Source organism: Sphingorhabdus sp. (genome assembly GCF_023910635.1).
Taxonomy (GTDB): Bacteria; Pseudomonadota; Alphaproteobacteria; order Sphingomonadales; family Sphingomonadaceae; genus Sphingorhabdus_B.
This window is the reverse complement of record NZ_JAAVVZ010000001.1, coordinates 1-87351: the sequence shown is the minus strand read 5'-3', so window position 1 is coordinate 87351 and position 87351 is coordinate 1. Positions and strand designations below refer to the sequence as shown.

Annotated in this window: 74 protein-coding genes, 3 tRNA genes, 3 rRNA genes and 1 pseudogene; 38 read left to right on the top strand and 43 right to left on the bottom strand. The window is 57.2% G+C overall.

Annotation, left to right across the window (positions count from 1 at the left end; genetic code table 11):
• From HEQ34_RS00405 to HEQ34_RS00375, 7 genes are all read right to left on the bottom strand, one after another.
• The coding region (locus tag HEQ34_RS00405) for an ATP-binding cassette domain-containing protein (RefSeq protein ID WP_296195911.1) at positions 1–743 on the bottom strand (743 nt) is incomplete at its 3' end.
• Positions 737–1156, bottom strand: a complete 420-nt coding sequence (locus HEQ34_RS00400) for a hypothetical protein (protein ID WP_296195909.1) — start codon at positions 1154–1156, stop codon at positions 737–739. The genes HEQ34_RS00405 and HEQ34_RS00400, both read right to left, overlap by 7 nt.
• Positions 1153–1560 carry an endonuclease domain-containing protein gene (locus tag HEQ34_RS00395; protein WP_296195907.1) on the bottom strand — a complete coding sequence of 136 codons (408 nt, stop codon included), beginning with the start codon at positions 1558–1560 and terminating at the stop codon, positions 1153–1155. Before HEQ34_RS00395 ends, HEQ34_RS00400 begins: the two co-directional genes overlap by 4 nt.
• Before the next feature lie 282 nt (positions 1561–1842).
• Positions 1843–3324 carry a Fe-S cluster assembly protein SufB gene (gene sufB / locus HEQ34_RS00390; protein ID WP_296195905.1) on the bottom strand — a complete coding sequence of 494 codons (1482 nt, stop codon included), beginning with the start codon at positions 3322–3324 and terminating at the stop codon, positions 1843–1845.
• A complete protein-coding gene (locus HEQ34_RS00385; protein WP_296195902.1) occupies positions 3321–3734 on the bottom strand; it encodes an SUF system Fe-S cluster assembly regulator in 414 nt (137 codons plus the stop codon). The genes sufB and HEQ34_RS00385 overlap by 4 nt, the downstream gene beginning before the upstream one ends.
• A gap of 166 nt (positions 3735–3900) precedes the next feature.
• Positions 3901–5403, bottom strand: coding sequence for a glycerol-3-phosphate dehydrogenase (gene glpD / locus HEQ34_RS00380; protein ID WP_296195901.1), 1503 nt, complete (start codon positions 5401–5403; stop codon positions 3901–3903).
• On the bottom strand, positions 5400–6473 hold the full coding sequence (locus HEQ34_RS00375; protein WP_296195899.1) for a putative sulfate exporter family transporter: 1074 nt from the start codon (positions 6471–6473) through the stop codon (positions 5400–5402). The genes glpD and HEQ34_RS00375 overlap by 4 nt, the downstream gene beginning before the upstream one ends.
• Before the next feature lie 95 nt (positions 6474–6568).
• Here HEQ34_RS00375 and HEQ34_RS00370 point away from each other — a divergent pair, with 95 nt between their 5' ends.
• Positions 6569–7816, top strand: a complete 1248-nt coding sequence (locus tag HEQ34_RS00370; RefSeq protein ID WP_296195896.1) for an MFS transporter — start codon at positions 6569–6571, stop codon at positions 7814–7816.
• A gap of 44 nt (positions 7817–7860) precedes the next feature.
• On the opposite strand, the gene HEQ34_RS00365 is transcribed toward HEQ34_RS00370, so the two are convergent.
• From HEQ34_RS00365 to leuC, 9 genes are all read right to left on the bottom strand, one after another.
• Positions 7861–8630 (bottom strand): IS5 family transposase gene (locus tag HEQ34_RS00365; protein WP_296195893.1). Its coding sequence is split into 2 segments (ribosomal slippage): positions 7861–8313 and positions 8316–8630, totalling 768 coding nucleotides; the frame shifts between segments, so codons are not numbered across the junction.
• Between the two features lie 156 nt (positions 8631–8786).
• Positions 8787–10043 (bottom strand): IS701 family transposase, encoded by a 1257-nt coding sequence (locus HEQ34_RS00360; protein WP_296195891.1) that lies wholly within the window; start codon positions 10041–10043, stop codon positions 8787–8789.
• A 250-nt stretch (positions 10044–10293) separates the two neighbouring features.
• Positions 10294–10620 carry a Grx4 family monothiol glutaredoxin gene (gene grxD / locus HEQ34_RS00355; protein ID WP_296195889.1) on the bottom strand — a complete coding sequence of 109 codons (327 nt, stop codon included), beginning with the start codon at positions 10618–10620 and terminating at the stop codon, positions 10294–10296.
• A 20-nt stretch (positions 10621–10640) separates the two neighbouring features.
• Complete coding sequence (locus tag HEQ34_RS00350; protein ID WP_296195887.1) at positions 10641–10877, bottom strand: BolA family transcriptional regulator; 237 nt, start codon at positions 10875–10877, stop codon at positions 10641–10643.
• Positions 10877–11200 (bottom strand): DUF1476 domain-containing protein, encoded by a 324-nt coding sequence (locus HEQ34_RS00345; RefSeq protein WP_296195885.1) that lies wholly within the window; start codon positions 11198–11200, stop codon positions 10877–10879. Before HEQ34_RS00345 ends, HEQ34_RS00350 begins: the two co-directional genes overlap by 1 nt.
• 68 nt (positions 11201–11268) lie before the next feature.
• Positions 11269–12264: an NADPH:quinone oxidoreductase family protein gene (locus HEQ34_RS00340; RefSeq protein ID WP_296195884.1), complete on the bottom strand. Its 996-nt coding sequence runs from the start codon at positions 12262–12264 to the stop codon at positions 11269–11271.
• A 9-nt stretch (positions 12265–12273) separates the two neighbouring features.
• Entirely contained in the window at positions 12274–12867 is a 594-nt protein-coding gene (gene leuD / locus HEQ34_RS00335; protein WP_295444333.1) for a 3-isopropylmalate dehydratase small subunit, read from the bottom strand.
• A 4-nt stretch (positions 12868–12871) separates the two neighbouring features.
• Complete coding sequence (locus HEQ34_RS00330) at positions 12872–13078, bottom strand: isopropylmalate isomerase (protein WP_296195880.1); 207 nt, start codon at positions 13076–13078, stop codon at positions 12872–12874.
• Positions 13079–13190: 112 nt separating this feature from the next.
• The gene (gene leuC / locus HEQ34_RS00325; protein WP_296195921.1) at positions 13191–14621 is read right to left on the bottom strand and encodes a 3-isopropylmalate dehydratase large subunit; all 1431 of its coding nucleotides are present in this window, start codon (positions 14619–14621) and stop codon (positions 13191–13193) included.
• Between the two features lie 94 nt (positions 14622–14715).
• On the opposite strand from leuC, the gene HEQ34_RS00320 reads away from it, so the two are divergent.
• On the top strand, positions 14716–15231 hold the full coding sequence (locus tag HEQ34_RS00320; protein ID WP_296195875.1) for a sterol desaturase family protein: 516 nt from the start codon (positions 14716–14718) through the stop codon (positions 15229–15231).
• A gap of 78 nt (positions 15232–15309) precedes the next feature.
• On the opposite strand, the gene HEQ34_RS00315 is transcribed toward HEQ34_RS00320, so the two are convergent.
• From HEQ34_RS00315 to HEQ34_RS00300, 4 genes are all read right to left on the bottom strand, one after another.
• The gene (locus HEQ34_RS00315) at positions 15310–15663 is read right to left on the bottom strand and encodes a YbaN family protein (protein ID WP_296195918.1); all 354 of its coding nucleotides are present in this window, start codon (positions 15661–15663) and stop codon (positions 15310–15312) included.
• Positions 15663–17090, bottom strand: a complete 1428-nt coding sequence (locus tag HEQ34_RS00310; protein WP_296195874.1) for an NAD-dependent succinate-semialdehyde dehydrogenase — start codon at positions 17088–17090, stop codon at positions 15663–15665. The genes HEQ34_RS00315 and HEQ34_RS00310 overlap by 1 nt, the downstream gene beginning before the upstream one ends.
• Before the next feature lie 39 nt (positions 17091–17129).
• A complete protein-coding gene (locus HEQ34_RS00305) occupies positions 17130–18452 on the bottom strand; it encodes an amino acid permease (protein WP_296195872.1) in 1323 nt (440 codons plus the stop codon).
• Positions 18453–18523: 71 nt separating this feature from the next.
• Positions 18524–19327, bottom strand: a complete 804-nt coding sequence (locus HEQ34_RS00300) for a universal stress protein (protein WP_296195869.1) — start codon at positions 19325–19327, stop codon at positions 18524–18526.
• Between the two features lie 142 nt (positions 19328–19469).
• Here HEQ34_RS00300 and HEQ34_RS00295 point away from each other — a divergent pair, with 142 nt between their 5' ends.
• From HEQ34_RS00295 to HEQ34_RS00250, 10 genes are all read left to right on the top strand, one after another.
• Entirely contained in the window at positions 19470–20027 is a 558-nt protein-coding gene (locus HEQ34_RS00295) for a GNAT family N-acetyltransferase (RefSeq protein WP_296195866.1), read from the top strand.
• A 50-nt stretch (positions 20028–20077) separates the two neighbouring features.
• Positions 20078–20998 (top strand): SMP-30/gluconolactonase/LRE family protein, encoded by a 921-nt coding sequence (locus HEQ34_RS00290; protein ID WP_296195864.1) that lies wholly within the window; start codon positions 20078–20080, stop codon positions 20996–20998.
• A 29-nt stretch (positions 20999–21027) separates the two neighbouring features.
• A complete protein-coding gene (locus tag HEQ34_RS00285) occupies positions 21028–21723 on the top strand; it encodes a VIT family protein (RefSeq protein ID WP_296195863.1) in 696 nt (231 codons plus the stop codon).
• An 8-nt stretch (positions 21724–21731) separates the two neighbouring features.
• On the top strand, positions 21732–22391 hold the full coding sequence (locus tag HEQ34_RS00280; RefSeq protein ID WP_296195861.1) for an HAD-IA family hydrolase: 660 nt from the start codon (positions 21732–21734) through the stop codon (positions 22389–22391).
• A gap of 54 nt (positions 22392–22445) precedes the next feature.
• A complete protein-coding gene (locus HEQ34_RS00275) occupies positions 22446–23156 on the top strand; it encodes a CoA transferase subunit A (protein WP_296195859.1) in 711 nt (236 codons plus the stop codon).
• Positions 23156–24058 carry an HAD family acid phosphatase gene (locus HEQ34_RS00270; protein ID WP_296195856.1) on the top strand — a complete coding sequence of 301 codons (903 nt, stop codon included), beginning with the start codon at positions 23156–23158 and terminating at the stop codon, positions 24056–24058. The genes HEQ34_RS00275 and HEQ34_RS00270 overlap by 1 nt, the downstream gene beginning before the upstream one ends.
• Positions 24055–24381 carry a DUF5076 domain-containing protein gene (locus tag HEQ34_RS00265; RefSeq protein ID WP_296195854.1) on the top strand — a complete coding sequence of 109 codons (327 nt, stop codon included), beginning with the start codon at positions 24055–24057 and terminating at the stop codon, positions 24379–24381. Before HEQ34_RS00270 ends, HEQ34_RS00265 begins: the two co-directional genes overlap by 4 nt.
• A complete protein-coding gene (locus HEQ34_RS00260; RefSeq protein ID WP_296195852.1) occupies positions 24378–25019 on the top strand; it encodes a CoA transferase subunit B in 642 nt (213 codons plus the stop codon). The genes HEQ34_RS00265 and HEQ34_RS00260 overlap by 4 nt, the downstream gene beginning before the upstream one ends.
• 71 nt (positions 25020–25090) lie before the next feature.
• Positions 25091–26260, top strand: coding sequence for a serine hydrolase (locus HEQ34_RS00255; RefSeq protein WP_296195849.1), 1170 nt, complete (start codon positions 25091–25093; stop codon positions 26258–26260).
• A gap of 39 nt (positions 26261–26299) precedes the next feature.
• Positions 26300–26986: a glutathione S-transferase family protein gene (locus tag HEQ34_RS00250; RefSeq protein ID WP_296195845.1), complete on the top strand. Its 687-nt coding sequence runs from the start codon at positions 26300–26302 to the stop codon at positions 26984–26986.
• Positions 26987–27052: 66 nt separating this feature from the next.
• On the opposite strand, the gene HEQ34_RS00245 is transcribed toward HEQ34_RS00250, so the two are convergent.
• The 3 genes from HEQ34_RS00245 to HEQ34_RS00235 all read right to left on the bottom strand — a co-directional run bounded on the left by HEQ34_RS00245 (position 27053) and on the right by HEQ34_RS00235 (position 28605).
• Positions 27053–27235 carry a CsbD family protein gene (locus tag HEQ34_RS00245; RefSeq protein WP_296195843.1) on the bottom strand — a complete coding sequence of 61 codons (183 nt, stop codon included), beginning with the start codon at positions 27233–27235 and terminating at the stop codon, positions 27053–27055.
• Between the two features lie 99 nt (positions 27236–27334).
• Positions 27335–28195, bottom strand: coding sequence for a hypothetical protein (locus HEQ34_RS00240; RefSeq protein ID WP_296195840.1), 861 nt, complete (start codon positions 28193–28195; stop codon positions 27335–27337).
• Complete coding sequence (locus HEQ34_RS00235) at positions 28192–28605, bottom strand: EVE domain-containing protein (RefSeq protein WP_296195838.1); 414 nt, start codon at positions 28603–28605, stop codon at positions 28192–28194. The genes HEQ34_RS00240 and HEQ34_RS00235 overlap by 4 nt, the downstream gene beginning before the upstream one ends.
• A gap of 47 nt (positions 28606–28652) precedes the next feature.
• On the opposite strand from HEQ34_RS00235, the gene HEQ34_RS00230 reads away from it, so the two are divergent.
• The 23 genes from HEQ34_RS00230 to HEQ34_RS00120 all read left to right on the top strand — a co-directional run bounded on the left by HEQ34_RS00230 (position 28653) and on the right by HEQ34_RS00120 (position 55587).
• Positions 28653–29588 (top strand): 2-oxoglutarate and iron-dependent oxygenase domain-containing protein, encoded by a 936-nt coding sequence (locus tag HEQ34_RS00230; RefSeq protein WP_296195916.1) that lies wholly within the window; start codon positions 28653–28655, stop codon positions 29586–29588.
• Positions 29589–30191: 603 nt separating this feature from the next.
• Positions 30192–31678, top strand: a 16S ribosomal RNA gene (locus tag HEQ34_RS00225).
• Between the two features lie 189 nt (positions 31679–31867).
• Positions 31868–31944: transfer RNA gene (locus tag HEQ34_RS00220), tRNA-Ile, on the top strand.
• A 28-nt stretch (positions 31945–31972) separates the two neighbouring features.
• Positions 31973–32048: transfer RNA gene (locus tag HEQ34_RS00215), tRNA-Ala, on the top strand.
• 270 nt (positions 32049–32318) lie between these two features.
• Positions 32319–35110 (top strand): 23S ribosomal RNA (locus HEQ34_RS00210).
• Between the two features lie 170 nt (positions 35111–35280).
• Positions 35281–35395 (top strand): 5S ribosomal RNA (rrf, locus tag HEQ34_RS00205).
• The 16S, 23S and 5S rRNA genes sit together here with 3 tRNA genes alongside, the layout of an rRNA operon.
• Positions 35396–35531: 136 nt before the next feature.
• Positions 35532–35608 (top strand) — tRNA-Met (locus HEQ34_RS00200).
• Between the two features lie 157 nt (positions 35609–35765).
• Complete coding sequence (locus tag HEQ34_RS00195) at positions 35766–37085, top strand: site-specific integrase (RefSeq protein ID WP_296195836.1); 1320 nt, start codon at positions 35766–35768, stop codon at positions 37083–37085.
• A 534-nt stretch (positions 37086–37619) separates the two neighbouring features.
• The gene (locus HEQ34_RS00190; protein WP_296195834.1) at positions 37620–38150 is read left to right on the top strand and encodes a restriction endonuclease subunit S; all 531 of its coding nucleotides are present in this window, start codon (positions 37620–37622) and stop codon (positions 38148–38150) included.
• Positions 38147–39661, top strand: a complete 1515-nt coding sequence (locus HEQ34_RS00185) for a type I restriction-modification system subunit M (protein WP_296195831.1) — start codon at positions 38147–38149, stop codon at positions 39659–39661. Before HEQ34_RS00190 ends, HEQ34_RS00185 begins: the two co-directional genes overlap by 4 nt.
• Positions 39651–40853 carry a restriction endonuclease subunit S gene (locus tag HEQ34_RS00180; protein ID WP_296195829.1) on the top strand — a complete coding sequence of 401 codons (1203 nt, stop codon included), beginning with the start codon at positions 39651–39653 and terminating at the stop codon, positions 40851–40853. The genes HEQ34_RS00185 and HEQ34_RS00180 overlap by 11 nt, the downstream gene beginning before the upstream one ends.
• Positions 40850–41545, top strand: coding sequence for a DUF3800 domain-containing protein (locus tag HEQ34_RS00175; RefSeq protein WP_296195827.1), 696 nt, complete (start codon positions 40850–40852; stop codon positions 41543–41545). The genes HEQ34_RS00180 and HEQ34_RS00175 overlap by 4 nt, the downstream gene beginning before the upstream one ends.
• Positions 41545–41997: a hypothetical protein gene (locus tag HEQ34_RS00170; RefSeq protein ID WP_296195824.1), complete on the top strand. Its 453-nt coding sequence runs from the start codon at positions 41545–41547 to the stop codon at positions 41995–41997. The genes HEQ34_RS00175 and HEQ34_RS00170 overlap by 1 nt, the downstream gene beginning before the upstream one ends.
• Positions 41998–42235: 238 nt before the next feature.
• Positions 42236–45514, top strand: a complete 3279-nt coding sequence (locus tag HEQ34_RS00165) for an HsdR family type I site-specific deoxyribonuclease (RefSeq protein WP_296195822.1) — start codon at positions 42236–42238, stop codon at positions 45512–45514.
• Entirely contained in the window at positions 45511–46239 is a 729-nt protein-coding gene (locus tag HEQ34_RS00160) for a SprT family zinc-dependent metalloprotease (protein WP_296195819.1), read from the top strand. Before HEQ34_RS00165 ends, HEQ34_RS00160 begins: the two co-directional genes overlap by 4 nt.
• A 617-nt stretch (positions 46240–46856) precedes the next feature.
• The gene (locus HEQ34_RS00155; RefSeq protein WP_296195816.1) at positions 46857–47807 is read left to right on the top strand and encodes a zincin-like metallopeptidase domain-containing protein; all 951 of its coding nucleotides are present in this window, start codon (positions 46857–46859) and stop codon (positions 47805–47807) included.
• Between the two features lie 5 nt (positions 47808–47812).
• Positions 47813–48001 (top strand): hypothetical protein, encoded by a 189-nt coding sequence (locus HEQ34_RS00150; RefSeq protein ID WP_296195813.1) that lies wholly within the window; start codon positions 47813–47815, stop codon positions 47999–48001.
• Positions 48002–48013: 12 nt separating this feature from the next.
• Complete coding sequence (locus HEQ34_RS00145; RefSeq protein WP_296195811.1) at positions 48014–48406, top strand: DUF2958 domain-containing protein; 393 nt, start codon at positions 48014–48016, stop codon at positions 48404–48406.
• Between the two features lie 140 nt (positions 48407–48546).
• Positions 48547–50376: a ParB/RepB/Spo0J family partition protein gene (locus HEQ34_RS00140; protein ID WP_296195809.1), complete on the top strand. Its 1830-nt coding sequence runs from the start codon at positions 48547–48549 to the stop codon at positions 50374–50376.
• Positions 50377–51073: 697 nt separating this feature from the next.
• Positions 51074–51400 (top strand): DUF736 domain-containing protein, encoded by a 327-nt coding sequence (locus HEQ34_RS00135; protein ID WP_296195806.1) that lies wholly within the window; start codon positions 51074–51076, stop codon positions 51398–51400.
• A gap of 360 nt (positions 51401–51760) precedes the next feature.
• Positions 51761–53407: a YbaL family putative K(+) efflux transporter gene (ybaL, locus tag HEQ34_RS00130; protein ID WP_296195913.1), complete on the top strand. Its 1647-nt coding sequence runs from the start codon at positions 51761–51763 to the stop codon at positions 53405–53407.
• Positions 53408–53966: 559 nt separating this feature from the next.
• The gene (locus HEQ34_RS00125) at positions 53967–54521 is read left to right on the top strand and encodes a hypothetical protein (RefSeq protein ID WP_296195804.1); all 555 of its coding nucleotides are present in this window, start codon (positions 53967–53969) and stop codon (positions 54519–54521) included.
• Complete coding sequence (locus HEQ34_RS00120; protein ID WP_296195802.1) at positions 54493–55587, top strand: relaxase/mobilization nuclease domain-containing protein; 1095 nt, start codon at positions 54493–54495, stop codon at positions 55585–55587. Before HEQ34_RS00125 ends, HEQ34_RS00120 begins: the two co-directional genes overlap by 29 nt.
• A 48-nt stretch (positions 55588–55635) precedes the next feature.
• Here the strand turns inward: HEQ34_RS00120 and HEQ34_RS00115 are convergent, their stop codons facing one another.
• The 16 genes from HEQ34_RS00115 to HEQ34_RS00040 form a co-directional block, all read right to left on the bottom strand.
• Positions 55636–56262 carry a hypothetical protein gene (locus HEQ34_RS00115; protein WP_296195799.1) on the bottom strand — a complete coding sequence of 209 codons (627 nt, stop codon included), beginning with the start codon at positions 56260–56262 and terminating at the stop codon, positions 55636–55638.
• A 194-nt stretch (positions 56263–56456) separates the two neighbouring features.
• Positions 56457–57632, bottom strand: coding sequence for an ATP-binding protein (locus HEQ34_RS00110; protein ID WP_296195797.1), 1176 nt, complete (start codon positions 57630–57632; stop codon positions 56457–56459).
• A gap of 72 nt (positions 57633–57704) precedes the next feature.
• Positions 57705–58505, bottom strand: a complete 801-nt coding sequence (locus HEQ34_RS00105) for an LPD7 domain-containing protein (protein ID WP_296195794.1) — start codon at positions 58503–58505, stop codon at positions 57705–57707.
• Positions 58498–60333: a type IV secretory system conjugative DNA transfer family protein gene (locus HEQ34_RS00100; protein WP_296195793.1), complete on the bottom strand. Its 1836-nt coding sequence runs from the start codon at positions 60331–60333 to the stop codon at positions 58498–58500. The genes HEQ34_RS00105 and HEQ34_RS00100 overlap by 8 nt, the downstream gene beginning before the upstream one ends.
• Entirely contained in the window at positions 60305–61315 is a 1011-nt protein-coding gene (gene virB11, locus HEQ34_RS00095) for a P-type DNA transfer ATPase VirB11 (protein WP_296195790.1), read from the bottom strand. Before virB11 ends, HEQ34_RS00100 begins: the two co-directional genes overlap by 29 nt.
• A gap of 19 nt (positions 61316–61334) precedes the next feature.
• Positions 61335–62513, bottom strand: a complete 1179-nt coding sequence (gene virB10 / locus HEQ34_RS00090) for a type IV secretion system protein VirB10 (RefSeq protein WP_296195788.1) — start codon at positions 62511–62513, stop codon at positions 61335–61337.
• Positions 62513–63382 carry a P-type conjugative transfer protein VirB9 gene (virB9, locus tag HEQ34_RS00085; protein ID WP_296195784.1) on the bottom strand — a complete coding sequence of 290 codons (870 nt, stop codon included), beginning with the start codon at positions 63380–63382 and terminating at the stop codon, positions 62513–62515. Before virB9 ends, virB10 begins: the two co-directional genes overlap by 1 nt.
• Positions 63379–64065 (bottom strand): virB8 family protein, encoded by a 687-nt coding sequence (locus HEQ34_RS00080; RefSeq protein WP_296195781.1) that lies wholly within the window; start codon positions 64063–64065, stop codon positions 63379–63381. Before HEQ34_RS00080 ends, virB9 begins: the two co-directional genes overlap by 4 nt.
• A gap of 5 nt (positions 64066–64070) precedes the next feature.
• Positions 64071–64400, bottom strand: a complete 330-nt coding sequence (locus HEQ34_RS00075) for a hypothetical protein (RefSeq protein ID WP_296195778.1) — start codon at positions 64398–64400, stop codon at positions 64071–64073.
• Positions 64401–64412: 12 nt separating this feature from the next.
• Positions 64413–65408 (bottom strand): type IV secretion system protein, encoded by a 996-nt coding sequence (locus tag HEQ34_RS00070; protein WP_296195775.1) that lies wholly within the window; start codon positions 65406–65408, stop codon positions 64413–64415.
• A 9-nt stretch (positions 65409–65417) separates the two neighbouring features.
• A complete protein-coding gene (locus HEQ34_RS00065; RefSeq protein WP_296195774.1) occupies positions 65418–65669 on the bottom strand; it encodes a hypothetical protein in 252 nt (83 codons plus the stop codon).
• 2 nt (positions 65670–65671) lie between these two features.
• Positions 65672–66376: a type IV secretion system protein gene (locus tag HEQ34_RS00060; RefSeq protein WP_296195769.1), complete on the bottom strand. Its 705-nt coding sequence runs from the start codon at positions 66374–66376 to the stop codon at positions 65672–65674.
• Positions 66377–66396: 20 nt separating this feature from the next.
• Positions 66397–68790: a VirB4 family type IV secretion/conjugal transfer ATPase gene (locus tag HEQ34_RS00055; protein ID WP_296195768.1), complete on the bottom strand. Its 2394-nt coding sequence runs from the start codon at positions 68788–68790 to the stop codon at positions 66397–66399.
• Positions 68783–69127, bottom strand: a complete 345-nt coding sequence (locus tag HEQ34_RS00050) for a type IV secretion system protein VirB3 (protein ID WP_296195765.1) — start codon at positions 69125–69127, stop codon at positions 68783–68785. The genes HEQ34_RS00055 and HEQ34_RS00050 overlap by 8 nt, the downstream gene beginning before the upstream one ends.
• 4 nt (positions 69128–69131) lie before the next feature.
• Positions 69132–69497 carry a TrbC/VirB2 family protein gene (locus HEQ34_RS00045; RefSeq protein ID WP_296195763.1) on the bottom strand — a complete coding sequence of 122 codons (366 nt, stop codon included), beginning with the start codon at positions 69495–69497 and terminating at the stop codon, positions 69132–69134.
• Positions 69494–70165, bottom strand: a complete 672-nt coding sequence (locus HEQ34_RS00040; protein ID WP_296195762.1) for a lytic transglycosylase domain-containing protein — start codon at positions 70163–70165, stop codon at positions 69494–69496. Before HEQ34_RS00040 ends, HEQ34_RS00045 begins: the two co-directional genes overlap by 4 nt.
• A 361-nt stretch (positions 70166–70526) precedes the next feature.
• Between HEQ34_RS00040 and HEQ34_RS00035 the strand changes: the two genes are divergently transcribed.
• Both HEQ34_RS00035 and HEQ34_RS00030 read left to right on the top strand, forming a co-directional pair.
• Positions 70527–70988 (top strand): Lrp/AsnC family transcriptional regulator, encoded by a 462-nt coding sequence (locus HEQ34_RS00035; protein ID WP_296195759.1) that lies wholly within the window; start codon positions 70527–70529, stop codon positions 70986–70988.
• Positions 70989–71204: 216 nt separating this feature from the next.
• A pseudogene (locus HEQ34_RS00030) lies at positions 71205–71425 on the top strand (transposase); the annotation flags it as partial.
• Positions 71426–71794: 369 nt separating this feature from the next.
• On the opposite strand, the gene HEQ34_RS00025 reads toward HEQ34_RS00030, so the two are convergent.
• From HEQ34_RS00025 to HEQ34_RS00010, 4 genes are all read right to left on the bottom strand, one after another.
• A complete protein-coding gene (locus HEQ34_RS00025) occupies positions 71795–80170 on the bottom strand; it encodes a glucoamylase family protein (protein ID WP_296195756.1) in 8376 nt (2791 codons plus the stop codon).
• Positions 80170–81162, bottom strand: coding sequence for a universal stress protein (locus HEQ34_RS00020; RefSeq protein ID WP_296195753.1), 993 nt, complete (start codon positions 81160–81162; stop codon positions 80170–80172). The genes HEQ34_RS00025 and HEQ34_RS00020 overlap by 1 nt, the downstream gene beginning before the upstream one ends.
• A 418-nt stretch (positions 81163–81580) precedes the next feature.
• Positions 81581–84295, bottom strand: coding sequence for a cation-transporting P-type ATPase (locus HEQ34_RS00015; RefSeq protein ID WP_296195751.1), 2715 nt, complete (start codon positions 84293–84295; stop codon positions 81581–81583).
• On the bottom strand, positions 84292–86061 hold the full coding sequence (locus HEQ34_RS00010) for a cation:proton antiporter family protein (protein ID WP_296195749.1): 1770 nt from the start codon (positions 86059–86061) through the stop codon (positions 84292–84294). Before HEQ34_RS00010 ends, HEQ34_RS00015 begins: the two co-directional genes overlap by 4 nt.
• A gap of 184 nt (positions 86062–86245) precedes the next feature.
• Between HEQ34_RS00010 and HEQ34_RS00005 the strand changes: the two genes are divergently transcribed.
• Positions 86246–87351, top strand: a 1106-nt coding sequence (locus HEQ34_RS00005; RefSeq protein WP_296195747.1) for a PEP/pyruvate-binding domain-containing protein, incomplete at its 3' end; no start/stop codon positions are given.

Here is an 87351-nt window from a genome sequence, read left to right as displayed (position 1 = left end):
GGCTTCACATAATCAAGCAGCCGCTGATAATGCGTAATCAGCAACACGGCTTTGTCGGGCTTGCGCATGATGCGGTTGATGCCGTCGCCGACGATGCGCAATGCGTCGATGTCGAGGCCGCTGTCGGTTTCATCGAGGATTGCCAGCGCCGGGTCGATGATGCCCATTTGGACCATCTCGTTGCGCTTCTTCTCGCCGCCGGAAAAGCCAACATTTACCGAGCGTTTGAGCATGTCCATATCCATGCCAAGCGCGCCCGCTTGCTCGCGCGCTACTTTCAGGAATTCTGCGCCGGATAAAGGTGCCTCACCACGGTTCTTGCGCTGCGCATTCAATGCCTCACGCAAGAATTGGACGTTCGACACGCCGGGGATTTCGACGGGATATTGGAAACCCAAAAACAAGCCAGCGGCGGCGCGCTCATGCGGTTCGAGGTCAAGGAGGTCGAAGCCCCTCCCCTTCAGGGGAGGGGTTGGGGTGGGGTCTTTCGGGGTGGCGCTTATCGGGGAGGCCCCACCCCCGTCCCCTCCCCTGAAGGGGAGGGGGGAAGAAGGTGTAAAGGTTACTGAACCCTCAGTCACCTCATAACCGGGCCTTCCAGCCAGCACATAACCCAGCGTCGATTTGCCAGCGCCGTTCGGCCCCATGATCGCATGGATTTCGCCCGCGTTAATCGACAGTGTGAGGCCCTTAAGAATAGGCTTGTCGCCAACATTGGCGTGGAGGTTTTCAACAATTAGCATTGAGTCGCGCCTTTGGCTTTCATGCACCTTATAAAATCACGTGTTTCCCGTTCTAGTTGAACGGGATAAAGAACAGCTTTCTGAAAAGCTCGATCAACCGCAGCTAGCTGTCGTTTGATCTGGGCGTCTTGTTCATCCGAAGATATTTGATCAATCTCACGTGAGAACTCGATCAATGCTAATTCTGAGACAATCCTAGCTTTGCCGCACTCCTCAGTTCTTGACTTGAGAAATGCTGGCCGGTCTCTCTCTTTTTTCGGCAGGCCAGCGATTGTTTCATCTGGATAACGGGTACCATACAAGCAATGCACATACATCATGCTCTTCTCAGCACGCTCGGTCCTAACTCGTCTCATATCGGCATCATTCGGTGATGAAGCCGCCAATAGCGTAAGTGAAAAAAACACGATCACCCCACACTCCCCTCAAGGCTAATCCCCAACGACTGCTGCGCCTCCTCAAGCCCCTCCCCTTCAGGGGAGGGGTTGGGGTGGGGTCTCTCGTAACGATCCGGCATTTCGGCCAGCAGCGCCAATAGCCCCTCGCACACTCCTTCGAGATTGTGCATGATTTCGGAATTGGAAACGCGAAACACGCGGAAACCCATTTCATTTAGCTTGGTATCCCGCCAAGCATCTTTCGCGGGTTCGGCATGCGTGTGGCCATCGACTTCAACGACCAATCCCTTTTGCGGACACATGAAGTCGGCGATGAAAGGTCCGATGACCGACTGCCGACGGAATTTGTGGCCGCCGAGTTGTGAACGCGACAGCGCGCGCCATAGCCGCTTTTCCGGCGCGGTTGGCTCGCGGCGCATATCCGTGGCGTAACCGCCCAACTGCTGTATGCGCTCGGCGGAGAGACCCCACCCCCGGCCCCTCCCCTGAAGGGGAGGGGAGTTTGTTTGTTTTGCCTGATCGTGAAGTCTCCAGTTCATCCTATGCCCCCTTCCCACTATTCCCACACATGTCTTCAAGCCCCTCCCCTTCAGGGGAGGGGTTGGGGTGGGGTCTCTCGACATAACGCGTATCTAAGCGGCCCCACCCGCGCGGGGATGGCGCTTGGTTCTGTTTTGCATAATCGTTGAGTGTCAATTGCGTCACCCCACGCTCCCCTCAAGCGAAATCCCCAACAACTTCTGCGCCTCCACCGCGAATTCCATGGGCAGTTGCTGCAACACTTCCTTGGCGAAACCGTTGACGATCAGCGCCACTGCTTCCTCGGCGTTCAGGCCGCGGGCCATCGCGTAGAACATTTGGTCGTCGGAAATCTTGCTTGTCGTCGCCTCATGTTCAATCTGTGCGCTTGGGTTGCGCACTTCGATATAGGGCACGGTGTGTGCGCCGCTTAAGGACCCCAACAGCAGTGAATCGCATTGCGTGAAGTTGCGCACGCCTTCGGCATTGGGTGCGACGCGGACCAAGCCGCGATAGGTGTTGTTGCTGTGGCCGGCGCTGATGCCCTTGCTGACAATGGTTGAGCGGCTGCCCTTGCCATTGTGGATCATCTTGGTGCCGGTGTCGGCTTGCTGATAATTGTTCGTCACCGCGACCGAGTAAAATTCGCCCACGGAATTCTCGCCATTCAAAACGCAGCTTGGATATTTCCACGTCACCGCGCTGCCGGTTTCGACCTGAGTCCAACTCACCTTGCTATTGCGGCCTTGGCACAACGCCCGCTTGGTGACGAAATTATAGATGCCGCCCTTGCCCTCGGCATCGCCGGGGTACCAATTTTGCACCGTCGAATATTTAATCTCGGCATCGTCGAGCGCGACGAGTTCGACAACAGCGGCGTGCAATTGGTTTTCGTCGCGCATCGGCGCGGTGCAGCCTTCGAGATAGCTGACATAGCTACCCTTGTCGGCGATAATCAACGTGCGTTCAAACTGGCCGGTATTCTCCGCATTAATCCGGAAATAGGTGCTCAGCTCCATCGGGCAACGCACGCCTTCGGGGATGTAGACAAATGTCCCATCGGAAAAGACCGCGCAGTTCAATGTTGCGAAATAATTGTCGTGCATCGGCACAATCTTGCCGAGCCATTTCTTCACCAGCTCCGGATATTCCTTAATCGCCTCCGATATGCTGCGGAAGATGACGCCAGCGCGTTCCAGTTCGGCGCGGAAAGTGGTGGCGACCGAGACGCTGTCGAAAACGGCGTCTACCGCGACGCGGCGTGCACCTTCGACGCCGGCCAGCACTTCTTGCTCTGCAATCGGGATACCAAGCTTTTCATATATGCGCAGGATTTCGGGATCTACCTCATCCAGCGAACCAAGCTTTGGCTTGGCCTTTGGCTCGGCGTAATAATATGCATCCTGATAATCGATGGGCGGCACGTTGAGCTTGGCCCAATCGGGCGGCGTCATGGTTTTCCAGTTGGCAAACGCCTTCAACCGCCATTCGAGCATCCATTCGGGCTCGTTCTTTTTTGCGGAGATGAAGCGGACGGTATCCTCGGTCAGGCCCTTGGGCGCGAAGTCGGTTTCGATGTCCGACGACCAGCCATGCTCATAATCCGCGACGCGATCTGCGGCATCCCAAGCGGCCTTATCCTTGAAGTCCATGTCATCGCTCATCGCGTTAATCCCGCCAAATTGATTTGTGCCAACGCACCGCGCACCGCATTATTGACCACTGGCCATTGCCCCTGGACGTTGCAACTGCCTTCCTTGGCACAATGCTGACCCATCGCATGTTTGTGGGAATCGCAACATATGGTCAGCGCGATCGGGCCTTCGACAGCTTCAATGATGTCGGCAAGGGTGATCGCGGCCGCAGGACGGGCAAGCGTGATGCCGCCGCCCGTGCCACGGGCCGACCGCAACAGGCCCGCCTTTGTCAATATGCTCACCAGCTTTTGTGCTGTCGGCAAGGCCAAGCCGGTTTCCGCAGCAAGGTCGGTCGCCGACACGCGCGCAGAGCCGCAATGGCGCGAAGCTGCGCTCATGATCACCACTGCATAATCGGCCATATTCGACAAACGCATGTTGCGTCCCCTAATCAGATAAATTTACTCCGATTAGGGGCAGATGGTCCCTTTGACTGTGGAAATCAAGCCAGAAAGGATTCAATATTGCAGAATTGGCCAATGCCGCCTTGAGCAGGGATATCAGGTGCCCCAGCGCAGCAGGTCGAATATCGCTAAGTTGTTCTTAATTGCATCGGCGGCTGACGACATAATCCTCTAACGTCTGGGCCTCTTCGGTATTGAAACGCAAACCCAGCTTACTGCGCCGCCACAATATATCCTCGGCGGATTGTGCCCATTCGTGATCAACGAGATAGTCCGCCTCAACCGCATAAAGGCCATGTCCAAAATCCGTGCCCAAATCGGCAAGAGCGCTGACGTTTGATAAGAAAGAACGGGTCTTTGTTCCATAGCTCCGCACCCAACGGTGAACGAGTGCGGCGGGCAAATAGGCATGCTCCCGCTGAATATCCAAAGCGAGGTGATGGGCACCATCAATTGGAAAGTCCCCGCCTGGCAAGGACTGACGCAATGTCCAGCTTTCGCCTTTAAGTACAGCCAAGTGCCTTGAAAGCCGCTCGACTGCACTCTCGGCCAGATGCCGATAGGTGGTTATCTTGCCACCGAAGACCGAGAGGATAGGCGCCGTTTCGTCCGCATCGACATCCAGTTCGAAATGATATCCGCGCGATGCTGTTTCAGGTTTGCCTGAGCCATCATCGACCAACGGCCGGACACCTGCAAAGCTGTACAGCACGTCCGCAGCCGTGATGACTTGCTTAAAATAAGCGCCAGCAGACGCGCAGATATACGCAATCTCTTCTGCCGTCGCGTGAATGTCATCCAGCGAACCCTGATGATCGGCATCCGTCGTCCCTATGAGGGTGAAGTCATCCTCATAGGGGATAGCGAAAAATATGCGGCCGTCGGGGTTTTGACAGAAATAGGCTTGCGGTGTGTCAAACATCTTGCGGACCACGATATGCGATCCTCTGACCAAGCGGATCGTGCCACCTGATGACCGGTCATGCCCTGTCGTGCGTGCCAGTAAGTCCAGCACCGCTGGCCCCGCGGCGTTGGCAACCGCGCGGGCAAGGACGCGTTCTTGCCCTGCAATTTGTATATGCCACAATCCGTCGTGACGCTCGAGATGCGTGACTTCGGCACGGGTGCGAATATCTGCCTTATGTTCAGCGGCGTCCATCGCGTTTAACACGACCAAGCGTGCGTCATCGACCCAGCAGTCCGAATATTCAAACGCCTTCACAAATTCGGGCCTAAGCGGTTTGCCCGCAGGCTCGGTTTTCAAATTGACCGTCCGCGTTGCGGGCAGCAATTTCCGGCCACCAATATGATCGTACAAAAACAAGCCAAGCCGCACGAGCCATGCAGGACGAATCCCTTTTTGATGCGGCAAAATGAAGCGCAGCGGCCATATGATATGCGGCGCAATCGCCCACAACCGCTCACGCTCAATTAAGGATTCGCGCACCAATGCAAATTCATAATGTTCAAGATAGCGCAGCCCGCCATGGATGAGCTTTGTCGAGGCTGACGATGTGCCCCGCGCCAAATCCCCGCGTTCAAGCAGGATGACTTTCGCGCCTCTACCAGCAGCGTCCCGTGCGATGCCTGCACCATTGATGCCGCCGCCTATGACGGCCAAGTCATAGATTGTCTGGTTCATAAAAACGCCCATGCAAATGCAGCCGCGGCCACAAAGGCGGTAAGGGTCGCCAACATCACGGGAAGCAGCGCCCTCCATCCTTGGGTAAGCAACAGATCAAGCCGAGACCGCATAGCGGTGGCCGTTACCGCAAACAACAGCATCGCCTTTGACGCAATCAAGCCATATTCCGCCACCCAGTCGGGCGCGTCAACGACGGAATTTACGGCAACGGCGACAAAGAAGGCGATGATGAACCACGGCAATTTGAGTTTGGAAGCCAGGCTTTTGGAGCGTCCATCGCTTGATCCGATGGCAAGCCCGACAAGCGCTACGGCGGGCGCGAGAAGCGCGACGCGGGACAATTTCACGATAGTTGCTGTCTCACCTGCCGATTGGGAGAAGCTATAGCCGCCACCCAAGGATTGCGCGACGTCATGCACCGCAGCACCCATCAAGAAGCCAGCTTGCTTATCCGTGAAATCGAGCTGCGCGGCAATGAGTGGGTAGAATGACATGGCGACCGCGCTTGCCAAGGCTACGCCAACGAGAATAAGCGTAAACTGCGACTGGTTCAGGCGCTCGCGTCCAATGACCGCGTAAATCGCCAAGGCTGCGGACGCGCCGCAAATGGCGGTCGCGCCGCCAGCTAACCAGCCTGCGTAGCGGCTTTGCCCGCCAAGCCGCGCGCCTAAAAGTCCAGCTCCTATGACCAAAGACATGATGCCAATCAGCCCCAAAAATGCGAGCACACCAAGTCCGCCAATTTGCATTGCGGTGACTTGTGTGCCCAACAATACGATGCCCCAGCGCAGGCAGGACGTGCCGCAGAAATCAAGCCCGGGATGCACCTTTTGTTCTGCCGACACAAAATTGAGCGCAAGGCCAAGCAACAAACCCGCCAGGATGACGGGCATGCCGTAATGTTCGGAAAACCAAGTTGCGGCGACTGAGGCAATACCGACGACCGCAAGTCCCGGAAACAGGGCGCTGATCAACAAACGTTTGGCGCGCGCAGGATTATCCTCTGCGAGGTAGGTTTCGCCATAGAGGTCAGCGATGTAATTCGCGTTTATGTCTTGCGGTGTCATATCGCCTTCTATAGGCAAGTCGGCGAGGAGTTCCAGCATAAAGCGGGATGCGCTATCGACCGAGCGGAGACAATGATGCAGTTTGGTGAAGCGACATGAAGCCAATCACGCCGGCGCTGCGCTGGACGCTGTTTGGGCTGCTGTGTGTCGCCGGCATTTTCAATGCCATGGACCGGCCAGTCATCGCGATCCTGAAGCCCGACATTTCGGTTGACCTTGGTTGGACTGATACCGATTTTGCCAATCTCGCCTTTGTAACGCAGGTCGCAGCAGCGCTGTCTTTCCTGTTCACTGGATGGCTGGTTGATAGAATTGGCGTGCTGCGTTCAATGATAGCTGGCGTAACGACGTGGAGCCTTGCGGCGATGGCGCATGGCTGGGCAATTGCTGGCTGGCAAGTAGTGGCTGCGCGCATTGGCCTTGGTGCGACAGAAGCGGTGCAGACGCCGCTGACGATAAAAACTGTCGCCACGCTTTTCTCACCCGACAAGCGCTCGTTCGCGTTTGGTGTAGGTACCGCGATTGCGGGGCTTGGCACTATCACCATGCCGTTTTTCATCCCCGTGATCGCCGCTATCTGGGGATGGCGCGGCGCGCTCATCTTTGGCGGGGTCGGCGGTTTTATAACACTGGCACTTTGGTTGTGGTTTGCGCGCGGGGTGAAGTTTGACGATAAGGCCGAAGACGCCAATCGTGACTTTGCCGATGATGGTGCGCCTTATGGCCCGATATTGATGGAACGGCGTACCTGGGCAATCGTGATTGCCAAAATGTTGTCCGACGCGACTTGGTGGCTTATCAATTTCTGGCTGCCGGATTTCTATCGCAAGGAATTTGGCCTGACGACAAGCGAGCTGGCAATTCCGCTGGCGATTGCCTTTTTCGGGTCGGGGGCAGGCGCATTGTTCGCAGGCTGGTTATCAACACGGCTTTTGGAGGCGGGATGGAGCGTCAACCGCGTGCGCAAGACGATCATGTTCGGGTCGGCTGCGATTGTGGTACCCTTGCCCTTCGTTCTCACGTTGGACTCATTCTGGCCCGTGGCGATCATGATGGGCGTGGTGATGGCGGGGCATCAGGGTTTTTCGTTGTCGATATTCTCGATCATCACCGACGTCGTGCCGCGCGGCAAGGTTGGGCGCGTTACCGCTTTTGGCGCATTTATGGGCAATATGGGCGGTGCCTTGATCCAGCTCGTGACAGGTGCCGTCTTGGCTGCGGGGTTGGGTTTTACGCCCGTGTTTATCTTTGCAGCGGCGTCCTACATGCTCGCTCTGGCTTGGTTGCATTGGTTGCTGCCGAACATTCAGCGTGCCGAGGCAGGCGCCGTATCGGCCGCATAGAGCAACACCCTTCTTGTGACGCCCTGGCGCGCCACAAGAAGTCTCTAGGCCACAGACTCATTATGTCTCAACCAGATCCGGATTGATGCGAGTTGGACAGAGGCGAGATAATTATCGTCTCTTTGATCGTATCGCGTGGCAACTGCTCTGAAATGCTTGAGTTTATTAAAGAAGCGCTCGACGAGGTTGCGTTGCTTATAGAGGAAGTGACTAAATGCCGGTTTGATCACGCGTTGCGGCATGGCGCGGATATTGGCCCTGGCACCGCGCGCCTCCATTTCGGCGCGCAACGCATCGGAGTCATAAGCCCGGTCGGCGAGCAGGATATCCCCTTTGCCGACGGTATCGAACATGTCTGCTGCACTGCGACCATCGGCGGCTTGCCCTTCGGTCAGCTTGAGCATGATCGGCATGCCCATCGCATCGACCAGTGCATGTATCTTGGTGGTCAGGCCGCCACGCGAGTGACCCATGCAACGGGATCGCTGGTCTTTTTTTTACCATTGGCTCCATGTTGATGAACCCGGATCGAAGACGAGTCGATCATCTGGATATTGCCTTCGTAAGCCACGGAAACTGCATCCAATATATGCTTCCACACACCGGCTCTGCGCCAGCGGTTGAACCGGTTCACACAGGTCGTATACGGACCGTATCGCGCCGGAATATCCGCCCAAGGCGCGCCAGTGCGTAACCGCCAGAATATCCCGTTCAAAACCCGCCGATCATCAACCCGCTTCACGCCACGCACCTTGGTCGGCAACAAAGGCTGGATCACCAACCACTCGAAATCTGTCAAATCAAACCGTGCCATCAGCTTCTCCCTTCCAGAAAAAGCATTGAATCAGATATCAATCACTTTGGGAATCCAATTTATGAGTATGTGACCTAGCACTACTTTGGCACTTTCTCATTATTGATGAATTTTCGGCAATGCGGGCATAGTGTTGGCGGCGGTTGGGCGAGAGCGTTAAGGATGGCTTGGCGCACTGCTGGCAGGCTGGGTTGTGGCGGAGGTCCGGAGATTCTTTTTTTCCCCTTTGGCCTGTTTGAGCCGCCGGGATTGGAGGAAGGCGAGCGCGATCATGCACATGAGGCAGTGCCGGTGCAGTCCTTGCCATGACCGCCCTTCGAAGTGATCAAGGCCAAGCTCTTCCTTAAGCTGCTGATGGGCCTGTTCACAAACCCATCGTGCCTTGATGGCCCCGGCAAGTTGCTTGATCGGGGTATCGGCAGGCAGGTTCGAGAGATAATATTTGCGTTCGCCGGTCGAACGATGTTCACCGATCACCCAGACCTCCTCACCGGGCAGATGCTGTGCCCCCATATCGTGGATGCGCTGAGTTGGCCCGTCGGCGACGCGCACCCGCACGGCGGCAAATCGAGCGGAAAGCCGTCCTTTGGTTCCCTTGCGCCAGCTGACCGTCCGCCAATTTGCAGCTTCCAGCATGGCTTTTGCCGTCACAGACTTCACGTCCGGGATATGGCGCTCGCGTGGCCTTCCCCTTCCTGATACAGGAAAGATCATGGTGACGTCGGCTGGATAGACCTTCTGTTTGTAAGGGATGCCCACGGCCCATGTTAGCCCACGCTCAGAAAGGCCCTGCCGGAACGGCGCGGACAGACCATATCCGGCATCAGCCAGCACACAGCCGAAGCGGACATCTGCTTGCCGAGCCCGGTCGATCTCTTCAAGGGCAATCTCGGGCTTGGTCCGGTAATCGCGGCGCGCTTCTGGCACTTTGGCGCGGTCAAGCCGTGCCAGATCACTGGTCCATATCTCGGGCAGGAACAGCCGCAAGCCTATCATCACCGGCACCTCCCGCCGCGCCAGTGTCAGCGATACCAGTGTCTGGCAGTTGGACGTCTTGCCCAGCGTCGAAGCATATTGCGGCGCAACCCCCACCGAATGCGTTCCCTTCTTGGGCAAAGACGTGTCATCGATGATCAACCAAGCATCGTCCCCGCCGATTTGCGCGTCCGCTTCTGTCAGTAAAGCTGTCTCCAATGGGGCCGCATCCCAGACGCCGCTCGAAACGAAATGGTGCAACTGGTCGTAGCTCGCACCCCCGCTACGGGCCGCCATGGGCTGAACACTCTTGCGATCCCCGGGCCCGATCAAACCAGCCACATACGATGGACACATCCGCCCCCGCGTCTTGTGCCGAAGCGCCGCAACAAACGGCTCTAGCCAAGCCTCAAGATCATCCCGCCAATCACCAACCATCGCCAGCCTCCATAAGCTAGCTCCCTATGAATCACCGATCCTACAAAAAGGGAATCCCCTAAATTACAAATCTGCCAAAGTAGTGCTAGGGTCAGGACCTATTAAATCCACCTTCGCGGCGCCAAAATGGCTTCGATCTCGATACAAAATGCCCTTGCAGGCAGAATTACTGCCTGCGGCGGCCATTTTGCTTCGATATCTTGGCCATTTTGACGCCGCGAAGGTGGATTTAATAGGTCCTGACCCTAGCTTATGCCGGCTTTGCCAGACCTTCGGTCTCAACCAATTCCTGCAGTTCGCCAGCGTCGTACATTTCCATCATGATGTCGGAACCGCCCAGAAACTCGCCCTTAACGTAAAGCTGCGGGATTGTTGGCCAATCGCTATAATCCTTAATACCAGCACGGATTTCCATGTCTTGCAGCACATCTACGCTTTCATAAGCGACGTTGAGATGGTCTAGAATGGCTATCGCCTTGCTCGAAAAGCCGCATTGCGGAAACAGCGGACTGCCCTTCATAAACAGAACAACATTATTGCCTTTGACGATCTCTTCGATCCGTTCGTGAACGCTCATCCAAAATACTCCAAAAATTTTTAATTCTGAGGAATGGCTGTCGTGAGCTGCAAGGCATGCAAAATGCCGCCCATCCGTCCGTCCAGCGCATCATAAACCGCCTTATGCTGTTTTACGCGGGGTAGCCCGCGAAAGCTCTCGCTCACTACGCGCGCAGCATAATGGTTGCCGTCACCTGCAAGGTCAGTAATTTCCACCAATGCATCAGGCAAAGCGGCCTTAATCATGCCTTCAATTTCGTCTGCCTGCATTGCCATTATGCGGACTCGATAAACTGGCGGCGCGCTTCGACCATCTTGTCTTCAAGCGCGGTGCGAATCATGGCATCGTCAATTTCAACGCCTGCCGACGTCAAATCACCCAGCAGCTTGCGCACCACATCTTCGTCGCCAGCTTCTTCAAAGTCCGCTTGCACCACGGAAGTGGCGTAAGCCGTGGTTTCTTCTGGCGTAAGACCCATTTTTTCGGCGGCCCACTGCCCAAGCAGCTTGTTCCGGCGGGCGGCTATTTTGAATTGCGTCTCTGCGTCATGCGCAAACTTGTTTTCAAAAGCGGTCTCGCGGTTGTCGAAACTTGTCATGTTACAGTTCCTATCTGTTGCCTGCCTAAGATAATGGCTTTGCGTTCAATCAACAAGGCTGATGCACGTCAAATGTGCACTACCAGCTTCCCCACTGCCGCACGGTCACCAAGTCGGGCAATCGCGGTCCCGGCATCGGCCAGTGCGAACGTCTCCGAAATACGTGGCTTGATTTTGCCTGCGGCATAGAGATCGAACAATTCCGCAATGTTGGCGTGGTTCTTTTGCGGCGTGCGTGCGGCAAAGGCACCCCAAAAGACGCCGCAAACGTCGCAGCTTTTCAGCAATGTTAGGTTCAACGGTAGCTTGGCGATGCCGGCGGGGAAGCCAACGACCAGAAACTTGCCTTCCCATGCAATGGCGCGCACCGCAGGCTCGCTATAATCTCCGCCGACAGTGTCATAGATGATGTTGAAGCCATCGCGGCCGGCTGCGGCCTTGAACATTTCGGCCACGGCCTTGGATTGGTCCTTATCGAACGGCTGATGCGGGTAAACCACAACTTCATCGGCACCAGCCTCACGCGCGATGTCCGCCTTTGCCTGGCTGGAAACACCTGCAACCACCCGGCCGCCATAAGCCTTGGCCAACTCAATTGCCGAAATGCCGATACCGCCAGCCCCGCCAAGGACTAAGACATTATCGCCAGCCTTCATATGACCGCGATCCTTGAGCGCATGAATCGATGTGCCATATGTCATCAGCAACGACGCACCATCGTCAAAAGACATGGCGTCCGGCATTTTGAAGCAGTTGAACGCTGCGACCGCGACCTTTTCGGTCAGCCCGCCATTGCCGCAAAGGCCTATCACGCGGTCGCCAATGGCAAATCCGCTGACGCCATCGCCAATCGCTTCGACGACACCGGCGATTTCGCCGCCGGGCGCAAAGGGGCGTTCTGGTTTGAACTGATACAGGTCGACAATCATCAACGTGTCGGGGAAGTTGATCGAACACGCCTTTACCGCAACGACGACTTGGCCGGGGCCAACAACCGGCTCAGGCAATTCGCCCATAACGAGCGTGTCGGGGCCGCCGCTGGCGGTTGATAATAAAGCGCGCATTTGTCTCTCCTAGGCTTGGTTGGGCGAAAGCCAGGGCTGGCTTGCCGATATCTTGTTTTCATAAGCCGAGATGGCGTCGCTGCTTTTGAGCGTAAGGCCGATTTCATCGACGCCGTTTATCAGGCAATGTTTGCGGAAGGGGTCAATTTCAAATGCAAATCGATCTTGAAACGGCGTCGTTACGGTCTGCGTTTCGAGATCAATGTGGATATCATCGGTTTTTGCCACTTCCATGAGGCGATCAATGGCGTCCTGCGGCAGGACGATGGCCAGCAGGCCGTTTTTAAACGCATTGCCGGAAAATATGTCGGAGAAGCTGGGCGCGATGACCGCCGAGATGCCGAGATCAGCCATAGCCCAAGCGGCATGTTCGCGGCTTGACCCGCAACCGAAATTGTCACCGGCAATCAATATTGGCGCGCCTGCATACGCCGGATCATCAAACACATTGCCCGCCACGCCGCGCAAAGTTTGAAACGCGCCTTTGCCAAGCCCAGACCGGCTTATGGTTTTGAGCCATACGGCCGGAATGATAATGTCGGTGTCGACATTTTTCAGCCCAAGCGGATAGGCCTTGCCCTTAACGCTGCTGATAGGCTGCATGCGTTTAATCCGTTTCCGTTTTTGGTTGATTTTGGCTGATTGGCTCGACTTCGGGTTCCGGGGACATAGGTTCAAGCTTCCCCTTTTTCTGGGTCAGACTGCGTCGTCCGGCATATAATAATGCGGCCATCAACGCAGCTGATCCTACGGCTGCGCCAACTTTTGCTGTGGTCGACCATTTGTCGTCGCCATCGGATTTTTTATCGGTCATATGTCTCTTCCTGGATGGGCTGAACCTTAGCTTTGGCTTCTGTGGCAAGTAAAGAGAATAGCTTATCTTTGCGCAAGGTTGAACCCGCAACTGCACATGGCGGCGTTATATGTCAGTCCATCAACGTGCGCACATCGGTAAGCTTTCCTGTGACCGCAGCCGCAGCAGCCATAGCCGGGCTGACCAAATGCGTGCGGGCACCCGGGCCCTGCCGTCCGACAAAATTGCGGTTGCTGGTGGATGCACAACGCTCTCCGGCAGGCACCTTGTCCGGGTTCATGCCCAAGCAGGCCGAACAACCCGGCTCACGCCATTCGAGGCCCGCATCTGTAAAAATTCGGTCAAGCCCTTCGGCTTCTGCCATTTGCTTCACAAGGCCGCTGCCGGGCACGACGATTGCCCATTTGATGTTATCCGCCTTTTTGCGGCCTTTAAGCACGGCGGCAGCAGCGCGCAGATCTTCAATGCGGCTGTTGGTGCAACTGCCGATGAAGATATTTTCCACCGATATGTCGGTCATTGGCGTGCCGGGTGTCAGGCCCATATATTCCAGCGACTTTTTGGCAGCCTCTTGCTTGGATGGATCGGCAAAGGTCGACGGATCGGGCACGACGCCCGTGATTGGCAACACGTCCTCCGGGCTCGTGCCCCAAGTGACGCTGGGCGCGATGTCGGCGGCGTTGATGGTTGCGACCTTGTCATAGGTTGCGCCTGCATCGGTGGCGAGTGAGCGCCAATAGGCCACAGCTGCGTCCCAATCGTCGCCCTTGGGGGCCATCGGGCGACCCTTGAGATAGGCAAAAGTTACATCGTCAGGCGCGACTAAGCCAGCGCGCGCGCCATGTTCGATTGCCATATTCGAAATGGTCAAGCGGCCCTCAATGCTCAGCGCGCGAATGACGGATCCTGTATATTCAATGACATGGCCCGTCCCGCCCGACGCGCCCAGCACGCCTGTGATATGCAAGACAACGTCCTTTGCCGAGACGCCAGGGCCAAGTTCGCCCTCAACGCGGACTTCCATCGACTTGGACTGGCTGAGCTGAAGTGTTTGGGTGGCCAATACATGCTCAACCTCTGACGTGCCAATGCCAAAGGCCAGCGCGCCCAGCCCGCCATGACACGCGGTATGGCTATCGCCGCAGACAATTGTCGTTCCGGGCAAGGAAAAACCTTGTTCCGGACCGACGACGTGGACGATACCCTGCTTAACATCGGTGGCGTCAATATAAGCGATGCCGAACTCCGGCGCGTTACGTTCTAGTGCTTCCAATTGCTGCGCGCTTTCGGGGTCAGCAATCGGGATATCGTTGCCGTTGGCATCCAAGCGCGCCGTAGTCGGCAGATTGTGATCCGGCACCGCCAAAGTCAGGTCTGGCCGCCGCACACGGCGTCCGGCAACGCGAAGGCCTTCAAAGGCCTGCGGGCTAGTGACTTCGTGGACAAGGTGACGGTCGATAAAGATAAGGCAGGTCCCGTCGTCGCGTTGCTCCACGACATGGGCGTTCCAGATTTTTTGGTACAGAGTTTGCGGTGTGGACATCATAAAAAAGCCATAGAAGCGATTGCAGCGAAATCAAGTGAGGCAGCGTTGCTTGCACTTCAAAATTGAAAACTTTGCGTCTACTAAGGATGCTATGAGCATTTTTAGCATCATCCTTATCGTGCTTACGACCGTCTTCGTCATGGAATGGGTGGCTTGGTCCAGCCATAAATATATCATGCATGGCTGGGGTTGGGGCTGGCACCGTGACCATCATGAGCCGCACGAAAATGCGCTGGAGAAGAATGATTTGTATGGCATCGTTGGCGCGGTCACCAGCGTTTCGTTGTTTGCAATCGGCAGCCCTTTGGTGCTTGGCAACGACGCATGGGAACCGGCGACATGGATCGGCCTTGGCGTCATGTTTTATGGCATCATTTATACGGTCGTCCACGATGGCCTCGTGCATCAACGCTATTTCAGATATGTCCCGCGCAGCGGCTATGCGAAACGCTTGGTGCAGGCGCATAAGCTGCACCATGCCACCATTGGTAAGGAAGGCGGGGTGAGCTTTGGCTTCGTCTTCGCGCGCGACCCCGCCAAGCTCAAGGCTGATCTGAAAAAACAGCGCGCGGCCGGGACTGCGATTGTCCGCGACGCCGCTATTTAGGGTCAGGACCACTTAAATCCACCTTCGCGGCGTCAAAATGGTCTCAAACCGCGAAGGTGGATTTAAGTGGTCCTGACCCTAAGCCTCTGGCTTAAGCCAAATCCAACCAAGGCAAAGCACGGCTGCGCCCACGGGCACAAGCGACCATGGCAACGCCAAAGCCGCAAAGCCGATGGCGATACTGACACCAAATGCGATGGTCGCCGACCATTTTCCGCGCCGGCTAATGGCACCCTTTTCCCGCCACGCAAAAAGATGAGGTCCAAATTTCGGGTGGTTCAACAGCCGCGCCTCCAGCGCCGGGCTACTGCGCGCGAAACAATATGCCGCCAAGATCATGAACGGCACCGTCGGCAGCAAAGGCAGGGCAATGCCGACCGTGCCAAGGGCCACGGCCAGCAGGCCAGCGCATAGATAAAGCTGCTGCTTTATCAATATTGGTGAACTGCTTTGGTCACATAATAGCTATCAAGCCCTTCGGGACCGCCCTCGCTGCCAAAGCCCGATTCTTTCACGCCGCCAAAGGGCGCGTCGGGCATCGAGATCATAAAGCTGTTGAGGCCAACCATCCCTGTATCCAGCGCGTCGGCGACGAGGTTCGCCTGGCGTGCATTTTCGGTGAAAGCATAAGCGGCAAGGCCAAAGGGCAGGCGGTTTGCCTGTTCTACCGCTTCGTCAAAGGTCTTAAATGGCCGCATTAATGCAACGGGGCCGAAGGGTTCATCGTCCATGACCTTTGCCGACATTGGCACGTCGGACAACACCGTTGGCGCGAAGAAAAAGCCTTGGTTGCCTCGTGATCCGCCGGTCAGCAGCTTTGCACCCTTTGACGTCGCATCCTCAACCAACGCCGCGATTGCCGATGGCCGCCGCCCGTTGGCCAATGGCCCCATGACCGTTCCAGCATCGAGGCCATTGCCGACCTGAACCTTTTTTGTATGCGCGGCAAAGCCAGCTACGAAGCGATCATAGACGCCCTCTTGCACATAAAAACGTGTGGGCGAAATGCACACTTGGCCCGCGTTCCGAAACTTGGTGGTGGCGGACAAGGTGATGGCTTTTTCAAGGTCGCAATCGTCGAAAATAAGCACTGGCGCATGGCCGCCCAACTCCATCGTGGTCCGCTTCACGCCATCTGCCGCAAGCTTCAGCAGATGTTTGCCGACGGGGACTGATCCCGTGAAGCTGACCTTGCGGATGATAGGGGAAGCAATCAAATGGCGGCTGACCATGTCGGGTACGCCATAGACCAATTGCGCGACATTACCCGGCACGCCGCCATCGATGACGCATTGCATGATCGCGCTCGTGCTTGCGGGTGTTTCTTCGGGCGGCTTGGCGATAATGGAGCATCCTGCGGCCAATGCAGCCGCCATTTTCTTGCACATCAGGTTCACCGGGAAGTTCCATGGTGAAAATGCGGCCACTGGCCCGACGGGTTGTTTCAAAACTAGCGCCCGCTGCCCCGTTGGTCGCACAAGTACGCGTCCGTAGCTGCGTTTGGCTTCCTCGGCGAAATAGTCGAATTGCGCGGCACAGGACAGCACCTCAGTGCGCGCTTCGGCCAGCGGCTTGCCCTGTTCGGTCGTTAGCATGACCGCGATTGGTTCTGCACGTTCGCGAATATGGTCAGCGACCTTATGCAAGATCGCCGCGCGGGCATTCACGTCCACGCCTCGCCAATGCGCAAAGCCCTTTGCCGTGGCGGCAAGTGCCTCATCAAGGTCCGCAGCCGTCGCCAACGGTAATTCTGCCAACGCCTCACCCGTGGCCGGATTGATGACCGAATGCGTATCGCGGCCTTCGCCGGCGCGCCAGCTACCGTCAATATATAAGCCCAAATCAGTGGAATAGCTCATCGGATTTCCTGCAAATTTATTATGCTTTGCTTGTAGGCGTCAGGTGACGGCTTTGGAACCCCTTGCAAGCCGCAATAGCCAGAAAACCGGAAAACCTGCGAGCAATAAGGCAATGCCCCAGAGCAATGCTTCGGAGCCTGCGCCATATATCGTCCAGCAGGAATATATAGCGGCAAGTGCGAGGATAAGCTTAAATCCGGCGCTAACCTTCAACACACCCGTCTGGATGAGTCGGAACGCGGCGGCCGCGCAACCGAAATACATGACCAGCACGATGGCCGTGGTCAACAATATGAGAAATTCAAACATGGATGCCATCGTCCGGCTGCTGTTCATCAGGATTACGAGCGTCAACAGGCTGGTGGAGAACAGATGCGCATTGCGCGGCGTGCCATTGGCGGCGGCCTTGGCCATGAATGCTGGAAACAAGCCATCGCGCGCTAAAGCGGCGGGTAATTCTGCCTGACACATGATCCATCCGTTCAATGCGCCAAGCGCGCTGATTGCTCCAATGGCAGCGATAGCGGTGCCAGCGTTGGTGCCCGCATAGACGCTCACAAAATCGGCAAATGGCGCAGCAGAGGCGCTGGTGATCGCCACAGGCAACATCAGGACGACGGCTGAGCAGACCAATATGTAAATGCCGCCGGCACCAGCGGTTCCGAATAAAGTGGCACGGCTGATGGTGCGTTCAGGGTCTTGCACCTTGTCTGCGGGTACCGTGGCCAGTTCAAGGCCAAGCATTGCCCAGAGGGTCAAAATAGTGGCCGTCGAAATGCTTGCCGTCGAAATGTCTGCCAGTTCGAAGCTGCGGACAACGCCGGTGCCCTGAATCGTCAATATGTAAGCCGCAAGGCCAATAACTGCGATGAGCGGGAGCAGCTTCGCAATCGTCCAGACGACCTGAACTTGTCCTGCCAATTTGGTGCCGCGAATGTTGATCAGCGTGAAAGCCCATACGATGGCTATGGTGACGGCGGCGGACACGCCGTGGGTGCCGACGACGGGGAACAACTGGCTAAGATAGCTGACCGCTGCTGTTGCTATGGCGGCATTGCCGACCCACATTGATATCCAATAGGCCCATGCAATCGCAAAGCCTGCACCATCGCCGAAAGCTGCCTTTGTATAAGCATAAGGCCCGCCAGCCTTGGGCAACGCCTTGCTCAGCGCGCCAAAGACTGTTGCGACGCATAATGCGCCCGATACGGTAATCACCCATCCAATAACGGAATTCCACCCCAAGGGGGCAAGGCTTGTCGGAAGCAGGAATACGCCCGACCCGATCATGCTGCCCATGACCAAAGCAAGCGCCATCCAGAACCCCATGGGCCGTGTCGTTGCGGCTGTATCTTGCGTCACTTAAGTCCCCCTTGTTTCATGCACGCTGGCATGGAACGGGGGCAAAAGCCAAGCTTTGTTTAGGTTGCTGCTTAGTGCGCGAGCAAAACTGGGATGCCAAGCTCGCCAAGCATGAACCGCGTCACGCCGCCAAACAAGGTCTCACGCCACCGTCCATGTCCATAAGCGCCCATGACGAGGAGGTCGGGTGCCCATGCCTTCGTCTCTGCCAAAAGCCTTTCCTCGACGCTCTTATCGCCTTTTGCGGCAACTGCGATTTCGGCATTGATGCCGTGGCGCGACAAATATGTCGCCGCGTCGGTGACTGGGAATTGCTCCGGCACCATTTCGATCTCCGATATGCGGACAACCGATGCAGCTTGCAGCAATGGCAATGCTGCACGCAATGCGTTGGCGGCTTCAAAACCGCCATCATATGCGACCATGACACGGTCGAAGGAAAGAGGCGCGGCTTTTGTAGGGATTGCCAGAACCGGGGTGCGCGATGCGGTCACCACATCGCTAATCCAAGCGCGGGTAGCGCTTGCCGCGCCCGCCGCATCCAGCGACATGACCAAGACATCCGCCAATCGCCCAGCGTTGATTAGCGCGTCTGACGTCGTGCCATCAAACATTTGCCAGTCCCAAGGCACATCCTCTGCCTTCAACCGCGCATCGATCCGCGTGCACAGCTTTTCGCGTTCGTTTTCTGCTGCTTCAAAAGCCTCGGCGACGAAATGCGCGCCGCCGAACATGTCGAACGCGACATAATCCTGCGTCGGCCGCGGCAATATGAGCGACATATGCCCATGGAAACGCCGTGCAAGGTCAAGTCCCGCCTGCAATCTGCTTTCAAAGGCGTCGTCCCCGCCTGCATGTACCATGATAGATTTCATCGTCATTTCCTTACCTCACGGCCGGTATTGATGCGCCGGTCTCACAGGAGTTATTCTGAACATAAACGCTGAAAAGTAATTGATGGACATCAAATATAGCAAAAAACTTTCAAAGCATGGGATAATATGTCAGCAATAACGTATGAATGATGGAAGATCGACTTTAACGAATTTGGAGGTGCGGTCTGCGCGCGCTGCGGATGCGGAAGCCATTGCCCGCATCTATGCGCATCATGTGCAGCATGGCACCGCCAGCTTTGATGCTATTGCCCGCACACCATTGCAAACCGAAGAGAAGATCCGCGACATATTGTCCAAGGGATGGCCGTTCATCGTGGCGGAGCGTGCTGAAACGATCATGGGCTATGCCTATGTGACCGCGTTTCGGGACCGACCGGCTTATGGCTACACCTGCGAAGATTCGATCTATGTCGATCCTGATTGTGTGGGGCAGGGCGTGGGCGTGCAATTGATGCGCGCTTTAATGGAGCAAGCAAGCGATTGCGGCTTTCGCCAGATGATGGCTGTCATTGGCGGCGGCGAACCCGCCTCGGTTGCTTTGCACCGTAAGATGGGGTTCACCGATGCCGGACGTATGCGTAACGTCGGGCGCAAATTCGGTCGCTGGCTTGACACAGTATACATGCAAGCGGAATTGGGTGAGGGAGACCGATCAGCGCCAGCGCGAGAGCCTGCCTAATCGATAAAACGATGCGTGCGCGCGTGTCGTGCCTAAAGGAGAGAGAAAATATGGCTGAGTTTGCATTGGTCGCCGATGGGCTTCGTTTCCCCGAGGGACCCGTGGTCATGCCCGACGGCAGCGTCATATTGGTGGAGATCGCGCAAGGACAAATCACGCGCGTGCGCCCCGATGGCAGAAAATCCGTCATCGCCAAGCCCGGCGGTGGACCAAATGGCCTGGCGATGGGGCCGGATGGTAAGCTCTATTGCTGCAACAATGGTGGGTTCGAATATATCGAAGCCAATGGCTTTCTTGCGCCGCACGGCATCGCGAACGATTATTCAGGTGGCCGGATTGAACGCATCGATATCGAAACCGGCAAGGTCGAAATATTGTATAAATCGGGCGACTTCGGATGCAGCCTGCGTGGGCCGAACGACATCGTGTTCGACGCACATGGCGGGTTCTGGTTCACCGATCATGGCAAGATTGATTATGCAAAACGTAGTCATGATGTCGTCGGCATTTTCTATGCCAAGGCCGATGGCAGCCATTTGGAAGAAGTCATCTTCCCGTCAAACAACCCCAACGGCGTTGGCTTGTCCCCCGATGGCGGCACGCTCTACGCCGCCGAAACCTACACCTGCCGATTGATGAAGTTCAACATCACCGCGCCCGGTAAGGTCGCTGGCGATGCTGGCCCCGGTGGCCCAGGCATTCCGGTTTACCGCCCTGCGGGATATAAATTCTTTGACAGCCTTGGCATGGAGGCCAATGGCAATATCTGCGTCGCGACCATTGGCGAATGCGGGATCAGCGTCATTTCACCGACGGGCGATCTGGTCGAATTTGTGGGCACCGATGATATTTTTACAACCAACATTGCCTTTGGCGGCGATGATATGATGGACGCCTATATCTGTCTGTCGGGCAGCGGGCGCCTCGTTAAAACCAGATGGGCGCGGCCTGGACTGAAGCTTCAATATTAGGGCCTGACCCTAGAACTGGGAACCGGTATATGCCACGGCACAAGGAAGCGCACCTCATTGACCGCATCGGCTGGTTGCGGGCGTCGGTCCTTGGGGCGAATGACGGCATTGTGTCGACGGCTAGCCTGATTGTCGGCGTGGCCGCCGCGCAAGCGACGCCAGCAACAATATTGCTGACGGGGATTGCGGGACTGGTTGCCGGTGCAATGTCGATGGCGGCCGGCGAATATGTGTCGGTCAGCTCGCAAGCGGATACCGAAAGTGCGGACCGAGTGCGGGAGGAGAATGAGCTGGCGACGATTCCTGAAAAGGAACGCGAGGAGCTAGTGGGCATTTATGAAGCGCGGGGTCTCGATCGCGCGCTCGCAGAGCAGGTGGCGGACAAGCTCACGGCGCACGACGCGCTGACGACGCATTTGCGCGACGAATTGGGTATGGCCACACACACCGCCGCACGACCAGTGCAGGCGGCTTTGGCGTCGGCTGCGGCCTTTGCCATCGGCGCATCCTTGCCCTTGGCGATGGTTCCGCTGTCTCCAACTCCGTATCTCACATGGGCTGTGTCGATAGCAGCATTGCTGTTCCTCGCTGTTTTGGGTGCTATTGGGGCCAAAGCTGGCGGCGCACCAATGGGCAGGGCTGTGATGCGCGTTACCTTCTGGGGTGCGATTGCGATGGCGGCTACCGCTGCTATTGGCGCGTTGTTCGGCACCACGGTCGCCTAAGGAAAAACATGACGTTCAATACAGTTCTTTTCGATTTTGGCGGCGTCATTACGACATCGCCTTTTGAGGCATTCAACCGCATGGAGGCAAAGCGCGGTCTGCCTAAGGATTTCGTCCGCAGCGTGAATGCGCGCAACCCCAATGATAATGCATGGGCGAAGTTTGAACGGGCAGAGTGCAATATAGCGGAGTTTGACGCGTTGTTCGCCGCCGAAGCGTTGGCATTGGGGCAAAAGCTTGATGGCGCTTCGGTTATTGCCTGCCTATCGGGTGACATCCGCCCGGATATGGTGGCCGCGCTGGATCTGTTAAAGTCCAAGGGCTTTGCGCTTGGGTGCATCACCAACAATGTGCCGTCTGGCAAAGGCGCTGGCATGGCCGGGAGTGATGAGAAAGCCGCGACTATCTGTGCGGTCATGGAACGGTTCGACCATATCATTGAATCGAGCAAAGCAGGGGTGCGCAAACCAGACCCGCGTATTTATGCGATGATGTGTGCGGCCCTTGCGGCCCAGCCATCGCAATGCATCTATCTGGATGACCTTGGCATCAACTGCAAACCGGCTGCCGCAATGGGGATGGCGGCAATTAAAGTCACAAGCGGTGATCAAGCTTTGCAGGATTTAGGCGCGCTATTGGCGTTGACCTTCACGCCACTTAGGGTCTAGGTCCTGACCCTAGGCGAAGAGTTGTTCCGTCTCTCCCATTATTTGGAGCATTTCATGGCGAAAAAACTTTTCCCCGACGCAAAATCGGCGCTCGAAGGCGTATTGAAAAACGACATATTAATTGCAAGCGGCGGCTTTGGCCTTTGCGGACTGCCCGAACGCTTGTTGGATGCTGTGCGCGACAGCGGGGTCACTGGCTTGACCTTCGTGTCGAACAATGCCGGCATTGATAATGAAGGCATCGGCAAGCTGCTGCGAACCAAGCAAGTCAAAAAAATGATTTCGTCTTATGTGGGCGAGAATAAAGAATTTGAGCGGCAATATCTGGCGGGTGAATTGGAAGTTGAATTCTGCCCGCAAGGCACTTTGGCCGAACGCATGCGCGCTGGCGGTGCGGGCATTCCAGGATTTTACACCAAAACCGGCGTTGGCACTTTGGTTGCCGAGGGTAAGGAAGTGAAGGAGTTTGGTGGTGAGGAATATATCCTTGAACATGGGATATTCGCCGACCTTTCGATCATCAAAGCTTGGAAGGCCGATGAAAGCGGCAACCTGGTTTTCCGCAAGACGGCCCGCAATTTCAACCTGCCCGCCGCGACGTGCGGCAAGATGTGTGTGGTTGAGGTCGAAGAATTGGTGCCAGTCGGCAGCCTCGACCCCGACTGCATCCATTTGCCCGGCGTCTATGTGCAGCGCATGATTATCGGCGCGCCTTATGACAAGAAGATTGAGTTCCGCACCGTACGCGAAAGGGAGGATGCGTAATGCGGAATTACGCCCTTGGTTTTGTGGCACTGGCGCTGGCCGGATGCGCCACGCCAAATGCGACGGTTGCCGTGCCGACTTTAAGCAAAGACGCGCTCGCCACCCAGATTGGCGAAAAGTCCACACCAGCATCCCCGCCGACTGGCCAACAATGGCTGTATGGATCGGCAGAGGGCAGCATAGCTTCTGCGCAGGTCTATAAATCAATGGCGCAATATGTTCGCGCCAAGGCGCTAAACCGCGCCATCAAAACGCAAATTGTGCTGGCAGACGGTTCGACTCCAGATACCCCGCGTTTCGAAAGCTGCGGTACAAAACCGCTGGCTGCAGTCTTTGATGCCGACGAAACCTTGATCTGGAATGTCGGGGCGATGCGCTATATGGCCGAACAGGGCAAAGATTTTGACCCGGCCATTTGGAACGCATGGGAAAAAAGCGGTGCAGGCAAGGCGCTGGCGATGCCCGGTGCGATTGCGGCGCTAAAGATTATGCGCGATGCGGGCGTCACTATTATCGCCAATACCAACCGGACGACTGCCAATGCGAAAGGCACGGAAGACGCGCTGCGGATGGCGGGCCTTGGCGAATTCAAGCATCAAGAGACGCTGTATTTGATGGGCGATGACGCCAGTGGCTCAAGCAAAGATGGTCGGCGCGCGGCCATCGCATCGAAATTTTGTGTTGTTGCGCTGGGCGGCGACCAGCTTGGTGACTTTGCCCAAGCGTTCAACGTGAAAGGCCTGAGCGTTGCCGACCGGCGCAAGCTGGCAACGCATCCGGCCATTGCCGAATTATGGGGCAATGGCTGGTTTCTGTTTTCCAACCCCGTATATGGCCCGTCGATCCGCGGCGGCTATGATGAAATATACACGCCTGAAACTAAGTGGGAGCCCGTACAATGACCGACAAACCCGTTCCTATCGACCTTGTCCCTTATGCCGAACTGTTGGGTGACAGCCAGGAGTTTCTGCGCGTTTGGGCAAAGGAAGGCGGGCCAGTTACCTGCTTTATTAACCCCGTGCCCGTTGGCGGCGATCCGATGGGCTATGGCATTGCCTTGGTCGACTGCATTCGCCATGGTGCCAAGACATGGGCCCGCGCGACGGGTATATCCGAGGCCGAGGCACTATCGCGCATTTGGGAAGGGGTGGATGCCGAGCGTGCCAACCCGACCGATTTGCCAACCGAGCACCCAACCACCGATGAAGATGGATTGATTCATTGAGCTGGACCCGTGATGATATGGCCGCCCGCGCGGCAAAGGAACTGCGCGACGGATATTATGTGAACCTTGGCATCGGCATTCCGACTTTGGTCGCCAACCATATTCCTCCGGGCGTCGAAGTGACGCTACAATCGGAAAATGGCATGTTGGGTATCGGGCCGTTTCCCTTTGCTGGCGAAGAAGACGCCGACCTGATCAACGCGGGTAAGCAGACGATTAGCGAGCTTCCGCAGACCGCTTATTTCGACAGCGCGGCCAGCTTTGCCATGATCCGTGGCGGGCATATTGATCTGACCGTCTTGGGCGCGATGGAAGTGGCGGAAAATGGTGACATCGCCAATTGGATGATCCCCGGCAAGATGATCAAGGGCATGGGCGGGGCGATGGACCTAGTTGCTGGCGTCAAGAAGATCATCGTGGTGATGGAGCATAACGCCAAGGACGGATCGCCAAAATTCATTCCGGCTTGCACGTTACCGCTAACGGGCAAAAACGTCGTCGACATGATCATAACCGACCTCGCTGTGTTTCAGCGGGCGGACAAAGCATCGGCGTTCAAGCTGATTGAGGTCGCGCCCGGCGTCAGCGTTGACGATGTGCGGGCAAAGACAACGGCGTATTTTGAGGTTGCGATCTGACCAGTAACATGCGGCGGACTTTAGCAGCCTTGATTGCGGTTTTAGTGTTGGGACTGGCTGGCTTATACGCCATGCGATCCGCACCTGATCATCATCAGGTCGCGGCAGTATTGCGTAAATTTATCAAACCCCGGACGAATTTGCCGGACCAGCCGGGCGAATGGCGCGGACGAATCCATTATGCCCAACTGGATCAACAATTTGCGGCCATGGCGCAAAGATCGGAAATGGCGGGGCTTGCCATTGCTATTGTCGAAGATGGCGAACTGCGTTTTGTCCGCAGTTATGGCGTGATTGACCGGGATACGAACGTGCCGGTGACGCTGGGGACGGTTTTCCGATGGGCTTCGGTGTCCAAGACCGTCGCGGGTACCATGGCCGCGACGCTTTCGAACGAAGGGCTCCTTGACTTGGAGCGGCCAGTATCGCGTTATCATACAACGTTGCGCTTACCCGATGGTGCCGAATCGCGTTTGAGCGTCGAGCAATTGCTTTCCCAGCAAACCGGCCTCACCAAAAACGCCTATGACGAACGGTTGGAGGATGGGCAGGATCCACGCGCGCTGCGTGCCAGTCTGGCCAGCGCGCCGTTGCAGTGTCAGCCGGGTTCGTGTCACACCTATCAGAATGTCGCCTTTGACGCTGTGACCGAGATATTGGAGCAGGCAGCTAAGCGGTCTTACCCCGCTGCGGTGAGCGAGCGCTTCTTTCTGCCCTTGGGTATGAACAGCGCCAATTTCGGCATGGCTGGCCTCACCAATGCGAAAGATTGGGCGCGCCCGCATAATGGCCGCATGGTCCGTACCGTGAAAGAAACCTATTGGCGGGTCCCGGCGGCTGCAGGTGTGGAAAGCAATATCGTCGATTTTGCCCGTTGGATGCAGGCGACAATGGGAGATCGCCCCGATGTGTTGCCCGAATCGACGCTGCGGATTGCGCAATCGCCGCGCGTGAATACGGCGCCGATTTATGGTGGCGCATTGCGGCAGGCGAATTCGAAGGCGCGTTATGGTCTTGGCTGGCGCAGCTTCAAATATGACGGCCATTTATTATTGGGGCACTCCGGCGCGGTTGACGGCTATCGTGCAACCATGATTTTTGATCCAGCCACGCATGTTGGTGTTGTCGCCATGTGGAACAGCAACTGGGGCACGCCCTTTCGCATTCCATTTGCCGTGTTTGACAGTTACCATCAACGAACAGACTCGCGCTGGTTGGAACTGGACTCACAAAACCGGTAAGCGTTTGGGTTTACTTCGGAATCCGAAAGGAAGACTGACATGGGCTACACGCTGATTACCGCGAATCGCAATTATTCGAGCTGGAGCTTGCGGCCTTGGGTGCTGATGACAATGCTGGGCATCCCGTTTGAGGACCGCTTGGAGCCCTTTGCTGCGGCAAGCAATTATGATGCATTCCGGGCATTTTCACCGACTGGCCAAGTGCCCGTCCTTCTGGACGACGCATGGACGGTGTGGGATTCGCTTGGCATCACATTATATCTGGCCGACCGGCACGAAGGTGTCTGGCCGTCGGACCCGGCTGCACGGGCGTGGGCGCAATGCGCAGTTACCGAAATGCATGGCAGTTTTTCCGCCTTGCGAAACGACTGCACGATGAATGTCGGGGTTCGGGTTCAGCCCAAGCCCATGTCTGCTGCGTTGAAGCGCGACGTGGCGCGTCTGACCGAATTATGGGCGCAAGGGCTCGACAGTTTCGGCGGACCATTTCTAGCCGGGCCCCTCTTTACCGCGGTGGATGCCTTTTTCGCTCCTGTGGCGTTTCGGGTGCGCACATATGGATTGGATGTGGGGCATGCGGGCAAAGAATGGGTACACCACATGCTTGGGCTCGCCCCGATGCTGGCGTGGGAAAAAGACGCTTTGACGGAAAGCTGGCGCGAAGTCGGCCATGAGGCGGAGCTGCTCCACTGTGGCCTGATAACCGCCGATTATCGCCAGGGCTGAAGCAGGCCGGACATGAAAAAGGCCGCCTCATGGGCGGCCTTTTCTTGGGAATGAACGGGTTCTGACCTAGACCTTGTCGCCGATCATGCCCTTCATTTTGCCTTTAAGATTCTGGCCTTCGCCATGGCGTTCTTGCACAATGCCTTCGGCTTGCAGGCGTTCATTGCCCGATACCTTGCCCGCAGCTTGCTTGATGTTTCCTACGATTTCATTGCCCAGGCCTTTGGCCTTGTCATTTAGTTCGCCCATATAGCACGTCCTTTCTGTGTCATCCGGCCTCGCGTGAACTGCGGGCTGGTACGACAAGTGAACCACGCGGGTGGCCGTTGGTTCCGGCTGATGCAGCGGTTAAACGCCCGTAACTAACGCTTTGGCAAAGGCCGCACCTGCATCGGGCGCAAAGCGCAGGAACAAAGACGGCTCTATAAGCTCCAGTTCCATCAGGCGGAAAACCCCGTCCCCATCGCGCAATATATCGACACGCGCATAAGCCAGCGTTCCGGTCTTGGTAATCTCGGACGTGGCCGTAAGTGCGCGCTGGGCAAGTGTCAGCGCGTCTTCAGGCGCAGTGACGGCCTCTTCCTGACCGCCATATTGTTCCTGCACGCGAAAGTCGCCTTTGGCGGGACGCTTGAGTATGGAATGGCTGAAGACCCCTGCGAAATAGAAGAGCGAATATTCGCCCTCTTCGGCAATGTTGGGAAGATAAGGTTGGATCATCATGCGCTGGCCAGCAACCGACGCAGGCACAATATCGTCGCGTTCCAATCGGAAAGTTCCGTCTGCTCCGCCCGATATGGGTGGCTTGACGACTAAAGTTTCGACATTGAAGGTTTTCCGCGCGTCTTCAAGTGCGACCCTGTCGAGTAGGGGACTTAATATAGTGGGGACAGAAGCAATACCAGCCGCGTCTAATTCGGCCAGATAGGCCTTGTCGCTGTTCCATCTCAATATGCTGACCGGATTGCTTACCCGGATCTTTTCCGCTTCCAACCGGTCCAGCAAAGCAAACCAACGCGGGCAGTCGCGCGGATAGCCCCAGGCAAGCAAGGGCGTGACGAGGTCAAAGTCGCTAAAGTCGTCCGCCTTGGTCCAATCAATGAACGCAGCACTGTCGCCGAGCAGCCGGGTATAGTCCGCCTGTATATGCGACCAATCTTCTTCATATTCTGGCGTTGGGCTTAATATTGCGATTCGAAGACCGCTCATTCGCCTGCCATCTGCAATATCTCTTCCCATTCGGTCGCACGAACTGGCGCAACCGATAGCCGTGACTGCCGCAGCATTTCCATTTCGGCCAGGCTGGGGTTCGCTTTAATCGCTTTCAACGTCACTGGCTGCTTCAATTTGCGCGACGGTTTAACCTTCACCGCAACAAAGCGTGCCTTTTCATCGCTGGGGTCAATGAAATGCTCTTGGCTGATCGTGATGATGGCAACAATCTCAAGCCCGATATTGCTGTGGTAGAAAAAGGCTTCATCGCCGATCTTCATCGTACGTAAGTTATTCGCGGCGCTGTAATTGCGCACGCCGTCCCATGTGCCTTCGCCCTCCGCCACCAGATCGTCATAGCTGTAAACGTCCGGTTCCGACTTCATCAACCAAAATTGTTTTGCCACCTGTCACTCCTTTTCGCTGGCAAGCCTTTAAGGCAGGCAGTAATACGCTGTCCATGACAGTTATGCCCGTAATTTCACTCATCGGCGATGCCGATGCCCTTGGACAACAGCTTGGTAGCTCGTTTCAAACTTATGGTTTCGCAAATGTTGTGGATCATGGCCTTGATCCCGCGTTGGTTGCGAAGGCATGGGCGCTGACCAAGGAGCTGTTCGAACAACCTGAATCGCAAAAGCGGGCGGGTTTTGACGCCGCCATTGCTGGTCAGCGTGGGTACACGCCGTTTAAAACCGAAATTGCCAAGGGCGCGGACTTTCATGACCTGAAGGAATTTTGGCATGTCGGTCGCGACGTCGCACCGGACAGCCCGCTTGCAGGATCAATGCTGCCCAACATCTGGCCGGACGTTCCTGCGTTTAAGGAGACGTTTCAACTGCTCTTTGCAGAGATGGATAAGGTCGGCGCACGGATATTGTCTTCCATCGCCCGCTATCTTGATCTGCCCGCGAACTGGTTTGATCCGGCGATTGCGGACGGGAACTCGATTTTACGCCTCTTGCATTATCCCCCCATAGCTGGCGATGCCGAAGGCTGCATCAGGGCTGGCGCGCATGAGGACATCAACCTCATCACGCTGCTGCTGGGGGCAGAGGAGGCAGGTCTGCAGATTCTGCGCCCCGATGGTAGCTGGATGGACGTCTCGCCGCCCCAGGGGGGCTTGGCGGTCAATGTGGGCGATATGTTGCAGCGGTTGACCAACCATATGCTGCCATCGACCACGCATCGTGTGGTGAACCCGACAGGCGCGCGGTCGCGGTTTAGTCGCTACTCCATGCCCTTCTTCTTACATTTGCGTTCGGACTTTCCAATTGCGACTTTGCCGCAATGTGTGAGCGCGGAAAACCCAAATCGCTACCCGAAGCCGATTCTTGCGGATGACTATCTACGGGAACGGTTGATAGAGATCGGTTTGCTGAAGGCATAAATATTGGGGTGATGGCGCGACTCTTGTCTCACATATTGGGTTAAGCGAGACTCGGCCGCACCAAATAGCCCAAAAACAGCCATTATTGGCCGAGTGCGGAACCTTTCACCGGCACGTTCATTATGCCATGCTAGGAATTCCCTGGCCGCCTGATTGTCTAAAAACCCCAGAAAACCGTGGATTTACGACAGACGTGCATTTTTTTTGTAATAAAATTGCAAATGGCGGTTGACCGAATCCTGAAGTCGCTTTAGAGGCCCTCTCACCGGACGGGAAGCAAGCGTTTCCGCGGTTCGGTCGCCAACAAACGGGTCACCTACTCCTCTGGTAGCAATATCAGGGAACCATAGGTGTCCGCTTTTTTGTCGGTGGTAACCGGGTCAAACCGGTTCGGCTCTTTGACATTGTGATATTTAGATGAAGGGACATGTGGGCGACGGCGCCAGGTCCGGGGGTTTTTAGGCCCCGGGTGCTTGGTTATAAATTAGTCGTTCAGCACATATGTCCTATACACCATGTATAGTAATTTGTGCAGGAACAACGCCTGAAAGTTCGAGCCTGGTTGGTTTGCGGATTTATCCGTGCCAGTCTGGTTTTTGAATCAAACTTGAGAGTTTGATCCTGGCTCAGAACGAACGCTGGCGGCATGCTTAACACATGCAAGTCGAACGAGACCTTCGGGTCTAGTGGCGCACGGGTGCGTAACGCGTGGGAATCTGCCCTTAGGTACGGAATAACTCAGAGAAATTTGTGCTAATACCGTATGATGTCGAAAGACCAAAGATTTATCGCCTAAGGATGAGCCCGCGTAAGATTAGCTTGTTGGTGAGGTAAAAGCTCACCAAGGCGACGATCTTTAGCTGGTCTGAGAGGATGATCAGCCACACTGGGACTGAGACACGGCCCAGACTCCTACGGGAGGCAGCAGTGGGGAATATTGGACAATGGGCGAAAGCCTGATCCAGCAATGCCGCGTGAGTGATGAAGGCCTTAGGGTTGTAAAGCTCTTTTACCAGGGATGATAATGACAGTACCTGGAGAATAAGCTCCGGCTAACTCCGTGCCAGCAGCCGCGGTAATACGGAGGGAGCTAGCGTTGTTCGGAATTACTGGGCGTAAAGAGTACGTAGGCGGTGATTCAAGTCAGAGGTGAAAGCCTGGAGCTCAACTCCAGAACTGCCTTTGAAACTAGATCGCTAGAATTATGGAGAGGTTAGTGGAATTCCGAGTGTAGAGGTGAAATTCGTAGATATTCGGAAGAACACCAGTGGCGAAGGCGACTAACTGGACATATATTGACGCTGAGGTACGAAAGCGTGGGGAGCAAACAGGATTAGATACCCTGGTAGTCCACGCCGTAAACGATGATAACTAGCTGTTCGGGCTCTACGAGCCTGAGTGGCGCAGCTAACGCATTAAGTTATCCGCCTGGGGAGTACGGTCGCAAGATTAAAACTCAAAGGAATTGACGGGGGCCTGCACAAGCGGTGGAGCATGTGGTTTAATTCGAAGCAACGCGCAGAACCTTACCAGCGTTTGACATCCTAATCGCGGTTTTCAGAGATGATTACCTTCAGTTCGGCTGGATTAGTGACAGGTGCTGCATGGCTGTCGTCAGCTCGTGTCGTGAGATGTTGGGTTAAGTCCCGCAACGAGCGCAACCCTCGTCCTTAGTTGCCATCATTCAGTTGGGCACTCTAAGGAAACTGCCGGTGATAAGCCGGAGGAAGGTGGGGATGACGTCAAGTCCTCATGGCCCTTACACGCTGGGCTACACACGTGCTACAATGGCGGTGACAGTGGGCAGCAACCGGGCGACCGGTAGCTAATCTCCAAAAACCGTCTCAGTTCGGATTGTTCTCTGCAACTCGAGAGCATGAAGGCGGAATCGCTAGTAATCGCGGATCAGCATGCCGCGGTGAATACGTTCCCAGGCCTTGTACACACCGCCCGTCACACCATGGGATTTGGATTCACCCGAAGGCAGTGCGCTAACCGCAAGGAGGCAGCTGACCACGGTGGGTTTAGAGACTGGGGTGAAGTCGTAACAAGGTAGCCGTAGGGGAACCTGCGGCTGGATCACCTCCTTTCTAAGGATTTCGGCGGAAAGCGCTGGGGCTAGTCTCCAGAAGAGCTTCCTCCATTCCAAAGAACACTGCCGTCGTCCTCATGTCCCTTCATCCTGGAAACACGCTCTTCACTAGCGATAGTGATAAGTGTGAAGCCTGAGCTGGCCTTTATGCCGCCTGCGGCCCTTATGGGTTAGCCGAGGCTGGTGGGGGCCGGTAGCTCAGGTGGTTAGAGCGCACGCCTGATAAGCGTGAGGTCGCAAGTTCAACTCTTGCTCGGCCCACCAATCTTGAAGCGCTTTGCGCAAATGGTGCGGGGCTTTAGCTCAGTTGGTAGAGCACCTGCTTTGCAAGCAGGGGGTCAACGGTTCGAACCCGTTAAGCTCCACCATTTTTTGAATTTCCAGAGATGAAGACAAAATTTTCCGTTATCGAAAGGTAACGGATGGCGGATTTGCCGCCGTTCTTTGACATTGTGAATGGGTTTTTTAATCGATGCCGTGGCGGCATGTTGCACAGCCACATCTTCGGATGTGGATGGATGACGTGCTGTTACAAATCAAAATAGATTATCTGGCTGAGATAATAATTATCCGCAACGCACGTGATGATATGTTCGACTTTAGGGTCGTGCAGCATTGTCATTGGTGGTGTGGACTCTCAAGCGTGAGGTAAGAGCATTTGGTGAATGCCTTGGCATATACAGGCGATGAAGGACGTGGCACGCTGCGATAAGCGTGGGGGAGCCGTGAGCAGGCTTTGATCCCACGATTTCCGAATGGGGAAACCCATCCTCACTATTTAATTTTAGCACTGAGTAATCAGTGTTGGAGTTAAATAGGAAGGATATCACTTAGCTGAATAAAATAGGCTTAGTGAAGCGAACCCGGAGAACTGAAACATCTCAGTACCCGGAGGAAAAGACATCAACCGAGATTCCGTTAGTAGTGGCGAGCGAACGCGGACCAGGCCAGTGCCTGGTGTTTAATTAGCAAAAGCTTCTGGAAAGTAGCGCCATAGTGGGTGACAGCCCCGTATGCGAAAATGAAACATCAGGACTTGAGTAGGGCGGGACACGTGTAATCCTGTCTGAATATAGGGGGACCACCCTCTAAGCCTAAATACTCGTATATGACCGATAGCGAACTAGTACCGTGAGGGAAAGGTGAAAAGCACCCCGATGAGGGGAGTGAAACAGTACCTGAAACCGAATGCTTACAATCAGTTGGAGCCTCTTTATGGGGTGACAGCGTACCTCTTGTATAATGGGTCTGTGACTTAATGTATCATGCAAGCTTAAGCCGTTAGGTGTAGGCGTAGCGAAAGCGAGTCTGAATAGGGCGACTGAGTATGATGCATTAGACCCGAAACCCGGCGATCTATGCATGACCAGGTTGAAGGTGCGGTAACACGCACTGGAGGACCGAACCGTTCAATGTTGAAAAATTGTCGGATGAGTTGTGCTTAGGGGTGAAAGGCCAATCAAGCCGGGAAATAGCTGGTTCTCCGCGAAAACTATTGAGGTAGTGCCTCGGATGTTTTCCGATGGGGGTAGAGCACTGGATGGATGCGGGGGTCGCGAGATCTACCAATTCTAACCAAACTCCGAATACCATCGAGTTAGTCCGGGAGACAGACGGCGGGTGCTAAGGTCCGTCGTCAAAAGGGAAACAGCCCTAACCTACAGCTAAGGTCCCCAAATCATATCTAAGTGGTGAAGCATGTGGGATTTCCAAAACAACCAGGAGGTTGGCTTAGAAGCAGCCATCCTTTAAAGAAAGCGTAACAGCTCACTGGTCTAAATAAGAGATCCTGCGGCGAAAATGTAACGGGGCTAAAGATATGTACCGAAGCTTAGGGTGTGCAATTTATTGCATGCGGTAGCGGAGCGTTCCGTAGGCCGATGAAGCGATCTGGTAATGGGTCGTGGAGGTATCGGAAGTGCGAATGCAGACATGAGTAGCGATAGGAGGGTGAGACACCCTCCCGCCGAAAGACCAAGGGTTCCTGCTTAAAGCTAATCTGAGCAGGGTAAGCCGGCCCCTAAGACGAGCCCGAAGGGGGTAGTCGATGGGAACCACGTTAATATTCGTGGGCCTGGTGGTGTGTGACGGATCTCGTGAGTTGTCAGTCCTTATTGGATTGGACTGGCTTCGAAGAGGTTCCAGGAAATAGCCCCACCGTATAGACCGTACCCGAAACCGACACAGGTGGTCAGGTAGAGTATACCAAGGCGTTTGAGAGAAGTATCCTGAAGGAACTCGGCAAATTGCCTCCGTACCTTCGGAAGAAGGAGGCCCTCACATTGCGCAAGCAGTATGAGGGGGCACAGGCCAGGGGGTAGCGACTGTTTAGCAAAAACACAGGACTCTGCTAAGTCGGCTTCAAGACGACGTATAGGGTCTGACGCCTGCCCGGTGCTGGAAGGTTAAGAGGAGGAGTGCAAGCTCTGAATTGAAGCCCCAGTAAACGGCGGCCGTAACTATAACGGTCCTAAGGTAGCGAAATTCCTTGTCGGGTAAGTTCCGACCTGCACGAATGGCGTAACGACTTCCCCACTGTCTCCAGGATATGCTCAGCGAAATTGAATTCTCCGTGAAGATGCGGAGTACCCGCGGTTAGACGGAAAGACCCCGTGCACCTTTACTGCAGCTTCAGAGTGGCATTAGGAAAGAACTGTGTAGAATAGGTGGGAGGCTTTGAAACTTGGGCGCCAGTCCGAGTGGAGCCGAAATGTGAAATACCACCCTGTTGTTTTCTGATGTCTAACCTCGCACCGTTATCCGGTGCAGGGACCCTCTGTGGCGGGTAGTTTGACTGGGGCGGTCGCCTCCTAAAGAGTAACGGAGGCGCGCGATGGTAGGCTCAGGACGGTTGGAAACCGTCTGTTAGAGTGCAATGGCATAAGCCTGCCTGACTGCGAGACTGACGAGTCGAGCAGAGACGAAAGTCGGTCATAGTGATCCGGTGGTCCCTCGTGGAAGGGCCATCGCTCAACGGATAAAAGGTACGCCGGGGATAACAGGCTGATGATTCCCAAGAGCTCATATCGACGGAATCGTTTGGCACCTCGATGTCGGCTCATCACATCCTGGGGCTGGAGCAGGTCCCAAGGGTTTGGCTGTTCGCCAATTAAAGTGGTACGTGAGCTGGGTTCAGAACGTCGCGAGACAGTTTGGTCCCTATCTGCCGTGGGCGTCGAAATTTGAGAGGAGTTGACCCTAGTACGAGAGGACCGGGTTGAACATACCTCTGGTGTACCTGTCGTGGCGCCAGCCGCGCAGCAGGGTAGCTATGTATGGACGGGATAACCGCTGAAAGCATCTAAGCGGGAAGCCTCCCTCGAGATTAGATTTCATCGAGTCGTAGTAGACCACTACGTTGATAGGTTGGGTGTGGAAGCGCAGTAATGCGTGAAGCTAACCAATCCTAATTACTCTTTTCGCGCTTGAAGTCCCACCATCAATGACAATGCTGATCTTTCAGCACCGTCGATGGCGGATGATTAAAGTCATACCAGATAAAATATTCCCTGCACGGGCATCGATTATAACCCAATTACACTTATGTGTGGCGGCGCTATCGCAAGATAGCGTCCCATATTATGAGCGCCTGCTTCATTGCTTGGTGACCATAGCGTTTGTGACCCACCCGATCCCATCCCGAACTCGGCCGTGAAACCAAACTGCGCCGATGGTACTACCGCTTAAGCGTTGGAAGAGTAGGGCGTCGCCAGGCATTGCAGCCGGCGCTCATGATAATAAGTGTTGGAAAACCCATTCATAATTCAAAAGGCGGACCGCTGTCGTTCATTCGACGGATGTCCGCCTTTTTTCGTTTTAGGCGATCTTTAAATGGATCGTTCAGTTGGTGGCGCGGGATGGAGCAGCCCGGTAGCTCGTCAGGCTCATAACCTGAAGGTCGTAGGTTCAAATCCTACTCCCGCAACCAACAATTCCTAAGAAAAACAATGACATAACAAAAAGCCTCGGTCCCCGGATCGGGGCTTTTGTTCGTTCTGGCGCTAACACAAAGTTAACACAAATTGACGGCCAGGAAAAAACCTGATAGCCCAAGGTCATTATCGGCGGCGTTTAGGAGACGGCCCGTGGAATCGCACCAGATTTTGAACGGCAAGGTTCAGCTTTACAGGCGCGGTGACAGCCGGATTTGGCAGTGTTCCGCATCGGTCGGGGGCAAACAGCGGCGCGCCACAACAAAGCGCGAAAGTCTCTCACTGGCGACCGAGTTTGCCGAGGACTGGTATCTCGAACTTCGCGGCAAGGACAAAAGCGGCACCCTGTTGTCGGAACGGAGCTTCGCTCAGGCTGCGGCCCAATTTTTGCGCGAATACGAAATTATCACCGAGGGCGAGCGCAGCCAGAAGTGGACAGACGGACACGAGATCAGGCTTCGTGTTCACCTGCTTCCGTTCTTTGGCGAGCTGGGGGTGTCGAAGGTAACCGCTGGCAAGGTGCAGGACTACCGAATACACAGGATGACATCGCGGCTCGAAGCCAATCCGCATTCGCGTAGCAATCGCCCGCTGATCGATAAGGCTCCAGCACGAAGCACGTTGCATAACGAAATCGTGACGCTGCGGCAGGTTCTGAAAACCGCCATCCGACAAGGTTGGCTCGATCATCTTCCCGATCTGTCGGCACCTTACCGCACGCAAGGCAAGATCGTGCATCGGCCCTGGTTCAGTCCGGCTGAGTATAAGCAGCTTTATGAAGCAACACGCGCTTATGCGCGTGAGCCCTTTCATGCCGGTCACAAGTGGAACGCCGAACAGGTGCATGACTATGTGCTGTTCTTAGCCAACACTGGTCTGCGGCCCGATGAGGCCAGGAACCTTCAACACCGAGATGTTGAGATCATCGAGGATGAAGCGACCGGCGAAACGATTTTGGAGATCGAAGTTCGAGGCAAGCGTGGCGTCGGCTATTGCAAGTCGATGCCCAGCGCAGTCCGGCCCTATCAGCGGTTGCTTGGCCGCGCCAAGCCTGTTCAGGCCGAAAGCCGCAGGGAGAAGCAGCGCCGTCGTAGGGAAGGCTTGCCGACCTATGCCTCCGAGCCGCCACCGCTCGAATATCCCCAACCTACGGATTCTGTTTTTCCCGGCAATCACGTCAAACTGTTCAATGGCATATTGGAACGCGCAAAGCTCAAGCGCGATCGCGAGGAGAAGCCACGCACGGCCTATAGCCTTCGCCATACCTACATTTGTATGAGGTTGATGGAGGGTGCCGACATCTACCAGATCGCCAAAAATTGCCGCACCAGCGTTGAAATGATTGAGAAATTCTACGCCGCGCATATCAAGAGCACCCTTGATGCTGCGTCGATCAATGTCCGTCGTCCCAAGTCTGTGGCGAAGAAGCCGTTGCCGGCGGGTTCCGCGTTCGACATAGAGGATGAAGATTGAATTTGATTTTTGCATGATCGCGTTAAGCCACTGAACATTGGCTGCGATCCTGCCTAAGCGGTGCAATTTTGACCACAGGGTCACAGGCTCCGCTGGCCGCGAAATGACAGCGAAGGACTGTCATGTTGGCCACCGGAATCCCGAAGGGGGTTCGGCCATCGCCTATATCGAACTGTCGAGCCTTCCATATGAGACCTTCATAGGAAGGCCCAGCTCAACTTTTTGAGGTTTAAGAGGCACGCAAAACCCCGCCATCGCCCAATCGATCACAATCACGCTACATTATGATCGATAGAATGCCATTCTATCGATCATACGCCGGAATAGGACAGCTTCCGACACGACTGATTTCGCCTTTCACGCGCATCGTCAACATTGGCCAGATTTGCATGATGAAGATTGATGCAGAAAAACGCGGTTGACATTTCCGCGGCCCAACCCCATTTATAGAGCGTGAATGACCATACTGCATATTTACGCGAGTCGCTAGGTGACGTCGCACTCATCGCGGCGGGATACCCGCTTCGCGGTGCAGTGGACGAACTGGCCAGTGGCGACGTCGCTATTGTCCAGATGCGTAATGTCGATGCAGATAACGGGGTCAATTGGAGCGAAGTGCAGCGGATCGCGCTGCCTTCCAAGCGCCCGCCAGCTCTTCTTGCCGTCGGAGACATCATCTTCACCACGCGCGGCACCCGCAATTTCGCGCTGGCACTCGATACCGTTGAGGGGAGGGCCGTTTGCTCTCCGCACTTCTTCGTAATCCGGGTTCTGGACGCGAACCGGATCGCGCCCCCGTTCCTGGCGTGGCAGATCAACCAGCGCACGTCTCAGGAGTATTTCCAGCGGGAAGCCACCGGCTCGCACATCCTCAATATCCGGCGCGAGGTGATCGAAAACCTGCCGCTTGCGATCCCGCCGCTCGCCACGCAACGCGCGATCGTCGCACTTGCCGATGCGGCCCGTGCCGAGCGGGCGGCGCTCACCAAGCTCATCGAGAACCGCAACCAGCAGATCGAGGCCATCGCGCTTGGCCTCCACCACTCCGAAAGGCCCCATGCATGACCGGCACGATCAAACAGGAAGAAGTGAACAAGGCGGTATGGGCCGCGTGCGACACCTTCCGGGGCACGGTGTCGGCCGACATCTACAAAGACTACATCCTGACACTTCTGTTCCTCAAATATCTGAGCGACGTGTGGCAGGATCACATGGACGCCTATGCCAAGGATTATGGCGATACGCCGGAGCTGATCGCGGAGATGATGAAGAACGAACGCTTCGTTCTTCCCGAAGGCGCCAGCTTCTACAGCCTGTTTGAACAGCGCCACGAGGCGGGGAATGGCGAGCGGATCGACAAGGCGCTCCACGCCATCGAAGAAGCGAACATCGCCAAGTTGCGCGACGTGTTTCAGGACATCAGTTTCAACTCGAACAAGCTGGGTGAGGAAAAGCAGAAGAACGATCTGCTGCGGCACCTGCTGGAGGATTTCGCCAAACCCGAACTGAACATGCGCCCATCGCGCATCGGCAATCTCGATGTGATCGGCAACGCCTACGAATTCCTCATCAAGAACTTCGCGTCGGACGCCGGACGCAAGGCCGGCGAATTCTATACGCCGCCCGAAGTTTCGGCATTGATGGCCGAGATCATGGATATGAACGAAGGCGAGGAGGCTTGCGACCCGACTTGCGGCTCCGGCTCGCTGTTGATGAAGTGCGGCCAGCGGGTGCAGGCCAAGTTCGGCGGCTCCAAAAAATACGCGCTATACGGCCAGGAATCGATCGGCAGCACCTGGGCGCTCGCCAAGATGAACATGTTTCTTCACGGCGAGGACAATCACCGCATCGAATGGGGCGACACCATCCGCAACCCGAAGTTGCTCGACGGTGACGATCGGTTGAAGCACTTCGACGTGGTGGTGGCAAACCCGCCGTTCAGCCTCGACAAATGGGGGCATGATACCGCTAGCGCTGACAAGTTCGGCCGCTTCCGCCGCGCGCTTCCACCCAAGACCAAGGGCGATTACGCCTTCATCCTCCACATGGTCGAAACCATGAAGCCCAAGACGGGGCGCATGGCAGTCGTCGCGCCGCACGGGGTATTGTTTCGGGGCAGCAGCGAAGGCGTCATCCGTCAGAAGCTGATCGAGGAGAATTTGCTCGATTGCGTGATCGGCCTGCCTGAAAAGCTGTTCTACGGTACCGGCATTCCGGCGGCGATCCTGATCCTGAAAAAGAACAAGGCCGACAAGAACGTCCTGTTCATCGACGCCAGCCGCGCCTTCAAATCGGGCAAGAACCAGAACCAGTTGACTCCCGAAAACATCGCCAGGATCGTCGAAACCTATCACGCCCGCGTGAGCGTCGACAAATACGCTTACCTCGCCACCCCGTTGGAACTGGCCGAGAATGACTGCAACCTCAACATCCCGCGCTACGTCGATACGTTTGAGGAAGAAGCCGAGATCGACCTGATCGCCGTCCGCGCCGAGCGCATCGCGCTCAAGGCAGAACTTGCCGCGCTGGAGGCGAAGATGGACGGGTATTTGCGGGAGCTTGGCTATGCTTCCTGAGGGGTGGCGACGATGCACCATTGACGACATCGCCAAGGTCTCATCGGGCGGCACGCCAGATCGGTCACGCGATGAATATTGGGGAGGCGATATTCCGTGGGTTACCACCGGAGAGATTGGGAATGGCCCAATTGATCACACTGCAGAAAAAATCACTGAAATTGGTCTGCGTAACTCCGCTGCAAAGATATTCCCCGCCGGAACGCTTTTGATGGCGATGTATGGGCAGGGAAAGACCCGCGGTCGAATTGCAGCTTTGTCTATCAAAGCCAGCACCAATCAGGCTTGCGCCGCAATCATCGCTGCCGAAGATTCAAGCGCCGATTTCCTCTTTCATAACCTCCGTTCTCGCTATGAAGAGATCAGGAACCTCTCGAACGACGGATCACAAAAGAACCTATCGGCAGGGCTGATAAAGGCACTTCCCATCCTCCTCCCACCGCTCCCCGAACAGCGGAAGATTGCGGAGATATTGTCCACATGGGACGCGGCGATTTCCGCCCAAGAGCGGCTGATCGCCAACGCGAAGCGCCAGAAAAAGGCGCTGATGCAAACTCTCCTCCCCACCGGCGCACACCCTCCCAAGAAACGCCTGCCCGGCTTTTCGGAGGAGTGGCGAGAGATATTGCTTGGCACTGCTTTCACGGAGCGGGTTGAACGGGGCGACGACCGGCTTCCATTGCTTTCGGTTACACAAGCGAATGGCGTCATTTCGCAAGATGATGCTGGTCGTCGCAACATTTCCAGCGATGATCAGTCGAACTACAAGACCGTCCGCAAAGGCGACATAGCCTACAATACCATGCGCATGTGGCAGGGGGCTTCCGCGCTCAGTGGCCTGACGGGGAAAGTCAGCCCTGCGTATACCGTTGTTGCACCGCGCGACGGGCACGATGCTGCCTTCTATGCGTATCTTTTCAAGCAAGCGGCCATGATTCACGTGTTCGAGCGCCATTCTCAGGGGCTAGTATCCGATACCTGGAATCTCAAGTTTCCGCACTTCGCGAAGATTCGTACGTGTGCCCCTGGCATTGAAGAGCAGCAGGCAATCGCTCGCACACTCAAGAGTTTAGATGATCTAGCATTTGCTTGCGAGCGCCAACTAACTGCCCTCAGCCGAGAAAAATCCGCCCTGATGCAACAGCTTCTCACCGGCAAACGCCGTGTGAAGCTGGAGGAGTCTGTGGCATGAAGTTCGAGGTCTATTGCGACGAGGCACTGCCCGACCTCTTCACCTCAAAAAAGCCGCGCGCACAGTATCTGATGATCGGGGCGCTGTGGCTGTCGCCCGATCTGCGCGATGCGGCCAAGCGGGCGATTGGCGAATTGCGGGAACGCCACAAGGTTTGGGGCGAACTGAAATGGACGAAAATATCGCCGTCCAGACAGGCCTTCTATGAAGAGTTGATCGATATGTTTTTCGGCTTCGGCCTAGACATGCGGTTTCGCTGCATCGCCGTTGAACATGCAAAACTCGATCTGGGCCATCACAACGGCGACGGCGAACTGGGCTTCTACAAATTTTACTATCAGTTGCTTCATCACTGGATTCTCGATTTCAACGAGTATCGCATCTTCACCGACATGAAGACCAACCGGTCGCCAACCCGGCTGAGCGAGTTGCGCAAGGTGCTTGGAAACGCCAACATGTCAGCGACCATCGCCGATGTGCAGCCGCTGCCGTCGCGCGAACTTGTGCTCATGCAATTGTGCGATGTTTTGCTCGGGGCCGCAGCCCATCAAATGAATGGCGGCGGCACAAGCGCCGCCAAAGCAGCGATCATTGCGCGGATCGAATCCCGACTGAACCGCAAGCTTGAGCCGACTCCAAAGTCGGAAGAAAAATTCAACTTGTTCAAGATCCGCTTGCAGGGTGGCTGGTGATGCCGCCGCCTTTGCTCACGCTCGCCGATCAGGCTGCCTATCAGCAGCATTTCGTGCAAACCTACTGCGCGGGTCCATTGGCGACGCGCGACGGCATTCCCGTCTATTTCAAGCGCCAATCATTCTATCATGCCTTTTTCGAGACCGTGATGCACAAGGACGACACGTTTTCGCCCGACCGGGCGGAGCGTATGGACTGGATCGCGGCGACGTTGGCAGATGCGGCGACCCAATGTTTCCAGGGCTGGATTGCCAAGACCAAGTCCTATGATCCGGCACGGCGGGTGGAGCTGCGCTACCAGAACTTCGTGGTCGTTTTGTTCATGAAGAAGGGGCAGAACGGTCAGCTCAAGGCCGAATTTTTGACATGTTATCCGGTCGTCAACCGACGGCTCCCAAAGGTGCTCGCTGCACCTGTCTGGAATCGGGTCGATTGCGAGAACGCGCTATGAAAAAGGAAAGTTGGACGTTGGTTTGCTACGCTGGCCCAGCGTCCAAGGCCTTGATATGTTCAAAGCCGATAGGCAGTGAACTCGTGACGTATGTGGCGTTGTATCTCCTACAAGTCAACAAAAAGTTGATTTCCGGAAGGTGTGAGGCTAGCAAACCGGTCAACAGAACCCCCTACGCCTCTGTTCCGGCATGCGCACCAAGGGGGTCGTTTTTTGCCCGAAGCGCGGGGGCGCCCGCATGACCGTCACCCCCAACACCGCCGAGCTTTACAGCGCCCAGATTCCGGCGCTGGCGACGCTCGTGTCATTGGGATGGGACTATCTCTCTCCCGCCACCTGCATGGAGATGCGCGGAGGCAATCAGGGCATATTGCTGCGCCCCGTGCTTGTCGACGAACTGAAGCGGCGGCGCTTCGACTACAAGGGGCAGAGCTTCCCGCTCTCGACCAATGCCATCGACCAGATCGTGCGCGAACTGGCTTCGCCGCCAATGCACGAGGGGCTGCTGACCGCCAATGAGCGGCTCTACAATGCGCTGACCCTTGGGATTACCGTCACCGAATTTGTCGATGGCAAAAAGCACAGCGTGACCGTGCCGATTATCGACTGGTTCAACGTCGAGAACAACAGCTTCCTGATCACCGAGGAGCTGGAGCTGGTCACCAGCGACGGCACCCGGACCCGGCGACCCGATATGGTCGGTTATGTCAACGGCATCCCGCTCGTCGTGATCGAGGCCAAGCGGCCCGACAGCGGCAATCCCAACAGTTCGATGGTTGAAGAGGGGATCAGCCAGATGATCCGCAACCAGAAGGCGGACGAGATTCCCCAGCTCTTTGCCTATGCCCAGCTCTTGCTGGCGATCAGTGCGACCGATGGCCGCTATGGCACCACCAAGACGGCGCGCAAGTTCTGGAGCAAATGGCACGAGGAGCAGTTCGATGAAGCCTGGTTCGCCGGTATCAAGAATCGTGCTCTTGATGTTGAGCCGCGCACAGAATTGATGGCCAACCGCGTTTCGGACGTGAAGCGGCATTTCAACCATCTGTGGGGAGGCGAGCAGCTTGTCACCGATCAGGATCGTCTGCTGATCAGCCTGTTGTCCAAGGACCGGCTTCTTGAATTCATCCGCCTGTTCCTGCTGTTCGATCGCAAGGCCGAGAAGATCGCGGCCCGTTACCAGCAAGCGTTCGGGATCAAGGCGCTGCTGGCCCGCATATCCGAGGTTCGCCCGGATGGAGGACGGCAGGGCGGCGTCATCTGGCACACGACCGGATCGGGCAAGAGCTTCACGATGGTCTATCTGTGCAAGGCGCTCTTGCTCGACGAGGCGCTGAAGGGGTGCCGCATCATCGTCGTCACTGACAGGCGCGACCTAGAGAAGCAGCTTGCCGGTAACTTTCTGACCGGTGGGGCCTTTGGCTCTGACATCGGCACCAAAAAAGATGGCGGCAGCGCCAAGGCGACATCGGGACGCGATCTTGCCCGCCGGATCGGCAAAGGCACCGAGCGGATCATCTTCACGATCATCAACAAATTCGCCAGCGCCTCCAAACTTGCCGAATGCCATAATGACAGTGCCAATCTGATCGTGCTGATCGACGAAGGCCATCGCAGCCAGGGCGGCGAGAACCACGAGCGGATGCGCAAGGCGCTGCCCAACGCGGCCTTTGTCGCGTTCACTGGCACGCCGCTGTTGAAGGACGACAAGACCGCCAACAAGTTCGGCAAGATTATCCACGCCTACACGATGCGCGATGCGACCGCCGACGGCACGGTGACGCCTTTGCTCTATGAAGAGCGCAAGCCGATCCTCGACATCAACGAAGCGGCCATCGACAACTGGTTCGACAAGATCACGCTCGGCCTGTCGGACAAGCAGAAGAGCGATTTGAAGGAGAAATACGGCAAGAAAGGCCCGGTCTATGGATCGGCGAACCGGATTGACCTGATCGCCTGGGACATCGCCGTTCACTTCAAGACCAACTTCAAAGACCTGGACCTCGGCCTCAAGGGCCAGCTTGCCACATCGAGCAAGCGTTCGGCCATTCGCTATAAGAAGGCGCTGGATGCCACCGGACTTGTCACCAGCGCCGTGGTCATCTCTCCGCCCGATACCCGCGAAGGCCATGAGGAGGTCGATGAGGCCGAACTTCCCGAAGTTCAGCAATGGTGGAAGGATAATGTTCGCGGTGATCCCGAGGACTATGAGCGGCAGGTGATTGAGGATTTCGGGACCGAGGGGAAACCGGACATTCTGATCGTCGTGGACAAATTGCTCACCGGGTTCGACGAGCCGCGCAATGCCGTCCTCTACATCGACAAGAAGCTCGAACAGCACAATCTCATTCAGGCCATTGCCCGCGTCAACCGGCTGCACGAGCAGAAGAAATTTGGCCTGCTGATCGACTATCGCGGCATCCTGCGCGAGCTGGATACCGCTGTTTCCGAATATCAGGATTTGGCCGAGCGGACGCAGGGCGGCTTTGATGTCGACGATATTGACGGCCTGTTTGCCGACGTCAGCACCGAATACAAACGGCTCCCGGCGCTCCATGACGCACTGTGGAACCTGTTTGCAGGCGTCAGCAACCGGGCGGATATTGAGCAGTATCGTCAATTGCTCGTGCCGCGTTTCGAGAATGACGAAACGGGCCTACCCATCGACATCAGCCAGAAAGTTCGGGAGGATTTCTATGAGGCGCTGACCGAATTTGGGTTGTGCCTCAAAGCCGCACTCGCTTCGCGCTCGTTTTTTGAGGACAGCTCCGTCACCGAGCAGCAGATCGTCACATACAAGAAGGATCTCAAATTCTTCGGCGACCTTCGCAAAATGGCGCGGCAGGATGCCCAGGAGACCATCGACTTTAGCGCCTACGAAGATCAAATCCGCAAACTCGTTGACTGCTACGTCATCGGTGAAAAGGTGGCGGAGGCCGATGGCGTTTTCCTCGTCAATGAGCTTGGGCGGAAGGATGATCCTGCTGCGTGGTCGGACGAGAAGACGCGCAACGAAACGGACATTATCCGCAGCCGGTTGAAGAAAACGATCGAGCAGGAATTGGCTGACGATCCCTATGCTCAAACCCATTTTTCCGAACTGCTGCGACAGGCCATTGTTGATGCAAATGCCCTTTTTGAGCATCCGTTCAAGCAATACGCACTGTTTAGGGACGTGGAGGAGCAGGTGCGATCGCGTAAAGTCGATGGCGCTCCGCCGGAGCTGGAAGCAAACAATCCTGCTACTGCCTATTTCGGTATCATGCGGTTGGTATCGGGCGATGAGCGCGTGCTTGGCGCTGACCGCGCAAGCTGCATAGCGATGGCGCTGGATATTGAACGCGCTGTGCAAACAGCGGTCGCCGAAAATTCCCTCAATCCGCAAAACATTGAAGCTGCGATCCGCAAGGCATTGCTGCCAATGCTGTTCAATCTCATCGGGTTGGACGACGCCAAACAGGTCATCGAGCAAGTTGTCACCGTGACTAGAGTTGGCCTTTCCCGGGGCAATCCATGACCATTGCGACATTGCGCTACGGCGACCGGGAGACCGATTATCATGTTGCGCTGACCGAGCGGCTGACCACGAAAATTCTGATTCACGTTCATCCTGATGGCATTGTCGAGGTTGAGGCACCCCCGAATCGGGAGCCAACCATCATTCAGGCAGCCGTTCAAAAGCGCGCGCGCTGGATTTTCGAAAATCTCGATTCAGCAAAGGACGCGCGCGCTTATGCGCTTCCCCGCGAATATGTCGGCGGGGAGACACATTTCTATCTTGGCCGGCGTTATCGTTTGCTGGTGCGGGAAGATCGAACGGTGCCTTCAACAGTAAAGCTGGTGCGCGGGACCATCGAAATTGTCGCTCCTGTTGCCGATCGAGCTGCTATCAGGCGACGGCTCCGGCAGTGGTATCGTATTCGCGCGCAGGAATATTTTCGACGGCGAATAGACGAGATTGCATCACGCATCGACTGGCTTTCGGTGCTACCGCCAATGAAATTGGTGCCAATGGAGCTTCAATGGGGTAGTTGCTCGCCGACCGGATCCATCCATCTGAATCCGGCACTTATTCGTGCGCCACGCCATTGTATCGACTATGTTTTGCTCCACGAACTTTGCCATTTGAAAGAGCACAACCACAGCAAGAAGTTCTATGCCTTGCTCGCAAAACACGACCCGCATTGGGTCGATACTAAGGCCGAGTTGGATCGACTGGCCGAGCTTTTTCTGGCCGAATAGGTCCGTCTGCAGGCGGTTGCCAGATTTGGCGCTGCCCTACGGGCGACCCGCGCTATACGCTGCGCGCACCAAGCCTGTAGTCTTGGCCCTCCGGGTGACGATCGGGAGCGTGGGTAAATGTGCGGGATCTTTTAAAGTCGCACTCGTTCCCGCGCTGCGCGCTCCCGAGGGTGCGGCGTTTTATTGGCTGACCCGCTGGCGCTCTTGCCTCTCTCCTTGCCGTGCGGGCGGCGGGCGCGCATTCGCTTAGACCGGCGGCGCTGCGCCGTTGGCGCGACAGCCTGGTCATCGCTCTGCTTGCCGCCACACCGCCCGTCGTCGTCGCGCCGTGCAAGGGTGCCGTTTCTGTTCGGCCGCTGCGCGGCGATGTTCTTTCAATGATGTTTGACTGACGGTGGACGGCGCGGATGCGCCGGCGTGTTTGTGGCCGTCCCCGAAGAGGGGGATGGGCGGCGCTTCCGGCTAGGCCCGCCGCGCTCAGGCGCAACCCGGCGAGCCGGGTCTTTCACTTTGTTACAGCCTTACAGGTGCGCCTGATCGCGCCGGGCCTCTTGGTCGCTCTTTGCCGCCCACCCCCCTCTCCGGGGGCGTGTGGTTTTAGAGGCGAGGAGGCGACGATGGCGGATCAAGGCAGGATACGGCGGAGCAGAGGCAAGGGCGGGGCAGACGGCGGCGCGGCGCGCGCATCGCTCTATGACGAGGTGACGGCCAAGATCATAGCCCAGCTTGAAGCGGGCCGCTTCCCGTGGGCGCAGCCGTGGAGTTCAGCGGCGGCAGTGCCGGGGCTTCCCCGCAACGCGGTTTCGGGGCGTCCCTATTCGGGCGTCAATGTTCTCATTCTGTGGGGTGCGGTCATTGAAGGCTGCTACCCGTCGCAGGACTGGTTGACCTTTCGGCAGGCGCTGGCCGCTGGCGGATGCGTTCGCAAAGGTGAGCGCGGGCATACGATCTTTTACGCCGACCGCTTCACGCCCGAAGATGGACGCGAGACGGGCGAGGAGGGCGAACCCCGCTCTATTCCGTTCCTCAAACGCTTTGTCGTGTTCAACGCGGCGCAATGTGACGGACTGCCCGAGCGGCTGACAGCCGACCCCACGCCGTTGCCGCCCCGCGAACAGCACGAAAGCGCGGAAGGCTTGATTGCCGCGACGGGTGCAGATTTCCGCATCGGCGGTGCGCGCGCCTTCTATGATGTGGGCGGCGACTATGTGCAGGTTCCGCCGCAACCGGCATTCGCTCACCAGATCGACTTTTACCGGACGGCGCTTCACGAGTTAGGCCATTGGACGGGCAGCAAGGAACGGCTGGCGCGCGACCAGTCGGGGCGTTTCGGTTCTGCGCTTTATGCCCGCGAGGAATTGTGCGCCGAATTGGCATCGGCTTTTCTGTGTGCCGCTCTCGGCATCGTCCCCACCGTTCGCCATGCGGATTATCTCGGCTCTTGGCTTACGGTGCTGCGCGCGGACAACCGCGCCATTTTCAAGGCGGCATCGCAAGCCAGCAAGGCAGCGGATTTTCTGTTGGCGTTCGTTCGGGAGAGCGAATCCACCTTGGCGCGGGCAGCATGAGCGCCGTGCCGCCTCTCGCGTCCGAGCAGACCGCCATTGGAGAGCAGACGCTTGTTCACGGCGTTACGCCGATCACGCCCCGCGACCGTCTCGCTATGCGCGCCAACGCGCCGCTGGAGCCGCGCAAGGCGCAGCGCCCCGCCGATCATGGCCTGTTCGACACCAACGCCCGAAACCAGATCGAGATGTTTTGAGAGGATTTTCCCATGCTTTTGCTCACCCAAGTCCAGCGCGAGAGGTTGATTGCCAACGGAAAGTGCCGTGCCGACCATAAGCCCGTCGTCAAATTTTTCTCGCCGATTGGCGCGGCCACTTGGTTGTTTGCCGAACTGGACGAGGACGGCGACACGCTGTTCGGGCTTTGCGACCTTGGCTTTGGTTTGCCCGAAATGGGTTCGGCCAGCCTAGCCGAAATTGCGGCAGTGTCGCTGCCGTTCGGCCTCACCATCGAGCGCGACCTTTGCTTTGAAGGGCGCTTCCCGCTGACCATTTATGCCGATGCCGCCCGCTTGGCGGGCAGCATCACCGAGGACGCGGCGCGGCTTGAGGCCGCCGCCGCAGCCCGCACCCAAGAAAATCCAGCCCTTCCGCCGCCTTGACCCCCCAAGGCGGAGGCAGACCCCGCGCTGGATAATCCGGTGCGGTCAACCGGCCCCATCCTCACCGCCCCCTCAAGATGCCGAGTCCGAAGGACCCTGCCGGGGGGCGGATGGGGCCACCCAACAAAGGAGTAAGTGCCATGAAACTTGACCACATCGCCCTTGACCGGCTTTCAATCTCCCCCGCCAATATGCGGAGCGGCAAGAAGCCGCCCGACATTAGCGGCATTCTGCCATCCATCCGCGCGCGGGGCATAATCATGCCGCTGTTGGTGCGGCCCAATGGCAGCGACACCACATTCGAGATTGTGGCGGGAAGCCGCCGCTTCCTCGCCGCGCAGACCGTGGCAAATGAGAACGGCGTTGCCGAACCGTTGCCCTGCGCCATCATGGAGGCGGGCGACGATGCCGCCGCCCTTGAAGCGTCGTTAATCGAGAATCTTGCGCGGCTTGCGCCCGACGAGGTGACACAATGGGAATCGTTTACGCGGTTGGTCAAAGAAGGCCGGACGCCCGACGAAATCTCAATGACGTTCGGAATGCCCGAACTGACCGTCAAGCGTATCTTGGCGCTTGGCAATTTGCTGCCGCGCATCCGCCAGCTTTACCGCGCCGAGGAGATCGACGCGACCAGCGTTCGCCATCTGACGCTGGCGACCAAAGCCCAGCAGAAAACATGGCTGGCGCTCTATGACGACCCCAATGCGTCCATCCCTAAGGGCCACCAGTTGAAGGCATGGCTGTTCGGCGGTGCGTCCATATCGACCAGCGTCGCGCTGTTCGACCTTGAAACCTATCAGGGCCGAATCGTCAAAGACCTGTTCGAGAAGGACGGCTATTTTGGCGAGGTGCGCGAGTTCGAGGACGCGCAGCGCGCGGCCATCGAGGAGCGCAAAGCGGCGTATATTGCCGACGGTTGGAGCGATGTTGTCGTATTGCCCGATGGGCAATACTTCCATCGCTACGAATTTGCCGCCACGCCGAAGCGCAAAGGCGGACGGGTCTATGTGACCCTTGCCCATAATGGCGAGGTGCAGTTCCACGAAGGCTATCTGACCGAGCGCGAAGCCAAGCGCATCGCCAAAGGCGAAGCGCCCGATGCGACGACCAAACAGGCCCGCCCCGAAATCACCGCAGCCATGACCAGCTATATCGACCTGCACCGCCATGCGGCGGTGCGGTCGGCGCTTGCCGCCAATACCGGCGTGGCGCTGCGCGTCATGGTCGCTCACGCGATTTGCGGTTCGCCGCTGTGGGGCGTGAGGGTTCAAGATCAGCGCAGCCGAAACGAAGCGATTACCGAGAGCATCGAAACCAGCATTGCCGAAGCCCGTTTTGACGAGCGCCGCCGCGCGGTGCTTGGCGTGTTGGGATTTGACCCCGACGAACCGAGTGTGACCTTGGGCCATGACCCGAAGAATGGTTCAAGCGGGCTGTTCCTGCGCTTGCTGGAATTGCCCGACGCGGTTGTCATGGAGGTTCTTGGCGTCGTTATGGCCGAGACGCTGGCAAGCGGAACCTGCCTTATCGAAACCATCGGCCTTCACCTTAATGTCAAAATGGCAGACTATTGGGTGGCCGATGATGCCTTTTATGGCCTTGTCCGCGACCGCGAGGTGTTGACCGAAGTGTTGCGCGAGGTTGGCGGCGATACCGTGGCGCAGGCCCATGCCGCCGAGAAGGGTAAGACGGTCAAAGGCGTCATTGCTGACTATCTGACCGGCAGCAATGGCCGCAACAAGGTCGAGAATTGGGTGCCGCGTTGGATGGCGTTCCCGCCATCGGCTTACACCCAGCGCGGCGGCGTAGCGACGGTTGCCGCTGCCAGTCGCGCCGCTTGGCTGGCCGAACCCGAAGTGCCGCTCGACCCTGACCCCGCCGCTGCCGGAGCGGCGGAGGTGGCGGAAAGCGGTGACACCGAAGCCGCCGACGCACTTGAAGAGGTCGAAGAGCAACGCCTTGCGGCGTGACTGAATAGCGGGCGGTGGAACGCCGCCCGCACATTGAGCGCCACAAAGCCCCGTCCGGCAGAACCGGACGGGGCTTGAGTGCTATGTCGTTGGTCAGTCGAAAGGCGGGAGCCTATCGGTTGATGCAAACACCAATCTTCACCTGCGAACACGCAAGCGGATCGGCGCATTGCAGCGATGCCGTGCTGACGGAACCTGTCGCGCCTGTCTGTCGGTTTGTGACCAGCAGGCCGCAATAGCCAGCCACCGAATCCGGTGCGACGGGGCGTTTACCGTTATACCGCTGTCGGCAGAACGCCGTGTCCTTTTCCAGCAAGCCCAAGCTATCAGTTTCGCAGGCTGAGTGTGTCAGCCCGACATTGAACGCAACAACCGACCCTCGCCAAATCTCCTAATGGGTAACGGCCAGAACCGCGCTCACCCACGGCCTCGTCAATGGCTTTGGTTGGCAGCGGACGGCTACGCCTCTTGCCCCTTGCTGCAACGGTGCAGTCCAAAGTTTCTTCCCCTGGGCTTGCCACCCCATCGCTGCGCGATGGGGTGGCAAGCCCATTCCTCGCGGAACCAAGAAACTCCGGTCTGCACCGTCCTTCACTGCGTTGCGGCCCTGCGGGTGCAGCAGGGCAAGCCCCTGCCTTTAACCAGCCATCGAGGCCGCGAATGAGCGCGGGGTTCGACCAACATAAGGAGAAGTATCATGGCAAATATCGGCACATTCAAAAAGTCAGGCGACACCAACTACACCGGCGAAATCGTCACGATGAGCTTGCAGAAGAAGAACGTCACCATCGTCGCCGAGGAAGCGAGCGAGAACGAAAACGCCCCCTCGCACCGGGTGTTCGTAGCCAAGGCCGAGATCGGCGCTTGCTGGCAGAAGACCTCCAAGGAAGGCCGCGACTATCTCTCGATCAAGCTCGACGATCCCAGCTTCACCGCCCCGATCTTCGCCAGCCTGTTCGCCGACGAAGACGGCAAGACCTTCAACCTGATCTGGTCACGCGCCCGCATCTCGAACGGCCACTGACCGCCGCACCCAAGCCCCGCTCGGTTCGACCGGGTGGGGCTTTGTGGTGCTATGTCGCCTTTGTTGGGGAGAGCCGACCGGCAGCTTTCCGATGATCGGAGCCAAAACCAGCCGTTAAATACAGTTAGCGTGATGGCAGCTTCACGCCCAACGGCAGCCGTTCGTTATTGAATGGTATTTCCAAAAGCAGCTGGGTTCGACATTTTTTCCTTCCGGTCAAATGCCATTCCTACGGGTCAGGCCGGACATTAACCGTGATGTGAATTTTTTCGTAGTTTATGAACGCGACTGCTGCTTAGAAGAGGATTGGAGACAGGTGCCGAATAGGTGCCGCTGTTCTCACAATCAATGGAGATCATCCTGCCGCATTACACGCCCCTAATTCAGACAATCGTCGCGGCCTTCGTGGTCGCATTTTTCATGGGCGCTCTCGCTCATAGACTGCGAATTTCTCCCATCGCCGGGTATTTGTTGGCTGGTGTGCTGGTCGGTCCGTTTACACCGGGGTTTGTCGCTGACGCTTCGCTTGCGGCGGAACTCGCCGAAATCGGGGTCATACTTTTAATGTTTGGCGTTGGCCTGCATTTTTCGTTGCGAGATCTGTTGGCTGTTCGAAACATCGCCGTGCCGGGTGCCGTGTTGCAAATTGCTGTCGCTACAGCACTGGGAGCAGGTCTTTCATATGTAATGGGATGGGGCTTGGTGGCCGGTCTCATTTTTGGTCTTGCATTGTCGGTTGCTAGCACCGTGGTGTTGCTGCGGGCATTGGAAAGCCGCAATCTCATTGAAACCGAAAAAGGCAGAATTGCTGTCGGGTGGCTTATCGTGGAGGACCTCGTCATGGTCCTTGCGCTGGTATTGCTGCCGAGCATCGCTGCTGCAAGTCAGGAAGGCAGTGTCGACGACATTTGGCTTCAACTGTCGGGTACTCTGCTAAAGGTAGGCGGTTTTTTTGCACTTATGCTTCTGGTTGGACGCCGGGTCATCCCGTGGGCGTTGCATTGGGTCGTACATACAGGCTCCAGAGAATTGTTCCGACTGGCTATATTGGCCATCGCGCTCGGCGTTGCCGGTGGAGCTGCCTTCATTTTTGGCGTCTCTTTCGCTTTGGGTGCCTTTTTCGCAGGGATGATTTTGGGAGAAACACAGCTGAGTAAGCGTGCTGCGGAAGAGACGCTGCCACTGCGCGATGCCTTTGCGGTTCTGTTTTTTGTATCTGTCGGAATGCTGTTCGATCCATCGGTTATCTTAGAACAACCGCTTCCTTTGCTCGCCACCGTCGCGATTATCGTGGTTGGTAAATCTATCGCGGCGTATGGAATAGTCCGGGCATTCGGTCATGATAACAAGACTGCCCTAATCGTAGCGGCCAGCCTCGCTCAGATCGGTGAATTTTCATTTATATTGGTAGCACTGGGTACATCACTGACTATTTTGCCAGCAGACGCTCGGGACTTAATACTTGCCGGTGCAATATTTTCGATTCTTCTGCATCCACTCGTGTTTACTGCGGTAGCTGGGCGAGCAGGTGAAAAGAAGTTGCCGGGTTCGGAAAAAGCAGCGCAAGAAATCCAACGCGAGGCATCCCGAAGTGGGCATGTTGTTCTGGTAGGATATGGCAGGGTCGGGCGATTGGTTGCTGCAGGATTACGCGAACGACAGTTCGGCTTTGTTGTTATTGAGGAAGAAGCCGATATCGCGCGAGCGGCAATCGCCGACGGATTAACCGTTGTGCGCGGAAATGCTGCTGATGCAGATGTTCTGAAAGAAGCGGGTGTGGATGAAGCCCGTCTTATGCTTATCGCCATTCCCGAGGGATATGAGGCCGGCGCGATTGTTGAGCAATCGCGGAATACAAAGACCGATCTGTATATCATCGCACGTGCGCACAGCGATGGGGAGGTTGAACATCTGAACCGTTTTGGGGCCGATAAGGTTATCATGGGTGAACGGGAAATCGCGCGCGTTATGCTCGGGTCGCTATTTACTCCAAAACGTACAAGTTAAGCGGGCCTCGGTCCGTAAATGATGACCGCTGCGCCCGGCAAGTCCCACCGGTCCGGCCTTGTCTCTTCTACTATCCAGAGCCAGCCGACTGCTGAGACGATAATCGGGCGTCACGAAACTTGCCATGCGTTCTTGCATTTGCCCACCGACTAGGACCGCTTTTGCGGATCAAATCAGGTTGCCCTTATGACCGTAATGTTAGCGCAAGCCGCCATCCCTTTGCACAGAAATCTGAGCGCTGGATGTCAGTTCCAGCATTTGCACCGGCTACGGTCGCACAGTTGGCGAGATCGCCGAATGGGGCGCGCCCGACCGCCAGCCGTCAGCATGAAATAGTCCGGCGATCTTCGGCACGCGTGGGAAGCCGCGCTTCACATCCAGCCTGAAACCCCAAACCCCTAAGCGCACCCAAAGCCCCTTATTGTCAGAAGTAGAAAGACGCTTTGGGTGCGCATGTTTTAGGGGGTTTGTCTGATTTGTCTTTAATGCAGGATATGCCTAGCGGCGCGTGTTGTCTTACATTGTCCCTCTTTTGCTGACGTTTCACCGGGCATGATTGATGGCGACAAATCCACTATCGAACAGCGAGACGCTCACCATTCGGCTTGACGCCGATGCGCTCGCGGCGTTCGACAGCTTCGCGGTCGGACGTGGCGGACGAAGTGCAGTGTTGCGGCAGATGATCGAGCAGACGGTGCCAGATCGCGCCGTTGGCCCCTTCATTGAACGCCCCGAGGGCGCGGCGCGCAATCGTATTTCGGTGCGGTTTACCGATGTCGAGATCGCCGTGATCGAGGTTCGGGCGGCGCAGCGTTCGACCGATCGCGCCAGTTGGATCAAGGCCTTGGTGCGCCGCCACCTCGCGCTGAAATCGCGGGTCGATGACGGGCTTCTGGCTGAACTTGCGCCGATCAGAATGCAGTTGCTGCGTATCGGCCGCAATCTCAATCAGGCGATGAAGGCTGCCAATGCGTCGATGCTCGAAACCGGCGACAAGCAGATCGAACCCGAGCTTCGGCGGATCGCAGACATGCGGATGGAAATCTCCGAGCAGGTGACAGCGGTTGGCGAAGCCATGCGCGGCGATGCGAGTTACTGGGCAATCCCTGAATGATGGCGCGAGATTGATGGGCCTGGAATCGGCCTTGTGGGAAGCAACCCGTCCAGCGTTTCGGGTGCGTTATATCCATGATCCTACCAGCACGCCGCGCGTCCCGCTCTATGCCAGCTACGGCTTTGCCACAGGCCCGACCGCGCGGGCCAAGCTGGCACGGATTGTTCGCAAGGCACCCGAGGTCGTAGTCAAGGTCACAGGACGGCAACGGGGTGGTGTCCACGTCAAAGCCCATCTCGACTATATCGGACGCAAGGGTAACGTGGAGATTGAAACCCGTGACGGCGAAATCCTCACCAGCAAGGACGACATCGCCGAGCGCGCGGCGGAGTGGAGCGATACGCTGCAATGGCGGTCCCGGCCCACGGTGTCGTCGGTGGGGTTGGTTTTCTCGATGCCCGCAGGCACCGACCCGGACAAGGTGCTGGGAGCCGTCCGCGCGCTCGCCCATGTCGAACTCAGCGACAATCACGATTATGTCCTGGCGCTCCATACCGATACGCCGCGCCCCCATGTTCATCTGACGGTGCAGGCAGAGGGACTGGATCGCACACGGTTCAATCCCCGACCGGTTCAGCTCAATCGTTTCCGTGAACGCTTTGCCCGTGAATTGCGCGCACGGGGAGTAGCAGCAGAAGCAACGCCGAGACGCGCGCGCGGACAGGGGATTGCCGGATCGAGCATGGCGCTGGTCAAATTGCGGGCGCGACTGCGAACCGAAGGGAGTCGTCAGATCACCCAATCAGACCGCCGCACCAACGAACAGGCCGTCGCGGTGGCGCGGGGCCAGGATCAATTGCCGCCGTTCATCGCAGCCGGCACATTCCGCTGGCAAGAGATACGCCGTGCCTATGAACAAACTGCCGACGCGCTGGACGCTACCGGGCAAGTGGATGACCGTGAGCTTGCCAGGGACGTTCGCACGTTCCTCGACAAGCATCTGGGTATGAATGCCACGCCAGAAGTTTTTGCCGAGCATCATCGACGACGCCTCGAAGCTGAGCGCAAGCCTTCCAATCAGATAACGAAGGAGGCACCAGCGCCTGATCATGGGAAGGGCCGGTGACGGTAGCCCCCAACGTCAGATTGAACCTCGGCAGGTCATGTTTAGGATTTACTCAAGGATAGTCCCGCCGCCCCGTTCCCACACCATCGCCCAGAATTGTTGGCTCCAATTGGTTTGATGGCCATCCAAATATCGCGATTTCCCGAGAGCGATGCCCATTTTAGTGATGAGTGCGGCGAACTCTGGATCGTCGCGATGCGCGGCCATCCAAATCCGGCCCAGGGCATATGTAAGCAACGCGTGGAACAGTGTGATGCGGGTTGCTTTCTGTGCATCGTAAGCGCGCGGTGCCATTTCGATAATAGCGTGAATGTCGCCATCGGGTTTGTTTGGTTCGTGTAGACGGTGAAGCCGAAGTTGCCATTGCGCCAAGTTACGCCCGTAGTGCGCATACGGCTGAACGGCCCCGGCGAACTCTCGCATAAACGTGAACCAAGGTTCAGTCCAAAGTCCAGATCCGTATTGTGGCCAAACATTCGCCTGAAGCCATGCGCGGAGCTTGCCTGGATTGAGCGTGTCCGCTTCCCATTTTAACAGCGCCGCTTCTGCGTCAGGATGCCCGCATATTCCAAGCTCAATGACGCCGATTGCTTCGACGCACTGCCGAGTCAAAGCCAAGGCATTGGAATGCATCCCGTCCTTGTTAGCTTGATTCGCTAACAACAACGTGTCCAAAACGAACCAGTGCGCAAGCATAGGCGCCGATTTCACTTGGAGACACATTTCGTTGGCCGAAACTGCGGCGGCAATGCGGCTCATGACCTGGGAAGTCGCGAGTTCGCTAATTTGGAACCATTCTGGCGCTGACTCTGTCATTCTCTGGTGATCACCTTGCGGGTAGATTTAACCATTCCACTTTGGCTACGAATTCACGATGAAAGCGTAGCGATTGCCGCCGCAAGCCCACGCACACTGACAGCCTCGACACCGTTGCCCATCGGGAACCCATCTTCGCCACCATAGACGACGAAGGCACGGTCTGGTTTGATGTCATCAAGGGCGATCCTGAACCCCTTTTCGACCTGTGGTGCGCGGGTGCGTTTGATTTCAATGGCCCAGGTGCCGTGACGCGCGCCCATCTCAAGGATCAGGTCAATCTCCGCCCCCGCAGATGTCCGGTAGAAGCTCGCACGGGTGCCAATTGGGGCGACGGCAAGCAGGCTCTCGATGACAAAGCCTTCCCAACTTGGCCCCGCGACGGGATGGCCAAGGAGATCGTCCAGCGTTTCAATGCCGAGTAGTGCATGGGTCAGGCCACTATCGCGGATATAGGTCTTGGGCGACTTGACCAGCCGCTTGCCCACATTGACATGATACGGCGGCAAACGGCGGACGAGCAGCAGATCGACCAGCAGCCCGAGATAGCTCGTCACCGTAGGCGCAGATATTGCCATGCTCGACGCCAGACGCGACGCATTGAGCAAGCTGCCCTGCACATGGGCAAGCATCTTCCAGAATCGTTCGAGCATTTCGGCCGGGATGCGCGGACCGAACATTGGCACATCGCGCTCAAGATAGGTGCGAATGAAGCTCAGGCGAATGGCGAGACTGTCGGAGTCGCTGGCGGCAAGCAGGCTGTCAGGAAACCCACCGCGCAACCACAGCGACATGACGCCTAAGTCGTCAGCACATTCGATGGCAGTAATGGGGGCGAGTTCGACATATTCGATTCGGCCCGCAAGGCTCTCGCTCGACTGGCGGAGCAGGTCGATGGCCGCTGACCCGAGCATGAGGAATCGCCCGGTTCGTTTGCCCGCGCGCCTGCCTTCGTCGATGATCCCCCGCAACTCTTCAAACAACGCGGGCATCCGGTGGATTTCATCGAGAATGACAAGTTCATCGGCATGGCGTTTGAGAAAGTCATCAGGATCAGCCAGCCGTGCGCGATCTCGCTCTGCTTCAAGATCGAGATAGACCGATGGCCGACTGTCACCAATCGCACGGGCCAGCGTGGTTTTTCCAGCTTGGCGCGGTCCGATCAAGGCCACCGATGCCTGACGGCCAAGGGCTTGGTTCAGACGGGGAATAATGTATCGCTCGATCATCCTTGCAGATTAAAACCATTGATTTTGATTTGCAAGGAACAATCAATCTTGACCGGCGGCATATTCAGCGGCCTAGCGAGATCGGCCATCACGCTGCAACGCCTGTTCCTGCGTGATGTCGCGCACTCTTTGAGCCTGTTGGTTCCGCACCTGAATGACGGCGATCTTGTCGCCTTTGGCGATGCGAAGCGCAACCTCCTGGCGTCTGGCTTCGACCTCCTTTGTCGCCTTGGCCGGATCGTCAGGATATTTCGCGCGGGTGATCGAAATGGTCTGGGCAACCAGACTTTGCGCGCGGCGCAGGTCTGGGTCACGGGCATTCTCGGCGTGTGATTGGCGCAGGAATCGATCCGAGAGGGCTTTGAGCTTACTCATTTCACCTTCGGTCTGCGGCGGTTTCGTGCCAGCCTTCTGACCCTCTCGACGTTTTTCTCGTTCGGCGATCCTTTCTCGGAGACGGTCGGCTTCGGCCTGGACTACCTTGGTTGGCCTATAATTCTCGACCGCCAGCCCTTGCGCGGCGGCGGCGAGGTATGCCGCCTTCTTGAACGTGTCGCCACCACCTACCTTGATTGACGTCCAGCCGTTCGCCTTGGCAATCCGTATGATGTCGGGAAGGGCGTCGATATTGCTGGTCTTGAGCCGATCGCCCGCGATCCGCACGATCGGGGTCTTGTCGTCGGAGGTGCGATAGAGCTTGTTACCGACGCGCAGAAATTTGCCGGTCAGGTCGTCGGTGATTGTGGGCGGCTCGGACTTGCGCTTTGGTTTTTCCGGGGCAGCCTTCGCCGTGACCTGCTTGGGCTTGGCCTGCTTCGGCTCAGTTGGCCGGCTGCGCCCCGAAGGCACGCTTCCTTCAAGTTCATCAGCCATTTTCATCGCCTTCCTCTATGATGATGCTTGCGTTGCCGTGACGATCCAAAGTCAGGAGATCGGCACAGAAACTCGGATAGTCTTCGGTGCGGATGTCGTCCGGCGTCAGCGGATAGGCGGGGTTTCCCTCTGCCTCTTCATCGGTCATGTCGCGGAACGGTGTGGGAGCAAGTGCCACGAGAGTTTGTTTTTCGAGCGCCGACACCACAGGCGGCGGAAATGCCCGATTCTTGAAGAAGCGGCTCTTGTAGTAGAAAATCTTGGTGCCGATGATCGGCGGGATACCGCCCCGTAGCAGTAGCAGTCTGTCCGTCGGAAATTGCATCAGCTCCTGGGGCAGCAGCAAGGCGCGGCGCTGATCGGAAATTGATTTTGATCGGTTGGCGAGCAGGCCGTTTATCGTGAGGGACCGGGTGACACTCTCCTGCCCGACATAACCGATGCGATCCGACAGCTCGTTTGCAACACGAAGTTCCTTAGGTGTGAAAGCGACTTCAACCCCGCAGTTGGCGACGATTTCATCGGCCAAATGCTCACCATAAACACCGCGCAATTGCGAGCGAGACTGGATCACCGGGAGCAGGCGGATGCCGTAGCCAGCGACGTAGGAAAAGGCGCTGGCGAGGACCGATGCGCGGCCAAGCCGGGCGAATTCATCGAGGATGACCAGCACGGGGACTGGGGTAGTTTCGTTGGGCAATTCCCGGACATTCAGGTCAATCAGTTGCTGAAAAAGCAAGTTGTAGAGCGGAGCGATGCGGTCGAGTTCGTCAGGTGAAACACCGAGATAGATTGAAATGTGGCGCTTTCGCAGATCGCGCAGATCAAAATCGCTCGCGGACGTTGCCGCATCCACAAGAGGGTTGAGCCATAGGCCAAGGACATTGGTGATGGTCTTCTTGATGTCGGCAAAGCTGTTGTCGGAACCACCGGCAAAATCAGTGAGTGCCGTTCGGCATCCCGTGGACAGGCTGAGTTTGGGAATGACCAGTTCCTTTTTGAAGAAGCTGCGCGCATCGCCTTCGGTCAGATGGCGGTAAATTGCGCCCATCGTCAGCGGTTCGTCGCTTGTTTCAGCGAGCCAGGCTCCGACACCGGCAAATCCTGTCCGCGCGCCATTTGCCCAAAAGGCTTCGCCGCGTTCTGGCACGTTGAACAGCATCGTTGCGATCTTTTGCAGCTCGATGATCACATCGTCGGGGTCGCTGCGGTCGATATAGGCGAGCGGGTTATAGCGCACGGTGCGTCCCTGCCGGTCAGTCGGGTTGAACAGGAAGACCTGCTGGCCATAATGCGCGCGGAACCCCGCAGTCGCATCGAAATTTTCGCGTTTGACGTCGAGAACGACGACGGAACCAGCCCATGTCAGCAGGTTGGGAATGACGATGCCAATGCCTTTACCCGAACGGGTTGGCGCTTCGACAAGGACATGCTCGCTCCCGCCAAAGGTCAGGAAGCGCCCGCCCTTACGTCCGACGAGTATGCCAGAGGCCGAACGGAAACCATGCCGTTTGAGTTCACGTTCATTGGCAAAACGTGCAGCGCCGTGGAGAGGCGCACCGCGCGCCCAGAGGGCATAGATCAGCCCAGCGAGCAGCGTGAGACTGCCCACCAAACCACCCGCCATCGCCTTCACGACGTGTGGATCGCCACGATAATACCAGACAAATTGAGGCATTTTGAGTGGGTCATAAGCCGCCACCGGAAGGCCCAGCACCACCCAACCAATCATACTGGCAATGGCGAGCGCGATCACAGCCCCAAGCGGGATGGCGATCAGCAATCGTGCCGCCCCGCCGTCAGGCGAGGTGCCTGCTCTCTGGGTCATAATAGATCTCCGTCACGCGAAACTCGCCATCGGTTTTCTTGGTCTGGACGACGACATCGACGAGCATTTTGAGCAGCGCGCGAATATCGCGGCGCGCCAGATCGGAGCCGCCTTCGCTTTCCTTGACCAGCAAGGTCAGTTGCTCGAACGCCAGTTCGGCGGAATCGGCATGGATGGTCGTGATCGAGCCGGGATGGCCGGAGTTCACGTTGCGCAGGTAAAAGAACGCCGTCCCGTCACGCAATTCCTGGAGCAAAATACGGTCGGGGCGCATCCGCAGCGCGCTTTCGAGCAAATGCTTTGCCGTGACATTGGCCGTGCCCTGGCCGTCCTTGGCATAGAGCATGTGGACCACATTTTTGTGCGGGACGATCAGTTCGCGCGTGTCCTCGATCGTCAGCAACCGTTCCTCTGGCGGGATGAGCTGGATCAATCCCTTGGACAGCGTGGTCTTTCCCGATCCGGTCGCGCCGGAGATCAGGATGTTGAGCCGCGCCTTCACTGCGCCGTCGAAGAATTCAACATGGCGGCCTGCTTTGAGCAACGTGAGCAAGTCCAGCTCCTGGGCCGACACCTGTTTTTCAGCTATGCGCGTTTCCCTGAACAGCCCCGCCGCCTCGAAATCCGCCAGCGTCATCGTGACGGTCGATGGCTTGCGCACCGTGACCGACACGGTTTCATCTGGGACGACGGGCGGCACGATGATTTGCACCCGTTCGCCGGTTGGGAAGATTGTCGATACAATGGGATTTTCGCGGGTAACGTCCTGCGAAGTGAACGCCGCCGCAGCCGTCGCCAACGCCATCAGATTCTTGAAATCGAGACTTGGTTCGCTTTCCCATGTCCAGCCTCCACGGCGTTCAATGCCGACTTCGCCGGGTCGGTTGATGACGAGTTCGGTCACACGCTCGTCATCGAGATATTTGCGTAAGGGCGCAGTCACGCTGTCGAGGACAGCGGTATTTTTGCCCGGAGCCGCCATTATTTTCCCCGAGCAGCCACTATTTGAGACTGAGGCCGTAAACGGTCGAGAAATCGAAATCCTGGGCGACGGTGATGCCGACATCTTCACCCTGATTTTTGCGCAAAACCGGCTTGATCTGGGAGTTTTGTTGCAGGATCGTCGAAGCCGCATCGGATGGAACGCGGGTGGTATTGGATGCGCTGTTTCCTATCGCTTCCGAGCCGACAGTCGCCGCATCTTCGACCAAGCTGAACAGCAACGCGGTGCCGAAGCGTTGCCAGAAAAAGTTATCGACCCGTCCATCCATCCCGCCGCGACCGAGCGCATCGGTAGCGGGTGAAGCCACATCAATTGCGATGCCGCGCGGGGTGACGGCGCGCGTCCACAGCACGAATAGCCGGTATTGGCCGCGATTGAGGCCACCTTGATATTCGCCAACGATCTTCGTGCCTTTTTCCATCAGCACGACCCGGCCATTGTCGGAGTAGATATTGCGGGGGACGATGCAGCTCACATAACCGGGCTGGCTTGAGTCCATCGCGGATTGCAGGACGCAGGGGATGAAGCTGCCGGCTGTTATCAGGAAATTGCGATCGGGGAGCGGGCGGGCCTGCACCTGTCCGATTACCGATGCCTGACGAAGCGTATCGAGATTGGTTGACGGCTGCGAAGGTTGGCGTCCGGCATATGCCGCACCGCCATTATCGCTGTATCGAACGCCCGCGCTGCCACTGTCACGTTCGCCGCCATAGGCAATCAGCGATGATCGCCGCGCCGCTTCGCGGAGCGCTTCGGCTTGCGATGGCTGGCGGACTTGCTGTGCGGCGGGCGGAGGAATCTGCGATGACCCCGGCCCGGCACCAATTGCGGGGACAATCGGTTCTCCCACGCCAATTGGTGCATTGGGATCAGTCGCTGCACCCGCGAGCGTCGGCGCGATAACGCTTGCGGGATCATATTGCGCGGGTTCGAGAGCCGGTTTGGGCTTGACCGGAGGAAGCGTGGAGTTGCCCGTCAGGCCGGTCCCAAGCGCCAGCACCGTGAACATGATGGCTCCGGCAGCAGCGGCAAAGCCGATCATCTTTTTCGGGTCCATTGCTGTGCCGGGTATCGACGGCATTTTGCTGGCACGTTCGGTTGCCGGGGCGCGGTCAATGTCCTGCGGGTCGGGGGTTTGATCGACGGTTGCGCGCTCGCCTTTTGACATTTCGGCCATCACTTTGGCTCCCCATTTTCTTGACTTGGCGTGCGTTCGACAATGCTGGATGCTGTTCCCGTCCTCGGGTCACGGCCGTAAAAATCACGGGCTCCGTTGAACACGCACAGCACCTCTCTGCCGCGACGCAGGCGGAGCTGAGAAAAGACGCCGTGAATCACGACAAACTCATCCCTGACATCGAAGGGAACGATGCTTTCGCTGCCATCTGGATTGACCGCGAAGAATGCCGGAAGTTCGCGTTGATTGGGGAAGCGCAGCGCCGTGAATTGACCGTTATCGGTGATTTCGGAAGGCTGGATCGCGGGCGACCCTTGCACCGAGTAGCTCAAATTGCGCTTGCCTTCGAGGACAGCGAGATCAAGCGCCGAGCGGATCGCGCCTGCTTGCAACGCAACGGCCTGGGTGTAGGCGGCCTGCGTTGCCGCCGCTTGTGCAGCGGCGGCTTCTTCGCGCGGATAGCGGAACACGACCTTGAAGAATGTGTCAGGCGAACGCGCACCGATGGCCTCGCGCCTTGCCGACAGCTCGAATGTATAGGTGCGATTGCCCGTGCTGGACCGGGTAATAACGATCAGGTTGGTGGCCCCCGCAAGCTCGCGTGGTTTGATAAAGAGCGAGTTTTCTGCCGGAGCGACTTCCCATGACACCGTATCGCCAAGCGCGACATGTTCGACTCGCTCGCCGGGCGAAAATACGATCTGGGTGGCGGAGCGGAACACGCCGACGATGCGAAAAACCTGGGTGTCGCTGTAGATTACTTCGCGGATGCGATTGTCCTGTGCCGTTGGGTGCGGGGTTTCGGCAGGCAGTGCCGGTTCGCTGGTAAGCAGCAGCGCAATTGCCGTTAGGCAGCTCATTCTTTTCATTGTGTTACCTCCAGATCGGCGCGGTAGGTCTGCACCTCCAGTCCCAACGGGTTTTTGAATCGTTGCTGCTCAGTCGTCGGCGTATCGGTCGTGTCGTAAGTCACGGTCGCAATGGCGGGAGTGTCAGTCACGACGGAGCCGCGCTGAAGCGTCTTGGTGAAGCGTATCTGCGCAACCTTCGCAGAAACGAAGGTGACTGACTTGATCGCGATGAACACCGTATCGAGATCGGTGAAAACCGATTGCGGCGACTTGGGATTGTCCTTGCTGTAAAAGGCCGTCCACCGCGCTTGCTCTTCGCGTGACGACATCGCCAGAACGCCCTCGAAGAACTCTTGTCGCGCCTGCGGTATCCAGCCCTCGCGGTTACGGACATAATCGGCGAGGAAATATTTGGCGACGGCCTCGTTATAGGTGATTTGCTTATCGCCGGACATCGGTGAGGTTATCTCACTCGCGCCGGTCGCCTTATCGACGGTGATGACATAGGGCGCGACAGTCTTGAGCGGCGTCAGCACCACCACAGCAGCAACCCCGGTGATGGCAAGGCCGCTTGCGACCGCCGCAGCCATCCACGCCAGCCTCTTCGAGCGATTGGCCGCGATCAGGCGGTCGTGGTCCCAGCTAGCGGCTTCCGCAAAATAGGTTTTGAGATCATCCTTATCGGTAACGCCGCCCGCCATGACGCTTAGCAGCTCTGGTTGGAGGTTGATGGGGACAGGCTACTGATCGGCGGCACTTGGCGCTCTGATCTGCCATCCGGTTTTGCGGGCTTTGGTGCGTCGGGGGCGTTGCCGGGGAACACCTCGACGCCCTTGCGTTCTGGCGTCTGGCCTGCCGGTGTGGAATTTGCGCCCAAAGGATCGACGCTTGGCAGGATCGAACCATAGGGATTGGCCGGGCGGCGCTGCTTGCCATCGCACTTGGCCAGTTTGGGCGATTTCGATGCGGCAATTCCGGGATTAAGGGGCGCGATCAGCGCCAGTGCCGCCAAGATGCCTATGATACGCTTACCCATGAGCCTGTCCTTTTATGTTGTTCCACGGCTGACCGAGCCAGATGTCCGCATCCGCGCGATGCCGCGGGCAAAGCCGCGTTCGATGGCGCGGCTGGTCGCTTGAGCGCCCGTAGCACCGCGCCCGGCGACGAACCCGCCCGCCGCTGCAATGGCCGATGCAAATTGATTGGCGAGTGCAGGCCCGCCGCCGCCCAGCGAAGCGGCCAGCATCGGAATTTGCAGGAAGAAAAAGAAGCCGAGCGCGTAGAAGGCCAGCGCCTTGATCGCGGCCATGCCGATTTCGTCATTCTCGGAAATCGTGGCGATGATTGCATCGCCGGTCTGCGTCAGGAACAATGTCAGCACGAGCGCAAACACGATCAGCATCAGATAGTTGATGCAGGCCCCCAGCCAGGCGAAGAAATAGCCGCGCGTGGATTCGAACAGCAAAGCCGCCACGAACAATGGCCCGACGACCGACAATAGGGCGAGTGCAAATAGTCCGAAGGCGCTGATCACGAAGCCGATGGCCGCGCAGAGCAAGGTGGCGACGATCACCATCACCACGAGAAAGCCGGAAAAGACCGCACATCCTATGTCGGGGAGCGTGCCTTGGGTTTGCTGATAATCGGCCGCGATCTTGCGCATCGTGTTGGCAGTCTCGAAACCGGTTCCTGCGAGCTTGTCATAATATCCGCCAAGGCCGCCGACGTCCGAACCGCCCAGCGCGCTGGCGAACTGGCTGGGAAGACCGCCTAGCGCGAACATGCCGATCTGGCTTCCGTAGAGCGAGGTCACGGCAAAATAGAGAAATGCGAGCTGGCACCCGCGATAGGCATATTCACGGAATGGATATTGGACCGCGCCGCGCATGATCGCATAGCCGAGCAGCGAGATGTAGATCACGATCCCGATGCGCAGTGCGGGGGAAACGATGCCGATCACGGCCGCGTATTTCCCCACGATGCCCGCAAGCGCATTGTTGAGCGCATCGAACATCGTGGTGAAAACATGATCGCTGAAATCCATATCGGATGCTCAATCCTTGGGCTTGGCGGTTATTTGCGATTTGGCGAATGCTGCCGCGCGGCAGTTGGTGGTGACGACGGCAGGTTGCGTGTCCGAAGGGGCATTTGAGCCTGCCCACTCCCGGCAAATCTTCTGCATCGGCTCGATCTCGCCAGGATTGGCGACATAGTATCGCCATGTCCGGGCCGGCATGTCGGCTTGGGGTGTGGACCTACCACACCCCGCCAACAGAAGCCCCGTGCAGATGATCGCTGTCCGCATCGTCATTGCCCGCGATAGTAGCGGCTTGCTGCGTCGAGCTTTTGGGCGAGGGCCGCTTGCCCTTCGGCCGCGCGATGGCGTTCCTGCGCCTCTTGCTGCAAGCCAATGGCCTGCAAGCGGAGCTGGTCGTTCTGCATCGCGGCGGATTCAAGTTGCAGCCGTGCCGTCAGGTCCGCCACTTCCTTCGCCGTTACCGCGCTGCCCAAGCGGCTGCGCAATTGGTCGAGACCTTGCGCCCGCGCCGTGACGGCAGCGCCCATATTCTCGGCGAGACCGGCATTGATACCAATGTTGCGAGCATTGAGATCATAAGCCGTGCGGGATTGTTCGGAGCCGGCAAGGCCCAACTGCCCAAGCAGATCGCGATACACCGCATCGGCCTTGGCGCGGCCCGCGCCGACTACATCGAGATTGCCGTTGCCAAAGCCTTCGAGCGAGCCGCCCGATATGTCGAGTTCGCGCAAGGCATCGGATTTGAGCTGCTGTGCCAGCGCCGGAATGTCGGTGAGCTTGTTCAAATCCTGATAGAGCTTTTGGGCCTCGGCTATTTGCTGCTTGCCCTGAGCGACAACTTGAAGCGCTTGCCTGACGGCGTTGATTTGCTGGACCAGACTTGCGCTGTCATGGACAGGCATACCTTGCGCAAATGCTGGCAATGGGGCCGCGAACAGCAATGTTGCGCTCAGTGCTTTGGTCAAATTCTTCATCGACTTACCTTTCTTTCAGTTCAGCTAGGACGCCTCCGACGGTGGAAGAGCGGGAGCCAGACGGCGGGATCGCTTCCCACCTCGGCAATAATCTCGTCAGCAACGGCAGTGGTTTCCGCACGACCCGACAGCACGGCCAGTTCGTCATCGAGACCGGCAAGATCGAGTTCCACCACGACGCTGTCATGGCCTTGCTTGACCAGAAACTTGTGGCTTTCGGGCGCAAGCTCCTCGCGCACTAGTTTGAATTCGGCTTCGGACAGCGCGAAGCCTTCGACGTAATCGCGCCGCGCCCCGAACGGGTTGGGCAGCAGGATTTTGGTGGCGACCTGTTCAAGAATCGAATGGCTGATGTCGCTCTTGAGCGCGTCGGCAGGTGACTGCGTGGCGAACACCAGCACCGCGTTGCGCTTGCGGTAGGTTTTGAGGCCGTCCTGGGCGAAGCGGCGGAACGCCTCGTCGCCAAGTGCCTTCCAAAATTCGTCGATGCAGATCACCATCCGCTCGCCGGTGAGGAGCTGGTCAATGCGGTGGAACAGATACAGCATGACCGGCGTGCGAATGTCAGCATTTTCGAGAAAGTCGGTCATGTCGAAGCCCATGAACCGCGCGTCGAGCGTCATTGAGTCCGCCGGATTGTCGAACACCCAGCCAAGCGATCCTTCAGACGTCCATTTTTCGAGCCGTGCACCGACGCCGCTAGCATCCTTCATGCCAAGCATCGAGCGGAGCGCGCTAAGCGAACGATCAGCAACGTCGAGCTTCATTACGGCATTGATACCGTCTTCGATCAGCCGTTCTTCCTGGACCGAAATCGGTTTGCCGTCCGCGCGGACGAGCTGGCGGATGAACAGCGACAGAAACGTTTTGTCCTCGGCCTTGTTGGCCAGCGCCTTGAGCGGGGAAAAGCCGGTCGGGACGCCGTTGTGAAGGGCGAGATAGGTGCCGCCGCTTGCCTGCACAAAGATTTGCGCGCCGCGGTCCTTGTCGATGAATATCTGCCGTGCGCCGGTCTTCTCGGTCTGCGCCATCAGGAAGTTGAGCAGTACGGTCTTGCCACCGCCCGATGGCCCGATGATGAGGGTGTGGCCGAGATCACCTTTGTGGAAATTAAAGAAATACGGGCTGCGGGCATTGGTTTTGAGTAGGGCAATTGCATCCCCCCAATGATTACCGTTGGCACTTCCTGCCGGGAATGTATGGAAAGGGGAGAAAGCTGCGAAGTTGAGCGAGGTGATTGGTGCGGGCCGGGCGCGCCAAGCAAAATTGCCGACGAGCTGCGACCAATAGGCCGCTTCAAGCGCCGCCCCTTCGCGGGCTGCCACCATGCCGGTATCGGCAAGCGCAGCCCTTGCGACCGACATATGATCGCGTAACGCTCTGACGCTATCGGCATAGACCGCGAGCGTGAAATGATGATCGCCCAGCACGAAGCGGTTCGACATCAGATCGTCACTCGCCTCGATCAGCGCATCTGCCTGGCTCACGGCGCGGTCGCCGGCATTTTCCATCTGCGTCATCCGCAGCCGGAATTTTTCGGTCGCAGCGGCCCGCCCGAGGAAAGTGAAGCTCTGCGTCAGCACGAACCCGAAATCGACCGACAGCAGTGCCTCGAACTGGCGCGGCGTGGTTTGGGCGGGATATTCGCGGATGCCGAAGATCCCGCCAAATGCCGAAGCATCGGCATCGCGCACTTCGATGGTTTCCGCGCCGAAGATGGTGCGCGAGCGATAGAGAGCGCCGCCGAGATGCCCGCGCACGACAGGAACGCGGCGGTGGCGACCTGTCATCACCATGTCGGCCACTTCCATCGTTTCCGAAAACATCAGGCCGCGATGTTCGTAGGTCGCGCAGCGGCGCGGTTCGCAGCGCGACATCAGCTTCTCGAAATCGCGCGCCTTGTCATCGAGCAGCTCGACCAGCGCCTCATCGAGCATCGGTCCTTGCCGCACCACTTTGGAAACGCGACGTTTGAACAACTGGATGATCTTGTCGCTGCCCGTGGCACCTGGGCGGATTACCAATGTGACGAAGAAGCGGTTGATGAACATCCGCTCGCGGTTGATCCTCCCGAAATAGGCGCGGTCGAGATTGGCCGCGAACCCTGATTTGAAGGTGCCTCCGGGATATTGATCGACCCGCATTCTGATAAGATGGGTCCAGATCGACAGCCGCTCGTCATGGAGGTTGCGCAGCAACCCGTTGAGCTTGGTATGCCAGTCGTTGAGGTCGCGGACGTCGGCGGTCTCGAACGCACGGCCTTGCAGCTCGAAAGTCAGCATGATGTCGCCGGAATCCAGCGCCACCATGTCTTCGTTCAAATGCCGCGCATAGGGCAGGAATTTGGCAGGGTCTGCCTCTCGCTGCGCCACTTTCAGCGGCACCGCATTTGTCGAGGGGAGCAGCTTAGCCATGACGGCCAAAGCCTTTTCGGCGAAGGCCTGCCAGAGGCAGCGGCGAATAGCTGCTTCCGCCCCAGAACGCGCGGTTGCGATTGCCGAGCTTTGTTCGCCCCCAAAGGAACAGCAGGCGGAAGGCATTGACGTCGTGGCGGACGATCAGCCGTGAGATCGAATAGCCGAATACGACCACCAGCGTGGCATAGACCGGGCTGTTGCTCCAGATCAGCACCGAGGCGCTTGAAATGAGCAGCAACACCGCTGCCTCGATTGGAATGCCCGCCCAAAGCGCCGGGCGTGTCACCGCGAGGAACAGGGTGTTCTTGACCGGATGTTCGGTATCGTCATTCATGGCGCTATCCGGCAATCGCGCCGACGATCGCGTCCGCCGAAAAGACGATGGCGATCCCGATGATCACCGTGACCAGCACTGCGGTTGAAGCCCGGCCCGTAAACCAGAGCAAGCCGGTGACGATCACGGCGATCACGGCGAGCGTGCGGAGCAGGGTCGATGAAAGCAGCCCGCGCACGTTGCTCGCGAAGCTCTCCAGATTCTGCGCATAGGCAGGGTCGGGGTTTGCGAGCATGACCAGCATCGCCGCCAACAGCGCCACGCTCCAGATGATTGCACTTTGCGTTGTCTTGGGCAGCCTGTTGAATCGTGCCGCGCAGGATGTGCGCCACATGCCAACTCCGCGCCCGGCTTTCAGGATGATATTCATATGCTGGGCCTTTCAATCTCAGAGAGGATTTGCGTCTCCCGTTCGTAGGCGGCGCGCTCGAAGACGTTCCACTTGGGAGGTGGAGCCGGGCGGAGCCTTTCCTGGGGCGCTGTGTTTTCAGAGATCAATGCCTCTCGCAGATCAGCACTTGCCGGCGGGGCAACGGCAATTGTCGGCAAGGCCTGAGCATATGTCAGGCCAGTGTCCGCGACGCCTGCGTTGCCAATGACCTTGGCGACATAGCCATTGCGAAAACCGCGTGTCTGGCTGCCCGTGTTATACATCGAGAGTGCGACCCGAAGGGCGGTTTGCGGATCACGACCGGCTTTCACCGCATTGTAGTTTGTGGTGAGGACACGGGCCAAGGCCGCGACATTGGTGCAGGGGTCGAATACGGTCTCCCAGGTCAGGCCAAGCCAGCGCATGTTGCGCGAGTTGATTTGACCAAGCCCCAGATCGACGGAATATCCTGCCGCCACGTAACTGCGGGCAATAGTTGCGGCATCGGCGGCGTTGGTTTGGCGGGCCGGCTGTCGCCCTCCGTTGACATTGAGGGCAAATTGTTGGCCGCTGCTTTCAGTCTGAATTATGGCCAGCACCGTTTCGGGTGCAACGCTTGGTGCGCATTGCGACGCCAATGCAAGCAAGGCAGCCGTAGAATAGGTCATCCGAGGTGTCCCTCAAATATTCTGGCTGTCAGACTGTATTGCGTCCCGCAGTTCATAGAATACGGCTCCCGATTTGTTGATTTCGATCAAGAAATTGCCGATTTAATATTGAACTATTGATAGCTGCCGGGGCACCCGGTCAGCTATGGTTTGAAAAAGGCGTTTCTGACCTTTCGACTCTACAAGCGATGCTGGTAATGGCTTTTGACCTTCAACCTTGATCCTGCGGACACTTTGTTCATCGCTGGATGCGATCCTGGTCGGTCGATTCTCTGACTGGACCTGAATAAATAAGGCAAATTCGAACATTTGCCTTCGCAATCACAAGGCCCCGCTGGCGTCATCCAGCTAGGGGTGAATTATGAACCGAAGCCGCTATGTAATCCGGCAGTTCGACAAGACCGATCGAGCGATAATCGCGGAATTGATCGAAAATGGCCGTATGACCGTTCGCGAGCTTGCGGAAAAGATCGATATGTCCGGCCCCAGCGTGACCGAACGTATTCACAAGCTTGAAGATGCAGGCGCTATTCGCGGCTACACGGTTATGATCGATCCCAAAGCTTTCGGACTTGGCATTGCTGCGTATGTCCGGATGCACGCGAGACCAGGTGAAGTGAGAAGAGTTGAGCAGATGCTCATCGATACGCCGGAGGTTGTCGAAGCGGATCGCGTCACCGGGGAAGACTGCTTTCTAACAAAAGTGGTGGTATGTGATGTACAAGAGCTTCAAGCCGTGGTTGATCGTTTCGTGCCGTTCGCTTCGACGGACACCGCAGTCATCCAATCCGTCACGGTCACCAAAAGGCTTCCTAAGTTATAGTTTATCGTGCCCCGGGTGCTACCATTCACCATAGCCACAGACATGATCCCCAGCTTTCCCAAAAGCTGGGATTAGAGCCGAGCCGCAGATTTTGGTACTAGGCTCGGGCCCTAAGAGCCTGATCCGAAATTAAGTTGATTTGTATCAGTAGGTTAGCTTGACGCCATGCCTGATCGCTGATTCTGGGGTTTTGCAACAAACTTCCGGAGATCAACAATATGGACCGACACCACTCGGGTTCAGTTTGCCCGTGCGGACCTGGCTTTGCCAAGCGATTTGACCGATGAAGAATGGGCGCTGCTGGAGCCGTTCTTTCCGCCACCCTCGCGCATGTGGGGCGCCCGCGCAAATGGCCGCTCAGGCGGATTGTCGAGGCGATCCTGTATCTGCTGCGTGGCGGCCTGCCGTGGTGGATGCTTCCGCCGTGCTTCCCGCCGCCTCGCCAAGGATTTCGAGCTAACCATCGCTTCGGCAACCGCATGGCTGTTCATCGCCTCGATCCAGATGTTCGCAAGACAATGAAATTGCATCAGATAATTTTGAATCAGACTCTCGGCGCGGAGCCGGATCGAGCAGTCGATCGAGCGTTAGTGCTTGCGCAGCAATGGGCTGTTCGAATGATCGTCCTCCATCCTTTGGAAGCCTGGTCACATCTTGAATTCAGGCTGGAACTTAAACAACAGGCTATTGGGGAGGCCGTGCGAGATCCTGAAGCTGATATTAGCAATCTACCTTCGGCGGGCCTTGCCCCCACGGTCATTGCTGACGCCGCCGCGTGTGCCACTGGTGCTGGCGGGGGATAAATTTCAGGCCTGCGTCGGTATAATCAATAGCGCACGCCGAACTTTGCCAGGACCGGGAAATGCAATTGTCGTTGTTTGTTCACTGGGATTGCCGTCGATTTCAAACCGACCAACGAGTCCTCGCTCGACAGAAATCTCAATTTCTCCCTGGCCGCACATGGTGACCGAAAAACCTGCCCAACCGGCTGGCAAACATGGCGAAAGTGCTATTTTGCCATCGACAAGACGAACACCCAATATGTACTCTACTGCCAGTCGCCATGTCCAGGATGCGGCACCGGTATACCAGCTCCATCCGCCGCGACCGCAATGCGGATCGGTTCCGCCGATATCACCAGCCACAACATAGGGCTCGATCAAGTAGCGCTCGGTATCTTCTTTGCTTGCAGCATGCCGGACAGGATTGAGCCGATCGAACACCAGCTTGGCCCGATCCCCGTCTCCCACCATCGCCGCCGCGATGCCAAGCCAGGCCGCGGCATGGCTGTACTGGCCACCGTTTTCCCGGATGCCAGGGGGGTAAGCCTTGATGTAGCCGGGGTCGCGCGGTGTATCGCCAAAAGGAGGATCAAGCAGCCGAACGATATTGTCGTCCGCTCTGACGAGTTCTGTAAAAGCGGAATCCAATGCGACCTTGGCCCGCGCATGGTCGGCACCTCCGGCGATGATCGCCCAGGATTGAGCGAGAGAATCGATCCGGCATTCCTCATTGCTCTTCGAGCCCCAAGGCCGACCAAGATCATCAAAAGCACGGATATACCACGCGCCATCCCACGCGTGACGGTCGATGGCGGCAACAAGCTTGCTGGCACGTGGGAACCAACGTTTAGCAAACTCATGATGCCCTGCGCGATCCGCCGCTAGGCCGAAAGAACGGATCGTGGCGGCCAGGAACCAGCCGAGCCAAACGCTCTCCCCCTTTTTACCGACCCCAACACGGTTCATCCCATCGTTCCAATCGCCTTCGCCGATCAGGGGGAGACCATGCTCTCCAAGCTTCCAACACCGGTCGAAGGCCCGCAAACAATGTTCGAAGACGCTTGCCACTTCGCCCTGCGGGAATTCTGCATACCGGTCATGTTCCTCAGCGCTCAATTCAGTTGCCTGCAGGAAAGGCACGCGCTCGTTGAGCAGTTCCAGATCTCCCGTTGCTTCGACATAGCGCGCAACAGCGTGCGGCAGCCACAAGAGATCGTCTGAATAGCGTGTGCGAACGCCTCGACCGTGCGGCGGATGCCACCAGTGTAGCACATCGCCTTGCTCGAACTGATGTGCGGCCGCACGTAATATCTGTTCGCGCGCCAGCGATGTTTCTGTGAGCAACAATGCGAGGACATCTTGCAACTGATCCCGAAAACCGAAGGCTCCGCCTGCCTGATAAAAGCCAGCGCGGGCAAACAGCCTTGAGGAGATTGCCTGATAAGGTAGCCAACGGTTGACCATAAGGTCGAAAGCTGGGTCCGGAGTTGAAACCTTGATCGAACTGAAACGGTCACTCCACAATTGCGCCAATCGCCCTGGTTCAGCGGCGATGTGCAATGGGAAACGCCACCGCGAGACCAGTTCTTGAGCCTCGGCTTCATTAGCCGCCTGACCAAGAACGAACGCAAACTCCACAATGCCGCCAGCAGGTATATCGACATGGACCTGTAGTGCCGCTGCTGCATCCTCACCAAAGTTGGCGGCTCTATCGCCGAGTTCCCACATTGTCAGACCATGTGGTCGCCGCCAATCCTCGGCTCCGCCGAGGAACTCTTGACGCGACGTGCTAAGGCTGTGTGGCGGCAAAGTGCATGTAAGAAATGCTGTTCTTCCGGCAAAGTCGCGGTGCCAGCGGTTCTGGGCCAATAGGGCATGGAGGTCGGCGCGGTACCATGATTTGCGATAAGGCCCCGGCTCGCCTGAAACAGCGCCCAACAGCCAGTCGACAAAATAAGTCGCCGTGATCCTACGCGGCGTGCTGAGCCGGTTTGAGAGCGTAACGCGGATGATTTTCACCGGATCGTCGACGGCAACCGAGCATGCCATTTCCTGAACGAGTCCTTCGCTTTCGCACGACCATACGGTTTCACCCATGCGATGTTCGACCTGACAATCATTATCGCTGCCAGCTGGTAACGGGGATACCGACCAGATGGTGCCGGTCTCCTCATCGCGTAAATAGAGGGCTTCGCCTTGAGGGTCGGCGAGCGGATCATTGTGCCAAGGGGTAAGGCGATTCTCGCCAGCATTGCCCGCATAGGTGCAGCCCAGACCGGCCTCGCTGACGATTGAACCGAATGATTGGTTTGCTAGCACATTGACCCAAGGCGCGGGCGTTGTCATGCCCCGTTGCAAGTCGATGTGGTAGTCGCCGAGATCTGTAAAGCCGCCCAAACCGTTGGCAAAATGCAATTTTGGTGTGTGTGTGGCCCGCCTCGGCGGCAATTGCAGGCTGCGTCCCAAGCCCACAAACGGTGGGCTGACCAATATCGGCGAGGACAGCAATGCAAGCTGGCGTCGGATCGATCCGGCTCCCTCGGTCAGTTTCGACCGCGCAGCGGCGCGAAGCGCTTGGAGCTTCGTCGGCTCAATCTGTTCGCGGCCGAATATATGCACACCTCCGCGTTCGCCGAGCAGTTCAAGGCTGCCGGCATCGCGCAATGCATCGAGCAAGCGCTCGCGGATCGGCTCGACATAGCCTGGCATGCCGGGATGGAGCAAAGCGAGATCTGCAGATGCGCCGCGTCTGCGCCAATGCAAATGACTTGCGAGCAAGAAGCGCAATTCATCGAGGCCGAATTCTTCACGCAGTTCGACAAGCAATATCGGCAAATCGCCGGATATGCCGAGCGCCCAAAGTTCATCCCGGCTTGTTGTTCCCGGATCCTTTTCACATGGGCCAGGTCGACTGTTGAGTGCGGAGAACAATAGCTGAGCGTCAGCAATGCGGTCCGGTGCAAGGCCGAGCATGTGAAGATCGCGCGCAGCGCGCAAGGCGACGTCCTGCTCGGCCCAGTCAAGCGCACCAAGCGAGCCATAACGCCGTGCGAGTTCAAGAGCATCCTCGCGTGACGTGGCAACAGCTGTGACAAAAGCGAGCTCTACCTCTCCATGCGGCGGCAGCACAATTTCCGCACGAAGGGCAGAGGCTGGGTCGAGGGGATATTGAATCAAATTTCCGAGACCGTTGGCGAAAAGCGGAAAATTTCTTGCATCGCCGTATCTTTCACGCGTCAAATTGCGCGCGACTTCCCATCCTGTCAGCTTCACCTGCGGTCCTCGCCCGGTGAGACGCTGCACCATAAATGGTGACGATTCGCCTGGATTGCGCGTTCGCCGTTCGAACAGCAGCGCGTCGAGACTCGGATGGGCTTCGGTCTTGACGAACAGTTTGGCAAAGGCAGGATGACGCAGCCATTCTGCTGATGGCGCAAGGGCTATCTCGGTATGACTCGCAACCTCGATCCGGCGCTGGCGAGGTGTCCCGTTTACCAGCCGAAGTCTCCGAATCTCCACATCTTCGGCAGTCGCTACAAGTACTTCCAGCGTCGTCGATATTTCTGACATACGGCAATGAAACTCTGCCTTGTGCGCATGAAACAGCGTTCGCCGATCCTCGCCGCCGAACAACGGAGCCGGTGTCGGCGACCACGTCTCGCCGCTGTCCAGATCACGCAAATAAAGGAAATGCCCGTTACCACCTTGCGCTTCACCGGGACGTGTGAGCGCATAGTTTTTCCACCCGGTCATGCCGCTACCATCCGACGCAATCTGCGTTTTCATCCGTCCGTTGCCAATCAGAAGGTGAAGGGGTGTTAAGCCTTGCGGGAGTGCCTCCCAAGGTTGCGGACGCGGTACTGCGATCCCTTCAGCCAACGGCGTCGCAGGAGGCTCCAGCCGTTCGATTTCGGCCGGTAGCTCCCAAGGGACACGCTCGTTGAGCAAAAGTTCGACCGTCTGGACACGCGGATCGGCGTGAAACCACTCCACAAATATGTTGTCAAACAACGCATTGGCGATAGCAGCTATGCTCATGCCGTGGTGATGCGCCATATAGGAGCGCACCGGTGTGAACTTCTGTGCGTCGATCCGGCGTCCATCGGTGAAATCAAGTGCTTCGTAAAAGCCGCACTGGCCAAGTGCGCCAAGTTTGGCCAAAGCGCGTAAATTGGCAACGGCATCGCGTGGCGTGACAGCAAGTGCCAATGCGGTGGAGTAGGGCGAAATGACCATATCCTCTGCAAGACCTCTCCGCAGTCCCAGCTCGGGAACACCGAAAGCTCTATAGCGCCACGCTCCGTCAGGACCGGTCGCGGCAAAGCCCGACTCCGATATTCCCCACGGTGTACCCCGGGCCGCAGCATAACGTCGCTGAATGTCTACGGCACTGCGGTCGCTTTCCCCGAGCAGAGTTTTCGGATCGCTGCGCAAAAATAGGCTGGGCATAAGATATTCGAACATCGACCCGTTCCACGAAACCAGCGCCAGTTCGCCGCGCCGCTTGACGATTGGGCGACCAAGATGAAACCAGTGCTCCGGCGGGATTTCATGTTTGGCGATGGCGAAAAAGCTAGCGAGGCGGGCTTCGCTTGCGAGCAGGTCGTAATGGTGTTGATCGAGGCGATCAGCGGAAAGATCATAGCCGATGTGGAATAGCCGTTCGTTCGGGTCGAAAAGAGGCGTGAAATCCATACCGTCGGCCGCAGCAGTGGCGCGCCGGGCAATAAGGTCCAATCTTCTTTCGAGCCGCCGCCAATAGGCAAGGCCCCGTCTAACCCTGCTCATCAGAGCAGCAAGCCATTGTCTGGCGGCATCAGTGGACAGCTTCGGCTCAGCCTTTTGACGCAACTCTTCGACTGCCGTGCTCAGTTGACCGCAAGCGTTCAACGGCAATGTGGGATCGAGCAACGCGGCAAATTTGCTCGCCAGCTCTCTGCATTCCGGCGGCGCTTTTGCAAACAGATCGAGCCACGGCATGATCATGGTCATATCGCGCTTCATCGTCCGCAAATGATGCCCAGTCCTTTCGGTCCAGATCCGCAAATCGCGCAACGTGCCCGGTGGAGCCGCGTGTTTCGTGTCAAGCAACAGTTTCAGCTCGTGGCCAGTGTCCCTTATCTTGACTTCACAGCTATTGAGTAAACCAGGCCATAGGTCAGGCCGATGTGCATTTGCCTGAATTTCCAATCGCATCTGCGCAATTTTTGTAATGAGATGCGACGAGCCCGGGAGTTGTGCCGCCGCGACAGATTGTCCGATCAGCGCGAGGCAATCGCTTAGCCCCGTCCAACGCTCCGGTTCGAAGGCCGGACGTTTTGCTATCTCTGCGCAACCGCATGCCAATGTTGCCAAGCTGACAGCGAGATTACCGCTATCGACGGTCGAGACATAACGTGGCTCGAGGGGAGCTAGGCTGCCGGTGTCATACCAGTTTAGGATATGGCCGCGCCAGTGCTCAAGCCTATCGAGGGTGTCAAGCATTTCGCGAATTCTTACAGTAAGCTCTGCTGCGCCGAGATGGCCTAGCCGCCATGCTGAGAGCGCAGCGAGAACCATCATGCCGATATTGGTTGGCGAAGTACGGCGGGCAGTAGCCTCAACGGGCTCTTCCTGATGATTATCGGGCGGCAGCCAGTTGTCTTCCGGTCGAACATGGTTTTCAAAGAACAGCCAACTACGCCGGGCAGTAAGGCGCAAAAATTCCTTGTCATCTTCGTCTAAAGTCTGGGCCTTGAATTTCGTCTCTCGTCCGCTCCACCATGCGATTTCCGGTGCAATGAACCAGAGAAAGAGGAGTGGTGCCGCAACAAGCAGAGCATGTGAATCCAGAACAAGCACAGCGAGAATCAAAACGGCAGCGGCTGGCGACATCCACATGCTGCGCCAATGTGATACGCGCGGATGTGTCTCACGCATCTGCTCGCTGACATGCGCCGCACTCGTCCATTCGAGCAACTGTGTGCCTCGGCGCAACCGCAGCAGCGTTGTTCCAATCGCGTGCACAGCAATCGCTGTATCGGAGATTAAGAACACGACCGACAAGCCCGAGCGTGCGAAATGCTCACCCGCTGTTCGGAATGTGCCGGTAAGTACCCCGCGTCGTTTGCCGCGAGCAAATCCTGAAACAATGTCTGTGAAGAGATAGGCCGCCGGCGCCAGCAGGGCGAACAGGGTCCAAATTGCAGGATTTCCCGGTAACAGGAACCATCCCCCTAGCAGCAGCATCAACACACTCGCGGGAACGAGGCTCCTGCGCATCGTGTCCCAGATACGCATGCGGTCGAACAGCGACAGCCGGTTCTTGATACGAGTGCCTCCCTGACCTGGCACATACGGGAAAAGCCACGGCAGCAGTTGCCAGTCGCCACGCACCCAGCGGTGCCAGCGCTTGGCATATTCCCCATAGTTGGCGGGGAAGCTCTCATAGACTATGATGTCACTCGCAAGCCCTGCTCGACCGTGCAGACCCTCCCACAGGTCGTGGCTGAGCAGGTTGTTCTCGGGGATACGGCCTTCCAGGCTGCGAGCGAACGCGCTAACGTCGTAGATTCCCTTGCCGACATAATTACCAGTACCGACAAGATCCTGATAAACATCACTTACTGCCCGCGAATAGATGTCGATGGCTGTGTCGCCACCGAACAGCCGGGCGAAATGGCTGTCGCTACTCAGCGGGGCGATCTCTACTCGCGGCTGCAGCACTGTGTATCCCGAAACGACGCGTCCTGCGGTATCGAATAGCGGGCGATTGAGTGGATGGGCGAGCGTCGCAGCCATGCGAGCAACCGTGTTGGCAGGTAATCGCGTGTCCGCATCCGCCGTTACCACGAAGCGCGCGCCTATAAGACGCTTGATTGGTCCGACGGTGACTGGGAAGTCTGAAATGTCACCGGTCAAAAGAAAGCGATTGAATTGCTCAAGTTTACCGCGCTTACGCTCCCACGCCATCCAGCAGCCTTGCGCCGGATTGTATTGGCGCGCACGATGGAGAAGTGTGAATGGGCCGTCACCAGCGCTCTTTCCGTGACGGCGGTTGAGTGCCGAAATGCCTTCGCGCAACGCCTCCTCGACCACTGCGTCTCCTGCCGTCTGCTTTGTCGACGCATCGCCTGGATCGCTTAGCAATACGAAGCCGTGCGCGACCGGATTTGCAAGCCAATGTCCCTCGATGCGTCTGAGCAGCGCGGGTACTTCCTCATGCTTTCCGACGATTACCGGCACCGCCACCAATGTCGTCCATTCTGGGTCAATTCGCTTGGAAAAATCCAGCTTGGGCAACGTGCGCGGCGGGACCATAAGTGTGACCAGCCAGTTGAATGTAGTCACAGCGAGCACCGTCGACGGTAGTGCAGACAACGCAAGACCGAGCACCCATTGCCAGCCACTTGCGCCAGACCAAGACAGATAGACAGCAGGCGCGATCAGTCCTGCTAGGCCGAGCAGGAACAAGCTTATTGTGTACACTGTGCCGGAATAACGGCGTAAACCGTCGGCCAGTCGCTGCGGCAAATTGGGACGGGCACCAATCTTGTGCTCAAGACTTGGTAGACCGGAACCAATCAGCCAATGGCCGACGTGATTGGCTGGTGCCGAATCTGCGTTGGTCGCCAGATTGACCGCAGCTTCGGCGACACTGGCTTCACGTCCAGTGCCGTTCCGGGCCAGCCGTTCGACCGAGCGGCGATACGTGTCCCGCGTTTCGAAATCCATCCTACTGTAGATGCCGCAAGGGTCTTGAGCGAGAATGTGTTCGACCAGGCTGGTCTCGTCGAAAACATCTTTCCAGGCGATTCTCGAAATGGCGCCGAGATTGGCGATGCCACGCGATACATATTCTGAAGGATCCGATCCATCAGCATAACGCCGACAGGACGCGCTAGCTGGGAAAGGCGCTGAAACCTCCGGGAATAGCTGGCTGAACCCGGTCGTTAGTCGCTCAATGCAGGCAATCCGCAGCATGACCGGCAGCGCCCAAAGCTCGGCGAGATCGAGCGGATTGTGCTTTTGATAAGCCTGCAAATAGGTAATTACGCCTTGGCGCGAAAGCTGGAAGTGGGTTGCTTCAATGATGTCGTGCGCGAGTTCGAGTGCCATCGGTTCGCGCGTGTCGGCGGCTGGGCGCAGCTGACGGTAGAATCCGAATGGCAAATCCTGCTTGACCAGCAAAACTGCGCGCTGCACATGAAAGGCGTTGTCAAGCAACCATTCGGCAGCGGATGACGACGCTGGCTCGGCCTGACACGCTGCTTCCAGTGCACGACGCAACCAACGCGTGGTGTTTTTTACCTCGACCCAAGCCGGAACAGCCACAGTCGGCCCAGTAGTATCGAAGGCAGCGTGAAGTTCGCCGGTCTCTTCTGCCCTCGCGGCAACCCGGTCATATGTGTCTGGACCCATCAGGCTGCAAATGCAGGTGTGGGCCGCCTTGCTAATTGGGACGACTGGGATTGCTGACGTTTCGCGAGTGCTTGGCTGGATCGAACCAGCAAGGCCGGTTGGTCTAGGTGTGCAAGCAGGTAGTTTGCAGTGCTGCCGATTGTGAGATCATGACAACTTTTACCGCCCTGGCCGCGGGCGGTAAAGATCAGCAAATCCGGCTTTTCGGCGGCAATCGTGCGCTGAAGCATCGTCCGCACATCGCCGTTAAGGCACAGGCTGCGAGCCTTTATGCCCTGATCGATCAGATGACGTTGGGTGCGTTCGAGAAAGTGGCATGCCGCCCTTTCATTGCGCCGGCTCAGTCGCAATTGAAGTTCTACATCCGAACACTCCAGAGGGCCAAAGCGCGTAATCGCAACTTCTGGCACGACATGGGCGAGCAGCAATTCGGCACCAGTCCAGCGCGCCAGATGTATCGCTTCAACGAGCGCTGCCTCGGAATAACTTGAGCCATCGAGAGGTACCATTATGCGCGCGTAGGATCGTTGGCAGACCTCCGCTCTATCGGGTACCAGTAACACTGGTCCCGTGCTCGCCTCTAACACCCTCTGCGCGGTGTCCCTGCTCCAGATAAAGCTGTTGTCGCTATCCGGCGTGCCAATTACAAGGATTGATCCCGTCTCGTTTGCACGGTGGCAGATGGCTTGGACTCGCTCGCCTTCTGCTACTTCCAGTCCAATTTTATCGTCGGGAAACGCGAGATCTCCGGCCAGTCTTGAAAGCTGACGACGCGCTTGATGACGACACAGATCCCATTCGAGCGGGTCGGGACGAAGGCCAGTTTCGTCGACTGTCTCAATCACACGCAACAAGGTTAACGGAAGATCAAGCATCTGTGCCAGCTGGGCACCGACAGCAGCTATGGTCTTGGCGCGCGGTGTTTCACCCACACAAGCGATGACAGATGTAGGGCCGGGGGTAGTGGGAAGTGAAATTGCTTGAGCGGACATCTAACACGACCTTTTCATGGATGAAGCGGGCTTGTTCACTTCAAGCGCGATCCGGCAGAAGTGGGCTATTCAGGAACATAGGCTACCAGTGGCGGGACCTGTAATCGGGAAGAATACGTAATGCTCGCTTCTTTGCCGGTTTCCCGCTCGTTAGCTGCGATCTGGCTGATACACGTCAACATGGTTGGGCGGCGTGCTGTCTTCGGGTCGCGAAGCAGATGATTTGTAGCCCCTCGGGCGTGCGCCACACTTAGCGAGATATGCGGGTCGGACGGTGCATTTGCTTGTCGCGACCCGGTGCTCATATACCGAATTTCAAATATAGATCGCCGATCTGATAGCCGCTGAGTCGCGGCCAATACCTTGGCTGAACAATGGAAAAAATGGTCCTGACGGCCAAATTTGATAATTCACTGCATCAGAGGAAAGGCAATTGCGTCGGTCGTCGAAACGCCAGACGCATTTGCTTTTCGATCTCGATCAAGACGAAGAAAGCACCGCCGACTGCAACGATAAGGATGCCGTCAATGAAGGGAACCCCCTGTGTTCCGAACACCTTCTGGAGCGGCGGGAAATAGGTAATTGCAAATTGCGCGCCGGTGACCGTGATGACCGAAAACCAGACCGCAGGTGTCCCGCGCACCGCAGCCCATGTGAGCGATGTTCCGTGAATGTTGCGAATGAAGAAGAGGTGGAAGATTTCCAGCACGACGAGCATATTGACCGCCATCGTTTGGGCCAATGGAACCGGATAGCCCTTGGAGACGGCATAGGCGAAGATGCCGAACACGCCGATCACAAAGAGGCCGGATACCAAAATGATGTGCCAGATCAATTCGCCCGTAAGAAGAGGCGCATTGCGCGGGCGTGGCGGACGACGCATTGTGCCTTTTTCGCTGGGCTCGAACGCCAGCGCAACCCCGAGCGTGATCGCGGTGATCAGATTGATCCACAATATCTGCACTGCAGTGATCGGCAGGGTCATGCCTGCCAGCAAGGCGACAATGATCGTCATTGCCTCGCCTGCATTGGTCGGCAAGGTCCAGCTGATCACTTTCTTGATGTTGTCGTAAACGGTCCGTCCCTCTCGGACGGCCGCTGCTATCGAAGCAAAATTGTCATCGGCCAGAACAAGTTCCGATGCCTCTTTCGCGGCTTCGCTGCCGGCTATGCCCATTGCGGTGCCGGCATCGGCACGCTTCAGGGCAGGGGCATCATTGACTCCATCGCCCGTCATCGCAACGATCAACCCGCGGGATTGTAATGCCGTTACCAGCCGCAGCTTGTCAGCAGGCGAGGTCCTCGCAAAGACATCGGTCTCCACTACGGCCTCGGCAAGATCGCCGTCGGATAGCAAATTTATGTCGGCTCCCGTCAGCACATGATCGCAATTTTGCAAACCGATGTGGGCGGCGATTGCCTGGGCAGTGGCACTATGATCTCCAGTGATCATCTTCACCCTGATGCCCGCTAGTTGGCAGTCTCGAACCGCCTCGATCGTCTCGGTGCGCGGCGGATCGATCAATCCGACAAGGCCGATAAGGGTAAGCTGGCCTTCAATATCTGATGTGTTCAGGATGGTCTTGTTTTGACATACCGCCCGAGAAGCAACTGCAATTACACGTTGGCCGGCCCGCGCCAGTTCCTCCGTTCGTTCCTGCCAATAGTCCGGTTGTAGTGGCGCTACCGAATCTGCGCCAATATGCTGCTCCTTGCACATCGCCAGAACCGCTTCCGGCGCACCCTTAACATGGATAAAGGCATGTCCCTGATGGTCATGGTGCAATGTCGCCATGAAACGATAGGTTGGGTCGAAGGGGATTGCATCGGTTCGCCTGAAGTCCCGGAACGGCATTTCGTCTCCGCCTTGAACTTTCCCGGCGAGTGCCAGCAACGCGCCCTCCATCGGATCACCAGCAACGCACCATCCGGCTTCAGAAGATTTTAGTGCCGCATCATTGCACAACGAAGCGGCGCGAGCGAATTCGGCCAATACGAGGCGTTCATCTGAGCCGGCTTGCCGAGCATCGACCTCGATTTCTCCAAACGGAGCATATCCTTCTCCGCTTACGGTAAACCGGCTTTTCGCGGAAATCAGAGCCGTCACCATCATTTCGTTGCGAGTCAACGTGCCGGTCTTGTCAGTGCAGATCACCGATACCGATCCCAATGTTTCTATCGCGGGCAAGCGGCGGACGATTGCATTGCGCCGCGCCATCGCCTGCACTCCGACGGCGAGGGTGATGGTGAGAACGGCTGGCAATCCTTCTGGAATGGCAGCGACGGCGAGCCCGACAACGATCATGAACATTTCGTCGAAGGGTAGATCACGCACGAAGATGCCAAAGGCGAGTAAGGCTGCGCTCACCAAGATAATGAAAAGTGTAAGCCAGCGACCAAAGGTACTTATCTGTTGTACCAGCGGTGTCGTGAGTGTTTCGACCTTTGCCAGCATGCCGCTGATCCTGCCGATTTGCGTCGCTGCGCCGGTCGCCACAACCACGCCGTGCGCTGTGCCCGTGACGAGCAAAGTGCCGCTGAACAGCATCGAAGCGCGGTCGCCAAGAGGTGCGGCTTCGGCAACGGGCGACGTGGTCTTGTCAACTGGCACGGATTCGCCTGTTAGTATGGCTTCTTCAACTTTGACGTTTCGCGCTGCCAACAAACGCAGATCAGCCGGCACTCGATCCCCGGCTTCAAGCACGACTATGTCGCCCGGGACCAGATCGACGGCATCTACAGTCTGTCGGGTGCCACTCCGCAGCACCGCAGTGTGCGGTGCCAGCATCCTTTGAATAGCGGCAAGGGCATTTTCGGCTTTGCCTTCCTGTATGAAACCAATGATCGCGTTTGCCAGAACAACGGCAAGGATAACGCCGGTATCAACCCAATGATCGAGCATTGCCGTAATGCAGGCAGATGCCAGCAAGACGTAAATCAGGACATTGTGAAAATGCGCGAGGAAACGAAGAGTCGCGCTTCGACCAGCTGGTTCGGGCAGCCGATTTGGCCCATGCTTGGCAAGGCGGCGTGCAGCTTCATCCTGCCCCAATCCTCCCTGATCGGTATGCATGGCTTTGAGGACATCGTCGATCGGCTGTGCATGGTAATTTGGTAATTCTACATTGTTCATGGCATTTTCACGTCAGGTTGATTGCGGGAGTGATGATCGAACGGTTTGGGGGCGACTAGGTGTTCGGTCGCCAGCGCGGGAAACCGGGTCCGCTCACGCGCCTTGCCGCCACACAGAATATCGACAGCGCGGTCGGCGGCATCCTGATAGGGTTGCAAAACAGTGTCGGCTCCAGCGGCAGCGAGAAGAGACGCATCATCCGGATGGCGCGCCGTTACCGCCACGCGGCCTTTGAAGCCCGACAGGCGTGACAGTTGGATGATTGTCTTGCGCACATCTTCCGCGTTCACCCCCGGCATATGAACAGGAATTGTGGATAAGAGCCATTTTGCTTTGGCGACGGGCAGTTCTGCCACTATTTCGGGATCGCTCGCATCGCCGAAAACTGCGTCCAGACCAAGGTCGCGCCATCGCTGGACCGCATCCGGGTTAAAATCGACGCCAAGAACCGTGACGCCCCGCGTTTTGAGGCGCACGCCGATTGCGGTACCGAAGCGGCCTAGCCCGAAGATCAGTATCTTGGGGGCGACTTTGGTCTTCACCAACGAGCCTGAAGCCTCTCGCGGGGCGCTCTTTCGCTCGAAGATTCCTAGAAATGGTTCTAGCCGGTCGTAAAGTTGGTGGGAATATGTGATCATGTAGGTTGAGGCGGCAATCGTTACTAAGCCGACCATTGTTACGAGGCCAAGTGCATCGTGCGGCACATGCCCTATTGAGACCCCCATTGCGATGAAGATAAGCGAGAATTCACTGATCTGGGCAACGGTAAGTCCGGCGAGAAAACCGGTGCGCTTTCGGTATCCCATTGCTCCCATGATCGCGAGCACAATCAACGGATTGCCGATTAGCACAAAGATTGAAAAGATGACGGCCGCAATCACATTCGAGCCGAGCAATGATAGATCAAGGGTCGATCCAAGCGCGATGAAAAAGAAGAGCAGCAGGAAATCGCGCAGCGGAGCGAGTCGCGCGGCGATTGCTTCCCGGTATGGAGTCGATGCGAGCGCTACGCCTGCAAGCAAGCCACCTACTTCCTTGCCTAGTCCGACCGACTGACCAATTGCTGCGAACACTGCTGCCAGCGCGATAGCAAAGATCATCATCAGTTCAGGAGCGCGGGCGAGTTTGTCGGTAAGCGGGTCAGCCAGAAAGCGAATGAAAAACCCGACGAATCCAACCATTGCTGCGCCCGACAGCAGCACGCCCGCTATGCCTCCCCCGGCATCCTGACCTGCCGCCGCGCCAACGCCGATTGTTGACAGGATGATCATAGCTAAGACGACGACCAGATCCTGAACTATCAGAAACCCGAGCGCGATCTGGCCGTGTAGCGCGTCTATCTCGCGCTTGTCGGAGAGAAGTTTGACAATGATGATTGTGGACGAAAAGGTTAACGCTACAGCCACATAGAGGCTGGTCAGCGGCTCCAGGCCGAGCAAGCGACCAATTATGTACCCGAATACGGATGTGAACAAGACTTGGCCTAGGCCCGTGAAAAGTGAGACCTTGCCTAATGATCGCACTAGTTTCACGTCAAGCTTGATGCCGACCAGAAAGAGCAACAGTGCAATTCCTAATTCGGATAGCAGGGCGATCTTCTCGGCAGACTGGACCAGATCAAGCGCCGATGGCCCTGCAAGCAGGCCGACTGCGATGAAACTGACGATCAGCGGCTGGCGCAGGATGATGCCGACAAAGCCGAATACGGCCGCAAGAAGTAGCAGGGTGGCGATCTCGCCAAATGCGGACCCGAATATCAACTCCATCGGCCTCTCTGATTAGCACCGCGTTGCAACCACGAGCGCCGAATTGAGGCTAGTGCTGCATCCTGAAATACCTAAAGACCGTGTGGTCTGGCACAAGCAACACGTAGAATTACGGACTTACCTTACTGCGCGTTCGGCATAACCTTGCGATATTTGGTTCCCCGACAACGTAGCAGAGGCAGAAATGGCCGAAACAGCAACATGTTCCACGATCGTTTGGTTTGAAAGGCTTGCGCTTGACGATGTGCCGATTGTTGGCGGCAAAAATGCCTCGCTTGGCGAACTTATCCGGCAGCTTGGCGATGCCGGAGTGCGGGTGCCGAATGGTTTTGCAACTACCGCGCAGGCGTTCAGGGATTTTATCACCTTGAGCGGTATTGAGCCAGCGATGCGCGACCACATCGAGCATTACCGCAAAGAAGCGGTGACATTACAGGATACCGGCCATGCCCTTCGTACATTGATTTTGGCCAGCTCCTTGCCCGATGCGTTGGTAGAGGATGTGTGCGGCGCCTATGCAGAGCTTGCCAAGCGAACAGCGTTGCAAGATCCTGCGGTTGCGGTACGCAGCAGCGCGACGGCCGAAGATTTACCCGATGCGAGCTTTGCCGGCCAGCACGAAACTTTCCTTAACATCCGCGGCGAAAAGGCGCTGCTCGACGCTTGCCTGCGTTGTTTCGCCTCCTTGTACACTGATCGGGCGATCAGCTACCGCGAAGCCAAAGGTTTCGATCATTTCTCGGTCGCCCTGTCGGTCGGTGTGCAGCAGATGGTCCGCGCCGATCTTGCCGGTTCAGGGGTCATGTTCAGCATCGACACTGAAACCGGTTTTCCCGGCGTTGCGACGATCAGCGCGGCTTGGGGGCTGGGAGAAACCATCGTCCAAGGGGCTGTAAACCCCGATCGTTTTGTTGTGTTCAAGCCGCTGCTGGAACAGCCGGGTGCGTGCCCTATCATCGAAAAGACGCTGGGGGATAAGGCCATCCGTATGGTCTATTCCAAAGAAGGTGGACAACAGACCAAACTGGTGGAGACGACGGAGGCTGAACGCGGTGCCTTTGTTTTGAACGATGAGGAAATCATTGAGCTTGCTCGGTGGGCTGTTGCGGTCGAACGCCATTATGGCCGCCCGATGGACCTCGAGTGGGCCAAGGATGGCGACGACGGACTTCTGTATCTTGTGCAGGCACGCCCCGAGACGGTGCACGGTGGCAAAATTGGCAATAATTTTCGCCACTATGTGCTGGAGACAAATGAGCAGCCCATCGTTTCCGGCGTCGCGATCGGTAG

Excerpts from the sequence above, each read along its gene's own strand:
- HEQ34_RS00065 (WP_296195774.1), bottom strand. The coding sequence starts at position 65,669 with ATGCGGACAGCGATCATCTGCACGGGGCTTCTGTTGGCGGGGTGTGGT.
- HEQ34_RS00060 (WP_296195769.1), bottom strand. The coding sequence starts at position 66,376 with ATGAAGAATTTGACCAAAGCACTGAGCGCAACATTGCTGTTCGCGGCC.
- leuD (WP_295444333.1), bottom strand. The coding sequence starts at position 12,867 with ATGCAGCCTATCAGCAGCGTTAAGGGCAAGGCCTATCCGCTTGGGCTG.
- HEQ34_RS00120 (WP_296195802.1), top strand. The coding sequence starts at position 54,493 with ATGCGAGTTACTGGGCAATCCCTGAATGATGGCGCGAGATTGATGGGC.
- HEQ34_RS00050 (WP_296195765.1), bottom strand. The coding sequence starts at position 69,127 with ATGAATGACGATACCGAACATCCGGTCAAGAACACCCTGTTCCTCGCG.
- HEQ34_RS00350 (WP_296195887.1), bottom strand. The coding sequence starts at position 10,877 with ATGGCAATGCAGGCAGACGAAATTGAAGGCATGATTAAGGCCGCTTTG.
- HEQ34_RS00155 (WP_296195816.1), top strand. The coding sequence starts at position 46,857 with ATGGCGGATCAAGGCAGGATACGGCGGAGCAGAGGCAAGGGCGGGGCA.
- virB9 (WP_296195784.1), bottom strand. The coding sequence starts at position 63,382 with ATGAAAAGAATGAGCTGCCTAACGGCAATTGCGCTGCTGCTTACCAGC.
- glpD (WP_296195901.1), bottom strand. The coding sequence starts at position 5,403 with ATGAACCAGACAATCTATGACTTGGCCGTCATAGGCGGCGGCATCAAT.
- HEQ34_RS00345 (WP_296195885.1), bottom strand. The coding sequence starts at position 11,200 with ATGACAAGTTTCGACAACCGCGAGACCGCTTTTGAAAACAAGTTTGCG.
- HEQ34_RS00180 (WP_296195829.1), top strand. The coding sequence starts at position 39,651 with ATGCTTCCTGAGGGGTGGCGACGATGCACCATTGACGACATCGCCAAG.
- HEQ34_RS00140 (WP_296195809.1), top strand. The coding sequence starts at position 48,547 with ATGAAACTTGACCACATCGCCCTTGACCGGCTTTCAATCTCCCCCGCC.
- HEQ34_RS00295 (WP_296195866.1), top strand. The coding sequence starts at position 19,470 with ATGAATGATGGAAGATCGACTTTAACGAATTTGGAGGTGCGGTCTGCG.
- HEQ34_RS00175 (WP_296195827.1), top strand. The coding sequence starts at position 40,850 with ATGAAGTTCGAGGTCTATTGCGACGAGGCACTGCCCGACCTCTTCACC.
- HEQ34_RS00340 (WP_296195884.1), bottom strand. The coding sequence starts at position 12,264 with ATGCGCGCTTTATTATCAACCGCCAGCGGCGGCCCCGACACGCTCGTT.
- sufB (WP_296195905.1), bottom strand. The coding sequence starts at position 3,324 with ATGAGCGATGACATGGACTTCAAGGATAAGGCCGCTTGGGATGCCGCA.
- HEQ34_RS00045 (WP_296195763.1), bottom strand. The coding sequence starts at position 69,497 with ATGAATATCATCCTGAAAGCCGGGCGCGGAGTTGGCATGTGGCGCACA.
- HEQ34_RS00270 (WP_296195856.1), top strand. The coding sequence starts at position 23,156 with ATGCGGAATTACGCCCTTGGTTTTGTGGCACTGGCGCTGGCCGGATGC.
- HEQ34_RS00290 (WP_296195864.1), top strand. The coding sequence starts at position 20,078 with ATGGCTGAGTTTGCATTGGTCGCCGATGGGCTTCGTTTCCCCGAGGGA.
- leuC (WP_296195921.1), bottom strand. The coding sequence starts at position 14,621 with ATGTCCACACCGCAAACTCTGTACCAAAAAATCTGGAACGCCCATGTC.
- HEQ34_RS00185 (WP_296195831.1), top strand. The coding sequence starts at position 38,147 with ATGACCGGCACGATCAAACAGGAAGAAGTGAACAAGGCGGTATGGGCC.
- grxD (WP_296195889.1), bottom strand. The coding sequence starts at position 10,620 with ATGAGCGTTCACGAACGGATCGAAGAGATCGTCAAAGGCAATAATGTT.
- HEQ34_RS00385 (WP_296195902.1), bottom strand. The coding sequence starts at position 3,734 with ATGCGTTTGTCGAATATGGCCGATTATGCAGTGGTGATCATGAGCGCA.
- HEQ34_RS00165 (WP_296195822.1), top strand. The coding sequence starts at position 42,236 with ATGACCGTCACCCCCAACACCGCCGAGCTTTACAGCGCCCAGATTCCG.
- HEQ34_RS00170 (WP_296195824.1), top strand. The coding sequence starts at position 41,545 with ATGCCGCCGCCTTTGCTCACGCTCGCCGATCAGGCTGCCTATCAGCAG.
- HEQ34_RS00375 (WP_296195899.1), bottom strand. The coding sequence starts at position 6,473 with ATGACACCGCAAGACATAAACGCGAATTACATCGCTGACCTCTATGGC.
- virB11 (WP_296195790.1), bottom strand. The coding sequence starts at position 61,315 with ATGGCGGCTCCGGGCAAAAATACCGCTGTCCTCGACAGCGTGACTGCG.
- virB10 (WP_296195788.1), bottom strand. The coding sequence starts at position 62,513 with ATGGCCGAAATGTCAAAAGGCGAGCGCGCAACCGTCGATCAAACCCCC.
- HEQ34_RS00070 (WP_296195775.1), bottom strand. The coding sequence starts at position 65,408 with ATGGATTTCAGCGATCATGTTTTCACCACGATGTTCGATGCGCTCAAC.
- HEQ34_RS00320 (WP_296195875.1), top strand. The coding sequence starts at position 14,716 with ATGAGCATTTTTAGCATCATCCTTATCGTGCTTACGACCGTCTTCGTC.
- HEQ34_RS00015 (WP_296195751.1), bottom strand. The coding sequence starts at position 84,295 with ATGAACAATGTAGAATTACCAAATTACCATGCACAGCCGATCGACGAT.
- HEQ34_RS00105 (WP_296195794.1), bottom strand. The coding sequence starts at position 58,505 with ATGGCTGATGAACTTGAAGGAAGCGTGCCTTCGGGGCGCAGCCGGCCA.
- HEQ34_RS00265 (WP_296195854.1), top strand. The coding sequence starts at position 24,055 with ATGACCGACAAACCCGTTCCTATCGACCTTGTCCCTTATGCCGAACTG.
- HEQ34_RS00250 (WP_296195845.1), top strand. The coding sequence starts at position 26,300 with ATGGGCTACACGCTGATTACCGCGAATCGCAATTATTCGAGCTGGAGC.
- HEQ34_RS00110 (WP_296195797.1), bottom strand. The coding sequence starts at position 57,632 with ATGATCGAGCGATACATTATTCCCCGTCTGAACCAAGCCCTTGGCCGT.
- HEQ34_RS00135 (WP_296195806.1), top strand. The coding sequence starts at position 51,074 with ATGGCAAATATCGGCACATTCAAAAAGTCAGGCGACACCAACTACACC.
- HEQ34_RS00025 (WP_296195756.1), bottom strand. The coding sequence starts at position 80,170 with ATGGGTCCAGACACATATGACCGGGTTGCCGCGAGGGCAGAAGAGACC.
- HEQ34_RS00145 (WP_296195811.1), top strand. The coding sequence starts at position 48,014 with ATGCTTTTGCTCACCCAAGTCCAGCGCGAGAGGTTGATTGCCAACGGA.
- HEQ34_RS00330 (WP_296195880.1), bottom strand. The coding sequence starts at position 13,078 with ATGACCGATAAAAAATCCGATGGCGACGACAAATGGTCGACCACAGCA.
- HEQ34_RS00285 (WP_296195863.1), top strand. The coding sequence starts at position 21,028 with ATGCCACGGCACAAGGAAGCGCACCTCATTGACCGCATCGGCTGGTTG.
- HEQ34_RS00370 (WP_296195896.1), top strand. The coding sequence starts at position 6,569 with ATGAAGCCAATCACGCCGGCGCTGCGCTGGACGCTGTTTGGGCTGCTG.
- HEQ34_RS00360 (WP_296195891.1), bottom strand. The coding sequence starts at position 10,043 with ATGGTTGGTGATTGGCGGGATGATCTTGAGGCTTGGCTAGAGCCGTTT.
- HEQ34_RS00020 (WP_296195753.1), bottom strand. The coding sequence starts at position 81,162 with ATGTCCGCTCAAGCAATTTCACTTCCCACTACCCCCGGCCCTACATCT.
- HEQ34_RS00040 (WP_296195762.1), bottom strand. The coding sequence starts at position 70,165 with ATGACCTATTCTACGGCTGCCTTGCTTGCATTGGCGTCGCAATGCGCA.
- HEQ34_RS00280 (WP_296195861.1), top strand. The coding sequence starts at position 21,732 with ATGACGTTCAATACAGTTCTTTTCGATTTTGGCGGCGTCATTACGACA.
- HEQ34_RS00160 (WP_296195819.1), top strand. The coding sequence starts at position 45,511 with ATGACCATTGCGACATTGCGCTACGGCGACCGGGAGACCGATTATCAT.
- HEQ34_RS00275 (WP_296195859.1), top strand. The coding sequence starts at position 22,446 with ATGGCGAAAAAACTTTTCCCCGACGCAAAATCGGCGCTCGAAGGCGTA.
- HEQ34_RS00010 (WP_296195749.1), bottom strand. The coding sequence starts at position 86,061 with ATGGAGTTGATATTCGGGTCCGCATTTGGCGAGATCGCCACCCTGCTA.
- HEQ34_RS00395 (WP_296195907.1), bottom strand. The coding sequence starts at position 1,560 with ATGCGCCGCGAGCCAACCGCGCCGGAAAAGCGGCTATGGCGCGCGCTG.
- HEQ34_RS00075 (WP_296195778.1), bottom strand. The coding sequence starts at position 64,400 with ATGGGTAAGCGTATCATAGGCATCTTGGCGGCACTGGCGCTGATCGCG.
- HEQ34_RS00300 (WP_296195869.1), bottom strand. The coding sequence starts at position 19,327 with ATGAAATCTATCATGGTACATGCAGGCGGGGACGACGCCTTTGAAAGC.
- HEQ34_RS00125 (WP_296195804.1), top strand. The coding sequence starts at position 53,967 with ATGGCGACAAATCCACTATCGAACAGCGAGACGCTCACCATTCGGCTT.
- HEQ34_RS00055 (WP_296195768.1), bottom strand. The coding sequence starts at position 68,790 with ATGGCTAAGCTGCTCCCCTCGACAAATGCGGTGCCGCTGAAAGTGGCG.
- HEQ34_RS00035 (WP_296195759.1), top strand. The coding sequence starts at position 70,527 with ATGAACCGAAGCCGCTATGTAATCCGGCAGTTCGACAAGACCGATCGA.
- HEQ34_RS00100 (WP_296195793.1), bottom strand. The coding sequence starts at position 60,333 with ATGACCCAGAGAGCAGGCACCTCGCCTGACGGCGGGGCGGCACGATTG.
- HEQ34_RS00255 (WP_296195849.1), top strand. The coding sequence starts at position 25,091 with ATGCGATCCGCACCTGATCATCATCAGGTCGCGGCAGTATTGCGTAAA.
- HEQ34_RS00310 (WP_296195874.1), bottom strand. The coding sequence starts at position 17,090 with ATGAGCTATTCCACTGATTTGGGCTTATATATTGACGGTAGCTGGCGC.
- HEQ34_RS00080 (WP_296195781.1), bottom strand. The coding sequence starts at position 64,065 with ATGGCGGGCGGCGTTACCGATAAGGATGATCTCAAAACCTATTTTGCG.
- HEQ34_RS00240 (WP_296195840.1), bottom strand. The coding sequence starts at position 28,195 with ATGAGCGGTCTTCGAATCGCAATATTAAGCCCAACGCCAGAATATGAA.
- HEQ34_RS00245 (WP_296195843.1), bottom strand. The coding sequence starts at position 27,235 with ATGGGCGAACTAAATGACAAGGCCAAAGGCCTGGGCAATGAAATCGTA.